Annotated in this window: 98 protein-coding genes, 2 pseudogenes and 1 riboswitch (1 of these 101 only partly in view); of the genes and pseudogenes, 53 read left to right on the plus strand and 47 right to left on the minus strand. The window is 74.5% G+C overall.

Features of this window, described 5'->3' with window-relative positions; translation table 11 throughout:
- Positions 1-284: 284 nt before the first annotated feature.
- Entirely contained in the window at positions 285-1,616 is a 1,332-nt protein-coding gene (locus tag ACZ7RU_RS20460; RefSeq protein ID WP_470342334.1) for an MFS transporter, read from the minus strand.
- A gap of 326 nt (positions 1,617-1,942) precedes the next feature.
- Between ACZ7RU_RS20460 and ACZ7RU_RS20465 the strand changes: the two genes are divergently transcribed.
- Positions 1,943-3,583: a hypothetical protein gene (locus tag ACZ7RU_RS20465; protein WP_470342335.1), complete on the plus strand. Its 1,641-nt coding sequence runs from the start codon at positions 1,943-1,945 to the stop codon at positions 3,581-3,583.
- Between the two features lie 30 nt (positions 3,584-3,613).
- Here the strand turns inward: ACZ7RU_RS20465 and ACZ7RU_RS20470 are convergent, their stop codons facing one another.
- Positions 3,614-4,102: a VOC family protein gene (locus tag ACZ7RU_RS20470; RefSeq protein ID WP_470342336.1), complete on the minus strand. Its 489-nt coding sequence runs from the start codon at positions 4,100-4,102 to the stop codon at positions 3,614-3,616.
- Positions 4,103-4,239: 137 nt separating this feature from the next.
- On the opposite strand from ACZ7RU_RS20470, the gene ACZ7RU_RS20475 reads away from it, so the two are divergent.
- Together ACZ7RU_RS20475 and ACZ7RU_RS20480 are read left to right on the plus strand one after the other, a co-directional pair.
- Positions 4,240-5,532, plus strand: coding sequence for a hypothetical protein (locus ACZ7RU_RS20475; RefSeq protein WP_470342337.1), 1,293 nt, complete (start codon positions 4,240-4,242; stop codon positions 5,530-5,532).
- 224 nt (positions 5,533-5,756) lie between these two features.
- Positions 5,757-7,247: an alkaline phosphatase PhoX gene (locus tag ACZ7RU_RS20480; protein WP_470342338.1), complete on the plus strand. Its 1,491-nt coding sequence runs from the start codon at positions 5,757-5,759 to the stop codon at positions 7,245-7,247.
- Here the strand turns inward: ACZ7RU_RS20480 and ACZ7RU_RS20485 are convergent.
- Positions 7,235-8,878 (minus strand): PucR family transcriptional regulator, encoded by a 1,644-nt coding sequence (locus ACZ7RU_RS20485; protein WP_470342339.1) that lies wholly within the window; start codon positions 8,876-8,878, stop codon positions 7,235-7,237. The two genes, ACZ7RU_RS20480 and ACZ7RU_RS20485, sit on opposite strands and share 13 nt — an antisense overlap.
- Positions 8,879-9,273: 395 nt before the next feature.
- Here ACZ7RU_RS20485 and pruA point away from each other — a divergent pair, with 395 nt between their 5' ends.
- Positions 9,274-10,902: an L-glutamate gamma-semialdehyde dehydrogenase gene (gene pruA, locus ACZ7RU_RS20490; protein WP_470342340.1), complete on the plus strand. Its 1,629-nt coding sequence runs from the start codon at positions 9,274-9,276 to the stop codon at positions 10,900-10,902.
- A gap of 160 nt (positions 10,903-11,062) precedes the next feature.
- Positions 11,063-11,992, plus strand: a complete 930-nt coding sequence (locus ACZ7RU_RS20495) for a proline dehydrogenase family protein (protein WP_387758356.1) — start codon at positions 11,063-11,065, stop codon at positions 11,990-11,992.
- A 168-nt stretch (positions 11,993-12,160) separates the two neighbouring features.
- Here the strand turns inward: ACZ7RU_RS20495 and ACZ7RU_RS20500 are convergent.
- Together ACZ7RU_RS20500 and ACZ7RU_RS20505 are read right to left on the minus strand one after the other, a co-directional pair.
- Positions 12,161-12,361, minus strand: a pseudogene (locus ACZ7RU_RS20500) (Uma2 family endonuclease); the annotation flags it as partial.
- Positions 12,330-12,620: pseudogene (locus ACZ7RU_RS20505) on the minus strand (Uma2 family endonuclease); the annotation flags it as partial. The pseudogenes ACZ7RU_RS20500 and ACZ7RU_RS20505, both read right to left, overlap by 32 nt.
- Before the next feature lie 163 nt (positions 12,621-12,783).
- Here ACZ7RU_RS20505 and ACZ7RU_RS20510 point away from each other — a divergent pair.
- Entirely contained in the window at positions 12,784-13,476 is a 693-nt protein-coding gene (locus ACZ7RU_RS20510) for an RraA family protein (protein ID WP_470342341.1), read from the plus strand.
- Between the two features lie 4 nt (positions 13,477-13,480).
- On the opposite strand, the gene ACZ7RU_RS20515 is transcribed toward ACZ7RU_RS20510, so the two are convergent.
- The 4 genes from ACZ7RU_RS20515 to ACZ7RU_RS20530 form a co-directional block, all read right to left on the minus strand.
- On the minus strand, positions 13,481-13,969 hold the full coding sequence (locus tag ACZ7RU_RS20515; protein ID WP_470342450.1) for a GNAT family N-acetyltransferase: 489 nt from the start codon (positions 13,967-13,969) through the stop codon (positions 13,481-13,483).
- Between the two features lie 88 nt (positions 13,970-14,057).
- Positions 14,058-15,023 (minus strand): SGNH/GDSL hydrolase family protein, encoded by a 966-nt coding sequence (locus ACZ7RU_RS20520; RefSeq protein WP_470342342.1) that lies wholly within the window; start codon positions 15,021-15,023, stop codon positions 14,058-14,060.
- Positions 15,024-15,148: 125 nt separating this feature from the next.
- Complete coding sequence (locus ACZ7RU_RS20525; protein WP_470342451.1) at positions 15,149-16,507, minus strand: TerD family protein; 1,359 nt, start codon at positions 16,505-16,507, stop codon at positions 15,149-15,151.
- A gap of 171 nt (positions 16,508-16,678) precedes the next feature.
- On the minus strand, positions 16,679-17,935 hold the full coding sequence (locus ACZ7RU_RS20530) for a hypothetical protein (RefSeq protein ID WP_470342343.1): 1,257 nt from the start codon (positions 17,933-17,935) through the stop codon (positions 16,679-16,681).
- A gap of 329 nt (positions 17,936-18,264) precedes the next feature.
- Here ACZ7RU_RS20530 and ACZ7RU_RS20535 point away from each other — a divergent pair, with 329 nt between their 5' ends.
- Complete coding sequence (locus tag ACZ7RU_RS20535) at positions 18,265-18,768, plus strand: SsgA family sporulation/cell division regulator (protein ID WP_470342344.1); 504 nt, start codon at positions 18,265-18,267, stop codon at positions 18,766-18,768.
- A gap of 57 nt (positions 18,769-18,825) precedes the next feature.
- Here the strand turns inward: ACZ7RU_RS20535 and ACZ7RU_RS20540 are convergent, their stop codons facing one another.
- From ACZ7RU_RS20540 to ACZ7RU_RS20550, 3 genes are all read right to left on the minus strand, one after another.
- On the minus strand, positions 18,826-20,265 hold the full coding sequence (locus tag ACZ7RU_RS20540; RefSeq protein ID WP_470342345.1) for a GAF domain-containing protein: 1,440 nt from the start codon (positions 20,263-20,265) through the stop codon (positions 18,826-18,828).
- Positions 20,266-20,439: 174 nt separating this feature from the next.
- On the minus strand, positions 20,440-21,672 hold the full coding sequence (locus ACZ7RU_RS20545) for a M56 family metallopeptidase (RefSeq protein ID WP_470342346.1): 1,233 nt from the start codon (positions 21,670-21,672) through the stop codon (positions 20,440-20,442).
- On the minus strand, positions 21,669-22,103 hold the full coding sequence (locus ACZ7RU_RS20550; protein WP_470342347.1) for a BlaI/MecI/CopY family transcriptional regulator: 435 nt from the start codon (positions 22,101-22,103) through the stop codon (positions 21,669-21,671). The genes ACZ7RU_RS20545 and ACZ7RU_RS20550 overlap by 4 nt, the downstream gene beginning before the upstream one ends.
- Positions 22,104-22,422: 319 nt before the next feature.
- On the opposite strand from ACZ7RU_RS20550, the gene ACZ7RU_RS20555 reads away from it, so the two are divergent.
- The 4 genes from ACZ7RU_RS20555 (at position 22,423) to ACZ7RU_RS20570 (ending at position 25,626) form a co-directional block, all read left to right on the plus strand.
- A complete protein-coding gene (locus tag ACZ7RU_RS20555; RefSeq protein WP_470342348.1) occupies positions 22,423-23,091 on the plus strand; it encodes a phosphatase PAP2 family protein in 669 nt (222 codons plus the stop codon).
- A 216-nt stretch (positions 23,092-23,307) separates the two neighbouring features.
- A complete protein-coding gene (locus tag ACZ7RU_RS20560; RefSeq protein WP_470342349.1) occupies positions 23,308-23,712 on the plus strand; it encodes a hypothetical protein in 405 nt (134 codons plus the stop codon).
- Between the two features lie 106 nt (positions 23,713-23,818).
- Complete coding sequence (locus ACZ7RU_RS20565; RefSeq protein WP_470342350.1) at positions 23,819-24,940, plus strand: TIGR03364 family FAD-dependent oxidoreductase; 1,122 nt, start codon at positions 23,819-23,821, stop codon at positions 24,938-24,940.
- A gap of 11 nt (positions 24,941-24,951) precedes the next feature.
- Positions 24,952-25,626: a phosphonatase-like hydrolase gene (locus ACZ7RU_RS20570; protein ID WP_470342351.1), complete on the plus strand. Its 675-nt coding sequence runs from the start codon at positions 24,952-24,954 to the stop codon at positions 25,624-25,626.
- A 76-nt stretch (positions 25,627-25,702) separates the two neighbouring features.
- On the opposite strand, the gene ACZ7RU_RS20575 is transcribed toward ACZ7RU_RS20570, so the two are convergent.
- The 10 genes from ACZ7RU_RS20575 to ACZ7RU_RS20620 all read right to left on the minus strand — a co-directional run bounded on the left by ACZ7RU_RS20575 (position 25,703) and on the right by ACZ7RU_RS20620 (position 34,310).
- Entirely contained in the window at positions 25,703-26,596 is an 894-nt protein-coding gene (locus ACZ7RU_RS20575; RefSeq protein ID WP_470342352.1) for a hypothetical protein, read from the minus strand.
- Complete coding sequence (locus ACZ7RU_RS20580) at positions 26,593-27,264, minus strand: hypothetical protein (RefSeq protein WP_470342353.1); 672 nt, start codon at positions 27,262-27,264, stop codon at positions 26,593-26,595. The genes ACZ7RU_RS20575 and ACZ7RU_RS20580 overlap by 4 nt, the downstream gene beginning before the upstream one ends.
- Positions 27,257-28,579 carry a WXG100 family type VII secretion target gene (locus ACZ7RU_RS20585; protein ID WP_470342354.1) on the minus strand — a complete coding sequence of 441 codons (1,323 nt, stop codon included), beginning with the start codon at positions 28,577-28,579 and terminating at the stop codon, positions 27,257-27,259. The genes ACZ7RU_RS20580 and ACZ7RU_RS20585 overlap by 8 nt, the downstream gene beginning before the upstream one ends.
- On the minus strand, positions 28,576-28,872 hold the full coding sequence (locus ACZ7RU_RS20590) for a hypothetical protein (protein WP_470342355.1): 297 nt from the start codon (positions 28,870-28,872) through the stop codon (positions 28,576-28,578). The genes ACZ7RU_RS20585 and ACZ7RU_RS20590 overlap by 4 nt, the downstream gene beginning before the upstream one ends.
- Before the next feature lie 210 nt (positions 28,873-29,082).
- The gene (locus tag ACZ7RU_RS20595; protein WP_470342356.1) at positions 29,083-29,406 is read right to left on the minus strand and encodes a DMT family transporter; all 324 of its coding nucleotides are present in this window, start codon (positions 29,404-29,406) and stop codon (positions 29,083-29,085) included.
- Between the two features lies 1 nt (position 29,407).
- Complete coding sequence (locus ACZ7RU_RS20600) at positions 29,408-30,121, minus strand: HAD family hydrolase (RefSeq protein WP_470342357.1); 714 nt, start codon at positions 30,119-30,121, stop codon at positions 29,408-29,410.
- A 61-nt stretch (positions 30,122-30,182) separates the two neighbouring features.
- A complete protein-coding gene (locus tag ACZ7RU_RS20605) occupies positions 30,183-31,268 on the minus strand; it encodes an ABC transporter ATP-binding protein (RefSeq protein ID WP_470342358.1) in 1,086 nt (361 codons plus the stop codon).
- Positions 31,269-31,289: 21 nt separating this feature from the next.
- Complete coding sequence (locus ACZ7RU_RS20610) at positions 31,290-32,135, minus strand: ABC transporter permease (RefSeq protein WP_470342359.1); 846 nt, start codon at positions 32,133-32,135, stop codon at positions 31,290-31,292.
- On the minus strand, positions 32,123-33,097 hold the full coding sequence (locus ACZ7RU_RS20615; RefSeq protein ID WP_470342360.1) for an ABC transporter permease: 975 nt from the start codon (positions 33,095-33,097) through the stop codon (positions 32,123-32,125). The genes ACZ7RU_RS20610 and ACZ7RU_RS20615 overlap by 13 nt, the downstream gene beginning before the upstream one ends.
- Positions 33,098-33,140: 43 nt before the next feature.
- On the minus strand, positions 33,141-34,310 hold the full coding sequence (locus ACZ7RU_RS20620; protein ID WP_470342361.1) for an ABC transporter substrate-binding protein: 1,170 nt from the start codon (positions 34,308-34,310) through the stop codon (positions 33,141-33,143).
- Between the two features lie 341 nt (positions 34,311-34,651).
- On the opposite strand from ACZ7RU_RS20620, the gene ACZ7RU_RS20625 reads away from it, so the two are divergent.
- Positions 34,652-35,482 (plus strand): GntR family transcriptional regulator, encoded by an 831-nt coding sequence (locus ACZ7RU_RS20625; RefSeq protein ID WP_470342362.1) that lies wholly within the window; start codon positions 34,652-34,654, stop codon positions 35,480-35,482.
- A gap of 27 nt (positions 35,483-35,509) precedes the next feature.
- On the opposite strand, the gene tmpA is transcribed toward ACZ7RU_RS20625, so the two are convergent.
- Positions 35,510-37,129 (minus strand): 2-trimethylaminoethylphosphonate dioxygenase, encoded by a 1,620-nt coding sequence (gene tmpA / locus ACZ7RU_RS20630; protein WP_470342363.1) that lies wholly within the window; start codon positions 37,127-37,129, stop codon positions 35,510-35,512.
- 232 nt (positions 37,130-37,361) lie between these two features.
- Between tmpA and ACZ7RU_RS20635 the strand changes: the two genes are divergently transcribed.
- Positions 37,362-38,999: an APC family permease gene (locus tag ACZ7RU_RS20635; protein WP_470342364.1), complete on the plus strand. Its 1,638-nt coding sequence runs from the start codon at positions 37,362-37,364 to the stop codon at positions 38,997-38,999.
- A gap of 126 nt (positions 39,000-39,125) precedes the next feature.
- Here ACZ7RU_RS20635 and ACZ7RU_RS20640 read toward each other — a convergent pair whose 3' ends face one another.
- Entirely contained in the window at positions 39,126-40,211 is a 1,086-nt protein-coding gene (locus ACZ7RU_RS20640) for a pyridoxal-phosphate-dependent aminotransferase family protein (protein ID WP_470342365.1), read from the minus strand.
- Positions 40,212-40,304: 93 nt separating this feature from the next.
- On the opposite strand from ACZ7RU_RS20640, the gene ACZ7RU_RS20645 reads away from it, so the two are divergent.
- The 6 genes from ACZ7RU_RS20645 (at position 40,305) to ACZ7RU_RS20670 (ending at position 46,482) form a co-directional block, all read left to right on the plus strand.
- Positions 40,305-41,396 carry an amidohydrolase family protein gene (locus ACZ7RU_RS20645; protein WP_470342366.1) on the plus strand — a complete coding sequence of 364 codons (1,092 nt, stop codon included), beginning with the start codon at positions 40,305-40,307 and terminating at the stop codon, positions 41,394-41,396.
- A 116-nt stretch (positions 41,397-41,512) separates the two neighbouring features.
- Positions 41,513-42,190: a uracil-DNA glycosylase gene (locus ACZ7RU_RS20650; RefSeq protein WP_470342367.1), complete on the plus strand. Its 678-nt coding sequence runs from the start codon at positions 41,513-41,515 to the stop codon at positions 42,188-42,190.
- Positions 42,191-42,316: 126 nt separating this feature from the next.
- Positions 42,317-43,318 carry an SCO1860 family LAETG-anchored protein gene (locus tag ACZ7RU_RS20655; RefSeq protein WP_470342368.1) on the plus strand — a complete coding sequence of 334 codons (1,002 nt, stop codon included), beginning with the start codon at positions 42,317-42,319 and terminating at the stop codon, positions 43,316-43,318.
- Between the two features lie 185 nt (positions 43,319-43,503).
- On the plus strand, positions 43,504-44,526 hold the full coding sequence (glnII, locus tag ACZ7RU_RS20660) for a glutamine synthetase (RefSeq protein WP_470342369.1): 1,023 nt from the start codon (positions 43,504-43,506) through the stop codon (positions 44,524-44,526).
- Positions 44,527-44,723: 197 nt separating this feature from the next.
- The gene (locus tag ACZ7RU_RS20665; protein ID WP_470342370.1) at positions 44,724-45,341 is read left to right on the plus strand and encodes a hypothetical protein; all 618 of its coding nucleotides are present in this window, start codon (positions 44,724-44,726) and stop codon (positions 45,339-45,341) included.
- A 73-nt stretch (positions 45,342-45,414) separates the two neighbouring features.
- Positions 45,415-46,482, plus strand: coding sequence for a cobalamin-independent methionine synthase II family protein (locus ACZ7RU_RS20670; RefSeq protein ID WP_470342371.1), 1,068 nt, complete (start codon positions 45,415-45,417; stop codon positions 46,480-46,482).
- Positions 46,483-46,556: 74 nt separating this feature from the next.
- On the opposite strand, the gene cobC is transcribed toward ACZ7RU_RS20670, so the two are convergent.
- Together cobC and ACZ7RU_RS20680 are read right to left on the minus strand one after the other, a co-directional pair.
- Positions 46,557-47,603, minus strand: a complete 1,047-nt coding sequence (gene cobC / locus ACZ7RU_RS20675; protein WP_470342372.1) for an Rv2231c family pyridoxal phosphate-dependent protein CobC — start codon at positions 47,601-47,603, stop codon at positions 46,557-46,559.
- Positions 47,600-48,103: a cobalamin biosynthesis protein gene (locus tag ACZ7RU_RS20680; RefSeq protein WP_470342373.1), complete on the minus strand. Its 504-nt coding sequence runs from the start codon at positions 48,101-48,103 to the stop codon at positions 47,600-47,602. The genes cobC and ACZ7RU_RS20680 overlap by 4 nt, the downstream gene beginning before the upstream one ends.
- 332 nt (positions 48,104-48,435) lie before the next feature.
- Here ACZ7RU_RS20680 and ACZ7RU_RS20685 point away from each other — a divergent pair, with 332 nt between their 5' ends.
- From ACZ7RU_RS20685 to ACZ7RU_RS20695, 3 genes are all read left to right on the plus strand, one after another.
- On the plus strand, positions 48,436-49,875 hold the full coding sequence (locus tag ACZ7RU_RS20685) for an MFS transporter (protein WP_470342374.1): 1,440 nt from the start codon (positions 48,436-48,438) through the stop codon (positions 49,873-49,875).
- Entirely contained in the window at positions 49,872-50,903 is a 1,032-nt protein-coding gene (locus ACZ7RU_RS20690; protein WP_470342375.1) for a TolB family protein, read from the plus strand. Before ACZ7RU_RS20685 ends, ACZ7RU_RS20690 begins: the two co-directional genes overlap by 4 nt.
- 122 nt (positions 50,904-51,025) lie before the next feature.
- Entirely contained in the window at positions 51,026-51,925 is a 900-nt protein-coding gene (locus ACZ7RU_RS20695) for a hypothetical protein (protein ID WP_470342376.1), read from the plus strand.
- Between the two features lie 101 nt (positions 51,926-52,026).
- Here the strand turns inward: ACZ7RU_RS20695 and ACZ7RU_RS20700 are convergent, their stop codons facing one another.
- A complete protein-coding gene (locus ACZ7RU_RS20700; RefSeq protein ID WP_470342377.1) occupies positions 52,027-52,971 on the minus strand; it encodes an EamA family transporter in 945 nt (314 codons plus the stop codon).
- Positions 52,972-53,113: 142 nt separating this feature from the next.
- On the opposite strand from ACZ7RU_RS20700, the gene ACZ7RU_RS20705 reads away from it, so the two are divergent.
- Positions 53,114-53,626: a MarR family winged helix-turn-helix transcriptional regulator gene (locus tag ACZ7RU_RS20705; protein WP_470342378.1), complete on the plus strand. Its 513-nt coding sequence runs from the start codon at positions 53,114-53,116 to the stop codon at positions 53,624-53,626.
- 129 nt (positions 53,627-53,755) lie between these two features.
- The gene (locus ACZ7RU_RS20710; protein WP_470342379.1) at positions 53,756-55,378 is read left to right on the plus strand and encodes an SMI1/KNR4 family protein; all 1,623 of its coding nucleotides are present in this window, start codon (positions 53,756-53,758) and stop codon (positions 55,376-55,378) included.
- A 69-nt stretch (positions 55,379-55,447) separates the two neighbouring features.
- On the opposite strand, the gene ACZ7RU_RS20715 is transcribed toward ACZ7RU_RS20710, so the two are convergent.
- Positions 55,448-56,641: an FAD-dependent monooxygenase gene (locus ACZ7RU_RS20715; protein WP_470342380.1), complete on the minus strand. Its 1,194-nt coding sequence runs from the start codon at positions 56,639-56,641 to the stop codon at positions 55,448-55,450.
- Between the two features lie 128 nt (positions 56,642-56,769).
- Between ACZ7RU_RS20715 and ACZ7RU_RS20720 the strand changes: the two genes are divergently transcribed.
- Complete coding sequence (locus ACZ7RU_RS20720; RefSeq protein ID WP_470342381.1) at positions 56,770-57,369, plus strand: TetR/AcrR family transcriptional regulator; 600 nt, start codon at positions 56,770-56,772, stop codon at positions 57,367-57,369.
- A 110-nt stretch (positions 57,370-57,479) separates the two neighbouring features.
- On the opposite strand, the gene ACZ7RU_RS20725 is transcribed toward ACZ7RU_RS20720, so the two are convergent.
- The 5 genes from ACZ7RU_RS20725 to ACZ7RU_RS20745 are packed head-to-tail and all read right to left on the minus strand — an operon-like array spanning position 57,480 to position 64,156.
- Positions 57,480-58,907: a cobyrinate a,c-diamide synthase gene (locus ACZ7RU_RS20725; RefSeq protein ID WP_470342382.1), complete on the minus strand. Its 1,428-nt coding sequence runs from the start codon at positions 58,905-58,907 to the stop codon at positions 57,480-57,482.
- A gap of 4 nt (positions 58,908-58,911) precedes the next feature.
- Positions 58,912-59,517, minus strand: a complete 606-nt coding sequence (gene cobO / locus ACZ7RU_RS20730) for a cob(I)yrinic acid a,c-diamide adenosyltransferase (RefSeq protein WP_470342383.1) — start codon at positions 59,515-59,517, stop codon at positions 58,912-58,914.
- A gap of 6 nt (positions 59,518-59,523) precedes the next feature.
- Complete coding sequence (locus ACZ7RU_RS20735) at positions 59,524-61,656, minus strand: putative cobaltochelatase (RefSeq protein WP_470342384.1); 2,133 nt, start codon at positions 61,654-61,656, stop codon at positions 59,524-59,526.
- Entirely contained in the window at positions 61,653-63,167 is a 1,515-nt protein-coding gene (locus ACZ7RU_RS20740) for a cobyric acid synthase (RefSeq protein ID WP_470342385.1), read from the minus strand. Before ACZ7RU_RS20740 ends, ACZ7RU_RS20735 begins: the two co-directional genes overlap by 4 nt.
- Positions 63,164-64,156 (minus strand): cobalamin biosynthesis protein, encoded by a 993-nt coding sequence (locus ACZ7RU_RS20745; RefSeq protein ID WP_470342386.1) that lies wholly within the window; start codon positions 64,154-64,156, stop codon positions 63,164-63,166. Before ACZ7RU_RS20745 ends, ACZ7RU_RS20740 begins: the two co-directional genes overlap by 4 nt.
- A gap of 107 nt (positions 64,157-64,263) precedes the next feature.
- Positions 64,264-64,396, minus strand: a riboswitch (cobalamin riboswitch).
- Positions 64,397-64,671: 275 nt separating this feature from the next.
- Between ACZ7RU_RS20745 and ACZ7RU_RS20750 the strand changes: the two genes are divergently transcribed.
- Positions 64,672-65,793: an alpha/beta hydrolase family protein gene (locus tag ACZ7RU_RS20750; RefSeq protein WP_470342387.1), complete on the plus strand. Its 1,122-nt coding sequence runs from the start codon at positions 64,672-64,674 to the stop codon at positions 65,791-65,793.
- Positions 65,794-66,458: 665 nt separating this feature from the next.
- Positions 66,459-67,784 carry a hypothetical protein gene (locus tag ACZ7RU_RS20755; RefSeq protein ID WP_470342388.1) on the plus strand — a complete coding sequence of 442 codons (1,326 nt, stop codon included), beginning with the start codon at positions 66,459-66,461 and terminating at the stop codon, positions 67,782-67,784.
- A 93-nt stretch (positions 67,785-67,877) separates the two neighbouring features.
- Here ACZ7RU_RS20755 and ACZ7RU_RS20760 read toward each other — a convergent pair whose 3' ends face one another.
- From ACZ7RU_RS20760 to ACZ7RU_RS20800, 9 genes are all read right to left on the minus strand, one after another.
- Positions 67,878-68,756, minus strand: a complete 879-nt coding sequence (locus ACZ7RU_RS20760) for a CDP-alcohol phosphatidyltransferase family protein (protein WP_401111221.1) — start codon at positions 68,754-68,756, stop codon at positions 67,878-67,880.
- The gene (locus ACZ7RU_RS20765) at positions 68,743-69,435 is read right to left on the minus strand and encodes a phosphatidylserine decarboxylase (RefSeq protein ID WP_049655656.1); all 693 of its coding nucleotides are present in this window, start codon (positions 69,433-69,435) and stop codon (positions 68,743-68,745) included. Before ACZ7RU_RS20765 ends, ACZ7RU_RS20760 begins: the two co-directional genes overlap by 14 nt.
- Before the next feature lie 489 nt (positions 69,436-69,924).
- The gene (locus tag ACZ7RU_RS20770) at positions 69,925-71,127 is read right to left on the minus strand and encodes an acyl-CoA dehydrogenase family protein (RefSeq protein WP_470342389.1); all 1,203 of its coding nucleotides are present in this window, start codon (positions 71,125-71,127) and stop codon (positions 69,925-69,927) included.
- 172 nt (positions 71,128-71,299) lie between these two features.
- A complete protein-coding gene (locus ACZ7RU_RS20775) occupies positions 71,300-71,803 on the minus strand; it encodes a MaoC family dehydratase (protein WP_470342390.1) in 504 nt (167 codons plus the stop codon).
- 2 nt (positions 71,804-71,805) lie between these two features.
- Positions 71,806-72,768 (minus strand): HpcH/HpaI aldolase/citrate lyase family protein, encoded by a 963-nt coding sequence (locus tag ACZ7RU_RS20780; RefSeq protein WP_470342391.1) that lies wholly within the window; start codon positions 72,766-72,768, stop codon positions 71,806-71,808.
- Positions 72,769-72,811: 43 nt separating this feature from the next.
- Positions 72,812-74,842, minus strand: a complete 2,031-nt coding sequence (locus tag ACZ7RU_RS20785; protein ID WP_470342392.1) for a protein meaA — start codon at positions 74,840-74,842, stop codon at positions 72,812-72,814.
- 10 nt (positions 74,843-74,852) lie between these two features.
- Positions 74,853-76,190 (minus strand): crotonyl-CoA carboxylase/reductase, encoded by a 1,338-nt coding sequence (gene ccrA, locus ACZ7RU_RS20790; protein ID WP_470342393.1) that lies wholly within the window; start codon positions 76,188-76,190, stop codon positions 74,853-74,855.
- A 369-nt stretch (positions 76,191-76,559) separates the two neighbouring features.
- Positions 76,560-77,483, minus strand: coding sequence for a TetR family transcriptional regulator (locus ACZ7RU_RS20795; RefSeq protein WP_470342394.1), 924 nt, complete (start codon positions 77,481-77,483; stop codon positions 76,560-76,562).
- Between the two features lie 299 nt (positions 77,484-77,782).
- Positions 77,783-79,558, minus strand: coding sequence for a 3-hydroxyacyl-CoA dehydrogenase family protein (locus ACZ7RU_RS20800; RefSeq protein ID WP_470342395.1), 1,776 nt, complete (start codon positions 79,556-79,558; stop codon positions 77,783-77,785).
- A 608-nt stretch (positions 79,559-80,166) separates the two neighbouring features.
- Here ACZ7RU_RS20800 and ACZ7RU_RS20805 point away from each other — a divergent pair.
- The 3 genes from ACZ7RU_RS20805 (at position 80,167) to ACZ7RU_RS20815 (ending at position 84,487) form a co-directional block, all read left to right on the plus strand.
- Positions 80,167-81,624 (plus strand): type I glutamate--ammonia ligase, encoded by a 1,458-nt coding sequence (locus ACZ7RU_RS20805; RefSeq protein WP_470342396.1) that lies wholly within the window; start codon positions 80,167-80,169, stop codon positions 81,622-81,624.
- A 3-nt stretch (positions 81,625-81,627) separates the two neighbouring features.
- Positions 81,628-82,746, plus strand: a complete 1,119-nt coding sequence (locus ACZ7RU_RS20810) for an amidohydrolase family protein (protein WP_470342397.1) — start codon at positions 81,628-81,630, stop codon at positions 82,744-82,746.
- Positions 82,747-82,999: 253 nt separating this feature from the next.
- Positions 83,000-84,487: a S8 family peptidase gene (locus ACZ7RU_RS20815; RefSeq protein WP_470342398.1), complete on the plus strand. Its 1,488-nt coding sequence runs from the start codon at positions 83,000-83,002 to the stop codon at positions 84,485-84,487.
- Positions 84,488-84,614: 127 nt separating this feature from the next.
- Here ACZ7RU_RS20815 and ACZ7RU_RS20820 read toward each other — a convergent pair whose 3' ends face one another.
- Positions 84,615-85,514, minus strand: a complete 900-nt coding sequence (locus tag ACZ7RU_RS20820; protein ID WP_470342399.1) for a HipA family kinase — start codon at positions 85,512-85,514, stop codon at positions 84,615-84,617.
- Between the two features lie 91 nt (positions 85,515-85,605).
- On the opposite strand from ACZ7RU_RS20820, the gene ACZ7RU_RS20825 reads away from it, so the two are divergent.
- From ACZ7RU_RS20825 to ACZ7RU_RS20865, 9 genes are all read left to right on the plus strand, one after another.
- Positions 85,606-86,046: an SRPBCC family protein gene (locus ACZ7RU_RS20825; protein WP_470342400.1), complete on the plus strand. Its 441-nt coding sequence runs from the start codon at positions 85,606-85,608 to the stop codon at positions 86,044-86,046.
- Between the two features lie 201 nt (positions 86,047-86,247).
- Positions 86,248-87,402 carry a glycosyltransferase gene (locus tag ACZ7RU_RS20830; RefSeq protein ID WP_470342401.1) on the plus strand — a complete coding sequence of 385 codons (1,155 nt, stop codon included), beginning with the start codon at positions 86,248-86,250 and terminating at the stop codon, positions 87,400-87,402.
- Between the two features lie 397 nt (positions 87,403-87,799).
- On the plus strand, positions 87,800-89,335 hold the full coding sequence (locus ACZ7RU_RS20835; protein WP_470342402.1) for a sugar transferase: 1,536 nt from the start codon (positions 87,800-87,802) through the stop codon (positions 89,333-89,335).
- A gap of 6 nt (positions 89,336-89,341) precedes the next feature.
- Positions 89,342-90,688 carry an O-antigen ligase family protein gene (locus ACZ7RU_RS20840; RefSeq protein ID WP_470342403.1) on the plus strand — a complete coding sequence of 449 codons (1,347 nt, stop codon included), beginning with the start codon at positions 89,342-89,344 and terminating at the stop codon, positions 90,686-90,688.
- Entirely contained in the window at positions 90,685-92,424 is a 1,740-nt protein-coding gene (locus tag ACZ7RU_RS20845) for a lipid II flippase MurJ (RefSeq protein ID WP_470342404.1), read from the plus strand. Before ACZ7RU_RS20840 ends, ACZ7RU_RS20845 begins: the two co-directional genes overlap by 4 nt.
- Positions 92,414-93,265, plus strand: coding sequence for a polysaccharide deacetylase family protein (locus ACZ7RU_RS20850; protein WP_470342405.1), 852 nt, complete (start codon positions 92,414-92,416; stop codon positions 93,263-93,265). The genes ACZ7RU_RS20845 and ACZ7RU_RS20850 overlap by 11 nt, the downstream gene beginning before the upstream one ends.
- Positions 93,262-94,377 carry a glycosyltransferase gene (locus ACZ7RU_RS20855; RefSeq protein WP_470342406.1) on the plus strand — a complete coding sequence of 372 codons (1,116 nt, stop codon included), beginning with the start codon at positions 93,262-93,264 and terminating at the stop codon, positions 94,375-94,377. The genes ACZ7RU_RS20850 and ACZ7RU_RS20855 overlap by 4 nt, the downstream gene beginning before the upstream one ends.
- 40 nt (positions 94,378-94,417) lie before the next feature.
- Positions 94,418-95,554 carry a Wzz/FepE/Etk N-terminal domain-containing protein gene (locus tag ACZ7RU_RS20860; RefSeq protein WP_470342407.1) on the plus strand — a complete coding sequence of 379 codons (1,137 nt, stop codon included), beginning with the start codon at positions 94,418-94,420 and terminating at the stop codon, positions 95,552-95,554.
- On the plus strand, positions 95,551-96,711 hold the full coding sequence (locus ACZ7RU_RS20865) for a GNAT family N-acetyltransferase (RefSeq protein WP_470342408.1): 1,161 nt from the start codon (positions 95,551-95,553) through the stop codon (positions 96,709-96,711). The genes ACZ7RU_RS20860 and ACZ7RU_RS20865 overlap by 4 nt, the downstream gene beginning before the upstream one ends.
- A 3-nt stretch (positions 96,712-96,714) precedes the next feature.
- Here ACZ7RU_RS20865 and ACZ7RU_RS20870 read toward each other — a convergent pair whose 3' ends face one another.
- Positions 96,715-97,968, minus strand: coding sequence for a glycoside hydrolase family 26 protein (locus ACZ7RU_RS20870; protein ID WP_470342409.1), 1,254 nt, complete (start codon positions 97,966-97,968; stop codon positions 96,715-96,717).
- A 373-nt stretch (positions 97,969-98,341) separates the two neighbouring features.
- Between ACZ7RU_RS20870 and ACZ7RU_RS20875 the strand changes: the two genes are divergently transcribed.
- The 9 genes from ACZ7RU_RS20875 (at position 98,342) to ACZ7RU_RS20915 (ending at position 105,489) form a co-directional block, all read left to right on the plus strand.
- Positions 98,342-99,364: a hypothetical protein gene (locus ACZ7RU_RS20875; protein WP_470342410.1), complete on the plus strand. Its 1,023-nt coding sequence runs from the start codon at positions 98,342-98,344 to the stop codon at positions 99,362-99,364.
- A gap of 242 nt (positions 99,365-99,606) precedes the next feature.
- Positions 99,607-101,205, plus strand: a complete 1,599-nt coding sequence (gene abc-f, locus ACZ7RU_RS20880) for a ribosomal protection-like ABC-F family protein (protein WP_470342411.1) — start codon at positions 99,607-99,609, stop codon at positions 101,203-101,205.
- Positions 101,206-101,532: 327 nt separating this feature from the next.
- A complete protein-coding gene (locus tag ACZ7RU_RS20885) occupies positions 101,533-101,766 on the plus strand; it encodes a helix-turn-helix domain-containing protein (RefSeq protein WP_030059940.1) in 234 nt (77 codons plus the stop codon).
- Positions 101,767-102,073: 307 nt separating this feature from the next.
- Positions 102,074-102,880: an enoyl-CoA hydratase/isomerase family protein gene (locus tag ACZ7RU_RS20890; RefSeq protein WP_470342412.1), complete on the plus strand. Its 807-nt coding sequence runs from the start codon at positions 102,074-102,076 to the stop codon at positions 102,878-102,880.
- A 212-nt stretch (positions 102,881-103,092) separates the two neighbouring features.
- Positions 103,093-103,575: an Asp23/Gls24 family envelope stress response protein gene (locus ACZ7RU_RS20895; RefSeq protein WP_470342452.1), complete on the plus strand. Its 483-nt coding sequence runs from the start codon at positions 103,093-103,095 to the stop codon at positions 103,573-103,575.
- Between the two features lie 57 nt (positions 103,576-103,632).
- The gene (locus tag ACZ7RU_RS20900; protein WP_470342413.1) at positions 103,633-103,824 is read left to right on the plus strand and encodes a hypothetical protein; all 192 of its coding nucleotides are present in this window, start codon (positions 103,633-103,635) and stop codon (positions 103,822-103,824) included.
- Complete coding sequence (locus ACZ7RU_RS20905; RefSeq protein ID WP_470342414.1) at positions 103,824-104,189, plus strand: hypothetical protein; 366 nt, start codon at positions 103,824-103,826, stop codon at positions 104,187-104,189. The genes ACZ7RU_RS20900 and ACZ7RU_RS20905 overlap by 1 nt, the downstream gene beginning before the upstream one ends.
- Positions 104,186-104,845 (plus strand): DUF6286 domain-containing protein, encoded by a 660-nt coding sequence (locus ACZ7RU_RS20910; RefSeq protein WP_470342415.1) that lies wholly within the window; start codon positions 104,186-104,188, stop codon positions 104,843-104,845. Before ACZ7RU_RS20905 ends, ACZ7RU_RS20910 begins: the two co-directional genes overlap by 4 nt.
- Positions 104,842-105,489: an Asp23/Gls24 family envelope stress response protein gene (locus tag ACZ7RU_RS20915; protein WP_470342416.1), complete on the plus strand. Its 648-nt coding sequence runs from the start codon at positions 104,842-104,844 to the stop codon at positions 105,487-105,489. The genes ACZ7RU_RS20910 and ACZ7RU_RS20915 overlap by 4 nt, the downstream gene beginning before the upstream one ends.
- Before the next feature lie 38 nt (positions 105,490-105,527).
- Here the strand turns inward: ACZ7RU_RS20915 and ACZ7RU_RS20920 are convergent, their stop codons facing one another.
- Complete coding sequence (locus ACZ7RU_RS20920) at positions 105,528-106,289, minus strand: SDR family oxidoreductase (RefSeq protein ID WP_470342417.1); 762 nt, start codon at positions 106,287-106,289, stop codon at positions 105,528-105,530.
- A 119-nt stretch (positions 106,290-106,408) separates the two neighbouring features.
- Between ACZ7RU_RS20920 and ACZ7RU_RS20925 the strand changes: the two genes are divergently transcribed.
- Entirely contained in the window at positions 106,409-106,816 is a 408-nt protein-coding gene (locus ACZ7RU_RS20925; RefSeq protein ID WP_470342418.1) for a MerR family transcriptional regulator, read from the plus strand.
- Positions 106,817-106,819: 3 nt separating this feature from the next.
- Complete coding sequence (gene trxA, locus ACZ7RU_RS20930) at positions 106,820-107,152, plus strand: thioredoxin (protein ID WP_470342419.1); 333 nt, start codon at positions 106,820-106,822, stop codon at positions 107,150-107,152.
- Here trxA and ACZ7RU_RS20935 read toward each other — a convergent pair.
- A complete protein-coding gene (locus ACZ7RU_RS20935; RefSeq protein ID WP_470342420.1) occupies positions 107,149-107,946 on the minus strand; it encodes an SURF1 family cytochrome oxidase biogenesis protein in 798 nt (265 codons plus the stop codon). The two genes, trxA and ACZ7RU_RS20935, sit on opposite strands and share 4 nt — an antisense overlap.
- 31 nt (positions 107,947-107,977) lie before the next feature.
- Positions 107,978-108,973 carry a DEDDh family exonuclease gene (locus ACZ7RU_RS20940; RefSeq protein WP_470342421.1) on the minus strand — a complete coding sequence of 332 codons (996 nt, stop codon included), beginning with the start codon at positions 108,971-108,973 and terminating at the stop codon, positions 107,978-107,980.
- A 125-nt stretch (positions 108,974-109,098) separates the two neighbouring features.
- On the opposite strand from ACZ7RU_RS20940, the gene ACZ7RU_RS20945 reads away from it, so the two are divergent.
- The 3 genes from ACZ7RU_RS20945 to ACZ7RU_RS20955 all read left to right on the plus strand — a co-directional run.
- Positions 109,099-110,142, plus strand: coding sequence for a zinc-dependent alcohol dehydrogenase family protein (locus ACZ7RU_RS20945; protein ID WP_470342422.1), 1,044 nt, complete (start codon positions 109,099-109,101; stop codon positions 110,140-110,142).
- 303 nt (positions 110,143-110,445) lie between these two features.
- Entirely contained in the window at positions 110,446-110,802 is a 357-nt protein-coding gene (locus tag ACZ7RU_RS20950; protein WP_470342423.1) for a DUF485 domain-containing protein, read from the plus strand.
- On the plus strand, positions 110,799-112,307 hold the 5' portion of the coding sequence (locus ACZ7RU_RS20955) for a solute symporter family protein (protein WP_470342424.1). Its footprint extends 111 nt past the window's final position; the window shows 1,509 of its 1,620 coding nt (coding positions 1-1,509); the start codon lies at positions 110,799-110,801; its stop codon lies beyond the right edge, outside the window. The genes ACZ7RU_RS20950 and ACZ7RU_RS20955 overlap by 4 nt, the downstream gene beginning before the upstream one ends.

A 112,307-nucleotide genomic window follows, 5' to 3' on the forward strand; every position in this document is an offset into this window, starting at 1 on the left:
AGGTGGACGGTTCTCGGTCCCATGCCCCGTCCCTCACCAGGCCGGGTGGAGGGCAAAACGATCCCTCGGGGCCGATTGGGAAAACGGAAACCACCCCCCCTCCGCCCCCGGCCGGGCGGCCCGCGGCGAGGGCGGGGGCGGGCGCCCGCCGGCAGGCGGTGGGGAACGGTGGGGGACATGCGCAGCGAAGGGGATGATGCGCGGGTGTTCACCCGGCGACGGATGAAGCGGAACGCCGCTGCCCGGGACTTCGGAGGAAGTCCCGGGCAGCGGCGTTCCGTTCGTCAGCCGTGCTTGGGCTTGCGGGCGACGGCGACGGCCAGGGCGGTGCAGAGGAGGGCGGCGAGGGCGGCGAAGCCGCTGACGGCGGGGAGGAGGCCGTAGCGCTGGACGAGGGCGCCGACGATGACGATGGGGAGGGAGCTGCCGAGGTAGACGATTACCCAGAGGGAGCTGAGTTCGGAACCGCGGCGTTCCGGGTTCATCGCGGCGACGGCGGTGGTGAACAGGGAGCGGAAGGCGACGCCCTGGCAGGCGCCGCCGAGGACGCTGCCCATGAAGAGCAGGGCGGGCGTGCCGGTGTACCCGGCGGCGACGACCAGGGCGAGGCCGGTGGCCAGGCCGGTCATGCCGAGGGCGATGACCAGGCGGTCGGCGGTCGGCGGGACGACCAGCTGGGCGGCGGCCGAGGAGCCCAGCAACAGGGCGGCCACAACCGCGCCGGTCAGGTGCGAGGACGTGTGGAGCAGCTTGGCGGAGAAGGCCGGGGCGAGGGCCAGGTAGACGCCGAAGACGCCGTACGAGATGAAGCCGGCCGAGGCGGCGAGCAGGAACTCGCGGCGGCCGGTGCGCGGCAGCCGCAGGCGCTGGGGGCGCAGGTGGGCCGGGGTGGTGATCCGGGGCGGCGACGCCGGCGGGCGGCTGCGGCCGGGCATCCGGGGGTGGACCACGGCGAGTGGCACGCACAGGGCCAGCAGGGCGATGGCGTGCAGCAGGAACGGCGTCAGCAGCGGGTCGGAGCCGCCGGCCAGCAGGGCGCCGACGATCGGTCCGAGGGCGACGCCGCCCGCGGAGCAGGCCAGGGTGAGCTTCGCGGCGAGCGTCGGGCGGTCGGGCAGCAGGTCGCCGAGGGCGGCCCCGGCGGCGCCGGTGGACAGGCCGACGGCGATGCCCTGGACCGCCCGGCCGGCGGCGAGCTGCCAGAAGCTGCCGGCGGTGGCGAAGACGACGTCGCCGGCGGCGGCCAGGGCGACGGCGGGCAGGATCAGGGCGCGGCGCCCGAGGTGGTCCGACCAGTGGCCGACCACGGCCAGCACCGGGACCAGCGCGAACACGTAGACCGTGAAGAGGATCGTGGTGTCGAGCGGGCCGAGCCCGAGGCGCTGCTGGAGGAGCGGGTAGATCGGCGTCGCCAGATTGGCGCCGATCAGCATCAGCAGCAGGGCGGCGGCCACCAGGCCGACGCGGACTCCGCGCAGCGCGTTCCAGCGGCTGATCGCGGCGAGCTGGAGCTGGGGCCGGGGCGCGAGCTCCAGGGGAAGCAGGGCCTCCGACAGTCGGCGTCCGTCGAACTGCGCGGTGCGCAGGCCGGAGCCGGCGGGGGAGAGGTCCGCCATGTAAGGGATCTCCTGTGGCAGGGCACCACCGGGGTCGGCGGGGTGTGCCGGCGCGCCCGTCCGGAGGCGCTGTGGTGGTGGCCGCGGTGCGGGGCTCCCTGGTGGAGCGGATGAGCTGTGAGAAGTGGGCTTCGTTGCCCGGTGGTCCGCGCGGGGTGTGCGCGGTACCAGACCGAAGGATAAAGGGTGGGCGCACGCCCACGGCGCGCGCCCCTGGGTGCGCCCCGTACGGCCGGGCGTCGGGGGTGCCCGGCCTATACGCTGAGGTGGTGGATCGGTACGCGGCGCTGTTGGGCTGACCGCTGGCTGAGGGAGAGCGCACAACGATGGCCGGACGACGTCGCAAGAACACCGGGGCCCCGGCGGGGGAGGGCGCGGCCGAGGCGGTGCTGCCCGCCGACCTGGAGCTCCAGGACCTCTACGGGGCGTTCGCCGCGCACGGGCTGGACGACGAGGACCTCGACGACGCGGCCGTCCTGGTCCCGCCGGTGAAGCTGCCCGCCGAGCGCGAGCTGGCCGCGCAGGCGAAGGCCGTACCGATGTTCGGGTACGCGCTGGCGCTGGCCCGCTGGGCCGCCCCGCACCGGACGGTGGACGAGTTCGGCGACCTGGTCGAGGACGACCGGGCCCCCGCGGCCCGGCTGCTGGGCCTGGCCCCGGCCGAGGGCGAGGTGCCCGAGGAGGCCGAGGTCGAGGCGCTGCGGGCCTGGTCGCTGGCCTGCGACCTGGACCTGGTGGAGCTGGGCACGACCACGGAGGGCGAGCACGTCGCCGTCCCGGGCCCGGACCTGGAGCCCGCCGAGCAGGGGGACCCGGAGACCGTCCTGGAGCTGTGGCTGACCGCCGCCGGGATCGTCCGGGAGCTGGCGGTGGAGGCCGACTCGCTGCCGGAGGAGGATGGCGCGGCCCGGGAGGCGCCGGCCGAGGGGACTGAGGGCGCCGGGGAGGACGAGGAGGACGAGGACGGCCTGAACGAGGTCGAGGAGGCCCGCGACGAGGCCGCCGAGCTGCTGGACGAGGCCCTACAGGTGCTCTACGAGACCACCGCCTTCGCCGAGCCGGGCAACGAGACCGTGCCGCTGGGCGTGCTGGCCGCGCTGCTGGTGGTCCCGGAGGGTGAGGAGCCGAGCGAGGAGCTGCTCGGCGACATCACGGACGTGATGGTCGCGCTGGACCCGATGCTGGGCGACCTCGCCGAGCTCGGCCTGCTGGAGTACCGCCCGATCGACCCCGAGCTGTTCGACGAGGAGGACGGCGAGGAGCCCGCCGTGGTCGGCGAGGAGCCGCTGGACGAGGAGGAGTCTGCCCGCTTCGGGCTGGTCCGGCTCACCCCGCTCGGCCAGTACGGCATCCGGCAGTGGCTGCTGGAGGACGGCTACGACGCGCCGCTGGTCGGCGACCTGGCCCAGGGGGACGCGGCCGAGCTGCTGCGCGGGGTGTGCGAGTCGGCCAACGTGCTGCCGGAGGAGGAGCTGCGGGTGTGGACCGCGGGCCGGGAGCCGGTGGCGGCGGCCCGCGAGCTGCTCGCGGCGGCGCGCGGCGCCGACGGCTACGGCCCGCTGCGCCGGATGCTCTGCGTCTCGGCGCTCAACCTGCTCGGGCCGGACGCGGCGCCGGCCGTCCGGGAGGTCATGGACGACCCGGAGCTGGGCGGCGCGGCGCGGGCCTGGCTGACCGCGCAGGGGGCGACGGACGTGCCGGTGCCGGACCGGGCGATGGCGCTGTGGACGGTGGTCGACACCTTCGCCGCCCAGCTGCTGGACAACGGAGGGGACGCCGAGCTGCTGCGCGAACTGATCACCGACCTGCCGGTGAACGGCGATCCGGCCGGGTGGTTCGGCGAGCTGTGGCGGGTCGACCACCCGTACACGGCGGACGTCCTGGAGGCGATCGGGGAGCTGCACCCGGACCGGACGCTGGCCAAGGAGGCGCGCAAGGCGGCCTTCAAGGCGCGCTCCAGGAACTGAGCGGGCGGGGGCGGGTGCGGGTCCGGGTGGTCAGGGCAGGTCCAGCGAGCCGTCCTCGGTGAACGGGAAGAACGGGTTGTGGGCCAGCTCCCAGAGGTGGCCGTCCGGGTCCTCGAAGTAGCCGGAGTAGCCGCCCCAGTCGGTCGGCACCGGCGGCTTGACCACCACGGCGCCGGCCTCGACCGCCGTCCGCAGCGCGGCGTCCACCAGCGCGGGGGACTCCAGGTTCACCGCGAGGGTGACGCCGCGGAAGGAGGGCTCGCCGGTGGCGGGCACGCCCGCGTCGGCGGCCAGCTCCTCGGTGGGGAAGAGGCCGAGCGCCGAGTCGGCGGTGCGGAACCAGACGATCTCCGGACTGGAGGCGGCGGAGCGCTTCCAGCCGAGCGCCTCGTAGAAGCGGGCACTGCGCTCGAGGTCGGTGACCCCGAGGGTGACGATGCTGATCCGGGCGGGGAAGGTGCCCTGCGCGGTCCGGTCCTGCGCTGCGTCGTTCCGTGCTGCGTCGTTCTGTGCTGTCATGCCGCCCAGGGTAGGGACGGCGGCTGACAACCGGGCCTCCTGACACGGCCACCGCCCCCGTCCGGGGGTGGAGCTGATGACCCGGCAGCTGCGGGCACGTAAGGTGGCGTCAGCGGTGCGGGTGCGAGGAACCGGGGGTGCGGCACAGGATGATGCGGGAGAGCGGCGGCAGGCACCAGAAGCGGGACACCGGGTTTTCGGGGTCCGCCCCGGCTCCGGGCCGACCGGTCCGGGAGGACCGTTTCGCCGGTCCGCCCGTCGAGTCCGCCGGCCGGCCCGCGGACCGGTTCACCGACCAGGAGGAGTTCTCCCGCCGGACGCTGGAGGCCGCCGACTTCCCGGTGTACGGCGTGGCCGCCGGAACCGCCCCCGCCTCCGCCTCTGCCGACGGAGAGCCGGCCGACGGAGAGCCCGCCGACGGGGCGCCCGCCGGTGAGGCGCTGGCCGCCTTCGAGACCTCCGGCGGCGAGCTGCGCTGGGTCGAGGTGCAGTGCGGCGACTGGCGCTCGGCGGCCGGCCCGTACGTGACCGTGCGCACCTACCGGCCGGGCGCCGACCGGGTCGAGCAGCTGCCCGAGCTGGAGGACCTGGTCGAGGACGAACGGGACCGCGTCTACGAGCAGTTGGGCATCGACGAGGGCGACGGGCCGGGCCGGGTACGGGCGTTGCGCGCTTGGATCACGGTGGACGGCGAGCCCTGCGCGGTCGAGGTGCACGAGGACCGGCCGGTACCGGAGCCGGGCGCCCCGGCGGCGGACGGGCCGGCGCCGGTGTGGGCCGGGCGGCTGCGGGTCGGCGGGTTGACCGTGACGGTGTGCGGGCGCGGGGTGGCCCCCGGCGCGGTGGAGCTCGGCTCGATCGGCGACTTCGAGCGCTGTCTGCGCGGGCGCACCGAGCTGCTGCGCGACCTGGCCGCCCGGCGGGCCCGCCACGTGCCGGTCGAGGAGCGCGAACTGCCGCCCGCCGTCGGGATGGAGGCGCACCGGGCGCTGATCGCGCAGACCGTCGCCGAGTCCGCCGCGATCGAGGCGCAGGTGCGGGTCGGGCGCACCCCGCGGCTGCCGCGCGGGCTGCGCGGGGAGGTCGGCGCGGTGCGCTGGGAGGCGGCGGTGCGCCAGCAGATGCGGCTGGCCACCGAGAGCCGGCAGGAGGCCGTGGCGGCGGTCACCTCGATGGTGAACCACCTCAACCGGCTCTCCCAGCAGACGCATTGGCTGGTCGGCACGGCGGAGGGCGAGGCGGCCGTCGAGGAGGTCGTCCGGTACACGGTGTTCGCGAGCGAGGTGGCGAGCCTGCCGGCGCAGCGGGCCTGGGAGCAGCTGTGGCGGGAGCGGCCGGGCGGCGGCGGGGCGGGGGTCTGGGAGGAGCAGCGGCTGGCCGAGCAGCTGTGGCTGTCGGCCTGGGAGCAGTGGCGGGCGGCGCGGCGCTGACCGGGGGCGCCGGCCCGCAACCGGCGGAGGGGCTCCGGCCTCGGCGGTTCTGACGGGGACACGCGTAAAGCGGCGGTCATGCGGCGGTCATGCGAAGGTCATCGGTCGGCCAATGGCCGCCTGGGTGTGAGGTGGACGTCATGTCGGGTTCACCCGTCCGGCGGAGCCTGCTGGGCGTCGGCATCCCGCACCGACGCCCCCGCTCATCCTCAGGAGTTGCTGCCATGTCGCTGTCCCGCCGGGACTTCGTCAACCGTTCCACCCTCGTCGGGGCCGGCGTGCTGATCGCCGGCAGCGCCGAGGCGCTGGCCAGCGCCCCGGGCGCGATCGCCGCCCCGGTCGGTGGCGAGGCCCCGGCCGCCGCGGCCGCCGGGACCAACTCGGCCGCCGGCACCGCCATCGGCTACGGCCAGCTGGTCCAGGACCCGGCCGGCCTGCTGTCGCTGCCGAAGGGCTTCTCGTACAAGGTCCTCAACCGGGCCGGCGTCACCAAGCTGCGCACCGGCGAGTTCACCCCGAGCAACCACGACGGCACCTCCGCCTTCGAGGACGAGCGCGGCGGCAACCTGATGGTCGTCAACCACGAGCTGTCCGGCTCCCGCGACAAGTGGCCGCACCCGGTGCCGCTGACCGAGGGCCACGTCTACGACCCGGGCGCGGCGGGCGGCTGCACCATCGTGCACGCCAAGCGGGACGGCTCGGTGGAGCAGTGGGTCGGCATCGCCGGCACCTCCACCAACTGCGCCGGCGGCGTGACGCCGTGGGGCACCTGGCTGTCCGGCGAGGAGACCGAGGACAAGGCCGGCAAGAACGGCTTCACCAAGGACCACGGCTACATCTTCGAGGTCGACCCCTTCGACGACGACTACAACCGTGACCCGCAGCCGGTGAAGGCCTTCGGCCGCTACGCGCACGAGGCCGTCGTGGTGGACCCGAAGCGCGGCCACGTCTACCTGACCGAGGACGCCTCGAACCCGAACGGCCTGCTGTTCCGCTGGACCCCGCCGGCCGGCTTCAAGCACGGCCGCTACAAGCTGCGCCAGCTGGCCGCCGACGCCGGCGTGCTGGAGGCCTTCAAGGTCTTCGACGCGCAGGGCAAGTTCGTCGACGACCTCTCCCGCGCCACCAAGGTCGGCACCACCTACGGCGTGGACTGGGTCAAGGTCCAGGACCGCGACGCCAAGTCCGTCTCGGTGCGCAAGCAGTTCAAGGACGGCGAGGTCACCCGCGCCCGCAAGCTGGAGGGCATGTGGTGGGGTGACGGCGGCTTCTACTTCGTCTCCAGCTACGCCCGTTCGGAGAGCCCGCTCCAGCACGACGGCCAGGTCTGGTTCTACAACCCGAGCCGCCGCACCATCACCCTCAAGGTGCTGCTGGGCGTCAACAACGACGTCTGGGGCGACCACGACAACTTCGACGGCCCGGACAACATCACCGTCTCGCCGTACGGCGGCATCGTGATCGCCGAGGACGGCGAGGGCGTCTCGCACCTGTTCGGCGCCACCGAGGACGGCCTGGTCTTCCCGATCGCCCGCAACGAGCTGAACATCGGCACCGCCGAGAAGCCCGAGTTCAGCGAGTTCACCGGGGTGACGTTCTCGGACGACGGCAAGACCCTGTTCGCCAACATCCAGACCCCGGGCATCCAGCTGGCCATCAGCGGCCCGTGGCGCCGGCTGAACGAGCACAAGCGCGGCCAGGGCTACGGCGAGTGACCCTCGGCGTGTGACCGGCTGCCCGCGGACCACTCGTCCGCGGGCAGCCGCAGTTGCAGCATCGCCAGCAGGCGCTGCTGCGGCTGGGTGAGGTCGACGCCGGTCAACTGCTCGGCGCGGCGCACCCGGTAGCGCAGGGTGTTGGGGTGGATGTGCAGGGCGTCCGCGGCCACCCGGACCTCGCCGAGCGCGTCCAGCCAGGCCAGCACCGACTCGGCGAGCCGGGTGCCGTGCCGGCGGTCGTACTCGGTGAGCGCGGTCAGCCGCGGGTCGCGCAGACCGGTGCGCTCCTGGAGCAGCGCGACCATCTCGCTGACCAGCACCTCCGCCTGGACGTCGATCAGCGCCGCGACGTCGAGGTCCACCCCGCCGCGGCCCATCGCGTCCAGGATGCGGTCCGCCTGCGCGCGGGACTCGGGGACCCGGGCCAGGCCGTCGACGGTCGAGCCGATCGCGGCGCGCAGCGGGACGCCCAGGTGCTCGCGGGCGGCCGTCACCACCTCGGAGGCCCAGTCGCGCACGGTGGTCATCGGCAGGCCGGGCGGCAGCTCCGGCAGCAGCACGTACACCCGGGAGTCGATCGGGGCGAGCAGCGCGGTGCGGTGCCGGGCGGCGGTGTGCACCGAGATCAGGCCGGTGACGTCGGAGCGGTGCAGCGCGTCGGTGGTGCGCGCGCTGTAGGCCAGCACGGTGGCCGGGCGGCGCAGGTCCAGGCCGAGGTGGGTGGCGAGCGACTGGGGGCCGGTGGAGCCCTCCAGCAGGCCGGTGAGCAGGGTCTGGGTGAGCCGGACGTCGGCGGACAGCTCCCGGCGGCGGCGCACCAGCTGGGCGGCCGCGACCCGGGCGGCGCCGACCAGGGCCTGTTCGGCCAGCGGGGCCAGCGGCTGGGCGCCCTCCTGCACCCAGATGGTGCCGAGCGGCTGCGCCCCGGCCCGGATGCCGACCGCCAGACGGCGGCGCAGGCCCAGCTCGGGGTGCGGCTCGACCGCGATCGGGGCGTCCGAGCTGCGCAGGTGCTGGAAGATGCCCCACTCCCGGAGCTTGGACAGGTACGGCTCCGGGCCCTGCCAGCCGAGGATGGACAGCCGACGCAGGTCGTCGACCTCGTCGGAGTCGGAGGAGCGGGAGTAGGCCAGCACCCGGCTGGAGGTGTCCTCGATCGAGACGATGCCGTTGGTGAGCACGGCGACGGTCTGGGCGAGGGAGAAGAGGTCGCCCGCGTTGGGCTCGGGGGCGCCGGGGGCGTCCGGGGCGTCCGGGCCGGCGATGATCGCCCGGGCCAGCGAGTCGAGGTGCTCCCAGCGGGTCTCGCGGCGCACCGAGAGCAGGGCGACGCCCGCGTCGGTGGCGGCCTCGCGCAGGGCGTCGGCCTGGCCGGGGCCGTCCAGCTTGACCGCGACGGCGGCGGCGCCGGCCCGGCCGGCCGCGCGCAGGGCGGGCAGGGCGGCGCGGCCGCGGGCGCCGATCGCGAGCACGAGTTCGCCGGGGGCGGCGGTCGGCGGGTCCTCCGGGTCGAGGATGGCGACGTCGCGCACCGGGACGTCCAGGCCCAGCGGGGCGGCCTGCAGCTCGACCAGCGGTTCGCCGAGGGACATCAGCAGTTGACGGAGCGGCAGGCCGGGCGTGGTCAATCCGGGCCTCCTTCATCCGCTCGGACAACGGCGTGTGGTTGATTTTAGCCGGGCGGACAGAGTCTGGACGCGCGAACCCGTCGCCGACCGCAGCACGAGTACCCCGCCTTCGGAGTCTCGCTGTGTGGGCCGGTGGTGCGCGGGGGTTCCAGCCGGAGCGTGGACCCCTGGTCCGAGCCGGGGGGTGTGCGCCGGTGGTGTGACTGGTGCGGCGGGTGAGGGCGGTTCGTGACCGCGGCGTGACCCGATTCGTCGGTCCGGACAACGCCGTACGGGGGAATTTAGCCGCCCGGCCAATCATGTGGCCGGTGGCCAGGAATAGCGTTCGTGCTGTGGCCGGCGTGCGACCCGCGCCGGCAGTCCCCCCGCACTGAACGAAGGAGAGCGTGCGCTCTATGGACGCTGTGACCCAGGTCCCCGCGCCGGTGAACGAGCCGGTCCACAGCTACGCCCCCGGGAGCCCGGAACGGGCTCGCCTGGAGGCCAAGCTGAAGGAGCTGGGCGGCCAGGAGCCGGTCCAGCTGACCATGACGATCAACGGTGAGCGCCGGATGGGCGGCGGCACCGAGATCCACGTCGTCCAGCCGCACAACCACGCGGCTCGGCTCGGTACCCTGCGCAACGCCACCCAGGCCGACGCGCAGGACGCCATCGACGCTGCCCTGGCCGCCGCCCCGGCCTGGCAGGCGCTCTCCTTCGACTCCCGCGCCGCGATCTTCCTCAAGGCCGCCGACCTGCTGGCCGGCCCCTGGCGCGAGACCCTGGCCGCCGCCACCATGCTCGGCCAGTCGAAGACCGCCCAGCAGGCCGAGATCGACACCCCCTGCGAGCTGGTCGACTTCCTGCGCTTCAACGTGCACTTCGCCCGCCAGATCATGGCCGAGCAGCCGATCTCCTCGGACGGCGTGTGGAACCGCAGCGACCACCGCCCGCTCGAGGGCTTCGTCTACGCGATCACCCCGTTCAACTTCACCGCGATCGCCGGCAACCTGCCGACCGCGCCCGCGCTGATGGGCAACGTGGTGCTGTGGAAGCCGTCCCCGACCCAGCAGTTCTCCGCGCACCTGCTGATGCAGCTGCTGGAGGAGGCCGGCCTGCCCAAGGGCGTCATCAACATGGTGACCGGCGACGGCCTGGCCGTCTCCGAGGTCGCGCTGAAGCACCCGGCGCTGGCCGGCATCCACTTCACCGGCTCCACCGCCACCTTCCAGCACCTGTGGCGCGAGGTCGGCAACAACATCGCGGGCTACCGCACCTACCCGCGGATCGTCGGCGAGACCGGCGGCAAGGACTTCCTGGTCGCCCACCCGTCCGCCGACCCGAAGGTCCTGAAGACCGCGATGACCCGCGGCGCCTTCGAGTTCCAGGGCCAGAAGTGCTCGGCGCTGTCGCGGGCCTACGTCCCGGCGTCGATCTGGGCCGGCCTCAAGGACGAGTTCGCCGCCGAGGTCGACGGCCTCACCATGGGCGACGTCAGCGACCTGTCCAACTTCATGTCGGCGGTCATCGACGAGCGCTCCTTCGCCAAGAACAAGGCCGCCATCGACCGCGCCCAGGCCGACCCGCAGGTCGAGGTCCTGGCCGGCGGCACCTACGACGACTCGGTGGGCTACTTCGTCCGCCCGACCGTCCTGGTCTGCCAGGACCCGGCGAGCGAGTACTTCAAGGACGAGTACTTCGGCCCGATCCTGGCCGTGTACGTCTACGAGGACGAGAAGTACGAGGAGATGCTGGCCCAGATGGAGTCGGTGTCCGCGTACGGCCTGACCGGCTCGATCATCTCCCAGGACCGCGCCGCGGCCCAGGACGCGATGCACAAGCTGCGCTTCGCCGCCGGCAACTTCTACATCAACGACAAGCCGACCGGCGCCGTCGTCGGCCAGCAGCCCTTCGGCGGCGGCCGGGCCTCGGGCACCAACGACAAGGCCGGCGCCAAGCAGAACCTGGCGCGCTGGACCTCGACCCGCTCGATCAAGGAGACGTTCGTCCCGCCGACGGACTACCGCTACCCGCACATGGGCTGACCAGCCCCTCCGACCGCACGGCTCGTCCATCGGCCACCGGTCACCCGCGACGCCCGGTCCCGCAGCCGGGCGTCGCCCCTCCGGGGCGGCGGGCACACCCCCGCCGCCCGCCGCCCCGGCCTTTCTGCCACCCTTGGAAACACCAGCTCCAGGAGTCACGATGCTCCGTTCCGCCCTTCTCGCGGCCTCCCGGTCCCCGCAGGTCCGCACCGTGGTCGAGAAGTTCCCCCCGACCCACGCGATAGTCGAGCGCTTCGTCGCCGGCGACGTCCTCGACGACGCCGTCACCGCGACCGACGACCTGATCGCCACCGGCCGCAAGGTCACCCTGGACCACCTCGGCGAGGACACCCAGGACGCCGCCCAGGCCGCCGGCACCGCCGAGGCGTACGAGCACCTGCTCAAGGCCCTCAAGGAGACCGGCCTCGCGGCCGGCGCCGAGGTGTCGGTCAAGCTGTCGGCCGTCGGCCAGTTCCTCCCGGTGGACGGCGAGAAGATCGCGCTGGAGAACGCCCGCCGCATCTGCGCGGCCGCCGCCGACGCGGGCACCACCGTGACCCTCGACATGGAGGACCACACCACCACCGACTCCACCCTGGCCATCGCGCGTGAGCTGCGGGCGGACTTCCCCTGGCTGGGCGTCGTGCTCCAGGCCTACCTGCGCCGCACCGAGGCCGACTGCCGTGAGTTCTCCGGCGCCGGCTCCCGCGTGCGCCTGTGCAAGGGCGCCTACAAGGAGCCCGAGTCGGTCGCCTTCCAGGGCAAGCACGAGGTCGACCTCGCGTACGTCCGCGCCCTGAAGATCCTGATGGCGGGCGAGGGCTACCCGATGATCGCCTCGCACGACCCCAACATGATCAAGATCGCCGGCCAGCTGGCCCAGTGGAACGGCCGCAAGCGGGACTCCTTCGAGTACCAGATGCTGTTCGGCATCCGCCCCGAGGAGCAGCTGCGCCTCGCCGGCGAGGGCAACACGATGCGGGTGTACCTCCCGTACGGCCAGGAGTGGTACGGCTACTTCATGCGCCGCCTCGCCGAGCGCCCGGCCAACCTGACCTTCTTCCTGCGCGCCATGGCCACCCGCGGCTGACCCGGCGCCCCAGGCCACGGCCCGCACCCCTGACGGGGGGTGCGGGCCGTTCGCGTTCCTGGAGGAAGCCCTTGGTGTCCAGCTCGAACTCGAACGGGGCGGGAAGGCGAGCGGTTCGCCGAAGGCCGCCAGGTGCACCTCGGTGTACTCCTCGCGGTGCGGCTGGCTGAAGAGGCTGACCTGGGATTTCTCCCGATCGATGAGGAGGTGGAGCGGGACGCCGGCTCGCGCGTAGCAGTGGCGCTCTGCGATGCCGTCCTGGTCGGGCTTGCTCGATGCGACCTCGGCGACCATGGCCACGCCGTCCGGTTCCCTCCAGGGCGGGGCGCCGCGGAAGAGGCGGGAGTTCTCGCGGCGCGAACGTCGCATCGGGGATGACGTGGTTCTTCGGACAGAGACCGCCGCTGATCAGACGGAGGCCCTTGCCGCCGGACACTTGCATGGGGACCGCTGATCTGCCCTTCACCTGGTCGATGAGAAGGTCGATGCAGTCCTCGTGATCGCCGTCCGGCGGTGGTGCCACGATGATCTCCCCCTCGATGAGCTCGGCCCGGAAGCCTTCGGGGGAGTGCAGGCTCAGGAAGCTCTCCAGCAGGATGTCGGCCTGCGATGGGGAGTCCGTGATCATGCGCCACAGCACTCATGACGCCCCTCCTTCAGGTGGCCGTCCCGCTGTTCGCTGCTCGGCGGGGGCAGGCCGTATGCGGCGGAGTTTCACTCGATGGTGTGAGTTTGAAGCCGGGCATAGGATCCGGGCTGGTGAACTGGGCTTCCGGTGAGAGGAGTTGGGGATGCTGAAGGCCTTCGAGGGGTTGTCGACGCCGTTGGTGGCGGATGCCTGCGTGCGGCTCGGGGTGGGGTTGCGGGTGGCGCCGGCGGGGGTGGGGGCGGTGGTGCCCGGGGCCCGGGTGGCGGGGCGGGTGCTGCCGGTGCGGCACTACGGGAGCGTGGACGTGTTCCTGGAGGCGTACGGGGCGGCCCGGGACGGGGACGTGCTGGTGGTCGACAACGGCGGGCGGACCGACGAGGCCTGCATCGGGGACCTCGCGGTGCTGGAGGCGCGGGCCGCCGGGGTGGGCGGGATCGTGGTGTGGGGGCTGCACCGGGACACCCCCGAGCTGCGGGAGATCGGGCTGCCGGTGTTCAGCTACGGGGCGCTGCCGCTCGGGCCGGTGCGACTGGACGACCGGGAGCCGGAGGCGCTGCTCACGGCGGGGTTCGGGCCGCACCTGGTGAGCGCCGAGGACGTGGTGTTCGCCGATGCGGACGGGGTGCTGTTCGTGCCCGCCGACCGGGTCGCCGAGGTGCTGGAGACGGCCGGTGCGATCGCCCGGACCGAGCGCGCGCAGGCCGCGCGGATCGCCGCCGGGGACACCCTGCGCCGGCAGACCGCCTTCGACGACTACCTGGAGCGGCGCGCCGCCGACCCGGCGTACAGCTTCCGGCAGCACCTGCGGCGGGTCGGCGGGGCGATCGAGGAGTAGGGGGCTACAGCGGCCGGTACATGACGTGCAGGCCGACGTAGCCGTCCACCGGGTGGTGGAAGGCCTCGGGGACGGTGCCGACGATCTCGAAGCCGAGCGACTCGTAGAGCTTCACGGCGTGGTGGTTGTTGGCGACCACCGCGTTGTACTGCATGGCGCGGAAGCCGGACCGGCGGGCCCAGTCGAGGGTGTACTCGACCAGGGCCCGCCCGATCCCCCGGCCGTGGTGGGCCGGGTCGACCATGTAGCTGGCGCTGGCCACGTGCGAGCCGTTGCCGGGACGGTTGCGGTTCATGGTGGCGGTGCCGAGGACCCGCCCGTCCTCGTCCACCGCGACCACCGTGCGGTTCGGGGCGGCGAGCATCCACCACTCCCGGCCCAGCTCGGACGGCATGTCCAGGGGGTAGGGGAAGGTCTCGCCGGCGGCGACGATCGTACGGAAGAACGGCCAGATGGCGGGCCAGTCCTCGGGGGCGGCCTCGCGGATGTCGATGGGCATCGGACCAGGATGGGCCCCGGCGGGCGGGCCGGCCAGCGGTTTTCCGCCGCCCTCCCGCCCGCCGGGCGCGGGCGGCGGCCGGTCAGCTGCCGAGGACGGCGTCCTCGACCAGGGCGGCGGTGTGGGCCTGGCCGGTGGCGTTGGGGTGCACCACGGCGTACTTGAGGGGCAGGACGCTGGTCAGCACGCCGTCCAGCCAGTGGTCGGCGTCGCAGACGCTGTGGCCGGCGCTGGCGGGGTAGAGGTCCACGAAGGTGTCGCCGTGGGCGGCGGCGCTCCGGGCGATGACCGCGTTGAGCGGCTCCAGCAGCGCGGTGCGGGCCCAGGCGAGGTCGCCGGTGGTGAAGGTGCCGAACTGCAGGGGGTTGCCGTACTGGCAGCGGGCGGCGTCCTCGGGGACGAGGTGCGGGTAGCCGACGGTGAGGACCCTGGCGGACGGCGCCTTGGCGTGCAGCGCGGTCAGCATCCGGTCGTAGTCGTTGCGCAGCCGGTCGAGGCGGTCGGGCAGGCTCGCGTCGAACTTGTCCTTGCAGGGCGTGCCCCGGCCGAGCTGGACGGCGCCGAGTTCGATGCAGCTCTTGAGGATCTCGGCGAAGCCCAGGTCGTTGCCGCCGACTCCGACGGTGACCAGGTCGGTGGCCGGGTCGACGGCGTCGATCTGCGGCGGGACGGGCGGGTAGGGGCCGTTGGGGTCGGTGCCGAGCGGTGGGAGCGGACGGCCGAGCGGGGACTGCGCGTTCACGTGGACGCTGTCGGTGGTGGCGCCGCTGCAACTGACGTTGCGCAGCTCGACCAGGGAGCCGAGGTCGCGGCGGAGGATCTCGGGATAGGACCGGACGGTGCGGGCGCAGCCGTCGCGCGGCTCGGTCTCGGCGCCGGTGGCCTCGATGACCCCGGCGGTGTAGGAGTCGCCGAGGGCCGTCCACCGCAGTGCGGTGGCGCGGTCGCCGGGCCGGGTGGCGGCCTGGGCGGTGGTGGGTGTGACCAGCGCGGCGGCGAGCACGGTGGCGGTGCCGGCGACGGCGAGGCGGGACAGGAAACGTGGCACGGCTCTCCTCCTCGGGGTGCGGGGGAGAGTGCGATTCACCCCCCGGAGAGTCAATCGAGTCGCCGGAGGGACGACTTGATGCCTCTGGGGGGTGAATTCGCGGGCGCCAGGGTGACGCCGGTGGGCTACAGCGCGGCGGCGGCGGGCTCGATCATCGCCCGCGCGGTCTTGCCGTCGACGTACTCGCCGAGCGCCGTCATCTCCCACTCGCCGCCCGGGCGGCGGACCAGCTTGCACATCATCACACCGGTATGGGGCTCGGAGTTGGTGAGGTCGAAGCGGACCAGCTCCTCCTCCGTCCGGGCGTCCAGCAGGCGGCAGTAGGCGTCGCGCACGTCGGTGAACTTCTGGCCGGAGAAGGAGTTCACGACGAAGACCAGCCCGTGGACCTCGGCCGGCAGGCCCTCCAGGTGGACGGTGATCACCTCGTCGTCGCCGCCCCCGCCGCCGACCAGGTTGTCGCCGGAGTGGGAGATCGCGCCGTTGAAGATGTTCAGCTTCATGAACCAGGCCGTCTCCAGCCGCTTGTGCCGGGCGTCGAAGGCGAGGCAGGAGGCGTCCAGGTCGACGTCGCGGCCGCGGGCGGCGGACTTCCAGCCGAGGGCCATCCGGACGGAGGAGAGGAACGGGCGGCCGTTCTTGACCAGGGAGACCGAGCTGCCCTTGGCCAGGTTGACCCGGCCCTTGTCCAGGGTGATCTTGGCGGGGGCGGCCGGAGCGGGGGACTCGGCGGACGCCGGGGGAGCCGCGGGCGGGGCGGCCGGGACGGCGGTCTGGCCGGTCACGAGGGCGATCCGCGGGTCGACCGGGGCGGTCCCCGGTGCGGGAGGTGCGGGAGGCGCCGGAGGGACGGGAGGTGCGGCCGGCGGGGTCGGGAGCTGGACGGTCCGGTCCAGCGGGCCGGGCGGGGCGACCGCGGCCTCGGGGGCCGGCGGCGCGGCCGGTGCGACTGGCGCGGCCGGTGCGGCGGGGGCCGGCGCCGGGGCCGGGGAGTCCTCGACGGAGACGCCGAAGTCGGTGGCGATGCCCGCCAGGCCGTCGGCGTAGCCCTGGCCGACCGCGCGCACCTTCCAGGCGCCGCCCCGCAGGTAGACCTCGACCACGATGAGCGCGGTCTCCAGGCCCAGCCGCGGCGGGGTGAAGGTGACCAGCACCTCGCCGGTGTCGGCGTCGCGGACGGTGGCGGTGGGCTCCATCCCGGCGAAGGTGGAGACCTGGTCGGCGGGGCTCGCGGTGACCACGATCTTGGTGATGCCGGCCGGGACGGCCCGGGTGTCGACGGTGATCGCGTCCGGGGTGCCGGCGGTGGCCGGGCGGTGGCTGACGCCGGGGCCGTTCGGGGCGTTGAAGAAGACGAAGTCGTCGTCCGAGCGGACCTTTCCGGCATCGGTCAGCAGCAGGCCGGAGACGTCCAGCGCCTTGGGCGCGGCGACCTCGACGGTCACTCGCGCGGCGGTCAGCGGTGCGTTGCCGCCTTGGGTCAGGACGGTGGACACGGACTCCTCCTCGGGTGCGGAACGGCGGCCCGGCCGGGGCCCACGGGGACGCCGGGCCGGGTGCTGCTCACAGTAACGAACGAGGGTGCGGGGATGCGCCCGCCGGGAACGGCCTACCGACGGATCGTCGGAGGACTGTTACACCCGGCCGTCGGCAGGTCAGCGCGCCGCGGTGGCCTGGGTGGTGGGCGGAGCGGCGGCCGGGGTGATGTCCGGGGCGGCGTCCGGCTCACGGGTCGGCGCGGACGGTTCGGCGGCCGACGGCGGCACCGGCCCGAAGCCGCCGAGCGCGGCGACCGCGCGGGGGTGGTCGAGGGCGAAGGCGGAGACGTTCCAGCTCTCCGCCGGGGCCGCCTTGCGCACCGTGACGGACGGTTCGGCGGCCGGACGGGCGCCGCGGACCGAGAAGGTGTAGTGGCCGGGCCGGACGTCGGTGCCGGGCGGGGTGGTGAAGCGGTAGACCAGGGTGCCGCGCTCCTGCTGGGCGGTCACCACGGCGCCCGGCAGGTCGGTCCAGGCGGCGCCGGTGCCGGGGGCCGACTCGCCCGGGGCGAGTCGGAACTCGGCCTGGAAGGCGGTGACCGGCTCGGCCACCGCGAGGGCGAGCTGGTGGCGCAGACCGTCGCGGCCGAGCGGGGAGAGCAGGGCGGCGCCGGACAGCGCGTGGTCGGCGTCCGGCGCGGTGCCGGGATCGGCCGCAGCGCCCTCGTCCGGGGCGCCGGCGGCGCCGACGGTGTCCGGGAGGGGTGCGGCGGGCGCCGGGTACGCGGGCCCGCCCGGCCGCGGCCCGGGGACGTTCGGTGCCAGGCCGGAGCCGGCCGGGGCGTAGCCGGTCTGCCCGGAGCCCGGGGCCGGCACCGAAGGGGAGGGGGAGGCCGACGCGCCGGTCGGGGCCGGGCCGCCGGCCTCGGTACCGGTGAGCTGGGTGCCGGGGGCCGGAGCGTCCTGCCCGGCCGAGGTCTGGCCGCCGGTCTGGGGCGTGCCGGGGCCCGCGGTGCGGGGCGCGGGCGGGGTGGCGGCGACCGGCGCGGCCGCCCCCGAGGGGCGTGCCGGGACCTGCCCGGACGCGTGAGCCGAGGGCCGGCCCGCGGTGGGGCGGCCGGAGGCGGCGGAGGACGGGCCGTCGGTCGGGGTCTGCGCCGAGACCGCCTCGGCCTGGTCGTCGGCGCCCGGCGTGGGCGGCGGGGTGCTGCCGACCCGGGCGACGCCGGCCCGGCGGCCGATCCCCTGCTGTTCGTTGAGCAGCAGCGTGGTGGCGATGCTGATGCCGACCACGGTGGACATCGCCATCGCGGCGCCGGAGAAGCGCACGGTGGGCAGCCGGAACAGGCCGCCGAACGGGCGCGGCCGACCGTGCCGGCCCTGCCGTTCGGGCTCGTGCCGTACGTCCCGCGCGGTGTCCTCGCGCACAGCCAACGGACCCCTCCCTCCCCGAAGCCGCCGTCGCGTCGCCGTATTCTCCCACGCGCCGCCGCCGGGCCCGGCTCCGGCCGCAGGCGGGCCGGGTTCCGCGCGGGCCCGCGCGGGGAGGGGGAGAGCGTACCAGCGGGACGGCGGCATCCCGGACGGCCCCTTCGCTTTGTGGACGGCCGGTCCCCGCACGGAAGTTGACGCTCCGTCTGATAGAGCCCGGCAAGGGGTGGCCGCCCCGGCCGGGGGTTGATGCAACCCCCTTGCAACCCTTGCCCGCCGCACCGGGCGTGACGCAGGCTGAGGACATCCCACGCCGTCCCGGAGAGACCGTCATGCCGCCCGACCCGCTGTCCGCAGCCTCCAGTGCACCCCTCGCCGCCACCCCCACGGGCGGCGATGGGGTCGGCTCCACCGCCGCTCCGGCGGCGGTGGAGGAGGAGGTCCTGTTCCTGCGGATCTCGCTGGGCGAGGAGGTGGTCGGCGAGGTGCGCACCCGGTTCCGCTTTGACGCCGCGCGCCCGTACGAGGTGCTGCTGACCTTCCACCTGGGGCGGCCGGACGAGGCCGACTGGGTGTTCTCGCGCGAGCTGCTGCGCGACGGCCTGTGCACGCTGAGCGGCCAGGGCGACGTCAAACTGTGGCCGGCGTACTGCCCGTGCCACGGCGCGACGCTGCACCTGGCGCTGGAGTCCCCGCACGGCAGCGCACTGCTGGAGGCCTCCAAGCCCAGGGTGCAGGCCTGGCTGGACCGCACCTACGCGCTGGTCTCCGAGCACCAGGAGCGCCGCTGCGGCCCCACCGACGCCGATCTGGCCGCGCTGCTCGCCGACGGCTGACACCTCCCGCGAAGCGCCGAGGGCGGTGTGGGGCGGCCGGGCGGCGGGGACGGGCCGTCAGCGGCGCTCCGGCGACTCGGCGACGCGCGGCGGCGGGAGGGGTGGCGGAGCGCCGGGCAGCCGGGCCGCCCCGGCGGCCAGCGCGGCCCGCAGCCGCCGGACGGCCGGGGCCGAGGAGGCGGGCAGCAGGTCGTACGGGTCGTCCGGCCCGTCCACGGTGACCAGCACCGACTCGGCGATCCGGTACGGCCGGTGGGCCAGCAGCCCGCCCAGGTAGCGGCGCAGCCGGGACAGCTCGGCGCGGACCGTCACCGTCCGACCCGCGTCGCCGAACAGTGCCTCGGCGAGCTGGGCGGCGGTGCTGCCCTCCCGTCCGGTGGCGAGCAGGAGCAGCAGCTCGGCGTGGCGCGGGCTGAGCGGGTGCGACCAGCTGTCGGACGCGCCCCGGACGGACAGCTCGGGGCGGTCCGGGCGGCGCAGGTCGAGCCGGAGGTGGGCGCCCTCGGCCTGTTCGGCGGTCACCGTGCCGGCGCCGTCCTCCTCGGCCGGCCGGACCGGGCGCACCAGCCAGCCGTCGGCGAGCGGCTCCAGCACGCACTCGCCGAGGCCCGGCACCCAGTGCACGGTGGCCGGGGTCCAGCCCTCGCTGGGCACCCGCAGCCGGCTGGGCGGCGGCAGCCCGGCCGCGGCGGCGGTCCACCCGGCCGCGTCCACCACCAGGGCCGGGCCGCCGACCCGGGCGAGCAGCGGGGCGGCCAGGGCGCGCAGCTGGTGCAGCGCCTCCAGCCGGTGGGCGCGCAGCTCGGTCTCGGCGAGCCGGGCGGCGGTGGCGGTGAGCTGGAGCAGGTACGGGCGGACGGTGTGCGCCGGGCCGCTCAGGTTGACGGCGCCGACCAGCTGTCCGGTGCCGGGGTCGCGCACCGGCGCGGCCACGCAGGTCCAGGAGTGGTGGCTGCGCAGGTAGTGCTCGGCGGAGTGGACGTGCATCGGGCGCTGGGTGCGCAGGGCGACCGCGATGCCGTTGGTGCCGACGCTCTCCTCGACCCAGCGGGCGCCGGTGATGAAGCCGATCCGGTCGGCGCTGCGGCGCAGGCCGCGCTCGCCCTCCTGCCAGAGCACGTGGCCCTCGGCGTCGGCGACGGCCAGCAGCAGCGGGGCCGCGCCGCCCACCTCCAGCAGGGTCTCGCGCAGCACCGGCAGGACGGGGTCGAGCCCGCTGGTGCGGCGGCGCTGTTCGATTTCGCCGGGGCCCAGCAGGACGGCGGCGGCGCCGGTGTCGGGGTCGAGACCGAGGCGGCGCAGCCGGGCCCAGGAGTCGCCGATCTCGGGGCGGGGGTCGAGCCGGCCGGGGACGTCGGCCTCCTCGGTGCGGGCGGGAGCGGCCAGTTCCCGGGCGGCGGCGTCGGCGAGGGTACGGTCGTGGACCTTGGCCAGTTCCGCCGCGGTCGGCGGGGTGCGGCGCTCTGGTCGTCGGGACTGCCGTCCGGTCTGCCGCACTCGTTCCGCTCCTCGCCGCCGTTCGAGGACGCGTCGGGGCCGACGCGCTGACGAAAGCGTACGGGTGCGGTGGGCCGCTGGGGACGGGGTCCGGCAAGTCGGCATACCGGGCGGTACGAAACGGGGGCCGTGCCCGGCGACGGCGCCGGGAGGCGGGGGTCCTGGGCGTGGGACCTAGCGCTGTTGTTGGGCCGCCTCCACGGTGTGGTGCAGGTCGGCGGTGGCCTCCAGGCCGGCGCAGGCGCTCAGCGCGAGGCAGGCGGTGGCGGCCAGGGCCACGGCGGCGGCCCGCAGCCGGGCGCGGGGGGCGGTGGCCGGGCGGGGCCGGAGCAGGGCGGCGACCCGGCGCGGCACCGGGCCGGCGTGGGCGGCGGCGACCAGCCGGGGGCGGCCCGGCCGGGGGGAACGGCTCGCGGCCAGGGCCGCCCGGCCGACCGCGCGGGCGGTCACGGCGCGGTCGCCGACCCGGGCCGCCGCCACCTCGTCGGCCCATCGCTCCAGGTGGTACCGGAGGGGTGCGCGCAGGGGGCGGAGCGCCGGGTGGATGCCGGCGGCGTGCTCGGCGAGGGCGAGGAAGAGGTGGTGGCGGGCGGTCAGGTGGGCCCGTTCGTGGGCGAGCAGGGCGGAGCGCTCGGGGCCGCCGAGGGCGCGCAGCATGCCGGAGGTGACCACGATCCGGCCGGGCTCGCCCGGTCGGCCGGGGCGGGGCGGGCGACCGGGCAGGGCGAAGGCGTCGGCGCGCTCGTCGTCCAGGACGGTGAGCGGGTGGTCGGCGGGTCGCCGCAGGACGGCGGGCCACAGCAGCGCGGTGCGCCGGAGCCGGGCGGCGGGCCGCGGCAGGGCGGTCGGCCAGGCCCGGGGGCGGGACCGGCGCACGGAGGCGCGCGGGGGGCGCATGTCCGGATGCTGGGCAGGGGAGGGGGCGCGGCCCGGCCGATGGGCGCCGGTGCGGTCCGTACGGTGGCCGTCGGCGGGGTCGGAGAGGTCGGGACCGGGGTCGGAGAGGTCGGCCCGGGGGTGGTCGGAGGGCTCCGCGCGCTGCCCGCCCACCGGGAGCGCCGCCCGGGCGGCGCGCAGCTCCCGCAGCCGCCGGCGGGTGGTGCGCAGCGCCAGCGCGCCGAGCACCACGAGCGCCAGGGCGGCCGGCGCCGCCGCGAACGGCGCGTCGGGGGCGGCCGCGGTGAGCCAGGGCAGCGAGAGGTGGCCGAGGGCGGCGACCGGCGGGAGCCGGAGCAGCCCGTCGGCGGCCAGCAGGCCGAGCGAGCAGAGGGTGCCGCCGGCCAGGCCGGCTGCGTTGGCGGCCAGCATCCAGGCGGCGGCCCGCGGCGGCAGCGCCTCGGCGAGGCGGCGGGCCAGCGGGGCGGCCGGGAAGGGCAGCAGCAGCGGGACCCAGACGGCGAACATCATCGGCCGGCCGCTCCCGGCCCGTCCGGCCCCGCGGTGCCCGATGCCGCGGGGTCCGCCCCCGGGGTGTCGTCGCCGAGCAGGTCGCGCAGCAGCTGCTCGTCCTCGGCGGAGAGGTCGGAGACGAACCGGGCCAACACGGTGGAGCGGTCGGCCCCGCGGCCGAGCTCGGTGTGCATCCGGCGGGCGGCGAGCCCCGCGGTGTCCTGGACGGTGGGGGTGTACGCGTAGGCCCGGCCGGCCCGGGTGCGTACGACCGTCCCCTTGTCGAACAGTCGGCCCAGGATCGTGGCGACGGTGGTGCGGGCGAGGTCCCCGCCGAGCGCGGCCTGGACGTCCTGCGGCGTCATCGGCCGCCGGGCGGACCAGAGGGCGGCCAGTACCTCGGCCTCCAGCTCCCCGGCGGGCCGGCGGGCGGACGGTACGTCGGGCATGGCGGCGCGTCCTCCAGGTTTCGTCTACAGTCATGTCGACCGTCTACGGAACTGTAGACGGTCCCGGACGGGCTTCCGTGCGAACCGCCCCCAACGTACGGGAGGTCCGCCGTACGGGAGGTCGGCGTCGCCGTGGTGCGCGCCGGGTGCGTCGGGCGCTCGCCGGGCACGTGCCGGGCAGCGGCCGGGTTCGTCGGTACCCGGAATCGACGGATATCTGCTGCCGATCATCGGTCTGGTAGTAGTTGTCTCCGTACTCCCCCAATGTTCTCGAACTGTTTCGCGCCCGTCGGGCGCGACGTCACGGAGGTGACGCGTGATGCCCTCCCGGGTGCTCGCCGTGTACGACGGCAGCGGTATCGACGGCGACCTGTACACCCGGGTCAACCGCTGGGCGCAGTCGGCCCCGCACTGGCTGGACGAGCTGATCAAGGTCTGGTCGGCGTTCGGCCTCGGGCTGTTCGCGGTCTTCATGGTCCTCGCCTGGTGGCGGGCGCGCGGCGCGGACTCGGCCGTGATGGCCAGGGTGCTGGCCTCGCCGGTGATCGTGGTCGTCGCGTACGGCGTCAACTCGGTCCTCAAGGGCGCGGTCGAGGAGATCCGGCCGTGCGCGCAGATCCCCGGCAGCGTCGCGCTGGAGACCTGCCCGGGCACCGGGGACTGGTCCTTCCCGAGCAACCACTCGGTGATCGCCTTCGCCGCCGCGGCCTCGCTCTGGTTCGTCGACCGGCGGCTTGGCTGGGTGGCCGTCCTGTTCGCGGCGCTGATGGCCGCCTCCCGGGTCTGGGTCGGCGTGCACTACCCGCACGACGTGGCGGTGGGCGCGCTGGTCGGGTTGCTGGTCGCGGTGGTGCTGACGCCGCTCGCCGGACGCTGCGGACCGCTGGTGGACCGGATGCGGGCGGGCGCGCTGCGGCCGCTGCTCGGGCCGGGGGAGCTGCCGCTGGTCAGCCACGGCCACTCCGCGTACCGGGCGCAGCGGTACTGACCCCGGGCGCCGCGGGGCCCTGGCGCGCCGCCGGTCCGCGCCGCACGGCCGTGCCGTATCCGTCGCCGTTCCGTGGCCCGTCCGCCCCTTGTCCGGTTTCGGACGACGGGTGGAGCATGTGAGCCGGGCGCGGGGCCTCCTCCGGGAGGCGCCCGCGCCCGGCTCAGTCGTGCTCGGGCGCGCGGGCGCCGGGCGTGCCGGCGGAGGGAGTGCCGAATGCCGTACCGACTCGACATCACGCGGGGGGACTGGCCGGGCGACCTGCCGCGCAAGGGCGTCGAGGGGCTGCTGGCCGAGGCCATGGCGCTCACCCTCGCCACCGCGGGCCACGAGCACGGCCCGCACGCCGACCCGGCCTTCTTCGCGTACGACGACGACCTCGTCCTCTGCTTCGTCAGCGAGCGCTCCACCCGGCACAGCCACCACCTGGCCGAGGCGGCGCCGGCCGCCTACCAGGGGCGCTGCCCGGCCTTCGCGCAGGACGAGGAGGTCCGGCGGCAGATCCGCACCGGCGGCGGGGCGGCGGCGCTGTACCGGTTCCGGGTGGAGGGGCTGACGGCGGTGGACGAGCCGGACTTCGGGCGGCGCAACCACCTGCGGGCGCGGGTGGTGCGGTCGTAGCCGCCAGGGGATGTCCAGTGGGTTGTCTGTACAACTTTTCAGGTGGTTCATCTGCGGGACGGCGCGCCGACGCCCCTCGGACACCTGGGCGCACCAGTCTGGCCGCATGAGAGTCATCGTCGTAGGAGCGGGCGTGCTGGGCACCATGCACGCCTGGCAGGCAGTCGAGCGCGGCCACGAGGTCGTCCACCTGGAGCGCGAGACCGAGGCGCGCGGCGCCTCGGTGCGCAACTTCGGCCTGGTCTGGGTCAGCGGCCGGGCCCAGGGCGAGGAACTGGACACCGCGCTGCGGGCCCGCGAACTGTGGGAGTCCATCGGCGCCCGCGTCCCGGACCTCGGCTTCCGGGCCAACGGCTCGCTCACCGCGATCCGCACCGAGGCCGAACTCGCCGTCGCCGAGCAGGCCCTGACCCTGCCGGACGCCGCCGCCCGCGGCTACCGGCTGCTCGACCCCGACGAGACCCGCGCCGCCAACCCGGCCCTGCGCGGCAGGCTGCTCGGCGCCCTGTGGTGCGGGCGCGACGCCGCCGTCGAGCCCCGCACCGCCCAGCCCGCGCTGCGCCGGTACCTGGAGTCCACCGGCCGGTACACCTTCCTGCCCGGGCGCGAGGTGCGCGAGGTGGTCGGCGAGAACGCCGTCCGCGACGACCACGGCGACGTCCACACCGGCGACCTGGTGGTCCTCTGCACCGGCGCCTGGCTCGGCGGCCTGGTCCGCGAGCTCGCCCCGGCCCTGCCGGTCCGCCGGGTCTGGCTCCAGATGATGCAGACCGACCCGCTCGGCGAGACCCTGACCACCTCCGTCGCCGACGGCGACAGCTTCCGCTACTACCCCGCCTTCGCCGGCACCGCCCTGGACCGGCTGCGCGAGACCCAGCCGCAGCCGCCGGTCGCCGCCGAGCACCGGATGCAGCTGCTGATGGTCCAGCGCCGCGACGGCGGACTGACCGTCGGCGACACCCACGAGTACGACCAGCCGTTCGGCTTCGACGTCGTCGAGGACCCGTACGACCACCTGGTCGGCGTCGTCGAGGACCTGCTCGGCCGCCCGATGCCGCGGATCCGCCGCCGCTGGGCCGGGGTGTACGCGCAGTGCGTCGACCCCACCCGGGTCGTCCACCGCGAACGGGTGCGCGACGGCGTCTGGCTGGTCACCGGCCCGGGCGGCCGCGGCATGACCTGCTCGCCCGCCATCGCCGAGACCACCGCCGAACTCGCCAACCTGTGAGGAACACTGTTGTGACTACCGACATCCGCCTGGTCGTGCTCGACATGGCCGGCACCACCGTGGCCGACGACGGCCTGGTCGAGCAGGCCTTCACCGCGGCCGCCGCGAAGCTCGGCGTCGAGGCCGGCAGCCCGGAGTTCGACCCGATGCTGGCCCATGTCCGCGCCACCATGGGCGAGTCCAAGATCTCCGTCTTCCGCCACCTGTTCGGCGAAGAGGAGAAGGCCCAGCTGGCCAACGCCGCCTTCGAGGCCGCCTACGACGACCTGGTCGGCGCCGGCCACTGCGCCCCGCTGCCCGGCGCCGCCGAGGCCATCGCCGAACTGCGCGGCCAGGGCCGCAAGGTGGTGCTCACCACCGGCTTCTCCCGGACCACCCAGGACCGCATCCTGGACGCCCTCGGCTGGCAGTCCGTCGCCGACCTCACCCTCTGCCCGGCCGAGGCCGGCCGCGGCCGCCCGTACCCCGACCTGGTGCTCACCGCCCTGCTGCGCACCGGCACCGACTCGGTACGTCAGGTCGCGGTCGCCGGCGACACCGGCTACGACATGCTGACCGGCACCCGGGCCGGCGCCACGGTCGTGGCCGGTGTCCTCACCGGCGCCCACGACGAGGCCCGCCTGCGGGCCGACGGCGCGACCCACGTCCTCGCCTCGATCGCCGAACTGCCCGCCCTGCTGGGCTGACCGGCACCCCGCAACGGGCGGGCACCGCGCGGTGCCCGCCCGTTGCGGGGAGGGCCGCCAGGGCGGTCGGTGTCGGTCAGAGGAACAGGGCGAGTGCGGTGAAGACCAGGCCGACCGCGAGGAGGACGAGGCCCTGGGGCCGCTTCCGGTCCTCGTCGCGGACGAGGGCGCCGAAGGCGGCCAATCCGGCGAGGGGGTAAGGGATCGCGACCATCAGGGCCAAGCCGAGGCGGGTCTGGACGAGCAGGAAGCAGAGGAGCCAGGGCACCGAGACCGCCGTCGCCGCCGCGGTGAGCGGCAGCCCGTCGAGCCGGCGCATCCGCTCGCGCCACGGACCGGGCGGCCGCGGCGTCCGGGGCGGCTTGCCGCTGTCGTGGCCGAACCACAGCACGAACACGGCGATACCCGCGTTGATGCCGATCGCGCTCCACAGGGAGGCCGGGGAACCGGCCTCCCCGGGCAGTTTGGGGGCGACCCGGCCGGCCGGGTCGATCCGGACGGTGACGTGGTCGCCGGGGCTGAAGCGCCGGCTGTCCGGCGCCAGGCGCCCGCCGGGGACCGCCTCGCCGTTCACGGAGAGGTCGTACGACCGTTTCGTGCCGCGGACCGAGGTGTCGAGGTGCTCGGCGACGACCGTCGCCTCCATGTCCCGCCCCGAACCCAGCACGTGGTTGCGCCAGACGTCGGCGCCCGCGCCGGTGGCGAGGAGCAGGGCGAAGAAGATGATGAGGAGCCCGCCGCTGACGTTCTTGTAGTCGGGGCTGATCCCCGGAGCACTGAGCTTCGCGAGTCCGACGCCCGCCGCGACCAGGTACAGCGCACCCAGGCCGAAGGCCAGGAGTGTGCCGACGTACACGAACGCGAGGACGACACCGACGGACAGACAGGTCAGGGCGAGCACCAGAACGGCGCCGCGGCGCAGCGAAGGCGGCTTGCCGCCCGTCACGGGGGCGGCCTGGTCGAGTGTCACCCGAAGGCCTTCCGGATGTTGTCCCGCCGCTCGGGCGGCAGGGCGTTCCGTGCCTCGTCGAGCGGAGGGTAGAAGGAGATCCCGCTGATGGCGGCGCCCACCAGGACCGACCAGCCGTCCCAGTAGTCCAGGTGCTGAGTGGTGAAGACGACGGCGAGCACGTGGGGGCTCCACGGGTGCGGAAACAGCGCCTCCAGTTGGCGGACGGTCGAGACGCCCGATCCCGGCAGCCCGTAGGCCGTCCCGGAGACGGGCACGGCCAGGTCACGGACGGTCACGGCGGCCCGGCCGAGGGGGAAGTCGAGGACATCGACGTCGGCGTCCGGCCAGGCGGCCGCGAGTTCCTCCGCGACGCGTTGGGGATAGGTACCTGGCGCGCCCTTCTCCTGCTCGCGCAGGAACAGGCTGAACATGCCCTGGACGATCTCGCCTTCCTCGGTCTCCACCAGGCAGTTGGAGAGGTGGACCGCGCCCTCGCGCAGCTGTGCCTGGAGGGCGAGTTCGGCCGAGACGGCGATGCCGAGCTTCTGTTCCGGGCCGGCATCGGTGAGCGTTTCGAGTCCGTCCACGATCCGGCTCATCCGGTCGCCCGGATCCTCGGACAGGTCGATCTCGGTGAACCCCTCGGGCAGGGAGAGCCAGAACGACGGGGCGGTCGTGTCAGTCATGGCCGACTCCCCAGACGCCGGTGACGACCGCACTGCCGCCGCCGAGCAGTGCGGGCAGGATCCGGCCCTTGCCGCTGCCGCCGATGGCGCCTCCGGCACCGTTGAGCGCGGTTCCGCCGCCGGTGGTGTAGTTGATCGCGGCGCTCAGCCCCGGACTCGGGTTGTCCGTGAAGAGGCCGGCGGCGGTGGGGGCTGTGAGCGCGAGGCCGCTCGTCGCCTGCACGCCGTCGGAGACGTTCATCGCGGCGGCCTTGGAGAGCCCGAGCTTCATGGCGGGCTTCTCGATCGTGGTGGTGAAGATCGGGTTGGCCGGGTCGATCGCCCTGGCGGCGGTGCGGACCTCCTTGGCCGCGGCGCCCACGGCCTTGACCCCGCCTTCGGCGGCCCGGGCACCCCTGAACGCGGTGATCCCGCCCTTGAGGAGGGCGCCTCCGGGGAGCGCCCCGAGGAGGTCGCCGGCCAGGGTGAGGTCGTTGCCGAGGTTCTTCATGCTGGTCGGCACCAGCCCGCTGACACCGTACTGCTTTGCGTGCCAGCCCGCGGCGGCCACGCTCAGCAGGATCGCCGGCAGCGCGAACGCCGGGCAGAAGATGGCCGCGACGCCGCAGATGCCCGAGGCCACGGTCAGGAGGTCCGCGCCGTGGTTCTTGAACCAGTTGCCGACCTTGCTGAGCCAGCCCGGCTCCGGCGGGGCCTTGCTGTCGGCGGCCTTGCGGACGGCTTCGGCCGTCTTCCGGGCGTCCGACTTGTGGGTGCCGGCCAGTTCGTGGGCCTGCTTCTGGAGGCCGGCCAGCTCGTTGGTGGCGCTGGTGAGCAGTCCGGCGGCCGTGTCCAGGTGGCTCTTCGCCTTGTTGTAGCGCTGTTCGGCGGCGGCGAGGCTGGCGTCGTCGGGGAAGTGCTGCCCGGCCAGTCGGAGGTCGGGGGCGGCGGCCGCGGCGCTGTGGGTCTTCTCCGCCTCCTCCTTCTTCTTCTTGGCGGCGACCGCGGAGGCGGCCAACTCGGCGGCCCTGGGCTGGTGTTCGGTCAGCGCCTTGTACCAGACGTCGAGCGCGGTGTAGGCGGCGGTGATCGAGTCGGAGGCGTCCTGGAGGTAGCCGGGCAGCTTGCCGAACTGCGTGGCGAACTGCTTGGCCGCGTCGCCCGTCCACTCGCCCTGGTTGTTGGAGAGCTGGGCGAGCGTGGTGTGCACGCCGCTCAGGTGCTGGCCCACCCGGCGCAGGCCGTTGCTGAGCGCGGTGACGGCGGCGGGGTCGCCGGGGGTGGGGTTGAAGCCGAGGCCGGACCAGTCGGGCGCCGGCGGTGTCGGGGCGCTCACGACTTCGCCGCCGGGGCCAGGACCTTGACGATGCTCTGCTCGGTGCCGTCGTAGTTCTTCTGCACCTGCTCGAGGCCCTGGTCCAGGACCTTGACGCACTCGCGGACCTTCTTCAGGCCGAACTGCCACTTGTCCTTGAAGTGCCCGCAGGCCTCGTCCAGGAAGTCGAAGCCGGTGCCGGTGTGGCCGGCCGCCTCGAAGGCCTTGAGCCCCTGTTCGAGCTCGTCGCCGCAGCCCTTGAGGTCCTGGGCCAGCTTGGTGAGGAATTCGGTACTGACTTTGAAGTCGGACACTTTCGCCCCCCGATGCGTCTTTTGTCGGACCGGGTGAGCATAGCCCCGACCAGTGCGTCGATGATCGCCCCTGCGGGGGTCGGAGGCAGGATGTTTGCGCGACCTTTACGGGCCGTCGACGCACTCTTGACGCCGACGGCCCCGACGTGAGGCGTATACGTACGATGTGGTATCGGCGGCGCCGGAGGCCGTACCGGAGGTGGCGGAGCCTCAGGAGTGGCCGCCCTTGAGGTTGAGCACGACCACCCCGACGATCACCAGCGCGATGCCCAGCCACTGGAGCCTCCCGAGCGACTCGCCGAAGGCGACCACGCCGATCCCGGCGACCGCCGCGGTGCCGGCCCCGGACCAGACCGCGTAGGCGATCGAGACGGGTATGTGCTTGAGCGCGCGGCCGAGCAGCAGGAAGGAGAGCGCGTAGCCGACGCCGACGCCGAGGCTCGGCCAGAGCCGGGTGAACCCCTCGGTGAGCTTGAGGCAGCTGGTGGCGCAGACCTCGCTGATGATGGCGAGGGCGAGCAGGAGATAGGGCATGTCAGGGTCGAACCGCGCCGGCCGCGGCGAGCTTCCCGAGCAGGGCGGGGTCGGCCAGCTCCAGGCTCGCGAGCAGGGTGACCCGCTCGCCCCTCGGCATCGGCACCGCGGTGGACGGCACGGCGAGCACGGCGCAGCCGGCCGCGGTGGCGGAGGCGACCCCGGTCGGGGTGTCCTCGACGGCGAGGCAGACGGCCGGGTCCAGGCCCAGCCGTTCGGCGGCGGCGAGGTACGGGTCGGGCGCGGGCTTGGTGCGCTCGGTGTCCTCGGCGGCCAGGGTGACGGCGAACCAGTCCCGGCCGATGGCGGACAGCACCAGGTCCACCACCCGGCGCGGGGAGGCGGAGACCAGCGCGGTGGGCACCCGGGCGTCGCGCAGCGCGGCCAGCAGGGCGAGCGCGCCGGGGCGCGGCACCGTCTCGGCGGCGACCTTGGCGGCGAAGGACTCGCCCAGCCGGGCGGCGAGTTCGGCCTCGGCGAGGGCGGTGCCGCTGACCCTGTGCAGGTGGGCGGCGGTGTGCTCGACGGCCTGGCCGAGTACCTCGGGGGCGTCCCGGTCGGTGAGCGGGTGGTGCAGCTCCTCGGCGAGTTCGGCGGCGGTCCGCCACCACAGCTGCTCGGTGTCGACCAGGGTGCCGTCCATGTCGAACAGGACGGCGGCGGGCAGGGCGGGCTGCGCGGGCCCGCTGGAGTCGGGCATGGCGGTGTCAGGCATGGCGGTACCTTCGGTGGTTCTTCCGGTGGTTCTTCGGACGGAGCGGGGAGGTACGAGGCTCTCAGGCGGCGCGGCGGTCCACCAGTACCGGGCGGTCCGGCAGGGTGAGCGCGGCCCGCGCGCCGGCCGGCAGCGCGGCGGCGGCCTCGGTGGGCAGGTCGGCCTTGACCTCGGTGCCGTCGTCCAGACGGACGGTGAGCCGGGTGACGGCGCCCAGGAAGGAGGCGGTGACCACCAGCGCGGGGCCGTCCGCGGCCGGGGTCAGGGCGACGTTCTCCGGGCGGACCAGCACCTGGAGCTCACCGTCGGCCGGGACCGTGCCGTCCACCGGGTGCCGGCGGCCGAGCACCTCGACGCCGTCCGAGGTGCGGGTGCACGGGATGCGGCTCATGGTGCCGACGAACTCGGCGACGAAGGCGGTGGCGGGCCGGCCGTACAGCTCGGACGGGGCGGCGCACTGCTCCAGCCTCCCGGCGCGCAGCACCGCGACCCGGTCGGCCATCGACAGCGCCTCCTCCTGGTCGTGGGTGACGAACAGGGTGGTGATGCCCAGCTCCTGCTGGAGGCGGCGGATCTCCTCGCGCAGCTGGAGGCGGACCTTGGCGTCCAGCGCGGACAGCGGCTCGTCCAGCAGCAGCACGCGCGGCTGGAGGGCGAGCGCGCGGGCGAGCGCGATGCGCTGCTGCTGGCCGCCGGACATCTGGTGCGGGTAGTGCTCGGCGCGGTGCGGCAGGCCGACCAGCTCCAGCAGCTCCTGGGCCCGCCTGCGGCGCTCGGCCTTGCCGGTGCCGCGCATCCGCAGCCCGAAGGCGACGTTGTCCAGCGCGGTCAGGTGCGGGAAGAGGCTGTAGGACTGGAACACCATGCCGGCGTCGCGCCTGTGCGCGGGGATCGCGGTGATGTCCCGGCCGTCGACCAGCACCTCGCCGGAGTCGTGCTGCTCGAAGCCGGCCAGGATGCGCAGCGCGGTGGTCTTGCCGCAGCCGGACGGGCCGAGCAGGGCGAGCAGCTCGCCCGGCCGGACGGTCAGGTCCAGGCCGTCGAGGGCGGTGGTGGCGCCGAACGCGCGGCGCAGGGAGCGGAATTCGACGGTGGCGCTGCCGGTGGAGAGCGGGACGCCGGTGGCGGTGGCGGTGGCCGTGGTCATGACTGGTGACTCCGGGGGGTTTCAGGAGGTGGCGGTCTTGGCGTGGCGCTCGCGCCCGGCGGTGGCCAGCAGGAGCAGCAGCAGCCAGGTGAGCAGCAGGCTCAGGATGGAGACCGCGACCGACATGTGGGCCTGGCTGTTGCCGACCGAGTAGATCCAGACCGGGAAGGGCTGGAAGCCGAGGATCGAGGCGGCGGTGAACTCGCCGAGCACCAGGGCCAGGGTGAGGAAGGAGGCGTTCAGCAGGGCCCCGCGCAGGTTGGGCAGGACGACGGTGGACACCGCGCGCGGCCAGCTCGCGCCGCAGTTGCGGGCGGCCTCGACCAGGGTGCGCACGTCCACCGAGCGCAGGCCGGCGTCCAGGGCGCGGTAGGCGAGCGGCAGGGCCATCAGCACGTAGGCGATGACCAGCACCAGCGGGAAGTCCGGGTCCTGGATGAACACGAAGGTCTGGAAGAACGGGGTGTCCATCAGGTGGTCCGGGCCCCAGCGGAGCACGCCGATGAGGCCGGCGGTCAGCGCGACCGGCGGGACGACCAGCGGCAGGGTGCAGAGCACGTCGACGACCGGGCGCAGCTTCGGCGAGCCGAGCCGGACGGCGATCAGCGCCGGGACGAGCAGGAGCAGCAGCACCACGACGGTGACCAGGGCGAGGCCGAGGGTCAGCCAGAGGCTGTCCAGGAAGCCGGGGGCGGAGAGCAGCCCGGTGTAGGCGTCGAAGCTGATGCCCTCGGGGTCGTCGATCGAGAACCAGAAGGAGGCCGCGAGCGGGACGGCGAAGTAGACGCCGGCGAGCAGCAGCACGGCGCCGCGCCACCAGCGCACGGTGCGTCGGCCGGGGCGGGCGGGGGTGGTCAGCTGAGCCATCGGGCGCTCCGGCGCTGGAGGGGGAGGTACACGGCCATCACCAGGACGGCCACGACGATCATGTCGAGGCTGAGGGCGAGGGCGAGGTTGCCCTGGCCGACCAGCACGTTGCCGGAGAGCGCGTCCGCGATCGAGCGGCTGACCAGCGGGACGGTCGCGCCGACCATGGCGGCGGCCGTCGCGTACGCGGCGAAGGCGCTGCCGAAGAGCAGCACGAAGCCGCCGAGCAGGGAGGGCAGCAGGATCGGCAGCGCGACGTGCAGCCAGTACTGGAGGGCGGTGGCGCGGTTGTTCTGGGCCGCCTCGCGCCACTGGGTCCGCAGGCCGTCCAGGGCCGGGGTGATGGTGAGCACCATCAGCGGGACGAGGAAGTACAGGTACACGATCGTCAGGCCGGTGAAGGAGTACAGCGACCAGCCGTGGTCGGTGAGGTGCAGCAGCTTGGTGATCTCGCCGGCGTTGCCGAGGGTGGCGACGAACGCGAAGGCGAGCGGCAGGCCGCCGAAGTTGGCGAGCACGCCGGAGGCGGTGAGCACCGCCTGGCGCAGCCAGCCGTGCCGGGAGGTGACGACGGCCTGGGCGAGCGGCAGGCCGAGCACGGTGGCGAGCAGCGCGGTCAGTGCGGAGAGCTTGAGGCTGCTCAGCATGGCCGTCCGGTAGCCGCCCTGGACGGAGGCCGTCAGGTTGTCGAGGGTGAACTGCCCGGCGCCCGTCTCCGCGTCGCTGGAGGTGGTGAACGCGCCGATCACGATGGCGACGGTGGGCAGTCCGAAGCCGATCAGGAAGAACAGCAGCAGCGGTACGGCGGCCAGCCAGGACGCGCCGCCGAGGCGGGCGAGCGGGCGGCGCCGCGGGGCGGGAGTGGTGGTGGGGGAGGTCGTGGCGGTGGCGGACGCCCCCGCGCCGCCACCGGGGGCGGTGGCGGCGGGGGTGGTCGGCACCGGGGTGGGAGCCGTGGTCATGAGTGCCTTTTCTCAGCCCGAAGTACGGTGCGTGGCGCGGGTGTCAGCCCGCGATGGCCTTGGTCCAGTTCTCGGTGACGACCTTCTTGGCCGCGTTGATCTGGTCCACGGTCGGGAAGGTGGTGAACGGCTTCTCGACGGTCGGCAGCTTGGCGGCCGCGGGGGCGTCCAGGCTGCCGTCCTTCTTCAGCGCCTCGAAGGTGGACGGGGTGGCGTAGCCGCCGAGGAAGAGGTTCTGGCCCTCGGCGCTGAACAGGTACTCCTGCCACAGGCGGGCGGCCGCCGGGTGCGGGGCCCACTTGTTGACGCCCTGGTTGTAGAACTGGGCGTAGGAGCCGTCGACCGGGATGGAGACCTTCCAGTCGACGCCTTTGTCCTTGAACTCGTCGGTGTAGCCGGCGTTCAGGTAGGACCAGTCGATCGAGATCGGGGTCTCGCCCTTCTCGATGGTGGCCGGGGTCGACTCGACCGGGTTGAAGTTGCCGGACTGCTTCAGCTTGCCGAAGAAGTCGATGCCGGGCTGGATGTCGTCCAGCGAGCCGCCGTTGGCGAGCGCGGCCGCGTAGACGCCGCCGAAGGCCGAGCCGGACTTGGTCGGGTTGCCGTTGAGGGCGACCTGGCCCTTGTACTCCGGCTTGAGCAGGTCGGCGAAGGTCTTCGGGCAGTTGGCGATCTTCTTGGCGTCGCAGCCGATGGAGACGTAGCCGCCGTAGTCGTTGACGGCGGCGCCGTTCGCGTCCTTCATGGTGTCCGGCACCTTGTCGAAGGTGGCCACCTTGTAGGGGGCGAGGATGCCGTCCTTGACCGCCTGGAGGGCGAAGGCGCTGCCCAGGTCGACCACGTCGGGGGCGCGGTCCTGGCCCTTGCGGGAGTTGATCGCGTTGATCTCGTCCTGGCTGGAGCCGTCCGGGTTCTCCTCCTCGACCTCGATGCCGTACTTCGCCTTGAAGCTGTCGATGATCCTGCCGTAGTTCGCCCAGTCCCGGGGCAGCGTGATGACGTGCAGCTTGCCCTCCTTCTTGGCGGCGGCGACCAGGCCGTCCATGCCGCCGAAGTCGGCGGCGGAGGTGGCCGTCTTGGCGTCCTTTGCGCCGCCCTTGGCGGTGTCGCCGGACTTGGCGCTCGAACCGGCGGAGCCGCAGGCGGTGAGGGAGAGCGCGGCGGCGGTCAGGACGGCCGCGAAGGCGGCGGCGCGGGCGCGGTGCACGGTCACGGGGAAGTCTCCTGTTAAGGGGGCGTACTGCGAGGGGCGTTCGCGGGGGGTCCGCGGGCGTGCGTCTCGCGAAGGGCGGCGGACCGGCCGGGGTGAGCGATCGATCGACGTCGTCCGAGTTGACTAGCCAACTTCGCTGACGGCAGTAAGTACGCCGGAGCCCGGTGACGGGAAGGTGAACGGACGGCCCAGAACCGGGGTCGGCTGCGGGAACGGTGGAATCCGGCCATCGGAGCGCGATCCGTTCGGTGCGATGCTTCGAAGGCGCAGCGGGATAAGGTCGGGCTGTCCGCGCCGGTACGGCTGCGCAGGACACCGCCCCAGGAGGGACATTGACTGACGTGGCAACTGAGCCCCAGCGCCCCGAGGCCGAGGGGCGCCCGGCAGCCGGGGGCCCCTCGGCCTCGGGGGAGAGCCCGGCCGAGCGTCCCGGCGCGCTGTACCGGAAGGTGGCCGCCGACCTGCGCGAGGCGATCACCACCGGCGCGTTCGGCGAGGCCGGCCGGCTGCCCGCCGAGGGCGCGCTGGCCGAGCAGTACGGCGTCTCCCGGGGCACCGTCCGCCAGGCGCTCGCCGTGCTGCGCTCCGACGGACTGGTCACCTCCCGCCGCGGCACCCGCCGGGTGGTGCTCGGCGGCGCCCGGGTGCAGAGCTTCTCCGAACTGCTCAGCTTCACGCACTGGGCGTACTCGATGGGCGAGGAGCCCGGCGGCATCCTGGACTCGCTGGTGCGCCGCCCGGCCGACGCCGCCGAGCGCGAGCAACTGCGCCTGGAGCCGGGCGCCGAGGTGTACGTCATCGTCCGGCTGCGGACGCTGTCCGGCACGCCGGTGATGGTCGAACGCACCGTCTACCCGCCGCGGGTCGGCGAGATCGTCGCCGAGCTGCCGCCGGACGTGGTCTCGCACACCGAGGTGCTGCGCGAGCACGGCATCCTGTTCACCGACGCCGACCACACCATCGACATCGTCCCGGCCAACGCCGAGGACGCCCGGCTGCTCGGCTGCCGCCGGGGCGGTCCGCTGCTGCGGGAGCGGCGCCGCACGACCGACCCGACGGGCACGCCGGTGGAGTGGTCCCAGGACCGCTACCTGCCCGGGACGGTGGCGTTCAGCGTGCACAACTCCCTTGCCACATCCGCGCTTTCGCGGCACGCGCGGGAACTGGACTGAGCCGGCCTCCGCGCCGCGCCGGCGTCCTCACCGCATGAGCGCGGCGAGCAGCGGGCGGTAGTGCTCGAAGCCCGGCACCGGGGCGCCGGCCACCTTCGCCCGCTCGTCCCAGCGCCGTACCGCCACCGCGTCCCGGGCGCCCGGGAGTTCGGCGAAGGCGGCGGCCCGGTGCTCGTCCATCGGGCCGCCCTGGACGGTCAGCGTGTACTCGGAGGCCGCGGAGAGCCGCTCCCGGTACCCGGGCTCGACCGCGCACAGGTAGCGCTTGGCGGCCACGTGCAGCCGGACCGGCTCGGTGACCTCCGGGCCGAACCACTGGGCCAGCCAGTCGGCCCCCGAGTCGCTGTGCCGGTTGTCCTGACCCGCCATCAGGTCACGTCCGTGCAGGGAGCCTTGGAAGTGCCCGACGTCGTGCAGCAGCGCGGCGGCGACCAGGTGCGCCGGCGCCCCGGCGGCCTCGGCGGCAGCGGCCGCCTGGAGCATGTGCTCGGCCATGGTGACCTCCTCGCCCAGGTACTCCCCGGCGCCCTCGCCGGCGAACAGGGCGGCGATCGTGTCCAGGGCGGCGGCGCGGCGGTGCAGCACGGCGAGGGCGCTGTTCAGCGCGTCGAGGTCGGCGTAGCAGCCCTGGAGGTGCCGGTGGCCGTCCTGCCGGAACGCCGTCCGGGCGTGCAGCAGGCGGGTGTTGTCGAAGACCAGGCAGTCGCCGGGGCCGAGGCGGAAGGTGAGCTGGAGACCGGGGCGCAGGGTGATCGCGGCGAAGCGGCGGTAGGCGGCGTAGAAGGCGTCCAGGTCGTCCGGGCCGCTGCCCCGGACGGTGCCGATCGAGCGGTTGTTGAACCTGACCTCGCGGATCCGGCCCCGCGGGTCCGCCTCGATCAGCGGCCGGTCGGCGCGCAGCTCGGTGCGGCGGTCGCGGAAGACGAACGGGACGGGCGTGCGGGTGAGGACCTCGAACGCGTCCGGCGCCTCCTCCCGGAGGATCGCCGCGGCCCGGAACCCGTCCACCAGCCCGGAGTCGCCGCCGGTCGCCGAGTTCTCCAGGCAGTGCAGCAGCTGGAGGGTCGGCACCGGGTCCCGGTACGGGTTGTCGGTGTGCGGGGCGATGGCGACGCTGGTGAAGGCGAGGTTGTTCGGGTCCGGCTCGACCCGGACGTCGAACAGCTCCCCGTAGTTGGTGACCCGCACGTACCCGAAGCTCTCCGCGACCCGCAGCACCTGCCGTTCCACGGCCGGCACCCCGCGCAGCACGGCGAAGCCGTCGCGCCGTACGGCGGCCAGCACCGCGGCCTGCTCGGCCGGGTCGGCCAGGTAGGCCTCCCACCGCGCCTCGGGGAGGCCGGCCGCGAAGTCCGCGGCGGTCCAGAGCCGCTTGCCCCGCTCGGTGCGCCCGTCGTCGCCGTCCGCCCGGTCGAGCCACTCCAGCGGGTAGCGGGAGCGGTGCCCGTCCGACCAGCGCACCTCCAGGTGGCCGTCGGCCTCCGTGCTCCCGGCGACCGCGAGGCCGTCCGGCAGGTCGTCGATCCGGAACAGCTTCTGCCCGTTGCGCGGGTCCCGGCACTCGGGGCACGGGCAGTTGTCGCGCAGCCAGTACGGCGGCAGCTCGGTCACGGTCTCCTCCTCGGCGGCACTGCGGCTGTTGTTCACCTGAAGTTGTATAGCCAACTTCAGGCCCTGCTCGGGAGCCTGCCTGCCTCCGGTGAGTTCCACGTGCTGGGCGGGTGAACGCTTCGGGAACGGTGCCGGCGGGGCTTCCGGCGGGCGCGTCCGGCGGGCTGTTCGGGTGAGGGGAGCGGGGCGCGGGGCGTTTCGGGGCGGGGCGGCCGTGGCGCTGCGGCACTGTCGGAGGACTTCCTCCTGCTTCGAGAGGCGATCGGCCATGGCCCATTCCTCATCCAATCCGCCCGGCTCGGGGCACACCGCGCTGCGGCGCGAGGTCGGTGTCATCGGACTGCTCTGGGCCTCGGTCGGCGCGATCATCGGCTCCGGCTGGCTGTTCGGGGCGCAGAAGGCGGCGGTGGCGGCCGGGCCGGCGGCGCTGCTCTCCTGGGGCATCGGCGCGGTGGCGATCATCCTGCTGGCGCTGGTGCACGCCGAACTGGGCGGGCTGTTCCCGGTGGCCGGCGGTACGGCCCGCTACCCGCACTACGCCTTCGGCGGGTTCGCCGGGATGTCCTTCGGCTGGTTCACCTGGTTGCAGGCCGCGACCATCGCGCCGATCGAGGTGCAGGCGATGATCAACTACGCCCGGCACTGGTCCTGGGCGCGCGGACTGCTGCACGACGACCTGACCCTCACCGGGACCGGCTTCGTGGTCGCCGCCGTGCTGCTCGGGCTGTTCGTCGCCATCAACTTCCTCGGCGTCCGCCTGCTCGCGCACACCAACAGCGCGGCCACCGTGTGGAAGGTCGCCGTCCCGGTGCTGACCATCTTCGTGCTCGGCATCACCGAGTTCCACGGCTCCAACTTCGACGTGCACGGCTTCGCGCCGGACGGCGCCAAGGGCGTGCTCAACGCGATCAGCAGCAGCGGGGTGATCTTCGCGCTGCTCGGCTTCGAGCAGGCCATCCAGTGGGCGGGGGAGAGCCGCAACCCGCGCCGGGACATCCCGCGCGCGGTGCTCGGCTCGGTGGTGATCGGCACGATCGTCTACGTGATGCTCCAGGTGGTGTTCATCGGCGCGCTGCCGCCGGAGACCTTCGCCCAGGGCTGGAGCGCGCTCGACTACCCCGGGATCAGCGGGCCGTTCGCCGGCCTGGCGACCCTGATCGGCCTGGGCTGGCTGGCCACCGTGCTGTTCATCGACGCGGTCGTCTCCCCGGCCGGCACCGGGCTGGTCTACATCACCTCCAGCTCCCGGGTCACCTACGGCCTGAGCCGCAACGGCTACGCGCCGCAGGCGCTGCAGTCCACCGACCGGCGCGCGGTGCCCTGGCTCGGCCTGCTCATCGCCTGGGCGGCCGGGGTGATCTGCTTCCTGCCGTTCCCGAGCTGGCAGCGGCTGGTCGGCTTCATCACCTCGGCGGTGGTGCTGATGTACGCGGGAGCCCCGCTGGCCTTCGGGGTGCTGCGCAAGCGGCTGCCGAAGATGGAGCGCTCGTACCACCTGCCCGGCGGGGCGGTGATCTCGCCGCTGGCCTTCGCGGTGGCCAGCCTGGTCATCTACTGGTCCGGCTGGGACACTCTGTGGCGGCTGGGCCTGGCGATCGTGATCGGCTACCTGCTGCTCGGCGGGTACTCCTGGTACGCGCGCTCCAAGGGGATGCCGAACGCGCCCCGGATGGACTTCCGGGCCGGGCAGTGGCTGCCGGTGTACCTGGCCGGCATGGGCCTGATCTCCTGGCAGGGCACCTTCGGCGCGGGCGCGCGGGGGAACCTGCCGCTCTGGTGGGACATCGTCGTCGTGGTGGTGTTCTCGCTGGTCGTCTACTACTGGGCGCTGGCGATCGCGCTGCCGACGGAGGAGATCGAGCGGAACATCCGCGGCGTCGAGGTGGTGGAGGTCAACGGGCACTGACACCCGGGTACGGCAGCGGCCCCCGGAGGTTGTCCTCCGGGGGCCGCTGCCGTGCGTGGTGCCGGGTGCCCCGGGCTCGGGCCCCGTCGCGTCCCGGGTTCGGGCCCGGGACCCCGGTGTCCCGGCTCAGGCCCGGACGGTCGCGCTCCAGGCGGCCTCGGCGGCGGCCAGGGCGGGCGCCGGGTCGGCCGAGGTGGCGGCGGCGAGGCCGGCGAGGCAGGCGCGGACGGTGTCCAGCGCGGCCGCCCGCCCGTAGTGGTTGACCCGCAGCATCGAGCCGGCCAGCGCGCCGCCGCCCGGCTGGACCGGCAGGGCGGGGTCGAGGCGGGCGGCGAGGGCGGTCGCGTCCACGCCGTCCGGGGTGCGCAGGGTGGTGGCGACCGGGGCCGCGTGGGCGTCCTCGACGACGTACGGGGCCAGGGTGCCGAGCGCGCGGACGCCGGCCCGGGTGGCGGCGGAGGCGGCGCGGTGGCGGGCGATCACGGCGGGCAGGCCGTCGGCGGCGATCCGGTCCAGGCAGGCGCCGAGCGCGAGCATCTCCAACTGGGCCGGGGCGTGCGGCAGGACGGTGCGGCCGGCGTCGGTCCAGCGCTCCTTCCAGTCCAGCAGCGAGAGGTAGGAGCGGCGCGGGGCGGCCGGGTTGGCGGCGATCCGCTCCCAGGCGCGCTCGGAGACGGACACGGCGGAGACCCCGGCCGGGCCGCCCATCGCCTTCTGGCCGCCGATGACGCACAGGTCGACGCCCCACTCGTCGGTGAGCAGCGGCTCGGCGGCGACGGAGGCGACCGCGTCGAGCATCAGCAGCGCGCCGTGCTCGCGGACCGCGGCACCGATCCCGGCGACCGGGTTGGTGTTGCCGGTGGCGGCCTCGGCGTGCACCAGGGAGACGAAGTCGATCTCCGGGTGGGCGTCCAGGGCCTCGGCCACCTGCTCGGCGCTCACCGCGCTGTCGAAGGGCACGGCCAGGTCGACGACCTTCGTCCCGCAGGAGCGAAGCCAGTTGCCGAAGGTCTGTCCGTACGGGCCGGTGACGATGTTGAGGGCGGTCGAGCCGGGGTGCGCGGCGCCGCGGATGGCGGCCTCCAGGGGGAGGAGCGCCTCGCCCTGGGTGACGATCACGTCGGCCTCGGTGTGCAGCAGCGCGGCCACCTGGTCCTCGATCGCCGCGAACTCGGCGGCGCTGAGCGGGGGCAGGTCGAGGAAGGGACTCACGTGTTGATCGCCTTTCGCGGGGTGGGGTGCCGGAGACGAGTCTGCCGCATCGTGACCGCTCACCCGGCACTCGCCCGTCGGTAGAGTGCGGCCATGAACGATGGTGCGGTGCTGCACGTGCGGGGTCGGGTGCTGGTCGGTCCGCAGGACGTCCGGGACGAACTCTGGGTGGTGGACGGCCGGGTGAGCTTCACCCGCCCGCCGACCGCCGGGGACGTGCGGACGGTGACCGGCTGGGTGCTGCCCGGCCTGGTGGACGCCCACTGCCACGTCGGCCTGGACGCCCACGGCGCGGTGGACGCCGAGACCAGCGAGAAGCAGGCGCTCACCGACCGGGACGCCGGCACCCTGCTGATCCGCGACGCCGGCTCGGCCGCCGACACCCGGTGGATCGACGAGCGCGAGGACCTGCCCCGGATCATCCGGGCCGGTCGGCACATCGCCCGCACCCGCCGCTACATCCGCAACTACGCGCACGAGATCGAGCCCGGCGACCTGGCCGCCTACGTCCGGGCCGAGGCCCGGCGCGGCGACGGCTGGGTGAAGCTGGTCGGCGACTGGATCGACCGCGAGCGCGGCGACCTCGCCGCCTGCTGGCCCGGCGACGCGCTGGCCGAGGCGATCGCGGCGGCGCACGAGGAGGGCGCCCGGGTCACCGCGCACTGCTTCTCCGCCGAGTCGCTGCCGGACCTGCTGGCGGCCGGGATCGACTGCGTCGAGCACGCCACCGGGCTGACCGAGGAGCTGATCCCGGCCTTCGCCGAGCGCGGGGTGGCGATCGTGCCGACCCTGGTCAACATCGCCACCTTCCCGGACCTCGCGGCCGGCGGCGAGGCCAGGTTCCCGGCCTGGTCGGCGCACATGCGGCGACTGCACGAGCACCGGTACGACACCGTGGGCGCCGCGCACGACGCCGGCATCCCGGTGTTCGTCGGCACCGACGCGGGCGGCTCGCTGGCGCACGGGCTGGTCGCGGACGAGGTGGCGGAGCTGGTCCGGGCGGGGCTGAGCCCGGCCGAGGCGCTGTCGGCGGCGAGCTGGGGGGCGCGCGCGTGGCTGGGGCGGCCGGGGCTGGAGGAGGGCGCGCCGGCGGACTTCGTGGTGTACGCGCAGGACCCCCGGGAGGACGTCCGGGTGCTCGCGGACCCGCGGCTGGTGGTGCTGCGGGGGCGGCCGGTCGGGTAGCCGCGCCGGGGCCGCGGGGGCGGTAGGCCGGATGGTCGCGGACCCCTCCCGACTGGCCCCGACCGCATGATCATCCGCCGAAAGCCCTGTCGGTGTAGGCCGATAGGGTGGCCACCATGGCACCGCGTCCACTGAACGAGATCGTCGAGCCCGGCTGGGCCGCCGCCCTGGAACCCGTCGCCGGACGGGTCGCCGCGATGGGCGACTTCCTGCGCGCCGAACTGGCCGCAGGCCGTACCTACCTGCCTTCCGGCCCGAACGTGCTGCGCGCCTTCCAGCAGCCCTTTGCCGACGTGCGGGTGCTGATCGTCGGGCAGGACCCGTATCCGACCCCCGGCCACGCCGTCGGGCTCAGCTTCTCGGTGGCGCCGGAGGTGCGGCCGATCCCGGCGAGCCTGATCAACATCTACCGGGAGTACGGCACCGACCTCGGCCTGCCGCAGCCCTCCAACGGGGACCTCACCCCGTGGACGAACCAGGGCGTGCTGCTGCTCAACCGGGTGCTCACCGTCCAGCCGCGCAAGAGCGGCGGGCACCGGGGCAAGGGCTGGGAGGCGGTCACCGAGCAGGCGATCCGGGCGCTGGTGGCGCGCGGCGGCCCGCTGGTGGCGATCCTGTGGGGCAGTGACGCCCGGAACCTGCGCCCGCTGCTGGGCAACGTCCCGTCGGTGGAGTCGGTCCACCCCAGCCCGATGTCGGCCGACCGCGGCTTCTTCGGCTCGCGGCCGTTCAGCCGGGCCAACGAGCTGCTGGTGCGGCAGGGGGCGCAGCCGGTGGACTGGCGGCTGCCGTAGCAGAGATGGGTCGGCACGGAACGCCAATCTCACTCCAACGGGTGAAATGACTTTCTGTGTTACTCATGTGACGGATTGTTCGAGAAGACTGGCGGCTCATCGTTTCATCTGTGTGGGGGTATCGCCATGTCTTCTCGCCGAATCGTTTCCGCCGCCGCGGCCACCGCCATAGCGGCGAGCACACTGCTCACCGCCGCGCCCGTCCACGCCGCCGAACCCGCCCCGTCGCCCGGCAAGGCGCGCGCCGTCGCCGCCGAACTCGACCTGGACGTCAGCCTGTTGAACAAGGCGGTGGACGTCCCGGTGAACATCGCGCTGAACAAGGTGGAGTCGCCGGCCCAGCGATGGGGGTCCCCCCAGCCGGAGGCTGGGGGAGGCTCCGTCCTGACGGCCACGGTGGCCGGGGTCGACCAGACCGGCCCGGTCGAGCTGGTCAAGGCCGACATCGGGAAGTCGGTGACCCGCGTCGACGCCAAGGGCGCCACCGCCTCCGTCAAGCTGGTCAACGCCGACGTGCACGCCCCCGGCCTGCCCGCCACCGCGCTGCTCGGCCTGGAGGCGATGAGCGCCGAGGCGACCTGCCCGGTGGACGGGCGGCCGACCGCCGACGTCATCGCGCCGGTCAGGCTCAGCGTGCTCGGCAAGCCGGTCACCGTCGGGCTGTACGGGCCGACCAAGGTGGACGTGCCGCTGATCGGCAGCGTCTCGGTGGAGTTCTCCAAGAAGACCGTCACCACGACCACCGCCGCCGCCTCGGCCCTGGAGGTGCAGGTGGAGGTGAACCCGCTCAACCTGAACGTCGCCAAGGTCACCGGGAAGATCACCGTCGCCTCGGTGAGCTGTGAGAAGCCCGCCGCGCCGCCGGCCACCCCGTCCGGCCCGGCCGCCCCGAGCGCCGCGCCCGCCGGCACGCCCGCCGCCCAGCCGGTCGCCGACACCACCGCCTCGCGCACCGCCGTCCCGCAGGCCGCGGTGGAGAAGCCGGAGAAGGCGGAGAAGCTGGCCGCCACCGGCGGCAGCAGTGCCACCGGGCCGCTCGCCGCAGGGGCCGCCGCCCTGGTCGCGGGCGGGGCGGCCGCGCTGTGGGCCACCCGGCGCCGTCGCGCCGCGCACGCCCGTCGTCACTGACCACGCCCGTGCCGTCACCGACGGCACCCGGAGCGGCGGGAGTGCCACCCCCGGCACTCCCGCACCGTGACCGTGCCAATGCGGACGGTTGGTTCACCTGCGTGTTACATGAGAGGAACAACCGGGAAACGGCGGCTTGCGACGCTACGCGGGCACCCACCACCCAGCAATGCGAGGGACACGCCGTGGCAATCAAGGCCGAGTACATCTGGATCGACGGCACGAAGCCGACCGCGAAGCTCCGTTCCAAGACTCGCGTCCTGCCCAACGCCGACAAGATCCCCACCTGGGGCTTCGACGGTTCCTCGACCAACCAGGCCGAGGGCCACGCCTCGGACCGCGTGCTGGACCCGGTGAAGGTGGTGCCGGACCCGATCCGCGGCGGCGACAACATCCTGGTGCTCTGCGAGGTCCTGGAGACGGACGGCACCCCGCACGTCTCCAACACCCGCGCCCTGCTGCGCGAGGTCGCCGAGAAGTACGCCTCCCAGGAGGCGATCTTCGGCATCGAGCAGGAGTACACCTTCTTCAAGGGCTCCCGCCCGCTCGGCTTCCCGGAGGGCGGCTTCCCGGCCCCGCAGGGCGGCTACTACTGCGGCGTCGGCGCCGAGGAGGTCTTCGGCCGCGAGATCGTCGAGCTGCACCTGGACCGCTGCCTCGACGCCGGCCTGGCCATCTGCGGCATCAACGCCGAGGTCATGCCCGGCCAGTGGGAGTTCCAGATCGGCCCGGTCGACGCGCTGAGCGTCTCGGACGACATGTGGATCGCCCGCTACCTGCTCTACCGCACCGCCGAGGAGTTCGGCATCGACGCCACCCTCGACGCCAAGCCGGCCCGGGGCGACTGGAACGGCGCGGGTGCCCACACCAACTTCTCCACCAAGGCGATGCGCGAGGGCTACGACGCCATCATCACCGCCTGCGAGTCGCTCGGCGCCTCCCAGGAGAAGGTGCTGGAGCACGTCAGCCAGTACGGCGACGACATCCAGTCCCGCCTGACCGGCAAGCACGAGACCGCCCCGTGGAACGTCTACAGCTACGGCGTCTCCGACCGCGGTGCCTCCGTGCGCATCCCGTGGCAGGTCGAGGTGGACAAGAAGGGCTACATCGAGGACCGCCGCCCGAACGCCAACGTCGACCCCTACGTCGTCACCCGCCTCCTGATCAACACCTGCTGCGAGGCCCTGGAGAAGGCCGGCCAGGTCTGATCCACCGCCGCACCCGGCACCCGCACCGCACCGCGGTGCACCCGTACCACACCCGCAGGCCCCTTCCCGACCCGGGAGGGGGCCTGCGGGCGTTGTCCGGGAGGGGGCCACGGGCGGCCCTCGGCGCCCGGTGCGGGGCCCGATCGTGACCCGGCGACCGCTGGTCAAGCGTCTCCGCCGGACCGAGAATTCATGGCATGACCCAGCAGCCCCTGCTCCTCCTCGACGTGGACGGACCGCTCAACCCCTACGCCGCGCCGAAGCGGAAGCCCGAGGGCTACGCCACCCACCGGCTGCGCCCGTCCTGGTGGGTGGCGAAGCAGGAGCACCTGGCGGCGGTCCAGGCGCGGCAGACGACGCGCGCCAAGCACGCCAAGCCGCCCGCCGTCCGGGTCAAGCCGCTGCGGGTCTGGCTGAACCCGTCGCACGGCGAGGAACTGCTGGCGCTGCCGTACGAACTGGTGTGGGCCACCGGGTGGATGGGCGAGGCGAACACCCTGATAGGGCCGCACATCGGCCTGCCCGAACTCCCGTACATCAGCTGGTCGGACCTGTTCGGCGCGAATCCGGACGGACTGCACTGGAAGACCAGGGACGTGGTCGCCTGGGCCGCCGGGCGCCCCTTCGTCTGGGTGGACGACGAACTCGGCCCGCAGGACCAGGAGTGGATCGCCGCCCACCACCCCGGGCCGGCGCTCGCCCTGCACGTCAACCCCCGGATCGGGCTGCTGGCCGAGGACTTCGCCCGGCTGCGGGAGTGGGCCGAAGACCAGTGCCGCGATGGGGGCGTGCACCGGGGGCGTTGGGGCGCGTAAGGCGTGAACGGTCCGGTGAAGTGCGCCGCGCGCCCCATTGTGGTCCCGGCACCACCCTTTCTAACGTCCAGTCATGACCATCTTCACGGAGCCCATCGGCAGCATCCCGCGGCCGCGCACCCTGCTGAACGCCCTCGCCGAGCACGCCGAAGGACGGCTCTCCGACACCGATCTGAAGAAGCTGCAGGACGAGGCCACCGCCGACACCCTGGCCAAGCTGGAGGAACTGGGGTGCCCCGTCCTGGTGGACGGCGAGCAGGCCAAGCCGAGCTTCGTCACCTACCCCCTCGCCGGGCTGGCCTCCCTCGACGGGGGCGGCGCCGTCATCCCCTTCGCCGACGGGCACACCCGGCAGCTGCCGCGGCTGACCGCCGGGCCCTTCCGGTACCAGGTCCGGGCCGAGAGCTACCTGCGCGACGCCCGCCGCCACACCGAGCGGCCCGTCAAGCAGGCCGTCATCGCGCCCTCGGCGCTCAGCCTGCTCTACCCGGCCGACGGCATCGACGGGTACTCGCGCGAGGAGTTCCTGCGGGACCTGGCCGACGAGGCCGAGGCCGACATCCGCGGCTGCCTGGACGCGGGCGCCCACGCCGTCCAACTCGACTTCACCGAGGCGCGGTTGTCGCTCAAGCTGGACCCGTCCGGTGGCCTGCTGGACGACTTCGTGGCCCTCAACAACCAGGTGCTCGAACGGTTCACCGAGGAGGAGCGGGGCCGCCTCGGCGTGCACACCTGTCCGGGCGGGGACCAGGACTCCACCCACAGCCTGGACGTCGACTACGCCGAACTGCTGCCGAAGCTCTTCCGGCTCAAGGTCGGCAACTTCTACGTGCAGCTGGCGAGCGAGGCCGACCCCGAGCGCGTCCTCGCCGTCATCGCGGAGCAACTGCGCCCCGGGATCCGGGTGTTCGTCGGGGTGACCGACCCGATCGACCCCAGGGTGGAGAGCCCGGAGGAGGTGCGCGACCGGGTGCTGACCGCGGCCCGGCACATCCCGGTCGACCAGCTCGGTACCACCGACGACTGCGGGTTCTCGCCGTTCGCCGACGACGCCTCGACCTCGCGCGAGACCGCCTTCGCCAAGATCGCGGCCCGGGTGCAGGGCACGGCCATGGCGGCGGAGGTGCTCGGGGCCCAGTAGGCCCGCGCCGCGCGCGGTGTCCCGCCCCCTTCGTCCGTCGGCCAGCCGGACGGAGGGGGCCGGACGCGCGCCGTTCAGGCCGAACCGAGCACGGCTTCCAGGGCGTTGAGGAAGCGGTCGGTGGTGGCCTCGTCCCGGACGGCGATCCGCAGCCACTCCTCGCCCAGCCCCGGGAAGGTGTCCCCGCGCCGGACGGCGAAGCCGTGCTCGCGCAGCCGCTGTCGGACGGCCGCCGCCTCCGGCAGCCGTACCAGGACGAAGGAGGCGGCCGGTTCGCCGTACAGCCGCACGGAGGGGAAGGCGGCCAGGCCCTTCACCAGGTGCTCGCGCCGGAGCGCCAGCTCGGCCGCCGCCTGCTCCGCCTCGGCGAGCGCCGCCGGGCCGCTGCACGCCTCGGCGGCTGCCAGCGCGGGGGTGGAGACAGGCCAGAGCGGCTGGGCGGCGCCCAGCTCGGCGATCAGCGGCGCAGGCCCCAGCACGTAGCCGATCCGCAGTCCGGCCAGCCCCCAGGTCTTGGTGAGGCTGCGCAGCACGACGACCCGGCCCGGCAGGTCCCGGACGGCAGCGAGGGACTCCCGCTCGCCCGGGACGGTGTCCATGAACGCCTCGTCCACCACCAGGGTGCGACCCGGTCGGGCCAGGGCGGCGACCGCCTCGGCGGGGTGCAGCACGGAGGTCGGGTTGGTCGGGTTGCCGAGGACGACCAGGTCCGCCTCCTCGGGGACGGCGCCCAGCCGGAACCCGTCCCCGGGGGAGAGCAGCACCCGGTGCACCCGGTGTCCGGCGTCCCGCAGGGCCGCCTCCGGCTCGGTGAACTGCGGGTGCACCACGACGATGTGACGTGGCGTCAGTACGCGCGCCAGCAGGACGAAGGCCTCCGCGGCGCCCGAGGTGAGCAGCACCTCCTCGACCGGGCGGCCGTGCCGGGCGGCCACCGCGGCGCGCGCGGCGCTCTGGTCGGGGTAGGCGGCGAGGTCGCCGAGGGTGGCGGCGAGGTGCTCGCGCAGCCAGGTCGGGGGAGTGCCGGTGCGGACGTTGACGGCGAGGTCGACCAGGCCGAGCCCGTCGGCGCGGACCTCGGCGTCGCCGTGGTGGCGCAGGTCGGGTTCGGCGGCGGTCACGAGGGGTCTCCTAGCGGGGTGGTGCGGGTCGTACGGGCGGTGCGGGCGGTCCCGGGGGCGGGCGGACGGTCCGGGTGGTCGTCGCGGCCGCCGGCGGGCGCGACGGCGCGGGCGATCGCGACCGTGGCCCGTGCCGACTTCCGCTTGGTGACCACGAGCCGGCCGCCCGGCGCGCTGGCCAGCGCCGCCGCCTCGGCGACGCTCGCAGTGCCGACGGCCGTACCGACCGCGGGGGAGGGGTTCGGCACCGGCACGCCCGCCAGTGCCTCGGGCGGGTGCTCGTCCACCGGCACCCCGGGGAGGTGGTCGACCGTCCAGCGCACCGCCGGGTGGTCCGCCTTGCCCGCCACGGTGGCCAGCCGGGCCACGGCGGCGAGCGGCAGGCCGGACTCCCGGAGGGTGTCCGTCAACAGCCGCAGCACCTCGGTCCGTTCGGCGCCGCTGCTCGCGCCGATGCCGACCACCAGGGTGCGCTGGGCGCCGGCGACCAGTCCGCTCACGTGCCGCACCCTTTCGTCCCGAACCCGGTGATCCCACCACGCCCGGTCGGAACGGGTCAATCGCGGCGGGTGTGACGTCCGACGCCGGTCCCGTCGCCCCCGGTCCGCCCCGGGCGTGGCAGCTGTTCGTCTGTTCTTCATCCGCATTGTGCGGTACACGACACCATGACGCTCCTACTGTTCTCGGCGCTCCCGCCCAGGACGCCCCGACCTCCGGAGGACCCCATGGCCTTCGCACGACCGCGCACCCCCGCGACCCCCGTCCCCGGCACCCCCGCCGCCGCCTCCCCCTCGCGCCCCGGCCGCGCCACCGGAATCCGGAACTGACGCCCGTGTACGTCGCGGACTCCCGCAGCTCGAAGGCCCCGGCCGCGTCGGGCCCCACCGCGTCGGGCCCCGGCGCGTCGACGCCCGCCGGGCCGGCCGCCGGGCGGGCGCGGCGGGGCGCCGTGCCCGGCGCGGTCATCGCCCTCGGCGCGGTCAGCCTGGTCACCGACGTCTCCTCCGAGATGGTCACCGCCGTCCTCCCCCTCTACCTGCTCACCGGCCTCGGCCTCTCCCCGCTCGGCTTCGGCCTGCTCGACGGCGTCCAGAACGGCTTCAGCGCCCTGGTCCGGCTGGTCGGCGGCCACCTCGCCGACCGCCGCGGCCGCGACGGCGCCGCCCGCCACAAGGCCGTCGCGGCCGTCGGGTACGGGCTGTCCGCGCTGTGCCGGCCGCTGCTGCTGTTCGTCCACACCGTGCCGCTGATCGGCGCCGTGATCGCCGTCGACCGCACCGGCAAGGGCCTGCGCACCGCGCCCCGGGACGCGATGATCTCGCTCGCCACCGAACCCGCCCACCGCGGCCGGGCGTTCGGCGTGCACCGGGCGATGGACACGGCCGGCGCCCTGCTCGGCCCGCTCACCGCCTTCCTGGTGCTGCGGCTGGCCGGCGGTCCGCTGCTCGCCGACGGCGGCGAGCGGCACGGCTACGACGCGGTGTTCACGGTCAGCTCGTGCGTCGCGGCGCTCGGCGTCCTGATCCTGCTGCTGTTCGTGCCGAACCGGCAGCAGGGTGACGACTTGTCGACTTCCACGCCCTCGCTGCGCGACAGCCTCACCCTCCTGCGGCTGCCGGGGCTGCGCCGGTTGACGCTCTGCGCCGTCCTGCTCGGCCTCACCACCGTCAGCGACTCCTTCCTCTACCTGCTCGTCCAGCGCCGGCTGGACCTGCCCGTCGGCCTGTTCCCGCTGCTGCCGCTGGGCACCGCCGCCGCCTTCCTGCTGCTCGCCGTCCCGCTCGGCGCGCTCGCCGACCGGATCGGCCGCCACCGGCTCTTCCTCGCCGGGCACGGGGTACTGCTGCTCGCGTACGGGCTGCTGCTCTCGCCGCTGCGCGGGCTGCCGGTGGCGGTCTGCGTGCTGGTGCTGCACGGCACCTTCTACGCGGCCACCGACGGCGTGCTCGCCGCCGCGGCCGCCGACGCCGTGCCCGCCGAGCAGCGCGGCGCCGGGCTGTCCCTGGTCGGCACCGGACAGGCGCTGGCCCGGTTCGCCTGCTCGCTGCTGTTCGGCGCGCTGTGGGGCGTGGTCGGCGGTCCGGCGGCGCTGGGCTGGTCGGCGGGGGCGCTGGCGCTGTGCGTGCTCGGCGCGGCGGCGGTGCTGCGCCCGTCCGGACCCGCCGCGGACGGACCCGAGCCCGACGCCCGGCGGCCCGAGCCCGATCGGCCGGAGCCCGACGCCGGGCAGCCCGAGCCCGATGTCGCGAAGACCCCGAAGGAGACCCGATGAACCTGCGGAACCGGACCAGGGTGATCATCCTGCTGGTCGCCGTCGTGCTGCTCGGTGCGGTCGGCACCGGGGCCGTCCTGTACGCCGCCGACCGCACGGCCCGCCGGGACCGGGCCCAGCCCGGCGGGCCGTCCGTCGAATCCGGCCCGGTGTCCCTCCAGGCGCGCGGCGGCGGACGACAGCTGCTGTTCCGCAACATGGCCTGGGGCCCGCACCGGGACGAGATCACCACCGTCACCGCCGACCACCCGGACGGTCCGCGCACCGCCTCCGGCGTCCGGTGCCTGCGCTTCCACGCCGCCGCCGGCACCGGCATCTGCCTCCAGGCCCAGCACGGCGCGCTGGAGGACACCTACCGCGCCGTGGTGCTGGACGACCACCTGCGCGAGCTCCGCTCGTTCCCGGCGGCCGGCATCCCCACCCGCTCCCGGGTCTCCCCGTCCGGGCACCTCGCCGCCTGGACGGTCTTCGTCAGCGGCGACTCCTACGCGGGCAGCGACTTCTCCACCCGCACCTCGATCGTGGACGTCCGGGACGGGAACCTGCGGGAGAACCTGGAGGACTTCGCCGTCGTCCTGGACGGCCACCCGTACCAGGCGCACGACGTCAACATCTGGGGCGTCACCTTCGCCGACGACACCACCTTCTACGCCACCCTCGCCAGTGCCGGGCGGACCCACCTCGTCCGCGGCGACCTCACCGCCCGCACCCTGACCACCCTGCACGACAACGTCGAGTGCCCCTCGCTCTCCCCGGACGGCACCCGCGTCGCGTACAAGAAGCGCGTCCCCGGCCTGCCCGCCGACTCCCCGTGGCGGCTGTACGTGCTCGACCTCGCCACGATGACCGAGACCGCCACCGCCGAGCAGCGCAACATCGACGACCAGGCGCTCTGGTCCGGCGACGGCACGCTGGTCTACGCGCTGCCCGGCGACTACGGTGCCGACCTGTGGACCGTCCCGGCGGACGGTTCGGGCGGCGCGCAGCAGGTCACCGGCGCCGCTGTCGCCCCCGCCTACCTGGGCTGAGGAACTCTGGGCTACGGTCCCACGTCGAGCAGAGTGTGACGTCCTGATCAGGCGTCGAGAACGAATGTCCTGATCAGACGTCCTGATCGAGCGTTCTGATCGAACGGGGGAGCGAGACAACCGTGGACGGCATCCCACCCGAGCGCATGGTGACCGACTCCTGGCCCGCCCTGCACGGCCGGCCGGTCCTGCGGCGCACCGTCGCCGTCGGACTGGTGCTCTGCGTGTCCGTCGCCGCCGCCCTCGTGGTGCGCGGCGTCAACACGTTCACCGCCGGCCGCACCGGCCGCGAGACCGACCGCGACCGCGCCGAACGCCTGGCCGGCTTCCACCCCTCCCAGCACCCCGGGGTCGGCCGCTTCTACGTCCCGGTCGGCGCCGTCTACACCCACACCTCCGACGGCGCCCCGGTCGCCTACCTGCACTACCGCCTCGGCGGCGGCAAGGCCCCCGGCCTCGGCGACTTCCTCAGCGCCTACGACCTGCCCTCCCCCGGCCCGGCCGCCCGGCTGCCGGCCGACCTGCTCGCGGCCCTCGGCGGCGACGAGCCGGCCGAGGCTCCGGAGCTCCCCGAGTCCCCGCTGCCGCCGGCCCCCTCTCCCTCTCCTTCCGTCACCCCCACCGCCACCGAGAGCCCAGCGCCGACGGCCGACCCCGCCGACCCCGCCGACCCCGTCGGCCCGTCCGGCCCCACCACGGAGCCCAGTGAGCCCCCGGCCGACTCCGGGGGCCTCGCCGCCGACTCCGAGGCCTCCGTCGCCGATCCTGCGGCCCCCGCTGCCGACCCCGAGGCCCCGGCCGCCGATCCGGCCCCCGCCGTCGTCCCGGCCCCGGCCCCGGTGCCGGAAGCGCCCACCCCCGAGGACCCCGCTCCGGCCGTGGCCCCCACCCCGACCTGGACCCCCTCGCCGAGCCCCACCGGCCTGCCCGGCCACGCTCCCACCGTCCGCCGGATCTACGTCGCCACCATCCCCGGCGGCCTCCCCGGCGCCGCCGACATCTACGTCCGCGCCACCGGCTGACCCGCGGCCCGTCCGCGCGCCCCTGTGGAGCGCCGCCGACACGCCCGCGCCCCCGCCGAGAGGGACTTCGGCGGGGGCGCGCGCGTGCGGGGCGGTGCCGGTCAGCGGGTGACGGCCGGTTCGGGCCGGGGGACGGGGGTCGCGGCGGGGACCGGCGCCGGAGCGGGGACCGGGCTCGGGGCCGCGGTGCGGCGGGCGGGGGCCTGGCCGGCGAGCATGGCGGCGAGGGCGAGGAGGAGGCCGAGGACCTGCCAGGGGGTCAGGGTCTGGCCCAGGACGACGAGGCCGCCGAGGGTGGCGACCACCGGGTTGATCAGGCCCAGGAACGAGGCCGGGCCGGCGCCGAGGTGTTCGATGCCGCGGAACCAGAGGAAGTAGCCGAGCGCGGTGCCGACCAGGCCGAGGTAGCCGAAGCCGGCCAGGTTGGCGGCGCTCAGGGCGGGCGGCGCGCCCTCGACGACGGCGGCGAGCGGGACGAGGAAGACCGAGCCGGCCAGGAGCTGCCACGCGGTGAGGTCGAGCAGGGTGGCGCCCTCGGGGCGGCCCCAGCGGCGGGTCAGGACGGTGCCCATGGCCATCAGCGCGACCCCGGCGACCATCGCGGCGATCCCGACGCCGTTCAGTCGGGCGCCGCTCTTGAGCACCAGCAGGGCCACTCCGCCGACCCCGACCAGTCCGGCGATCACCGCCCGCCGGCCGGGCCGGACCCGCAGCACGCCGATCGAGAACCCGGTGACCAGCAGCGGCTGGATCGCCCCGATGGTGGCGGCGACGCCGCCGGGCAGGCGGTAGGCGCCGACGAACATCAGCGGGAAGAACAGCCCGATGTTGAGCATCCCGAGTACGGCCGCGCGCCCCCACCAGCGCCCCTTGGGAAGTCGGCGGCCGATCAGCAGCAGGAGCAGTCCGGCGGGGAGCGCACGGAGCGCGGCGAGCAGCAGCGGGCGGCCCTCGGGCAGCAGCTGGGTGGTGACCAGGTAGGTGGTGCCCCACGCGGCCGGGGCGAGAGCGGCGGTGGCGGCGATCGCTGCGCGCTTGCGGTCCATGACGTCCCCCTGAACGTTGATTATCTGAACGTTGAGATATTTCTACGCTCCGGATCGGCGAACGTCAAGTATGTGAATGTTAAGATATCTGCGTAGGGCAGACGGACGACTTCGGACAGACGGCTCCGGGAGGGCGACGGGCATGCAGCAGCAGCGCGACACCGTGGACGACATCGTCGAGCAGTGGGCCCGGGCCCGCCCCGACCTGGACGCCGGGCCGATGGCCCTGATCGGGCGGCTGCGACGGCTCAACGCCCGGGTCGACAACGCCCTGCGCGAGTACTTCACCGAATGCGGCCTGGACTCCTCCGAGTTCGACGTGCTGGCCACCCTGCGCCGCTCCGGCGAGCCGTACGAGCTCAACGCCCGCGCGCTGCTCAAATCCGCGATGGTCACCTCCGGCGCCATCACCAACCGGGTCGACCGGCTGTCCGCCAAGGGCCTGGTCGAGCGCAACCCCTGCCCGACCGACCGCCGCGCCGTCCTGGTCCGCCTCACCCCGGCCGGCAAGGACCTGATCGACGGAGCCCTGGCCGGCCACGTCCACAACGAGGAGCGCATCCTCTCCCCCCTCGACGCGGACGAGCGCACCCGGCTCGACGCCCTGCTGCGCAAGCTCCTCATCGCGCACGGGGACACCGAGCCGCTCCTCTGAACCCGCGCCGGGCCCCCTGGCCCGGGTCCCGGGGCCCCGCGCCCGGCGCCGGGCGCGGCACCCCGCCCGGGTGCTGTCGGTGGCCCCTGACATGCTGTCCCGCACCACGGAGCGCGGGAGGGCGGGGCAGTGATCGAGGACGCCGGACAAGTCGAGGGGCCGGTGGCCGGCGTGGCACGGCGGATCGCCGAGCGCATCGTCGCCGCGGCGCCCGAGGGCTGGACGGAGGCCGTGCTCGCCGTCTCGGCGGGCCCGGGCGGGATCTCGTACTCCGGTGACCACGTCGTGCCCGGCGCGGTCGGCCGCGGCACACCGGTGCGGGCGCCCTTCGGGGAGCTGTACCAGCTGTCCGAGGGCGTCCGGCAGGCCCGCGGCTGGCGGCGGATGACGCTGGAGCTGCGCTGCCGCCCGTCCGGGGAGCACGAGCTGACCGCGTTCGACGACTCGCTCGACAGCCTGCGCTCGTCCGGCGACGGCTTCCTCGCTGTCCTGGACGACGACTACCGGCTGCCGGTGCCCGGCGCCGACCAGGAGCCCGGCACCGCCGTCCCGGCCGGCGACCCGGCCCTCGCCGTCGCGCACTTCCGCACGTACCTGGAGCGCCGCGCCGCCATCCTCGGCCGTCCGGACCGGCTGCCGCCGGCCGCCTCCGACACCGGGATCGAGGCCGTCGAACGCCGCCTCGGCCACGCCCTGCCCGCCGACCTGCGGGCCCTCTACCGGATCGCCGACGGCGACGAGGCCGACAGCCGGCACGGCCACCTCGTCGGCGGGTACGGCTGGCTGCCGCTGGCCGGCATGGCCGCCGTCCACGAGCACGTGAGCGCTCCCGCCTGGTTCGGCTGGAGCCTCGGCTGGAACGCGGTCGTCCTCGACGCCGACCCGCCGGAGACGGTGCGCCGCTGCGGCGGCCACCCGGCCTGGCTGCCGTTCGCCACCGGCGGGGACGGCAACTACCTCGCCGTCGACCTCGCCCCGGCCCGCGACGGCCGCCCCGGCCAGGTGATCCGGATCGGCCGCGACCACGACGAGGGGCCGCAGTACGTGGCCGAGTCCGTGACGGCCCTCTTCCGCCGGTACGCGGACCAGCTGGCGGCGGGCGCGTACGAGGTCGACGAGGACTGGATCGGGCTGACCGGCGGGGCCCTCCGCGAGGAGGCGTCCGGCACCGACCGGGCGTCCGTCCGGCGGGAGGTCATCGGCGCGATCCCGGACCCCGTCCCGCCGTACCTCCAGGCGCTGCACGTCAACGACGCGGCCGGGCCGGTCGACCTCTCGCCCCTCGCCGCCGCGCCCCTGCTGCGGCGGCTGCACCTCAACCGCTCCGTCACGGCCGACCTGACGCCGCTGCGCGAGCTGCCCGTGGAGTCCCTGCGGGTCACCCTGGCGGGCGGCGACCTGACCCCGCTGGCGGGCCACCGCGAGCTCCGGGCGCTGGAGTTGGCGACACCCGCGGAGGGCGGTGCGGAGCCGCTCGACCTCGCCGCGCTGCGGACGGTGCCGAACCTGCGCGCCCTGGACCTCGCCGGTGCCGCCGTGCGCGACCTGACCGTCCTGGCGGACCTCCCCGAACTGCGCTACCTCGCACTCGACGGCCGCCAGTGGGCGCGGCTCTCGGCGGCCGGCCGGATCCCGGCCGGTCTCGCCGCCGTGCGCCTCACGGACCGCGCGGCCCCGATGGCCGACGCCCTGGCCTGGGCCGCCGGGCTCGGTCTCGACACCGGGGACGCCCTCCGCCTGCGGCTGCGCTGACGGGCGGGGCGGCGCGCACCAGCCCGCGCCCGGCCTCGACCCCGCTCGGCGGGCGGTGGGGTGCTTCCCTCACCGCGCCCCGCGCAGGGTCGGCGGCTGCCAGTCGTACGTCGGGGCCGAGCGGCTCAGCAGGGCGCGGGCGGGGAGGAGGCCGGCGAGGGTGAGGGCGGTGGTGCGCAGGGCGGTGGCGGCGGGGGAGCGGAGGGCGACGAGGTCGCCGATGCGGCGGGAGCCGGCGACGACGGCGGTGGTGCGGGGGAGCCGGGCGGCGGTGTAGTCGGGCAGGGCGGCGGCCGGGTCGGCGCCGGGGGTGAGCACGGAGGCGAGGACGAGGGCGTCCTCGATGGCCTGGCAGGCGCCCTGGCCCTGGAAGGGGCACATCGCGTGGGCGGCGTCGCCGAGCAGGGCGACCCGGCCGTGGTGGTGGGCGGGCAGCGGGTCGGCGAGGTCCCAGACGTCGTGGCGCAGGACGCGCTCGGGCTCGGCCAGGGCGAGCAGCTGCGGTACGGGCGCGCACCAGTCGCCGTACCGGCGCAGCAGTTCGGCCCGCTCGTCGCCGTCGGCGGCCCGCTCGCCGGCCGGGGCCAGGGCGGCGCCGTAGAGGTAGACCCGGCCGTCGGCGAGCGGGACGATCCCGGCGAGCCGCCCGCGGCCCCACACCTCGCCGACGGCGGCCGGGCGGCGGTCGGGGGTGACGATGGTGCGCCAGGTGGTGAAGCCGCTGTAGCGGGGGCCGGGGTGCCCGGGGAAGAGCAGGCCGCGGGTCGCGGAGCGGATGCCGTCGGCGGCGACGACCAGGTCGGCGGCCTCCTCCCCGTCGGGGGTGCGGACGACGGCGGGCTCGGTGGCGTTGCCCGGGGTGACGAGGGTGGCGGACGACCCGGTGCGGACGGTGCCCGCCGGGAGCGCGTCGACCAGGGCGGTGATGACGTCGGCGCGGGCCACGGCGGCGATGGTGTCGCCGAAGTAGGCCTCGAACGCCGAGGTGCTGGTGCGGGCGAGCCAGCGGCCGGAGGGGTGGCGCAGGCCGATGGCGGGGTGCGGGGTGGCCAGGGCGCGCAGCCGCCCGCCGATGCCGAGCCGGTCGAGGGAGCGCAGGGCGTTGGGGGCCAGGGCGAGCCCGGCGCCGACTGGTTCGAGGGAGTCGGCCCGCTCGTGGACGCGCACCGGGAAGCCCTGCCGATGGAGGGCGAGGGCGGCGGCGAGCCCGCCGATGCCGCCGCCGATGACGACAGCCTGCTGCCTGTCCTGAGGGCTGTCCATGGGTGGGCTCCTCTCCTGGCACTACATCCGTAGTGTCTGTCTGCCAGCACCGTACTACAGATGTAGTGTGCGGGCACTACTCCTGTAGTGAATTGGCTCGCCCGAGGTGAAAGGCCATGATCGGACCCATGACATCCCCGCGCCCGACCCTGATCGCCGACGCCGCCATCGCCCTGGTCGCCGAGCGCGGCCTGCGCGGGCTGACCCACCGCGCCGTGGACGAGGAGGCGGGCCTGCCCGCCGGCTCGACCTCCAACCTCGCCCGGACCAGGGCCGCCCTGCTCGAACTCGCGCTGACCCGGATCGCCGAGCGGGAGACCGAGGACTACCCGGTCCTCACCGCGGAGCCCCCCGCCGCGGCCTCGCCCACCCCCGCCGCCGCGCGGGACCTCCTGGTCCGGGTCGGCGCCGATCTGCTGCACCGGGCGCTCACCAGCGGCCGCCGGCTCACCGTGGCGCGGTTGGAGCTCGCCCTGGAGGCCACCCGGCGGCCCGAACTGAGGGTCGTCTACGACCGCTTGGGCGGGCGCTTCGCCGGCATCGCCGCCGAGCTGCTCGCGCAGTGCGGTTCGGCCGAACCGACGGCCGACGCCCGCCGTCTGATCCGCTGGTGCGACGGGGTGCTGTTCAACGCGACGGCGGGCAGCGGGCACTGGAACATCCCGGCGCCGGAGGAACTGCGCGACGAGGTGTCGTGCTACCTGGCCGCGCTGCTCGGCCGGGGGTAGCCCGCGGTCCCCCGCGCCCCGGACCACCGTCGAGGACGATCACATGCGTGCGCGCAGCACAGGGCCGCGCAGTCCGGGGAACGCCTTGGGCCGAAGCCCCGGCCGCCGAACTACGCGGCTCCGTCGGTCTCCGGCGGGAGGGCCCCCGCCGGGAGGATTCCCGCCGGGAGGGCCCCCGCCGCGAAGGCCGCCGCCGCGGCCGCGAAGGAGGACGCCAGCGCCGGAGCGCCCGCCCAGTGCAGGTGCAAGTACGAGGCGTGCACGTTGCCGCCCGCGAAGCCCTCGGTGCGGGGGCCGGTCGGCAGGCGCCAGCCCCAGGCGGGGAGTTCGCCCGCGCCGGGGTCGCAGACCGTGCGGTGGAACTCGTGCCCGCGCAGCCGGGTGCCGGCCGGTGCCAGCGGGGAGTCGTGCAGGGCGACCGCCTCCCGGTAGCCGAGGGTGAGCCGTTCGGTCATCCGGGCGTCGGTGGGCAGCACGCCGCACATCGGCAGACCGTCCAACTCCCGCCCCAGGTAGAGCAGTCCCGCGCACTCGGCGGCGATCGGCCCGCCCGCGGCGGCGAACCCGGCGATGGCCGCGCGCAGTCGGGCGTTGCCGCTCAACTCGCGGACGTACAGCTCCGGGAAGCCGCCGCCGATGACCAGGCCGGCCGTCCCCTCGGGCAGTTCCGAGGCGTGCAGCGGGTCGAACGGGACCACCTCCGCGCCCGCCGCGCCGAGCAGTTCGGCGTTCTCGGCGTACGAGAAGGAGAAGGCCGGGCCGCCCGCCACCGCGATCCGCGGCCGGCCGGCCACCGGGGTGGCCTCGGCCGACGGGTCCCACGGTTCGGCGTCCAACTCCGGTGCCGTCCGGGCCAGTTCCAGCACGGCGTCCAGGTCGACCGAGGAGGCCACCAGTTCGCCCATGTCGGCGACCGCCTTGAGGGCCTCCGCCGAGCGCTCCACCGCCGGGATCAGCCCGAGGTGGCGGGACGGGGTGGCGACCGCCGCGGAGCGGCGCAGCGCGCCCAGCACCGGCACGCCGGAGCCCTCCTCCAGGGCCTCGCGCAGCAGGTGCTCGTGCCGGTCGGAGGCGACCCGGTTGAGGATCACCCCGGCGAGCCGCACCTGCGGATCCCAGGAGGCGAAGCCGTGCACCAGCGCGGCCACCGAGCGGGACTGCGAGGAGCCGTCCACCACCAGCACCACCGGCGCCCGCAGCAGCTTGGCGACGTGGGCCGTGGACGCCAGCTCCCCGCGCCCGGAGGCGCCGTCGAACAGGCCCATGACCCCCTCGACCACCGCGACGTCCGCCCCGGCCGCGCCGTGCAGGAACAGCGGCGGGATCCGCTCCGGCCCGCACAGGAAGGCGTCCAGGTTGCGGCCCGGGCGCCCGGCGGCGAGCGCGTGGTAGCCCGGGTCGATGTAGTCGGGGCCGACCTTGTGCGGCGACACCGCCAGCCCGCGCGCGGCGAGCGCCGCGATCAGGCCGGTGGCGACGGTGGTCTTGCCGGCGCCCGAGGAGGGCGCGGCGACGACGAGGCGGGGGATGCTGCTCAACGGTCTACCACTCGATGCCGCGCTGGCCCTTGCGGCCGGCGTCCATGGGGTGCTTGACCTTGGTCATCTCGGTGACCAGGTCGGCGAAGCCGGTCAGCGCCTCGGGCGCGTACCGGCCGGTGATGACGACGTGCTGGCTGCCCGGGCGGTCCCTGAGCACGGCCACCACCTCCTCCGGGTCGATCCACCCCCAGTGCATCGGGTAGGTGAACTCGTCCAGCACGTAGAAGCGGTAGGTCTCGGCCGCGAGGTCCCGCTTGACCTGCTCCCAGCCCTCCTTGGCCGCCTCCTCGCTGGACATCTCCTGCTCGGCGGAGCGCTGGATCCAGGACCAGCCGGAGCCCATCTTGTGCCAGTCGACGGTGCCGCCCTCGCCGGAGGCGCCGAGCACGCGCAGCGCGTTCTCCTCGCCGACCTTCCACTTGGCGGACTTCACGAACTGGAACACCCCGACCGACCAGCCCTGGTTCCAGGCCCGCAGCGCCATGCCGAACGCGGCCGTGGACTTGCCCTTGCCGGGGCCGGTGTGCACGGCGGTGATCGGCAGCGTACGGCGCTGGCGGGTCGTCAGGCCGTCTTCGGGGACGCTCTCGGGGACACCCTTGGGCATGTCGGCTCAGGCCGCCTTTCGCATCGAAGCAGTCGAAGTGGCACCACGGGTCCCCGGGCGGTTCCCGGTGCGGTTCTCGCGGACGAGCGAGGCCACGCCCTCGGCGCGCAGCTCGTCCAGGCTGACGGCGGTGCCGCCGAGAAGTCCGGCCAGCGTACGGGCCAGCCCCAGGCGGACCGGGCCGGACTCGCAGTCCAGCACCACGCTCGCGGTGCCCTGCGCCGCGAACAGCGCGGCCGCGCGGCGCGACCGGGCGAGCGCGTCCTGCCCGCCGGTGGCCCGGCCGTCGGTCACCACGACCAGCAGCGGGCGCCGGTTCGGGTCGCGCAGCCGCTCCACCCGCAGCACCTCGTGGGCGCGCAGCAGGCCGGCGGCCAGCGGGGTCCGCCCGCCGGTGGGCAGCGACTCCAGCCGGGCCGCGCCGACCTCCACCGAGGAGGTCGGCGGCAGCGCCAGCTCGGCGCCGGTGCCCCGGAAGGTGACCATGCCGATCTTGTCGCGGCGCTGGTAGGCGTCCATCAGCAGTGACAGCACCGCGCCCTTGACGGCGGTCATCCGCTGCCGGGCGGCCATCGAGCCGGAGGCGTCCACCACGAACAGCACCAGGTTGGACTCCCGTCCCTGGCGCACCTGTTCGCGGAAGTCGTCCTTCTTCAGGACCAGCGCCCGCCCGGTGCGCCCGCGCGCCGCCTGGTGGGGCGCGGCGGCCTGGAGGGTGGCGGTCAGGTGCAGCCGGCCCAGCGCGCCCTGCGGGCGGCGGGCGCGGATGGTGTGCCCGCCAGTGGTCTCGGCGGGGGAGCGGCGGCCCTGGGCGCCGTGCCCGGTGCCCTTGACGGTGAACAGACGGGTCCGGTACGGGTCCCCGGCCGCGACCGGTGCCGACTCCCGCGCGGGGGACGGCTGTTGGGCCGGTACGGGCGGCTGCGCGGGCTCCTCGGCGGCCTCCGGGCCGTCCGGGCCTCCGCTGCCGTCGAGACCCTCGTGGCCTTCGGGGGCGGACGGCTCGGGGGCGCCACCGCCGTCGGGGCCCCCGCCGTCGGGACCGTCCCCGTCCGGCCCGCCGTCCTCCGGCCCGCCGTCGCCGTCCGGGCCGGGCCCGTCGCCCTCGGGCTCCGGGTCGTCCTGCTGCGCGTGCTCCTCCAGCGTCCGGTCCAGCTGATCCTCGTCCAGCCCGGGCGCGTCGAAGGGGTTGCGGCGGCGCCGGTGCGGCAGCGCCAGCTGGGCGGCCTTGCGGACGTCCTCCTCCAGCACCTCGGTGCGCCCGTCCCAGGCGGCCAGCGCCACGGCGGTGCGGGCCATCACGATGTCCGCGCGCAGCCCGTCCACCTCGAACGCGGCGCACACGGCGGTGATCTGACGCAGCGCCACCTCGGTCAGCTCGACGTCGGGCAGCAACTCCCGTGCCTTGGTGATGCGTTCGGCGAGCGCCCGCTCCTGCTCGGCGAACCGCGCGGCGAAGCCGGCCGGGTCGGCGTCGTACGCGAGCCGTCGGCGGACCACCTCGGCGCGCTCGGCCGGGTCCCGGGTGGCGGCGATCTCGACGGTCAGGCCGAACCGGTCGAGCAGCTGCGGCCGCAGCTCGCCCTCCTCCGGGTTCATGGTGCCGACCAGCAGGAAGCGGGCGGCGTGCCGCACCGACACGCCCTCGCGCTCGACGTAGGAGCGGCCCATCGCGGCGGCGTCCAGCAGCAGGTCCACCACGTGGTCCTGGAGGAGGTTCACCTCGTCGATGTAGAGCACGCCGCGGTGGGCCCTGGCGAGCAGCCCGGGCTCGTAGGCCTTGACGCCCTCGGCCAGTGCCCGCTCCAGGTCGAGCGAGCCGACGATCCGGTCCTCGGCCACGCCGACCGGCAACTCGACCAGCTGGGAGGGCCGTTCGGAGGCGGACGGGGAGACGTGCGGGCCGTCCGGGCACTGCGGGTCGGGCGCGCCCGGGTCGCAGGCGAAGCGGCAGCCGTCCACGGTGGCGATGGACGGCAGCAGGCCGGCCAGCGCGCGCACCATGGTCGACTTCGCGGTGCCCTTCTCCCCGCGCACCAGCACGCCGCCCACGGCCGGGGAGACCGCGTTCAGCAGTAGCCCGAGCCGCAGGTCGGCCATGCCGACGATCGCGGTGAACGGATAGCGGACGTCGGTCATGCGTCACTCCCAGGGGCCCCGGGCGGCAGGAACGGCAGCGATCCGGCCGCCGGCACCCCGCCCTCGATCAGCTTCCACAGCGCGTCGGTGTCCGCGTGTTCCTCGATCAGGTCGCCCAGCCGGTCCAGCCGGGCCTCGCGTGCCGCGGCGAAGCAGGTGTCCGGCGCCGGGACGAACGCCCGGCCGGACGACTCGGCGACCTCGCGCAGGAGTTCACGGCGGAACCCGTCGTTCTCCAGCGCGCCGTGCCAGGTCGTGCCCCAGACCGCGCCCACCCGGCAGCCGTCCAGGAACGGGGTGCCGCCCTCGACCGCCACCACACCGTGGTGGATCTCGTAGCCCTCGACCCGCTGCCCGTACGCCTCGCCGACCGGCCGCGCCAGCACCTTCTCGGCGCCGAACCGCACCCGGGTCGGCAGCAGGCCGAGCCCGTCGACGGCGCCCGCCTTCGACTCGACCTCGTCCACGATCGAGTGCGCCAGCATCTGGTAGCCGCCGCAGACCCCGAGGACCGGCAGTCCGGCCGCCGCCCGCGCCTTCAGGGCCGGCTCCAGGCCGCGCTCGCGCAGCCAGGCGAGGTCCGCGACGGTGGCCCGGGTGCCGGGCAGCACCACCAGGTCGGCGTCGGCCAGCTCCTCCGGCCTGGTCGCCCAGCGCACCAGCACGCCCGGCTCCTGCGCGAGCGCGTCCAGGTCGGTGAAGTTGGACAGCCGGGGGAAGCGCACCACGGCCACCCGCAGCACGTCCGCGCCGAGCGGTCCGGGCCCGTCCGTCCGGTCGACCACCGTGGACAGGTCCAGCGAGTCCTCGGCGTCCAGCCAGAGCCCGGGCAGCATCGGCAGGGTGCCCAGCACCGGACGTCCGGTCAGCTCGTGCAGCATCTCCAGTCCGGGCGCCAGCAGCCGCGTGTCGCCGCGGAACTTGTTGACGAACCAGCCCGCCACGTGCCGCTGGTCCTCCGCCGACAGCAGCGCCAGCGTCCCGTACATCGCGGCGAAGACCCCGCCGCGGTCGATGTCCCCGACCACCACCACCGGCAGGGCGGCGGCCGTGGCCAGGCCCATGTTGGCGATGTCGCGGTCGCGCAGGTTGATCTCGGCGGGCGAGCCCGCGCCCTCGCAGACCACCACGTCGTAGCGGCGGCGCAGGTCGGCCAGGCACTCCAGGGCGCGCTCCAGCAGGACGGGCTTGCGCTCGCGGTAGTCCAGCGCGCCCACCTCGGCCACCGGCCGGCCGAGCAGCACCACCTGGCTGCGGCCGTCCGCGCCGGGCTTGAGCAGCACCGGGTTCATCGCCGCCTCCGGCTCCACCCGGGCGGCCTGCGCCTGCATCGCCTGGGCACGGCCGATCTCGGCGCCGTCGGCGGTGACGAAGGAGTTCAGCGACATGTTCTGCGCCTTGAACGGCGCGACCCGCACGCCCTGGCGGGCGAGCCAGCGGCAGATCCCGGCCGTCACCACGCTCTTGCCCGCGTCCGAGGTCGTCCCCGCGACCAGCAGCGCGTTCGTCATGCCCGCCCCCTCCTCTTCAGCAGCGTCCGCAGCAGGACGTGCCCCGCGACCGTCGTACCCAGCGCCAGTGCGCCCACCCGCCGGGAGAGCGCGCAGGCCCGTTCGATGTCGTCCACCGTCACCGGGCGCAGCTCCGCGCCCAGCACCGGCCGCTCCTCCACCCGCTCGCCGTACCGCAGTGTCCCGCCCAGCCGCACGCCCACCGCGCCGGCGAACGCCGCCTCGGCCTGGCCCGCGTTCGGGCTCGGGTGCGCGGAGCCGTCGCGCCGCCAGACCCGCCAGGCGGTCCGCGGTTCGGGCGCGGCGGCCACCGTCAGCAGCGCCGTCAGCCGGGCGCCGGGCCAGCCCGCCAGGTCGTCCAGCCGGGCCGAGGCCCAGCCGAACCGGGCGTAGCGGGGCGAGCGGTGGCCCACCATGGCGTCCAGGGTGTTCACGGCGCGGAAGGCCAGCAGGCCGGGGGTGCCGGCCAGGGTGCCCCAGGTCAGCGCGTTCACCACGGCGTCGGCGGTGTTCTCGGCCACCGACTCGACCACGGCCCGGGCGATCTGCTGCCCGTCCAGCGCGCTCGGGTCCCGCCCGCACAGGTGCGGCAGCCGCTCCCGGGCGGCCGCGAGGTCGCCCGCGGCGAGCGAGCGGCCGATGGTGCGCGCCTCCCGGGTCAGCGAGGTGCCGCCGAGCACGGTCCAGGTCGCGGCCGCGGCCAGCGCCGCCCGGCCCAGCGGGCGCCGGCCCACCGTACGGTCCAGGGCGAGGGCGCCCGCCGCGACCGCGCCGACGCACAGCGCCGTGTACCCGGCCCCGGCGGCGCGGCCGTCGCGCCACAGCCGCCGCTCCAGGCGGGTCGCGGCACTGCCGAAGACGGCCACCGGGTGACCCCGGCGGGGGTCGGCGAAGCGGGTGTCGGCGGCGTAGCCCGCGGCGGCGCCGAGCGCGAACGCGGCGGCGTGGGTCAGCGGGCGCGGAGCGGGGGAGGCGGTGAGCGGGGTCATCGGCCGCACGGCGGTGGGCAGCTCGGAGTCCGGCCGGGCGGGGCAGCCTGCATCGCGTGCGTGTCCTCACTCAGGGTCCGCGCCCTGGATCGACGTGACGGGGGCGAGAGTCTCCTGGCTTCCGGGTCGAACGCACTCCCGGAGCCTTCCAGCGGCCGTCGACGGCCCGCCGTGGCGATGTTCCGAGCGTGCTCCCCGGTGACAGTGGCGGGACCGCGCCGGACTTCCACCGGCTTCCTCTCCATGCCTCCGTTTGGCCCCAGGATCCCATCACGGGCCCGAACCGGGAGTCAACCGAGGTCACGGAGGGGTTGGTCACACGCGGGCGCTGACACCCCGTGGGATTCCCGGCACCGGCAGCAGCACCGGCAGCAGCACCGGCATGGCGCCGGCCCCGCCGCCGGCCCGCCGCCCGGATGACCCGGACGGCCCATCCGGATGGCCGGGCGGGCGGGGCGCCGGTGAACTGGTGCTCGAACACCGTCCGGTCCGAGAGCAACAGAGCGGGGAGCGAAATGCGTTGGGGAACCGCCGCCGTCGTGGCGGCCGCCGCGGTCGGGGCCACCGCGGTCGGGGCCGCCGTGCTGGTGATCGGCCGTCGGGCCTCCGAGCGGATGGTCCGTCCGGCGCCCGCCGTCCGGGAGTCCGGGCCGGTCGTGGTCCGCGGCCTCGCCCCCGGCCGGGTCACCTTCACCCGCGGGCACGCGAGCCTGCGTCCCGGCCGCTGGGCGGTCGAGTGGGCGGACGGCGGGCACGCGGTGGTCGAGGAGGTCCTGCACAGCGACGAGCGGGGCGTCACCCGCCGGCTGGTCCGCGCCGACCGGGGCACCCTCGCCCCCGGCACCGAGGTCCGCTTCACCCCCCGGGTCCTCCTCGGCGACCCCACCGAGGCGCTCGGCCTCGCCTTCGCCGACACCTTCGCCGACGGCGAGCTCGGCGCGCTGCCGGCCTGGCAGCTCGACGGCAGACGCGGCACCTGGGTGATCCTGGTGCACGGCCCCGAGGCCGACCGCCGGCAGACCCTCCCGGTGCTCCCCGTGCTCGACCGGCTCGGCCTGCCCGCCCTCGCCGTCACCTACCGGGGCGACCGGGGCGCCCCCCGCTCCCCGGACGGGCTCAGCCACTTCGGCGAGACCGAGTGGCGCGACGTCGAGTCGGCGGTACGGCTGGCGCTCGACAGCGGCGCGGGCAAGGTGATCCTCTACGGCTGGTCCCTCGGCGCGACCATGGCCCTGCGGACCGCGACCCGCTCCGCCTGGTCGCACGCCGTCCGGGGCCTGATCCTGGACTCGCCGGTGCTCGACCTCCCGGCCTCCGCCCGCCGGGACGCCGCCCGGGCCGGTTTCCGGGGCGTCGCCTCCGAACTCGGCGCCCTCGCCGCCGAGGGCCGCACCGGCGTCGACCTCGCGGACCTCGCCCGCCTCGCCGACGGCACCGACCTGCGGGTGCCCACCCTCGTCCTGCACAGCCCGGAGGACCGGATCGCGCCCTTCGGCACCGTCGAGAAGCTGGCCGCGGCCCGCCGCGACGTGGTCAGCCTCCAGCCCTTCCCGGGCGCCGACCACGCCACCCTCTGGAACACCGCCCCCGACCGCTACACGGAACTCCTCCGTCGCTGGCTCACACCGCTGCTGTAGCCCCCGGCAGCCCCCCCTCGCGCGCGCGGCGTTCCCGGCCGGGCCCGGACGGTTTTTCCGCCGCGCCGCCCCCCGTCCACTAATGGCGCTTTCCTCCGTTCCGCCCGGCGTGCGCGAGAAGTCGACCCGGCCGACTTCTCGCGCCGTGCGCTCCCCCCGACCCGCCCGCCAGCCGTCCGGAATCGGGCTGGACACCCCTGCCGGGCCTGGGCGGCGCGGATTTCCCGCACGCAATCGGACCCGCCGTCAGGGGCGACAATTGGCCCGGCTCCTTACCCCCCTCCCGTACGCACGGTGACCGGCCGAGTATTCCCGGCAACCGGGGTGTGACGAGTGGCATGGCCAGGTCACACGTTTCCGGCCAGGCGGTTTGCCGTTGTTGCCCGATCTTGCGGAGGTGCCACCACCGGTCGCCCGGTCGTACGGACAACCGGATGTGACAGAAGGCCGGTGCAAGGGGAAGACTGCTCGACGTGACGTCTCGGAACCCGCGCGACCGTGATGCCCCGCTCCCGCCGACGATCGGTACCGGTGCGACGGTGACCCGTCTCCCCGGAACGGCCCAACGGCCCGCCGGTGGCAGGCCGGGCGGGGCGGGTGTCCCCCGGAACGGAGTACCCCGGCGACGAGGGCCCGCTCCGGCTCCCGGACGTGGCCGGGTCCCCGTGCCTGAGGGCTTCCCGGCACCCGCCGAGCTGGCGCCGCTGGCCCGCCGGATGCTGGTGGACGCCGTCCGGGTCGCCCGCTGGGCCGGCGAGCTGGCCGAGGTCGACAAGCGCGGCGAACTGCTCCCGGAGGACGCCCGTGCGGCGGGCCGGGCACTGGCCATGACGGTCGGCGCGGCCACCAAGGCCTGGGGACGGGCGCTGCTGGTGGGCCTGGTGGAGCCCCGGGACGGCGGAGCCGGCCCCGGCTGGCGCCTGCACGCCTGGGAGCACGACGATGAGGCCGTGGTGCGCGGCTGGTCGGCGCTGTTCGACGCCTGGACCCTGCTCGCCCCGGTGCCGCCCGCCGCGCTGCGCGGCGTGTTCGCCGTCCTGGCCGGGCAGGCCGTGGACCAGGCCCCGCAGCTGCTCTCCTTCCTGCACCTGGTGGACGGCCCGGTCGCCGAGAGCGAGCTGCTGGAGCTGCTGCGCCGCGGCCTGGACGAGCGCCGGGTCGGTACGGGCCTCGGCGGACCGGGCCTGTCGCCGGTGCCGCACGCGGCCTCGGCGGTCTCCGCCGTCCGCGGCACCTGCCGCGCGCCGCAGATCGACACCCCGGCCGCGCCCTCCGACGTGGCCGCCGTCCTGGACTGGATGCTGGACGGCCTGGCGGCCGTCGGCGCCCTGGAGCGCAGGAACGACGCCGCGGAGCTGTCGCCGCTCGGCCACTGGGCGGTGCGGGCGAAGCTGGAGGAGATCTGCACGGTCGCGCAGACCGCGGCCGGGCACATCGAGCAGAGCGCCTTCGAGCTGCTGAACGCCTGTGCGGACTACTCGCCCGGCCCGGCCCGCGCCGAGTTCCGGGCCTGGGTCGCGGCCCGGCCCGCGGACCGGGCGGTGGCCGAGCTGCTGGACGCCGCCCAGGGCGACGACGCGCTGGTGCGCGGGCTGGCCTTCGAGGCGCTGCGGGTGGCCGGCGGTCCGGCCGAGCAGGCGGTGCGCGCCGCCGTGGACGAGCCGGTGCTGCGCCCCTACGCGCTGCTCTGGTTGGCGGAGCGCGCGGACGAGGGCGTCTCCCCGGCGGACGTGCTCGGCGCGGAGGACGCGGCCTGGCTCTGGGTGGACACCGCGGCCGCGGTGCTCGACCACGGCGAGACCGAGCTGCTGGTGGGCCACGTCGAGGGCGCCTCGGCGGGCGACCCGGTCCGGCTGTTCGCCCGGGCCCGGCAGTCCGGTCACCCGCGGGCGGCCTCGGTGCTGACGGCGGTCTCGGGCGTGCACCCGGACCCGGCCGTGGCCCGGGCGGCCCGCCGCTCGGCGTTCAGCGTGCACACCGGCGGCGCCTGAGCCCGCCACCGCGGCACCCGACCGCGACGACGCACGGGGAAGGGCCCGGAACCTGGTGGTTCCGGGCCCTTCCCCGTGCGACGGCTTCGGGGATCAGCCGATCCGCGACTCCGCCCGCCGGGCGCGGACGTCGCCGACCTTCTGACCCACCTTGCGGCGGATGACCAGCAGCGGCGCCATCGCGGCGAGCGTGATCTGGGCGAACGCGCCGACGTGCATCAGGTTGTCGCCGCCGGGCAGACCGGTGGCCCAGGCGGCCAGGCAGCCGATGGAGACCACGATCCAGCAGAGCGTGGCGGTGGCCAGCAGCCCCTGCGGCTTGGGGTACTCGATCCGGCTGACCATCAGGTACGCGGCGCCGAAGATGGCGAGCAGACCCGGCAGGAACGGCGGGTCGAGCAGCACGATGGCGATCACCGTCATCGCGCCCATCGGGCAGGGCATGCCCTGGAACACCCCGGGCCGCATCTTGACGGCCGAGAAGCGGGCCAGCCGCAGGACCACCGCGAGCAGCACCGTGATGGCGATGAGCGCCGACAGCTTGCTGTTGGAGCCCTGGGAGACCATGCCCCAGACCGCGACGAAATAGGCCGGCGCGATGCCGAAGCTGATCAGGTCCGCCAGGTTGTCCAGTTCCGCACCGAGGGCGGAGGAGCGCAGCTTGCGCGCCACCAGGCCGTCGAAGAGGTCGCACATCGAGCCGATCAGCAGCAGCGTGACCGCCGTGGCGGCGCTGTGCCGGTCCGGCGCGGCGTCCGGGTTGGTGATGTGCGGGACGAGGACCCCGGTGGTGATCGAGTAGATCGCCAGGAAGCCGCAGACGGCGTTACCCAGGGTCAGGAAGTCGGCGGTGGACAGGTGCTGGGGAGAGCGCGGGGCGCGCAGCTCGCGGTCGCGCGCCCAGCGGCGGCGGCGCAGGGCCGTCTCCTCGTCGTCCAGGCCGACGATTGTCTCAGGATCAGTCACGGTCAAGGCGCGTCACCCCGGCTGTGGTCTTCTGGCCGACCTCGACGCCGACCTCGACGCCGGCCGGCAGGTAGGTGTCGACCCGGGACCCGAACCGGATCAGACCGATCCGGTCGCCCTGCTCGACCTTGGTTCCGGCGTCGACGTACGGCACGATGCGGCGGGCCACGGCCCCCGCGATCTGGACCATCTCGATGTCGCCGAGCTCGGTGTCGAAGTGCCAGACGACCCGCTCGTTCTGGTCGCTGTCCTTGTTGAACGCGGGGACGAAGCCGCCCGCGACGTGCTCGACCGACGTCACCGTGCCCGGCAGGGGCGCGCGGTTGACGTGGACGTTCAACGGGCTCATGAAGATCGCGACCCGGGTGCGGCCGTCCGGCCAGGCGTCGATGCTCTGCACCACGCCGTCGGCGGGGGAGATCACTCTGCCCGTGCCGATCTCACGCTCGGGGTCGCGGAAGAACCACAGCATGCCCGCGCCGAGCGCGCAGGCGGGAACCGCAGCCAGGGCCCACTTGCCGCTGCGCCGGGTGAGGGCGGTGGTCACGGCGGCCGTGGCGAGGGTGGGGACGAACCAGGGGGTGGCTCCGCGCGCGATGGTCACGCGGGGTCGCCGACCGGCCGTCGGGGCTGCGAGGGCATCGCGGTCCGTGACGGAGGTGTGAGGGGACGGGCTGATGGGCATCGAAGACCTTTGTCGCGGGGGATCATGGCCGCTGGACGGGGGCCACCGCGGGATCGGTAATAGAGGGACGGCTTGCTGTCCCGGTGGATGCTATCGGGAGCACACGGTGGGTGGGCAACCCGCCTGCTCGTTCATGTGTCCGGTGGCGGCGCGTGTGCGCATCCACTCCTACGACCGTAGCTCGGCCCGGTCCGGTTCCCAAGGGACCGGACAGGGCTGGTGACTCTTGTCTCAACGGGTGCGCCGACGGAACCCGGTGGGTGAAACATCCGTAGCGGCCGGAAGCGGGTGTGCGGAAGCGGCCGCAGGGCGCGTCGTTGCAGCTGTACGCCCTGCGGCCGCTTCCGGAGGGCCGTGCCGGACCGGGGCGGACCAGGCCCGGGCCCGTGACGGGGCACGGCGCTCCGCCGGGACGGGCCCGCACGCCCGTCGACCGGCGGTTCGAGGGGGCCGCCCGGCGACGTGGTCCGTCGGCGGGCGGCCCGGGGATCAGTCGGCGATCCGGTACTCCTCCAGGAGCCGGCGCCCGACGATCATCTTCTGGATCTCCGCAGTACCTTCACCGATGAGCAGCATCGGGGCCTCGCGGTAGAGGCGCTCGATCTCGTACTCCTTGGAGAAGCCGTAGCCGCCGTGGATGCGGAAGGCGTCCTCGACGACCTCCTTGCAGTACTCGGAGGCGAGGTACTTGGCCATGCCGGCCTCGAGGTCGTTGCGCTCGCCGCCGTCCTTCTTGCGGGCGGCCATCACCATCATCTGGTGGGCGGCCTCGACCTTGGTGGCCATCTCGGCGAGCTTGAACTGGATCGCCTGGTGCTCGGCGATCTTCTTGCCGAAGGTGGAGCGCTGCTGGGCGTAGGAGATGCCCAGCTCGAAGGCGCGGCGGGCGACGCCGCAGCCGCGGGCGGCGACGTTGACGCGGCCGACCTCGACGCCGTCCATCATCTGGTAGAAGCCGCGGCCGGGGACGCCGCCGAGGACGCGGTCGGCCGGGATGCGGACGTCCTGGAGCACCAGCTCGGTGGTGTCGACGCCCTTGTAGCCCATCTTCTCGATCTTGCCGGGCACGGTCAGGCCGGGAACCCTGGGGTTCGGCCCGAAACCGGCCTCCTTCTCGATCAGGAAGGTGGTCATGTTCTTGTACGGGGTGTCGCCGCCCTCGTCGGTCTTGCAGAGGACCGCGACCAGGGTGGAGGTGCCGCCGTTGGTGAGCCACATCTTCTGGCCGTTGAGGACGTAGAACTCCCCGTCCCTGACGCCCTTGGTGGAGATGGCCGAGACGTCGGAGCCCAGGCCCGGCTCGGACATCGAGAAGGCGCCGCGGATCTCGCCGGCCGCCATCCTGGGCAGGAAGTGGTCCTTCTGCTCCTGGGTGCCGTGGGCGTTGATCATGTGCGCCACGATGAAGTGGGTGTTCACGATGCCGGAGACCGACATCCAGCCGCGGGCGATCTCCTCGACCACCAGGGCGTAGGTGAGCAGCGACTCGCCGAGGCCGCCGTACTCCTCGGGGATGGTGAGGCCGAACAGGCCGAGCTGCTTCATGCCCTCGACGATGGCGGTCGGGTACTCGTCCTTGTGCTCCAGCTCGGTCGCGACCGGAATGATCTCCTTGTCGACGAAATCCCGCACGGTGGCGAGGATGTCCCGCTGGATCTCGGTGAGGCCGTCGGTCTGTGCGAGGCGTCCCATCGTGCGGCTCCGGAAGTCTGAAAGTGGCGGGGGGGGGGGATCTTCGGGGGCCCTGCCGGCGTGGCTGCGGCAGCAGGGCCCCCGACCGGGTGGGGGTCGGCCGATGACGGCGGCCTTCCCGTCCGGGGTCTGGAGGGGTCCCTATAAGAGGGGCCCCTGTAAAAGGGGAGGGTCAGGAGAGGGGGGTGGGGCGACCGGGCTGCTCGCCGCCGCGCTCCTCGATGTACGTCGCGGTCGGCACCATCACCTTGCGGCGGAAGACGCAGACGACCGTGCCGTCCTGCTTGTACCCCTTGGTCTCGACGTACACGATGCCGCGGTCGTCCTTGGACTTGGACGGCCACTTGTCGAGCACGGTGGTCTCGCCGTAGAGGGTGTCGCCGTGGAAGGTCGGCGCGACGTGGCGCAGCGACTCGATCTCCAGGTTGGCGATCGCCTTGCCGGAGACGTCCGGGACGGACATGCCGAGCAGCAGCGAGTAGATGTAGTTGCCCACCACGACGTTCCTGCCGAAGTCCGTGGTCTTCTCCGCATAGTTGGTGTCCATGTGGAGCGGGTGGTGGTTCATGGTGAGCAGGCAGAAGAGGTGGTCGTCGTACTCGGTGACCGTCTTGCCGGGCCAGTGCTTGTAGACCGCGCCGACCTCGAACTCCTCGTAGGTGCGTCCGAACTGCATGGTCACGCCTCCGGGATCTCGAACTTGGTGGTGCGCTGCATGCCCGCGGCCCGGCCCTTGCCGGCGACGACCAGGGCCATCTTGCGGCTGGCCTCGTCGATCATCTCGTCGCCGAGCATCGCGGAGCCCTTGGCGCCGCCCGCCTCGGAGGTGCAGTAGTCGTACGCGTCGAGGATCAGCTCGGCGTGGTCGTAGTCCTCCTGCGAGGGCGAGTAGATCTCGTTCGCGGCGGCGACCTGGTCCGGGTGGAGCACCCACTTGCCGTCGAAGCCGAGGGCGGCCGAGCGGCGGGCGACCTCGCGGTAGCCCTCCTGGTTGCGGATCTGGAGGTACGGGCCGTCGATCGCCTGGAGGTCGTTGGCGCGGGCGGCCATCAGGATGCGCATCAGGATGTAGTGGTAGGCATCGGCGTCGTAGCCGGGCGGCTGCTCGCCGACCACCAGCGACTTCATGTTGATGGAGGCCATGAAGTCGGCGGGGCCGAAGATGATGGTCTCCAGCCGGGGCGAGGCCTCGGCGATGGCGTCGACGTTGATCAGGCCCTTGGCGTTCTCGATCTGCGCCTCGATGCCGATCCTGCCGACCTCGAAGCCCATGGTCTTCTCGATCTGGGTGAGCAGCAGGTCGAGCGCCCTGACCTGCTCGGCGTCCTGCACCTTGGGCAGCATGATGCAGTCGAGGTTGGGGCCGGCGCCCTCGACGACGGTGATCACGTCGCGGTAGGTCCAGTGGGTGGTCCAGTCGTTGACGCGCACGACGCGGGTCTTGGAGCCCCAGTCGCCGTTGTTGAGCGCGTCGACGATGTTGTGGCGCGCGCTCTCCTTGACCAGCGGGGCGCAGGCGTCCTCCAGGTCGAGGAAGACCTGGTCGGCCGGGAGGCCCTGGGCCTTCTCCAGGAAGCGCGGGTTGCTGCCCGGTACGGCGAGGCAGGAGCGGCGCGGGCGCAGGCGGTTGACAGCAGTCATGAGGGTCTTTCGGTTCCTTCCCAGTGGTCAGCTGGTCAGCTGGTCAGTTCGTGGCCGCGGTCGGTGCGGGCGTCCACGGCTGGAGCTTGTTGGCCAGCCGGATCTCGTCCACGATCCGGCCGATGATGGTCGTGATCCCGAAGTCCTTCGGGGTGAACACGGCGGCGACGCCGGCGGCCCTGAGGGCCTCGCCGTCCGCTGCCGGGATGATGCCACCCACGATCACCGGGACATCCTCCACCCCGGCGCGGCGCAGCCGCTTCAGGACGTCGGGCACCAGCTCGCCGTGCGCGCCGGAGAGGATGGACAGGCCCACGCAGTGCACGTCCTCCGCGACGGCGGCGGAGACGATCTGCTCCGGGGTCAGCCGGATGCCCTGGTAGACCACCTCGAACCCGGCGTCGCGGGCCCGGACGGCGATCTGCTCGGCGCCGTTGGAGTGCCCGTCCAGGCCGGGCTTGCCGACCAGCAGGCGCAGCTTTCCGGCGCCCAGCTCCTCTGCGGTGGCGGCGACCGCGGCGCGGACCTGCTCCAGCTCGCCGCCGGGCTCGGCGGCCACCGCGACGGGGGCGCCGCCGACGCCGGTGGGCGCGCGGTACTCGCCGAAGACCTCGCGCAGGGCGAAGGCCCACTCGCCGGTGGTGACCCCGGCCCGGGCGCAGGCGAGGGTGGCCGGCATCAGGTTGGCCTCGGTGGCGGCGACGGTCTTGAGCTCGGACAGCGCCTGCTGGGCGGCGGCCTCGTCGCGCTCGGCGCGCCAGGCCTCCAGGGCGGCGAGCACGGACTGCTCGGAGGCCGGGTCGACCACCATGATCGCGGTGTCGAGGTCGGCCGTGAGCGGGCTCTCCTCGGTGGTGTCGAAGCAGTTGACGCCGACGATCCGGTCCTCGCCGGACTCGATCCGGGCCCGGCGGGCGGCGTGCGAGGCGACCAGGTTGGACTTCAGGTAGCCGGACTCGACGGCCGGGATCACCCCGCCCATCTCCAGCACCTTGTCGATCTCGGCCTCGGCACCGGCCAGCAGCTCGGCGGTCTTGGCCTCGATCACCTCGGAGCCGTTGAAGATGTCGCCGTACTCCAGCAGGTCCGACTCGTAGGCCAGCACCTGCTGGATGCGCAGCGACCACTGCTGGTCCCACGGCCTGGGCAGGCCGAGCGCCTCGTTCCAGGCGGGCAGCTGGACGGCCCGCGCGCGGGCGTCCTTGGAGAGGGTGACGGCCAGCATCTCCAGGACGATCCGCTGGACGTTGTTCTCCGGCTGGGCCTCGGTCAGGCCGAGCGAGTTGACCTGGACGCCGTACCGGAAGCGGCGCTGCTTGGGGTCGGTGACCCCGTAGCGCTCCAGGGTGACCTTCTCCCACAGCCGGGCGAAGGCGCGCATCTTGCACATCTCCTCGACGAAGCGCACGCCGGCGTTGACGAAGAAGGAGATCCGGGCGACCACCTCGCCCATCCGCTCGGCCGGCACCTGGCCGGAGTCGCGCACGGCGTCGAGCACCGAGATGGCGGTGCACATCGCGTAGGCGATCTCCTGGACGGGCGTCGCCCCGGCCTCCTGCAGGTGGTAGCTGCAGATGTTGATCGGGTTCCACTTGGGGATGCTGCCGACGGTGTAGGCGATCATGTCGGTGATCAGCCGCACCGACGGGCCGGGCGGGAAGACGTGCGTCCCGCGCGACAGGTACTCCTTGACGATGTCGTTCTGGGTGGTGCCGGTGAGCTTGGCGACGTCCGCGCCCTGCTCCTCGGCGACCACCTGGTAGAGCGCCAGCAGCCACATCGCGGTGGCGTTGATCGTCATGGAGGTGTTGGTCCGTTCGAGCGGGATGCCGTCGAACAGGGTGCGCATGTCGCCGACGTGGCCCACCGGGACGCCGACCCGGCCGACCTCGCCGCGGGCGAGGACGTGGTCGGAGTCGTAGCCGGTCTGGGTCGGCAGGTCGAAGGCGACGGACAGGCCGGTCTGGCCCTTCGCCAGGTTCCGCCGGTAGAGCGCGTTGGAGTCGCTCGCGGTGGAGTGGCCGGCGTAGGTGCGCATCAGCCAGGGCCGGTCGCGCTTCTGAGGCTCAGTCATCGGACCCGTCTCACACGTTGCGGAAGCGGTTGATCGCGGGCAGGTGCTTCGCCCGCAGCTCGTGGTCGGTGACGCCCAGGCCCTCCTCGGGGGCCAGGCAGAGCACGCCGACCTTGCCCTGGTGCTTGTTGTGGTGCACGTCCAGGGCGGCCTGGCCGGTCTCCTCCAGGGAGTAGACCTTGGACAGGGTCGGGTGGATCTTGCCCTTGGCGACCAGGCGGTTGGCCTCGAAGGCCTCGCGGTAGTTGGCGAAGTGCGAGCCGACGATCCGCTTGAGCGACATCCACAGGTACCGGTTGTCGTACTGGTGCATGTAGCCGGAGGTGGAGGCGCAGGTGACGATGGTGCCGCCCTTGCGGGTGACGTACACCGAGGCGCCGAAGGTCTCCCGGCCCGGGTGCTCGAAGACGATGTCGACGTCCTCGCCGCCGGTGAACTCGCGGATCTTCGAGCCCAGGCGCTTCCACTCGCGCGGGTCCTGGTTGTTCTCGTCCTTCCAGAACCGGTAGCCCTCGGCCGAGCGGTCGATGATCGCCTCGGCGCCCATGGCGCGGCAGATCTCGGCCTTCTGGTCGCTGGAGACCACGCAGATCGGGGTGGCGCCGCCGGCCAGCGCGTACTGGGTGGCGTACGAGCCGAGGCCGCCGCTGGCGCCCCAGATCAGCACGTTGTCGCCCTGCTTCATGCCGGCGCCGTTGCGCGAGACCAGCTGGCGGTAGGCGGTGGAGTTGACCAGGCCGGGGGAGGCGGCCTCCTCCCAGCTGAGGTGCTTCGGCTTGGGCAGCAGCTGGTTGGTCTTCACCAGGGCGATCTGGGCCAGGCCGCCGAAGTTGGTCTCGAAGCCCCAGATGCGCTGCTCCGGGTCCATCATCGTGTCGTTGTGGCCGTCCGGGGACTCCAGCTCGACCGAGAGGCAGTGGGCGACGACCTCGTCGCCGGGCTTCCAGGCGTTGACGCCGGCGCCGGTGCGCAGCACCACGCCCGCGAGGTCGGAGCCGAGGACGTGGTACGGCAGGTCGTGCCGCTTGGTGAGCGGCGACAGCCGGCCGTACCGCTCCAGGAAGCCGAAGGTGGAGACCGGCTCGAAGATCGAGCTCCAGACGGTGTTGTAGTTCACCGAGCTGGCCATCACGGCGACCAGGGCCTCGCCGGGGCCCAGTTCGGGCAGGGCCACCTCGTCGAGGTGGAGGGACTTCCGGGGGTCCTTGTCGCGGCTGTCGAGGCCCGCGAACATCTGCTCCTCGTCCTTGTGGAGCGTGACGGCCCGGTAGGACTCGGGGAGCTTGATCGCTGCGTAGTCCTCCGACGTGGCGTCGTTGCTGAGGATCGCGTCGAGGATTTCCTGCATGGCTGCCTCCGAAGGCGTACCTGTGTGAGGGTCACAGGGCGTCTGGGGGAGCCGGGAGCGGACACCGGCTTCGCTGAGGTGGGTGGTCGGGTGGGTCAGGCTGGGTGCCCGGGGTGGACCGGGCCTGCTGGCTCTGCTCCCGGGGTGTGGGAGCGCCGGACGACGGCGCGCCGAGGTGGGGAGCCGCGGCGCCGCGACTGGTGAGTAACAAGGTAGTGGCACCCTGTGCCACTCGTAAAGACACCGGGTGTCACGAATTCCGACGGCTTCCGGGGCCGTTCGACGCGCGTTGCGCGGGCATGCGGAAGGCCCGCGCCGGTTGCTCGGCACGGGCCCTCGATAATGCTCTGACCTGCGTAAACGATGCCCCTAGGACTCCCGGGCGCCACTCAGCGCGGCCCGGATGCTGTCCACTACGACCTCCAGCGGAGCGTCCGTCCGGGCGACTGTGATGAGCACCTCACCTCCGGGACTGGCACTCAGTGCGCTCTCCGCCCCGGTGTCCCCGGGGGTCCCGTTGGCACCCGGTGCCACCAGTGATCCCCGGCGTCTGGCACCCGGCGCGGTGGAGGCCCAGAAGGTCCGCCGGATCACCTCGAAGGAGTGGTCCAGCTGCGCCTCCACGTCGCCCCGGCCGCCGGCCCGCAGCCAGCGCCGCAGCACGTGGTTGTGCGCCGCGACCACCGCCGCCGCCGAGACCTCGGCCAGCATCGAGTCGTCCTCGCCGCCGCGCTGCCAGCCGGACGGGATGGACTCGCCGGTGTCGAAGCGCCCCAGCAGGTAGCGGGTGAACAGCCGCTCGTAACGGGCCACCACGGCGATCTCCCGCTCGCGCAGCGCCGGGACCTGACGGATCAGCTGGTACCGCGCGACCGACACCGCCGGGGTGGAGGCGTACATCCGCAGCACCTCCTTGATGCCGCGGCAGACCACGTCCAGCGGGTGCTCCTCCGGCTCGGCACTGGCCAGCAGGTCGGCCACCCGCACCAGGGTGTCGTCGTGGTCCGGGAAGATCGCCTCCTCCTTGGACCGGAAGTACCGGAAGAAGGTGCGCCGGGCCACCCCGGCGGCGGCCGCGATCTGGTCGACCGTGGTCTCCTCGTAGCCCTGCGAGGCGAACAGTTCCATCGCGGCCGTGGCCAGGTCCTGGCGCATCTGCTGGCGCTGCGCCGCCGCCCGGCGGCTGCCCGGCCCGGCCTCCGGCCCGGTGCCCCCGGCCGAGGGGGTGGTCCGGTCGGCGCCGCCGTGCGGCCCGGCGGGGTGCTGCGGGGAGGTTGACTGAACCCGATCCATGTCCGGAACGCTACACGGCCCGGACGGCGCGGCCGCGGCCCTTCCCCGCCGTACCGGCGCGACCGGGCCGGTGACGGCCGGGCGGGGCCAGCGGGAGGAGACCGTCCCGGGGCTCCAGCCGGGGCGCGTGGAGGCCGCGGAGGGCGCGGAGTCGTACGGCGGGGCGCCGTTCCCGGCGGCCGCGCCGCCGGGCGGCTGGGCCCCGGGCGCCGGCGCCCCGTACGGCTGCGCGGCGTGCGGTCCGGTCGGCGGGGGCCCGTACGGCGTCTCGTACCGGCCGCCCCCGGCCTGCGACGTGGTCACCGGCGCGCGTGGTCGCGGAAGCCGCGGCCGGTCTTGCGGCCCAGGCAGCCCGCCGCGACCAGGTGCTCCAGCAGCGGCGCGGCGGCCAGGCCGGGCTCGCGGAACTCCTGGTGCAGCACCTGCTCGATGGTCAGCGAGACGTCCAGGCCGACCACGTCCAGCAGCTCGAACGGGCCCATCGGGTAGCCGCAGCCGAGCTTCATCGCGGTGTCGATGTCGTCCACCGTCGCGTAGTGCTCCTGGAGCATCCGCACCGCGTCGTTCAGGTAGGGGAAGAGCAGCGCGTTGACGATGAAGCCGGCCCGGTCGCCGCACTCCACCGGGTGCTTGCGGACCTTGGCGGTCAGCTCCAGCACGGTCGCGGTGACGTCCGGCGCGGTCAGCACCGTGGAGACCACCTCGACCAGCTTCATCGCCGGGGCCGGGTTGAAGAAGTGCATGCCGATCACGTCCTGCGGCCGCGAGGTGGCGGTCGCGCAGCTGATCACCGGCAGCGAGGAGGTGGTGGTGGCGAGCACCGCGCCCGGCCTGACGATCTTGTCCAGGGTGGCGAACAGCTCCCGCTTGACCGCCAGGTCCTCGGCGACCGCCTCGACCACCAGGTCCACCTCGGCCAGCTCGGCGTACCGGCCGACCGGGGTGACCAGCGCCAGCGCGGCGTCCCGCGCCTTGGCGGACAGCCGGCCCTTGGCCACCGAGCGCTCCAGCGACTTCGCCAGCTGCGCCTTGGCCCGCTCGGCCTTCTCCTGGCTGCGGGCGGCCAGCAGCACCGGGTGCCCCGCCTTGGCGAACACCTCGGCGATGCCGGTGGCCATCGTCCCCGAGCCGCAGACGCCGACGGTGCGCACCTCCCGGCCCGGCACCCGGGGCAGGGCCGGCCCGGTGGCCGCGTCCACGGCCCGGGAGGAGCCCGGCGCCTCGTAGGTGTAGAAGCCGCGGCCGGTCTTGCGGCCCAGCAGCCCGGCCGCGACCAGCTGGCCGAGGATCGGGGCGGGGGCGTGCAGCCGGTCCCGGGACTGCTCGTACATCGCCTCCAGCACGGTGCGGGCGGTGTCGACGCCGATCAGGTCGAGCAGCGCCAGCGGGCCCATCGGCAGGCCGCAGCCGAGCCGCATCGCGGCGTCGATGTCCTCCCGCGAGGCGTACTTGGACTCGTACATCGCGGCGGCCTGGTTCAGGTAGGCGAACAGCAGGCCGTTGACCACGAAGCCGGCCCGGTCGCCGGCCGCCACCGGCTCCTTGCCGAGGTCCCGGGCGAAGGCGGCGGCGTCCTCGGCGGTCCGCGGCGAGGTCAGCACCGTGCGGACCACCTCGACCAGCTTCATGCTGTGCACCGGGTTGAAGAAGTGCAGGCCGAGCACCCGGTCCGGGCGGGCGGTCGCGGCGGCGATCCGGGTCACCGAGAGCGCGGTGGTGCCGGTGGCCAGCACGGTGGTCTCCGGGCAGAGCCGGTCCAGCTCGGCGAAGACCTCCCGCTTCAGCTCCAGCTGCTCGGGCACCTCCTCGATCACCAGGTCCGCGTCGGCGGCGGCCGCCAGCTCGTGGCCGACCGAGAGCCGGGCCAGCAGCCCGGCGCGCTCCTCGGCGGTCAGCCGCTCCCGGTCCACGGCGTGCGCGGTGGCCTCCTCGATCCGGGCCAGCGCCCGGGCGGCCGAGTCCTCGGTGGCCTCGATGCCGATCACCCGGCGGCCGCTCTTGGCGACCGCCACCGCGACGCCGGCACCCATCGTGCCGAGGCCGACGACGGCGACAGTGGGGAAGGGACGCTCCATCTGTCCTGACTCCTAGTCATGAAGGGCCCGCGCGTGCTCCGGCGGGCACGCCGCCGCGCCCGTACGCCGGGGGCGGCCGCCGCCGGAGGAGGGTCCACGCGCGGGGGCTGGGGAGATGACGGGTGCCGGCGCATCGGGGCAGCGGCCGGTCCGCTCCGGCCGAACTGCGGATGTGCCGTGGTGTTCAGGCGCTCGAAGGTGAAGGAAGCGACTCTGATACGAGGAGGAAACCCGGCCCGCCGCGGTCCGCGGCACCTGCCGGTGAAAGCGCACCGCGCGGGCGCCGGAGAATCGGCGACCGCGGCCTGCCGCCGGTGCGGCTCCCGAAGCCCGGCGGTGGTGGTGCGTGTCCGGCCACTGTAGCGAAGCTACTCGCGAGTAGGAAGGGGGCGGAGGCGGAAAACCGTTCCCGCGCGGCGCGGCCACGTGCTCACCGCGCCGCCGCGGGCCGCCCTCGGCCGGCCGCGCCCGCTCGATCCCGGAGCGGATCACCGCGGGGGGCTGGCCGCCAGGTTCACCTCGAACGGGTGAACGGGTGAACAGGGCTGCCAAGGGGACCACCCGATAGGGGAGTTACCCGGCCCCGGCCGGCGGGGCAGCATGAGGGCATGACCACCGGAACCGCCCCCGCCGAGCCGCCCGCCCCGGCCGAGCCGCCCGTCACCGCCGACCGGCTCGCCGCCGCCGCCGCGGCGGCCGTCGCGCTGCCCTCGCGCGCCGAGCGGGCCGAACGGGCCGGGCAGGCCGCCGACCGGCTGCGCACCGAGGCCGTCGAGGCGGTGGCCGTCACCTGGGTGGACAACGCGGGCATCACCCGGGTCAAGGCCGTGCCGCTCGGCGGCCTGGCGCACGCCGCGCAGTGGGGCCTCGGCACCGCGCCCTGCTTCGACGTGTTCCTCGCCGACGACACGATCACCACCAGCCCGGTCATCGGCGGCCCCACCGGGGACCTCAGGCTCTACCCGGACCTCGACCGGGTCGTCCCGCTGGCCGCCCAGCCCGGCTGGGCCTGGGCCCCGGGGGACAGGTACACCCAGGCCGGCGGCCCGCACCCGGGCTGCCAGCGGCTGTTCGCCCGCCGGGCCGAGGCCGTGGCGGCCGCGCGCGGGCTGAGCCTCAAGGCCGGCATCGAGGTCGAGTGGACGGTCGCCCTGGCCGGTGGCCCGCAGGAGGAGCCGCGGTACCCGACGCACGGCCCGGCGTACGGGATGCACCGGGTCACCGACCTCTCCGACTACCTGCGCGAGGTCCTGGGCGCCCTCGGCAAGCAGGGGCTGGGCGTCCTCCAGATCCACCCCGAGTACGCCCCCGGCCAGTTCGAGGTCTCGGTCGCCCCCGAGGGCCCGGTCGCCGCCGCCGACACCTCCGTCCTGGTCCGGCACACCGTCCGGGCCGTCTCCGCCCGGCACGGCCTGCGGGCCTCCTTCGCCCCCGTGGTCGAGACCGGCGCCGTCGGCAACGGCGGGCACCTGCACGTCAGCCTCTGGCGTGGCGAGCGCAACCTCGGCCACGGCGGCCCCGGCCCGCACGGCCTGACCGCCGAGGCCGAGGGCTTCCTCGCCGGGGTGCTCGACGCGCTGCCCGAGCTGCTGGTGCTGGGCTGCTCCAGCCCGGCGGGGTACCTGCGGCTGGTGCCCTCGCACTGGGCCGGCGCCTACCAGTGCTGGGGCCTGGAGAACCGCGAGGCCGCGCTGCGCCTGGTGACCGGCTCCACCGGGGAGCGGGCCACCGCCGCCAACGCCGAGGTCAAGTGCTTCGACGCGAGCGCCAACCCGTACCTGGCGGTCGGCGGGGTGATCGCGGCCGGCCTCGCCGGGCTGGACCAACGCCGCGCGCTGCCGCCGGAGTTCACCGGGGATCCGGCGGCCGCCGAGCCCGGCACGGTGCCCCGGCTGCCGACCGGCCCGGCCGAGGCGATCGCCGCGTACGAGCGCTCCGCGGTGCTGCGCGAGGCGCTCGGCGAGCCGCTCTACCAGGCGGTGCTGGCGGTGCGCCGGGCGGAGCGGGAGCAGTACGCGGCCGTCACGCCCGAGGAGCTGGTCGCGGCCACCCGCTGGCGGTACTGAGCGGTGGCCCGGCCGGAGGGGCCCGCGCTGGTCGACCACCACTGCCACAGCGTGGTGGCGGCCGAGCTCACCGACGACGCCCTGGCCGGGCTGCTCACCGAGTCCGACCGCCCGCCCGCGCCCGGCTGTTCGCCCTTCGACAGCGCGCTGGGCCTGGCGGTGCGGCGCTGGTGCCCGCCCGTGCTCGGCCTGCCGGCGCACGCCCCGGCCGCCGACTACCTGGCCCGGCGGCGGGAGGTGGGCGCGGCCGAGGCCACCGGGCGGCTGCTGGCGGCGGCCGGGCTGGACACCTGCCTGGTGGACACCGGGCTGACCGCCGCCGCGGGCCACCCGCTGCTGCCGCCGGCCGAACTGGCCGAGGCCACCGGCGCCTCGGTGCGCGAGGTGGTCCGGTTGGAGTCGGTCGCCGAGACGGTGACGTGCGGCGCCGAGGCCTGGCCCGGGGCCGTCGCGCAGGCGCTCGGGTCGGCCGCCGCCGGGGCCGTCGCGGTCAAGTCGGTGCTCGCCTACCGGCACGGCCTGGCCGCGCCCGCCGAACGCCCCGCCGCCGCGGCCGTGGTGGCCGCGGCCGGTGCCCGTCTGCGCGCCGGGCGGGGCCGGGTGACCGACCCGGTACTGTTGCACCACCTGCTCTGGACGGCCGTGGACGTCTGCGCCGAGCTCGGCCTGCCGCTCCAACTCCACACCGGCTTCGGCGATCCGGACCTCACCCTGCACCGGGCCGACCCGTCGCTGCTGACCGGCTTCGTGCGGGCCGCCGAGCCCAGCGGCGTCCCGCTGGTACTGCTGCACGGCTACCCGTACCACCGGCAGGCCGCCTGGCTGGCCCAGGCCTTCCCGACGGTGTACACCGACCTCGGGCTGACCGCCTCCTACACCGGGCCGCGGGTGGCCGCGGTGCTGGGCGAGATGCTGGAGTTGGCCCCGTTCGGGAAAATGCTGTTCTCCACCGACGCCTACGGCCTGCCCGAACTGTATTTGGTGGGCACCTGTCAGTTCCGGTACGGACTGAGTGCGCTGCTCGCGGCCTGGCAGGCCGACGGGGCCTGTTCCGCGGCCGACGCCGAGCGGCTGGCGCGGGCGGTCGCGGCCGACAACGCCCGTCGGCTGTACGCGTTGTAGGGGTGCGATCGGTGCTGGTGGCCGATGTCGTGACAGAGGTGGCCGAACGTCGGCGAACCATCACTTTTTAACACTCTTGACCTCTGTTTCCTGTGTTGACGCCGGGTGCCCGGAGAACCAGTTCCTGGTCACGATGTGACGATTAGATGACTACCTCTTGCGCTTATAACCAAATATTCATTAGCGTCCCGGTCATTCCCAAGCGCACCTGCCCATCGCAGCTGCTGCCTGACGAGCCGGGAGGCCAACCCTCATGCGTGTTCCTCGGATCAGTCGTACCCGGTACGCGGCGGTGGGCGTCGTTCTCGCCACCGCCGGCGCCCTCGCGCTGCCGGCCGGTACCGCTGTCGCGGCCCCCACGGCCGACTCGACGACCGGTCCGCTGATGAGCTACGTCGTCAACACCAAGGCCAACCACGGCCAGGTGCAGAAGGTCGAGAAGGCCATCGCCGGCCTCGGCGGCACGGTGGTCCAGTCGTACGAGCAGGTCGGCGTCGTGATCGCCCGCTCCAACGACACCAAGTTCGCCGAGAAGCTGCGCCTGGCCAAGGGCGTCGACTCGGTCGGCGCCAGCCGCACCAAGGGCATCCAGGCCTCCGACCAGGGCAAGGCCGAGGTCGCCACCGACTCGGCCGCCGTGGCCGCCGCCCCCGGTGAGGACCCGGACGAGGCCTACCAGTGGGACATGCGGCAGATCGGTGCCGACAAGGCGCACAAGATCTCGCTCGGCAGCCGCAACGTCACCGTCGGCGTGCTGGACTCCGGCATCGACGCCACCCACGAGGACCTGGCCGCCAACGTGGACGCCTCGCAGTCGGTCTCCTGCCTCGACGGCAAGACGAACACCGACTGGAAGGCCTGGCAGCCGACCACCAGCGACCACGGCACCCACGTGGCCGGCACCATCGCCGCCGCCAAGAACGGCAAGGGCATCGTCGGCGTCGCGCCGAACGTGAAGCTGGCCGCCGTCAAGGTCGTCGACGACGGCGGGTTCATCTACCCGGAGAACGCGGTCTGCGGCTTCGTCTGGGCCGGCGAGCACGGCTTCAAGGTGACGAACAACAGCTACTTCGTCGACCCGTGGATGTTCAACTGCAAGACGGACAAGGACCAGGCCGCGATCTCGGAGGCCGTCCGCAAGGCCGTCGCCTTCTCGCAGCGCAAGGGCGTCCTCAACGTCGCCGCCGCGGGCAACGAGAACATCGACCTGGCGCACAAGACCGTCGACGTGGCCAGCCCGGACGACACCACCCCCGCCACCCGCCCGGTCACCAACGACTGCCTGTCGCTGCCGACCGAGCTGCCCGGCGTGGTCGCCGTCTCCGCGGTCGGCTCCGACGGCGTCAAGGCGTACTACTCCAGCTACGGCAAGGGCGTCGTGTCCGTCACCGCCCCCGGTGGCGACCGCCGCTTCCAGTTCCCGAACACCCCGGACAAGGACGGCCGCATCCGGTCCACCATCCCCGGTGGCAAGTACGGCTACATGCAGGGCACCTCGATGGCCACCCCGCACGTCGCCGGCGTGGCCGCGCTGCTCGCCAGCACCTTCCCGTGGGCCAGCCCGGACGAGCTGACCGAGCTGCTGACCACCCACGCCGAGTCCGTCCCGTGCCCGACCGGCGAGTTCAACCCGGGCGGTGCCGGCACCTGGAAGGCCACCTGCGAGGGCGGCGCGGACGACAACGGCTTCTACGGCGCGGGCCTGGTCAACGCCGAGAAGGCGGTCCAGTGGTGGCGCTGACGCGCTGACCGCGGACACCTCTGAACAGTAGAACCGGGGAGCGGGCCCACTGGGTCCCGCTCCCTGGTCGCGTTCCCGCACCGACGGCCCGCGGGCGGCCTCCGCCCCCGCGCGCCGGCCAGCGCGGTCAGCCCTCGTCGAAGTGGTGCTCCCAGACCGTCTCCACCGGCGGCTTGCCGTGCAGGTCGGGCACCTCCTGGAGCCAGGCCGGCCGCCCCGCCCGGGTCCGGGCCGCCCGCCGCCGCTCCGCCTCGCGCAGCTGCTCGGGCGTGGCGAAGCCCTCCGGCAGCCACTCCTCGGAGAGCACCACCCGGGCGGCCAGATGGGTGACGTAGGCGTGCCGGACGGCGTCCACCGAGTCGAAGCCGGGCTCGTCGGCCAGCCACTCGTCCGGGACCAGCGCCACCACCTCCTCCAGCAGCGGCACGGTGACCAGCGGCCCGAGCTCCTCGTCGGCCAGCCGGACGTCCGGGGCCGAGCCGCCGAGCGCGTGCGCGCTGAGGTCGTACCGCCGGCCGACCGACGCCTCGGCGCCCGCCCAGCGGTGGTGGAAGATCAGCGCGGCGCCGTTGTCGATCAGCCAGAGCCGCCCGTGCCAGACCACCAGGTTGGGGTTGTGCACGCCGCGGTCGACGTTGCCGGTCAGGGCGTCCAGCCAGACCACCCGGCCGGCCTCGGCGGAGTCCACCGCGATCATCCCCGGCCGGAAGTCCCGCGCGCCGGGCAGCAGGTCCATCCCGAGGTTGAGCCCCGCGCTGGCCCTGAGCATGTCCTGGATCTCGGTGTCCGGCTCGTCCGCGGCGACGGCCGGGTCGAAGTCCACCAGCCGCAGCTCCGGCACCCGCAGCCCCAGCCGCCGGGCCAGCTCGCCGACGATCACCTCGGCGACCAGCGCCTTGCGGCCCTGCGCGGCCCCGGTGAACTTGACCACGTACGTTCCCAGGTCGTCGGTCTCCACCACGCCGGGGACGGAGCCGCCGGCGCGCAGCGGGTCGAGGTAGCGCACAGCAGTCACCAGATCGAGCACACCGGCCACCCTATCCCGGCGCGTCGCGGGCGTGAGCCTGTGATTGGCTTGCCGGACAGAGCGGTTCCCACCGGACGAGGAGAGCAAGGTCATGGGACAGGTGCAGGCCACCACCGAGCGGGTCTACGACGCCGCCCCCGAGCGGGTGTACGAGGCGCTGGCCGACTACCAGGTGACCCGCCCGAAGCTGCTGCCCGCGCAGTACAGCGAGTACGAGGTGCGGGTCGGCGGCACCGGTGCCGGCACCCAGGTGCACTGGCGGCTCCAGGCCACCGAGAAGCGGGTGCGCGACTGCCTGTTCACCGTCTCCGCGCCCGCGCCCGACCAGCTGGTGGAGAAGGACGCCAACTCCAGCATGGTGATCACCTGGACCGTCTCGGCCGTCGGCGAGAGCCGCTCCAAGGTCACCGTGACCGCCACCTGGCAGGGTGCGACCGGCATCGGCGGCTTCTTCGAGCGCACCTTCGCCCCGAAGGGCCTGAACCGGATCCACGACCAGGTGCTGGCCAACCTCGCCGCCGAGGTCCGCTGAGGCCGCCGGCGTCCGCCGAGACCACCGGGATCCCGCCCGGATCCGCGCGACCGAATCCGGCCATGCGATCGAATCGCTTGGAGATCCGATCGGTTCGGCCACCCGTACGACCCGAAAGCCGTACGGGTGGCCGAACCACCACCTGCGGGTGACGAGGGCCACCCGGCACGGGGGAGCCACCCTAGGCTCGCCGCCGTGCATATGACGATCCTTCACATTTCCCAACCGGTGGACGGCGGGGTCGCCCGCGTCGTCGCCGACCTGGTCCGGGGTCAGCGGGAGGCCGGCCACCGGGTCCTGGTCGCCTGTCCGCGCGGCGGGCGGCTGGCCGAGGAGGCCGCCGCCGTGGGCGCGCTGGTCCAGGACTGGCCCGCCCGGCGCTCGCCCGGCCCGGGCACCCCCGCCGAGGCCTGGCGGCTGCGCCGGATCGTCCGGGCGGCCGCGCCCGACGTGGTCCACCTGCACAGTGCCAAGGCCGGGCTGGCCGGACGGCTCGCGGTGCACGGCACGGTGCCGACCGTCTTCCAGCCGCACGCCTGGTCCTTCGCCGCCGTGGACGGTGCGCTGGCCGCCGCCACCCTGCGCTGGGAACGCTTCGCGACCCGCTGGGCGCACCGCCTGCTCTGCGTCAGCGTCCAGGAGCGGGCCGACGGCGTGGCGGCCGGGGTGCACGCCGACTGGGCGGTGGTGCCCAACGGCGTGGACGTGCGCCACTACGCGCCCGCCGACCGCCGCGCCGCCCGGATCGCGCTCGGCCTGGACCTGGACGCCCCGCTCGCGGTGTGCGTCGGTCGGCTGTGCCGGCAGAAGGGCCAGGACGTGCTGCTGGCCGCCTGGCCGGAGGTGCTGCGCCGGGTGCCGCGGGCCCGGCTGGCGCTGGTCGGCGGCGGGCCGGAGGAGCAGCGGGTGGCCGAGCTGGTCCGGGCGACCGCCGAGCCCTCCCGGGTCCGGCTGGTCGGGGACGTGCCGGACCCGCGTCCGTGGCTGGCGGCGGCCGACCTGGTGGTGCTGCCCTCGCGCTGGGAGGGGATGGCGCTGGCGCCGCTGGAGGCGATGGCGGGCGCCCGTCCGGTGCTGCTGACCGACGTGCCCGGCGCCCGGGAGTGCCTGCCGCCGTCCGAGCTGGCGCACGCGGTGGTCCCGCCCGAGGACGCGCAGGCCCTCGCCACCCGAATGGGGGACGCGCTGTCGGATCCGATCGAATGCGAGCGGCGCGGCGCCCGGCTGCGCGACCACGTGGTCGGCCGGCACGACGTGCGCACCGTGGTCGAACAGGTGGACGTCCTCTACCGCCACCTGCTGGGCGCGGGACCGGCGTCGGGGCGGCGCCGGGCCCGTGTCCCAGAGCGGATCTGATCGTTTCACATGCCGTGAATGCCCGCCGTTTCCGGCGTTGTCGTATTCGCACCCTCGACCGGATACGGAGGCGAGGCGTCAAATCCGAAATAACTATTAATGGGCGGCGGGAAATGAATCGGCAAGTCAACTTCCGTCCGGTGCCGCCCGGTTCTGTATTGTCGGATTTTGCCTGCTTCGTTCAGATTTCCTGTCGGGAATTCACGGCTGAGCCCCTCGCGACCGACTTCTTGCTGACCGGTTCCTTCGCGATCGGCCCCGCCGCCGGGCCTACGAAGGCCTCCAGCGGCAGCAGGCGCTGTCAGGACCGCGCCCGCCGGGCCGGGACGGCCGCCCCGCGCCAACCGGTGCCGGGGCACCGTCACCCCGGGCACACAGCAGGGGAGACCGTGCGCTGATGACCATTGACCACGACAGTGTGCACCGACCGGCCGGGCCCCTGTCCGGCCCCCTGTCCGGCCCCCGCCGGCCCGGCACCGGGCTGCTCGACCGGCCGGCCGGAGCCGTGCGGCCCCGGGCGCTCCCGCCGTCGCGCCGGCCCCGCGGGACGGCCCGCTCCCGGCTGGCCCTGTCGCTCGCCCTGGTCCAGGCCGACGTCATCGCGCTGTGCTCCGCCGGCGGCATCGCCAACCGCGCCGCCGACCCCGCCGCCCCGCTCGACCCGCTGCTCGGCGTCCCCGCCGTCCTGCCCCTGCTGCTCCTGCTCAACCTGACCGGCGGCCTCTACCGCTCCCGGCTCACCCTCTCCGTCCTGGACGAACTGCCCGCACTGGCCGCCCGGGCCGTGGTCGCCACCGCCTTCGCCGTCACCCTGTCCGGCTGCCTCGCCGGGCACTGGCCCGGCTTCGGTCCGGTCGGCCCGGCCCGGCTCACCGTCCTGCTCGGCGCCCAGCTGCTGATCGCCGCCGCCGGCCGCGCCGTCCTCTACCACCTGGTCCGTCGCCACCGCCGCAGCCGTCCCAGCCCCGTCCTGGTGCTCGGCGCGGGCCGGCTCGGCCGCCGGGTCGCCGCCGCCCTCCGCGAGCACGGCGAGTACGGGATGCGCCCGGTCGGCTTCCTGGACACCGACCCGCCGCTGCTGCCCGGCGACAACGACCCGCCCGTGCTCGGCGGCAGCGAGGCCCTGGAGCGCGAGGTGCGCCGGCACGGCGTCCAGCACGTGATCGCCACGGCCGGCGCCACCGACGAGGCCGAGACCGCCGCCACCCTGCGCGAGGCCGCCCGGCTCGGCTGCCAGGTCTGGCTGGTACCCGCGCTGCGCGAGTACGGCTCGCTGGCCACCGCCCCGGTCACCGGCGGCGACCACCTGTGGGGCTACCCCTGCCTGCGGGTCGGCCGCCCCGCGATGCGCCGTCCCGGCTGGGCCGCCAAGCGCGCCCTGGACGTCACCGCGGCCGCCCTCGGCCTGCTGCTGCTCGCCCCCGTCCTGGCCCTCTGCGCCCTCGCCGTCCGCTTCGACACCGGCCCCGGCGTGCTCTTCCGCCAGCAGCGCACCGGCCTGAACGGCCGGGTCTTCACCGTCCTGAAGTTCCGCACGCTGCGCCCGAACAACGAGCACGAGTCCGCCACCCGCTGGAACATCTCCCAGGACCACCGGATGGGCACCGTCGGCCGGCTGCTGCGCAGGAGCTCGCTGGACGAGCTGCCCCAGCTGTGGAACGTCCTGCGCGGCGACATGAGCCTGGTCGGCCCGCGCCCCGAACGGCCGTACTTCGTCATGCGGTTCGGCCAGGCCTACCCCGAGTACGCCGACCGCCACCGGGTCCCGGTCGGCCTCACCGGCCTGGCCCAGGTCAACGGCCTGCGCGGGGACACCTCCATCGAGGACCGGGCCCGCTTCGACAACCGCTACATCGAGAGCTGGAGCCTCTGGCAGGACGTCAAGATCCTGTGCCGCACCGCGGTCCTGATGCTCCACCCGGACGGGAGCTGACCGCGCGTGGCCCTGACCCTCCCCGCCTTCCCCCGCCCGGCGTTACGGAAGGCCCTGCCCGCGCTCGCGGAGCGCACCAGCCCGCTGGCCGCCGCCACCGTCCTGCTGGTCTGCGTGCCCACCGGGGAGAAGGACGTGGCCGCCGCCGTCCACGTCACGGCCGCCGACCTCGCCTCGCTGGCCCTGGTCGCCCTCACCGCGCTCAACCTGCTGCGCGGGCGGCTGCCCGCCATCGACCGCACCACCTGCGCGCTGTTCGGCGGGATCGTCGTCGCCGCCGCCGTCGCCACCGTCGGCTCGATCGACCCGGCCGCCGGCGTCACCGGCTTCGTCCGGCTCACCCAGGTGTTCGTCCTGGTCCCCGCCGCCGTCCTCTGCTCCCTGCGCGACCGCACCGACCAGCGCCTGGTCCTCGGCTCCTTCGTGCTCGCCGCGCTGATCCAGGGAGTGGTCGGCGCGAAGCAGTACCTCACCCACACCGGCGCCTCCTACACCGGCGAGCCGATCCGGGCCGTCGGCACCTTCGGCGCGCTCGACATCATGGCGATGTCCAGCGTGGTCAGCTACGGGCTGCTCGCCGCCCTGGCGCTGGCCCTCGGCGAGCGCGGACCCGGCGGCGACGTCCGGCTGCGCCGCGCGATGTTCGCCGCCGCCGCCTTCCTCGCCTTCCCGCTGGCCGTCTCCTTCAGCCGCGGCAGCTGGATCGCCACCGGTCTCGCCGCCACCGTGCTGCTGCTGCGCGTCGACGCCCGGCTGCTGGTGCGCGGCGCCGTCCTCGGCCTGGCCGCCGCGGTCGTCCTGGTCGGCGGCCTCGGCCTCGGCGGCTCCGGCGTCACCAAGCGGCTCAGCTCGATCGGTTCGGTCTCCGCCGCTCCCGACCAGTCCGTCTCCGACCGGTACGACCTGTGGTCCACCGCCGGCCGGATCTGGCAGGACCACCCCGTGCAGGGAGCCGGCCCCAAGGCCTTCCAGCAACTGCGCGACAGCCACGCCCCGTTGCGGCTCTCCTCCGGCAGCGACGCCGCCGACGCCACCATCGGCTTCCAGCGCGAGCCGCTGCTCTCCCCGCACAACATGTACTTCCTGGTGCTCAGCGAGCAGGGCCTGATCGGCATCACCGCCTACGCCGCGCTCTTCCTCACCCTGCTGACCGGCTGCCTGCGCCACCGCCACGGCCCCGGGACCGCCGCACTCGCCCTGCTCACCTGGGTGCTGGTGGACTTCCTGTACGCCGACATCGGCGGCACCACCACCGTGCTGACCTCCGTCGTCCTCGGCCTCGCCGCCCACGCGGCCGCCCACCGCCCGGAGCCCGCCGCCACCGGCCCGGCGACCACCGGGGCGGCCCGGTGACCACCGACCGGCCGGCCACCGTCGCCGCCTCCCTCCCGGCCCCCCGCGGCGCCCCCGGCGAGGCCCGCGCCGCCGAGCCCCTCCCGGCCCCCCGGCGCGGCTTCCTCGCCAAGGCCTTCGGCGTCACCGCCGTGCTCAGCGCGGCCGGCTCCGGCCTCGGCCTGCTGCGCGACCTCCTGCTGGCCCGCTACTTCGGCGCCAACCAGGGCACCGACGCCTTCCTGGTCGCCTGGACCGTCCCCGAGACCGCCGCACCGCTGCTGATCGAGGACGCCATGTCCTTCCTCATGGTGCCCGCCTTCGCCCTCGCCCTGGTGCTGCGCGAGGAGGACCCGGACGCCCCCGACCCGGTCCGCCAACTGGTCCGCGCCACCCTGCCGTGGCTGCTGATCGCGCTCAGCGGCCTCGCCCTGGCCGCCGCCCTGCTCGCCCCGGAACTGGTCGGCCTGCTCGCCCCCGGCCTGCCGGACCCCGGCCTGGCCGTCACCTGCACCCGGATCACCGCGATCACCGTGCTGCCCTTCGGGGTGGCCGGCTACCTCGCCGCCGCGCTGCGTGCCCACCACCGGTTCACCGCCCCGGCCGGCATCTACGTCGCCTACAACCTCGGCATCCTCGCCGTCCTGCTCTGCCTCCACTCCCACCTCGGCGTGCGCTCCGCCGCCCTCGGCGTCGCGGCCGGCGGCCTGCTGATGGCCGGCCTGCTGATCGGCCCGTTCCTGCGCCGGCTGTCCCAGGGCCCGCCCGGCACCGGCCGCGCCCGCCGCTCGCGCCGGGCCCTGGTGCTGATGCCGCTCGCCCTGCTGCCGGTGGCCGCCTTCACGCTCACCCGCCAGTCCCAGGTCTTCGTCGAGCGCTTCCTCGGCTCGGCCCTGCCGCCCGGCACCATCTCGCACCTCAACTACGCCGCCAAGGTCTCCCAACTCGCCATGACGGCGGGCATCCTGATCTGCACCGTCACCTTCCCGCTGGTCGCCCGGGCGCTCGCCGCCGGGGACCTCACCGCCGCCCGCGACCGGGTGGAGAAGGACCTCGGCCAGGCGGCGGCCGTCGTCCTGCTCGGCACCGCCTTCCTGATGGCCTGCGCCCCCTCGGTGGTCTCGCTGCTGTTCGAACGCGGCGCCTTCGGTCCGCACGACACCGCCGCCACCGCCGCCGTCATCCGGGTGTACAGCTTCGGGCTGCCCGCCCAGGCGCTGATCGGCGTGATGATCCGCCCGTACTTCTCGCTGCGCCCGGTGGTCCGCCGGGCCGACGACCCGGGCACCGAGGAGGGCCGCCGCCGGCTGCTCGACTGGTACCCGGCCGCCGCGATGGTGCTCGGCCTCGGCGTCACCGTCACCACCGGCCTGCTCGCCACGCCCCGCTTCGGCGCCCTGGGGCTGGCCGCCGGCAACGCGGCCGGCATCACCGCCACCGCCGCCCTGCTGCTGCACGGCCTGGTGCTGCGCGGCATCCCGCTGCGGCTGCGCCGGGTGCTCGGCGGCCACGGCCGGCTGGCGGCCGCCGCCGCCGGGGCCACCGTGCTCGGCGCCGCCGTCGCCGGACCGCTCGGCGACCCCCTGCTCTCGACCCTCCTCGGAGGCCTCACCGTGGCGCTGGCCTTCGCGGCCCTCGGCACCGGGCTCGGCGCCCGTGAGGTGCGCGGCCCGGTCCTCGCCGCCGCGCGGGCCCTGGGGCCAGTCCGGAACCCGCCAACCGTCGCCGAAGAAGGGAAGCGTCCCGATGGACAATGAACGGGGAACCGTCCGTTCGGCCCAGGCGGGCGTCGGCAGCGCACCGCCGCACCGGGCGCGGCCGGCCCGGAGCCGCCGGCCGGCCGGTGAACCACCGGTCCCCGGCTCCGCCTCGCCGTGGATCCTGATGTACCACTCGGTGGCGGTCGAGAAGGAGGACCCCTACCGGCTCACCGTCAGCCCCGAGCGGTTCGCCGAACAGATCGCCTGGCTGCACCGGCGCGGCCGGCGCGGCGTCTCGGTCCGCGAGCTGATGCGGGCCCGCGCCCTCGGCCGGGACGACGGACTGGTCGGCCTCACCTTCGACGACGGCTACGCCGACTTCGCCCGGTACGCGGTGCCGATCCTCCAGGCGTACGGCTTCACCGCCACCGCGTACGTGGTCGCCGACCTGCTCGGCCGGGACAACGACTGGGACACCGAGGGCCCGCGCAAGAAGCTGCTCACCGTCCAGGAGGTCACCGAACTCGCCGCCGCCGGCTGGGAGATCGGCTCGCACGGCCTCGGCCACCGGGCGCTGCCCGGCCTGCCGGCCGAGGCCCTCGCCGTCCAGGCCCGGGAGAGCCGGCGGCTGCTGGAGGAGGCCGTCGGCGGCCCGGTCACCGGCTTCTGCTACCCGTACGGCGCCGTCGACCTGCCCGCCACCCTGGCCGTGCGCGACGCCGGGTACGACCACGCCTGCGCCATCGCGCACTCCCCGCTCACCGGCCGGTTCGCCCTGCCCCGCTGCTACGTCGGCGACCGCGACGGCGCCTGGCGGCTGCGCGCCAAGAAGGCCCGGCACCGGTTGCGCGACGTGGTCACCGGGCTGCGCCACGGCCGCCGGGGGAGCCGGCCATGAGGGTGCTGCACATCGTCACCGGCCTGGCCGCCGGCGGCGCCGAGCGCCAACTCCCCCTGCTGCTGCGGCACCTGCCGGCGCACCAGCAGTGCGAGGTGCTCGCCCTGACCAACCCCGGCACGGTCGCCGCCGCGCTGCGGGCCGACGGCGTCACCGTCCACCACCTCGGCATGCGCGGCAACCGGGACCTCGGCGCGCTGCCCCGGCTGGTCCGGCTGGTCCGGGCCGGCCACTACGACCTGGTGCACACCCACCTCTACCGGGCGCAGCTGTACGGCCGGCTGGCCGCCCGGCTGGCCGGGGTGCGGGCGGTGGTCGCCACCGAGCACTCGCTGCACGCCGGGGTGATCGAGGGCCGCCCGGTCACCCGGGGCGTCAAGGGCCTCTACCTGGCGGCCGAACGGCTCGGCAGCACCACCGTCGCGGTCTCCCGCCAGGTCGCCCAGACGCTGCGCTCCTGGGGCGTCCCGCCGGCCCGGATCGCGCTGATCCCGAACGGCATCGATGTTGCCCGCTACCGCCTGCCGCCCGCCGAACGGGCCGCCGTCCGCCGCCGACTGCGGGCCGAACTCGGCCTTCCGTACGGGAGTTGGGTGGTCGGCGGGGTGGGCCGGCTGGTCCCCGGCAAGCGCTTCGACGTGCTGGTCGAGGCGCTTGCCGAGCTCGACCCGGCCACCCGGCTGGTGCTGGTCGGCGAGGGCCCGGAGCGCGCCGCGCTGGAGCGCCGGGCCGCGGAACTCGGCGTCCGGGAGCGGCTGGTGCTCACCGGAGAGCGCGACGACGTGCCCGAACTACTGGCCGCCCTGGACGTGTTGGCCGCCCCCTCCACCGCGGAGACCTTCGGCCTCGGGGTCCTGGAGGGCCTCGCGGCCGGGCTGCCGGTGCGGCACAGCGCCTGCCCGGCGCTCGACGAACTCCCGCCCGGCGCCGCCCCGCAGGCCCGCCGCATCCCCTCCGAGCCCGCCGCCTACGCCGCCGCCCTGCGCGACCTGCGGCCGCTCAGCGGGCACACCGCCGACCCGCTGCCGCACCCCCCGGCCGTCGGCCACTACGACATCGCCCGGGTCGCCTCCGACCTGGGCGCCCTCTACGACCGGCTGGCCCGCGTCTGACCGCCCGCCACCGCCGTACCAGACCCAAGGAGCAACACCCATGACCACTCCGCGCCGAAGCGCCCGCCGCCTGGTCCGCCGCTGGTGGCCGGTGGTGCTCGCGGTTCCGCTGGGTGCCGCGGCCGGCGCCGGGTACGCCGTCGTCGCGCACCCGTCGTACGCCGCCAACGCCTACGTCCTCGTGGTCGCGCAGAGCCCCGGGGAGGCCGCGATCGCGACCAACTTCGCCCAGGCGTACGGCCGGCTGGCCGGCCAGCCGCAGGTCCTCGCCGTGGCGGCCGCCGAGACCGGTCACAGCCGGTCCGAGCTGGCCTCCCTGGTGCGCGGGACGACCTCCCCGGACGCTCCGATGATCGAGATCACCGGCACCGGGCAGCGCCCCCAGGAGGCCGCCCGGAACGCCGACGCGGTGGCCCGCTCGCTGGTCGCCTTCGCCAACACCAGCAGCAGGGACACCAACGTCCGGCTGGTGACGCTGTCCCCGGCCGCCGCGCCGGACAAGCCGACCACGCCCTCCGGGAAGCTGGACGTCGCGGTCGGCGGCGCGGCCGGGCTGCTGCTGGGCTCGCTGGTGATGATGACCCGCCGCCGGGGCGGGGCGGGGACGCCGGAGGCCGTCGGTGGGAGCCCCGAGGCGCCGCGGACGCCGCGGACGCCGCGGACGCTGCGGGCGCTGCGCGCCGCGAAGGCGTCGGAGTCGTCGGCGTCGTCGGAGACCCCCGCCGCCTCCGCGCCGGTGGCGGTCCCGACGACGCCGCGCCCGCGTCGCGAGGAGCCGGCCGTGGCCGGGGCCGAGCCCGACTCCGCGCCCCCCGCGTCCTCCGCGCCCGAGACCGGGAGCACGCCCGAGCCCGCGACCGAGGCGGCCGCGACCGAGAGTGCGAAGGCCGCGGATGCGAAGGCCGAGGACACGAAGACGGATGGCGTGAAGGCCGAGGACGCGAAGGCGGAGGGCGTGAAGGCCGAAGGCGCGAAGAGCGAGGCCGCGAAGGCCGAGAAGAGGACCGCCGGAAAGACCAAGCGGCGGACCGGCGCCGAGCCCGCGGCGGCGGAGCAGCCCCCGGTCGAGGAGCCGACCCCCGCCGCCGAGGATCCCGCTCCGGCCACCGAGGAGCCGGCCCCGGCCACCGAGGGGCGGCCCGTCCAGGAGAAGGCCGCGGCCGGGAGCGGCCGATGACCACCGAGGCCCGCAGAGGCAGCCTGACCGCCCAGGTGACGGCGCCGGTCTGGACCACCGAGCTGCGGTGCGAGGACGACGCCCTGGACGTCCTCGCCGAGGAGTGGGACGACCTGGCCGCCCGCTGCCGGTCCGCCACCTTCTTCCAGGCCGCCGACTGGCAGCGCTCCTGGTGGCGCCACTACGGCCGCCCCGGCGGCCTCCTGGTGGTGCTGGTCCGCCGGGCCGGCCGGCTGGTCGGCGCGGGAGCCTTCGTGCGCCGCCGCGGACCGCTCGGCGGCCTGACCGGCCTCGGCGGCGGGCTGGTCGACTACACCGACGTCCTGCTCGACGACGAGTTCGCCGACCGGGCCGCCGCCGAGTTCGCCGCCGCGCTCCCGCTCACCCGCCCCTGGCACTGGCTGGAGCTGCGCGAGGTGCACCCCGAGGCGGCGGTGCACCGGGTGTACCGGCACTGGCGCGGCAGCCGCCGCCGCTACCAGGACTCGCTCTGCCAGTACCTGCCGGCCGTCCCGATGGACCGGCTGCTCAAGCGGGTGCCCGGCAAGACCGCCCAGCGCAGCCGGGTGAAGCTCCGCAAGATCGCCGAGGCCGGGGTGAAGGTCCGCACGACCCCGGTGGCCGAGGTGCCGCAGGCGGTGGACGGGCTGCTGCGGCTGCACTTCCTGCAGTGGCAGGCGCGCGGCGTCACGCCCGAGCACCGCACCGAGCGGTTCGCCCGGCACCTGACCGAGTCCACCACCGGCCTGGTCGCCGCCGGCCGGGCCACCGTCCACCAGTTCCACCTGGACGGCCAGCTGGTCGCGGTGAACCTGCTGCTGCTCTGCCCGTCCTTCGGCGGGCTCTACATGTACGGCGCGCACCCGGTGCTGCGCGAGCGGCTGGACATCGCCGGACTGCTGTTCAGCGCGGCGCTGGACGAGACCGTCGGCGCGGGCGTCCCGGTGCTCGGCCTGCTGCGCGGTCAGGAGCCGTACAAGCAGCGCTGGCGCCCGGACCAGCTGTCCAACCAGCGGCTGCTGCTCGGCCCGGCGGGCGCGGCGCCGGCGGCGGCCGTCCGGGCCGCGGCGGTGCGGGCCCGGCAGGCGGCGGCGCACCAGCTGCGCACCCGCTTCCCCCGGCTCAAGGAGGCGCTGCTGGCCCGCCGCCGCGGCTGACCCTCAGGGCCGGGCGTGCGCCGCGCCCGTCGGCCGGCCCGTCGTCTTGCCCTTCGCCGGGGGGGCCGACGGGCTCGCCTTCGCGCTCGGCGCGGGGCCGGGTACGGCCGGTGCGGCCGGCACCGCGTGCGACTCCGGCGGGCTGGGCGGGCCCGCCACCACGGGCACGTCCGACGCGGCCGCGGTGCCGGCCGCCGACGGTGCCGCGGCCGGTGCCGGCGCCCCCTTCGACCCGGACATCAGCTGCTTGAACGCCGCCGTCGAGCGCGGATTGCGTTCGCACTGGTAGAAGCCGTGCGGACAGTAGTCGGTGACGGTCTGGTAGGCGGTGTCGTGGGTGCGGATCCACTCGACCATCCGCTGCACGAACTCGGGGTTGTCGCCGTTGCGGAACAGCCCCCACTCCGGGTACGAGACCGGCTTGCCGCGCTTGGCGGCGAACTCGACCTGGTCCTGGAGGCCGTACGGCTCGTGCACGTAGTCGTCGAAGGTGGCGCCGGCGGGCTGGTCGTAGTTGTCCATGCCGATGATGTCGACCACGTCGTCGCCGGGGTAGCACCTGGTCCAGGGGATGGCGTCCAGGCCCCGGCTGGGGGCGAAGTCGAAGCGGAAGCGCTGCCCTGGCACCGAGCGCATCACCCCGACGATCCGCCGCCAGTACGTCTTCCAGGCGGACGGGTCGGGCTTGCAGCGGTGGGTGTAGGTGGTGCCGTTCATCTCCCAGCCGAGGGTGAGCACGGTGTCCGCGCCGCCCATCGTGACCAGCCGGCGCGCGAGCTTGAGGAAGTGCCCGTCGAAGTCCCCGCGCGCCCCCTGGGCGAGCAGCTTCTCCACCTCGTCATCCGACACGGCCGCCTCGCTGGGCACCAGCATCGGCACCCCGAGCACCAGCAGCCGGGACGGATCGGCCTGCCGCCACTGCGACCACAGGCCGAGCACCATCGGCTCGCCCTCGATGTCGCTCCAGCCGTTGCCCGCCAGGTAGGTATGGCCGACCTGGAGGTTGGCGTCGCCCAGCCACTGGGCGTACCGGCCGATCTGCGGGATGTAGTCGTCCCAGGAGCCGACGAAGGCGCCGAACGGCGGCTCGTGGCTCGGCCGCTGGACCACCGGGCGGGGGGCCGTGCCGCGCGGCTCGATGGCGTCCGAGGAGAGGGCGTGCCGTTCGGTCTGGCTGAACGGCGTCCCGGCCGGGACGCTGGCCGTGGCCATCAGCAGCAGGGTGGCGGCGGCCAGCGTCAGGCGGCCGATTCGCATGGGTGCTCTCCTCCGGGACGTCGTGTGAGCGGGGCGTCACGGTCTCGGCGTGGACGGACCGTGACGCCCCGCTCGCCGACAGTAGGCCCAAAGGGGGATGAAAAACCCGGATGTCACCCCAAAGTGGGCGCCGATCGAACGCCGTCTGACGGAACAGCCGGAGACCGACGGCCATGTATCAGCTCTGTAACGGTCCCGTCGGGCCCCTCCGGCCCGCTCCGGCGCACCGCGGGGAGCGCGCCGGAGCCCCGACGGCGCAGGTGGGCGGGTGGACGTGCAGGGAGGGCGCGCGGGCTCCGGCGGACGCCCGGCAGGGCGTTCCCGCGACGGAACCGGGCTGACTCGCGAGCCCGGTGAAAGGTACGCTCCGGCCGTGTCCTGGAAGCCGCTGCGTGTACTGACCCCCCGCTCGATCCTGCCTGCCTCGGCGGTGATGCTGGTCCTTGCGGCCGGAGCGGCGGCCCACGCGAACAAGCCGGTGCCGTTCGGCGACCGGGTCGCGGGGCCGGGCGACGCGGGCGCGACCCCGGTGAAGTCCGAGTCGCTCAGCTCGGCCGACCTCGACCTGCGGGTGGGCCCCGGCCTGGAGGCCTTCCACAAGCAGACCGGCGAGCAGGCCTGGTCCTACCGCCGCGAGGGCGCCGAGGCGCTCCACCTGGCGATGGCCGGCGACAACGCGATCGTGGTCTGGGACGACGGCATGGTCACCTCGGTGCGCCCCGGCGACCACGAGGTGCGCTGGCACCGCGCCGTCCCCGGCCTGTCCGACTGGCTGCGCGGCGACGGCGAGCCCGGCGCCGACAAGCGGACCGACGCCCAGCGCAAGCAGCTCGCCAGGCAGCGGGCCGCGGGCGCGCTGCACACCGTCCAGCGGGACGGCTCGCCCTGGCTGGCGCTGGTGACGCCGAACCTGACCATGGGCCTGCGCGACGCCGACGGCGACCTGCGCTACAACGACAAGCCGTCCAACGGGTGCGTCTACGACCCGCTGCGCGCCGTCCACACCGACTACGCCGTGCTCATCCCGCGCGCCTGCGCCAACAGCAGCGGGCAGGCCGTCTCCGGCGGCATCACCGGCTACCGGCTGGACAGCAACGGCTGGGCGACGAGCACCGGCCCGACCGCCACGGTGAAGGTGCTGGACCGCAGCCGGGTGGAGATCACCGACGGTCCGATCGTCCCGCCCAGGGTCTTCGACACCAAGGCGGCCGCGCCCGAGACGGCCTGCGGCAGCGTGGACGCGCCGTTCGCGGCGGTCCGGCCGCAGGGCGGCTGCGCGGCGGAACCGACCCCGGGCGACCCGGCGGCCGCGGGCACCGCACCGGACGCCGCCGCACCGGACGCCGCGGCGGCCACCGGAGCCCCCGCGGGGGACCAGCCGGCCGCGCCGCGGTAGCGGAGCGGACGCCGGTCCGGGGTCGGCGGGCGAGGGGGTCGATGGATACCCCCAGGCGGTACTTCTCCGGGGCCGGCACGGGGCCCGGTAGACTTGCCGCCATGGCTATCTTCTCCGGGCAATAGCGGGCGGCGGCGCCGCGAGGGCCGCGCCGACCGCAGATGAAGCCCCCCTCACGCCACCCCGGCCCCGGGTACGTCCCACCCGGCCGCCCGCCCACGTCCCAGGAGTAGTCCCCAGCCATGATTTCCGCCAACGCCCTCGAACTCCGTGCCGGTGCCCGGATCCTGATCGAGTCCGCGAGCTTCAAGGTCGCCGCCGGTGACCGGATCGGTCTGGTCGGCCGCAACGGCGCCGGCAAGACCACGCTCACCAAGGTGCTGGCCGGCGAGGGCCTGCCGGCCGCCGGTACCGTCACCCGTTCGGGCGAGGTCGGCTACCTCCCGCAGGACCCGCGCACCGGTGACCTGGACGTCCTCGCCAAGGACCGCATCCTGTCCGCCCGCGGCCTCGACACCGTGCTGAGGAAGATGCGCGAGAACGAGGACCGGATGGCCAACGGCCAGGGCGCCACCCGCGACAACGCGATGAAGAAGTACGCCCGGCTGGAGACCGAGTTCCTCACCAAGGGCGGGTACGCCGCCGAGGCCGAGGCCGCCACCATCGCCGCCGCGCTGGGCCTGCCGGACCGCATCCTCGGCCAGCCGCTGCACACCCTCTCCGGTGGTCAGCGCCGCCGCGTCGAGCTGGCCCGGATCCTCTTCTCGGACTCCGACGTGCTGCTGCTCGACGAGCCCACCAACCACCTGGACGCGGACTCGATCGTCTGGCTGCGGGACTTCCTGAAGACGTACAAGGGCGGGTTCATCGTGATCTCGCACGACGTCGACCTGGTCGAGACGGTCGTCAACAAGGTCTTCTACCTGGACGCCAACCGCTCCTGCATCGATGTCTACAACATGGGCTGGAAGCAGTACCAGCAGCAGCGCGAGGACGACGAGAAGCGCCGCAAGCGCGAGCGGGCCAACGCCGAGAAGAAGGCCGCGACCCTGAACGCGCAGGCCGACAAGATGCGCGCCAAGGCCACCAAGACGGTGGCCGCGCAGAACATGGCCCGCCGCGCCGACAAGCTGCTCTCCGGTCTGGAGCAGGTGCGCCAGAGCGACAAGGTCGCCAAGCTGCGCTTCCCGGAACCGGCCCCCTGCGGCAAGACCCCGCTGACCGCCAGCGGCCTGTCCAAGTCCTACGGCTCGCTGGAGATCTTCACCGACGTCGACCTGGCGATCGACCGCGGCTCCCGGGTCGTCGTGCTGGGCTTCAACGGCGCAGGCAAGACCACCCTGCTGCGGATGCTGGCCGGAGTGGAGCAGCCGGACACCGGCGAGGTGATCCCGGGCCACGGCCTGAAGATCGGCTACTACGCCCAGGAGCACGAGACCCTGGACCCGGACCGAAGCGTGCTGGAGAACATGCGCTCGGCCGCGCCGGACACCGACCTGGTGCAGATCCGCAAGATCCTCGGCTCCTTCCTGTTCTCCGGCGACGACGTCGACAAGCCGGCCGGGGTGCTCTCCGGCGGTGAGAAGACCCGTCTGGCCCTGGCCACCCTGGTGGTCTCCTCCGCCAACGTGCTGCTGCTGGACGAGCCCACCAACAACCTCGACCCGGCCAGCCGTGAGGAGATCCTGGGCGCGCTGCGCGAGTTCTCCGGCGCGGTCGTGCTGGTCACCCACGACGAGGGCGCGGTCGAGGCGCTCGACCCGGAGCGGATCATCCTGCTGCCGGACGGCGTGGAGGACCTCTGGAACCCCTCGTACGCCGATCTGGTCTCGCTGGCCTGACCGGAAGTAGACGCGAGATCCGCTTTTCGGATGAGAATATCTAGTCCTTTCGGCGTGTCCGGGAATGAAGTAGGCCCGGATTCCGTTTAAGGACTTTCCGTCGGCCCGCCACTCGATCGTGGTCGGGCCGACGCTGCTGATCAGCAATTTCTCGGCGAACGCCGACTTCCACCCGGGGGCGCGCACGCTGTGTGAGCGCCCCGATGCGCTCGGATCACCACCGGCGGACCACGCATTTCCGACATCGACCTTGTCGAATGGGTGGCCAGGACGCGGTGGATGGGTGATCATGGGAATCTGACCGAGCAACGCTACGAGGAGGCACGGGTGGCCGAGACTCTGAAAAAGGGCAGCCGGGTGACCGGTGCCGCGCGTGAGAAGCTCGCGGCCGATCTCAAGAAGAAGTACGACTCCGGGGCGAGCATTCGCGCTCTCGCGGAGGAGACCGGTCGTTCGTACGGCTTCGTGCACCGGATGCTGAGCGAGTCCGGAGTGATCCTCCGGGGCCGCGGCGGTGCCACGCGGGGCAAGAACAAGGCGACCGCCGGGGCCGGTTCCTGACGGCTCGTCGGCTATTGGCTCGATGACGCGGCGGCAGGGCGCCGACCGAGGAGACGACGGCTGGCCATCAGCCCGGCGTCCGCCCTCGGGTCGTGTGGACCGGCCGCCGATCGTCATGTCCGGGCGTTGTCCGCCCCCGTTAATTCGATTCCGTTCGTTTTTCCTTCGTTCTCCATTTCCTCCTCGGCCGCGCCCGCCGTCGAGCGCCGCAGGCCCCGTCGATCTTTCCGGTCCGGGGCCCCTGCCCTCGCGCGTCGAGTTTTGTTACTCTCCGGTAGCCAAGTCCCTCGCCACCGGAGGTCCCCGCATGACCGCTCCCGCCACCGACCCGCAGGCCCCGAGCTGGGAGCGGGACGGCGTCCGCCTGGAGATCGACGGCGAACTCGCCGTCGTCACCCTGTGCCGGCCCAAGCGGCGCAACGCCCAGTCGCCCGCGCTCTGGCGCGCCCTCGCCGACGCGGGCCGCGAGCTGCCCGGCAGCGTCCGGGTGGTGCTGCTGCGCGCGGAGGGGGTCTCCTTCTCCGCCGGGCTGGACCGGGCCATGCTCACCCCCGAGGGCATCCCCGGCGAGCCCACCTTCCTCCAGCTCGCCGCCTCCTCCGACCAGGAGCTGGACGACGCCATCGCCTCGTACCAGGAGGCCTTCACCTGGTGGCGCCGCCCCGACCTGGTCTCCATCGCGGTGGTCCAGGGCCACGCCGTCGGCGCGGGCTTCCAGCTGGCCCTCGGCTGCGACCTGCGGGTGGTCGCCGAGGACGTCCAGTTCGCGATGAAGGAGACCTCGCTGGGCCTCGTCCCGGACCTGGCCGGCACCAAGCCGCTCACCGAACTCGTCGGCTACGCGCGGGCGCTGGAGATCTGCGCGACCGGCCGCTGGGTGGGCGCCGAGGAGGCCGCCGCGATCGGGCTGGCCAACCTGGCGGTGCCGGGCGAGGAGCTGGACTCCGCCGCCCGCGACCTCGCGGCGGCCCTGCTGGCCGCTCCGCGCGGCGCGGTGATCGAGACCAAGGCCCTGCTGCAGGGGGCCGCCGGGCGCTCCTTCGACGAGCAGCGTTCGGCCGAACGGGCGGCCCAGGCCCGCCGGCTGCGGGAGCTCGCCGGGATCGGCGACTGACCGCACGGCGACGGCGCAGGGCCCGGCCCTGGGGGATCCCCCGGGGCCGGGCCCTTTCCCGTACGGGGGGCGGTTGTCCCGGACGGGTGCGGGCCGTCGGCGCTCGGCGGGCGGGGAACGTGGCGAAATGCCAGAGTTAGGGAGGTTTGCGATATAGCTGGAGCCGTACGACGGGAGAAGCGCCCATGCCTGACACTCCGACGCCCGCGACCATGCACAAGCACACCGGTGCCGCCCCGATCTCCGGTCCGCCGGGTGGCGGCGGCGCCAAGCCGGTGGGTGAACGCGGCCGCACCGCGCTGGCCGTCGGCGTGGTGGAGAAGATCGCCGGGATGGCGGCCCGCGAGGCCGCCGGAATCCACGCGCTCGGCTCCGGGCTCGCCCGGACCTTCGGTGCGATGCGGGACCGGGTGCCCGGCGGCGGCAAGCCCAGCGTCGGGCGGGGCATCAAGGCCGAGGTCGGCGAGAAGCAGACCGCGATCGACATCGCCCTGGTGGTCGAGTACGGCGTGGTCATCCCCGAACTCGCCCGCCAGGTGCGGGAGAACATCATCAACGCGGTCGAGCGGATGACCGGCCTGGAAGTCGTCGAGGTCAACATCGCGGTCAACGACGTCCACCTCCCGGACGAACCGGAGTTCGAGGAGGAAGAGGAGCCGGTGGCGGCGTCCGGGCAGCGGCCGAAGCTCAAGTAGCGCGTTCCGAGCGGGGGTTCGGGTCCGACGGGGTAGCGGGAGACGAGGGAGTAGCGGATGAACCTGGCCATCGTCGGCCTGTTGGTGGGTATGGCCCTCGGCTTCGCCGGGTACTTCGGCGGGTTCGCGGCCTTCCTGCTGGTGGCCGCGCTCGGGCTGGTCGGCTTCGTGGTCGGACGCCTGCTGGAGGGCGACATCGAGCTGGGCGACCTCGGGGACCTGCTCCGCGGCCGTGACCGGCGCCGCTGATGGCGGGCTCCGCGTCGGCTCCGGCCCAGGCGTCCGGTCCGGTCCCCGCGCCGGGGCGTCGCGGGCGGCTCAGGGTCGCCGACCGGGTGTACGCCCGGATCGCGGCCCGGGCCGCCCGAGAGGCGCTGGCCGAGGCCTGGCCCGCCGGGCGGCCGAAGGGGGCGCCGCCGCACGTCTCGGTGGCCGTACCGGGGAGCACGGTGACGGTCCGGGTGGCGCTCGAACTGCCGTTCCCGTCCGATATCGCGGCGCTGGCCGCGGCGGTGCGGGCGCGGACCGCCGAACGGGTGGCGGGGCTGACCGGGGCGAGGGTGTCGGAGGTGGTCGTCGTGGTCGAGAAGCTGGTGACGGGGGGCGCCCGGTGAGCGAGGAGGTTCCCGGGCCCGAGGGCGCGCCGGGGGCGGCGCCGGAGGGCCGGCGGCGGAGGGCGGGACGGCTGCGGGCGCCGCGGACGGCCGCGGCGGCGCTGGTGGCGACCGGGGTGCTGGTGGTGGCGGGGGCGCTGCTGTACGACGTGGTCGCGGTGCGGGTCGGGCAGTCGGCGCGGCGGTGGCGGGCGCAGATCGCGGACGAACTGGCGACGCGGCACCTCGACGACCTGTGGGTGCTGGTGGGGGCCGGTGCGGCCGCCGTGCTCGGCGGATGGCTGCTGTGGCTGGCCGTCACGCCCGGGCTGCGGCGGTGGCTCGTGCTGCGGCCGTACGGGGGAACGACCGCGGCCGTCGACCGGGCCGGGGTCGGGCACCTGCTGGCGGACCGGGCGGCGGGCCTGGACGGGATCGACCACCTGCGGATCCGGGTCGGGCGGCGCCGGGTCCGGATCTCGCTGGTGGGAGTGGCGGACCCGGCGCTGGTGCAGCGGCAGCTGCGGGACGAGCTGGAGCGGGTGGGGTTGGGGCGGCCCCTGCGGCTGGACGTGCGGATGGCGCGGGGGGCCGCGGTCGTGGTGGGGGAGGAGCCGGGGGGCCCGGGGGTCGGTCCGGGGACCGGGACGGCCGGCGGTGAGGGAGTGGCGGGGTGAGGCGGACGGTCGTCAACCGGGTGCTGCTGGGGGCGGTGGGGGTGGTGCTGCTGGGGGCCGGGGTGCTGGTACTGGCGGGCGGCCTCGACCTGTACCGGCGGCTGGGCGTGCACCCGCCGCACTGGTGGCCGCTCACCTCGCCCGACCAGCCGGTGGTGAGCACGCGCTCGCGGGGGCGGTGGGTGGCGTCGGCCTGGTGGTGGCCGACGGTGATCGGCGGGCTGGCCGTGCTGGTGGCCGGGATGGCGTGGTGGCTGGTGGCGCAGCTGAGGCGCACCGGGCTGTCGAGCATCGCGGTGCCGACGCCGGGGGTGAGCGGGCTTCGACTGCGGGTCGCCGCACGGGCGTTGGAGGAGGCGATGGAGGACGGCACGGTGGTGCTGCCGGAGGTCGAGCGGGCCGGGGTGCGGCTGGTGCGGGCGCCGGGCCACCCGCGGTTGCGCGGGGCGGTGCGGTTGCGGCCGGGAGGGGATCCGGCCGCGCTGGTGGAGCACTTCGAGGACGGGCCCCGGGCGGACGCGTGCGGGAGCCTGCGGCTGGCGGAGCTGCCGGCCGAGCTGCGGATCCGGGTCCTGCGGGCGGCCCCCGCCGAGCCGCCGCACGGGCGGGGTCGGCGGGGGCGGAGACGGCCCAGGGTGGAGTAGCCGGGGGCGGGCCTGGGTGGTAGCGGACGGAGCGGGCGTCAGAGGGTGCGCAGGGCGCCGCCGTCGACCGGGACCATGAGGCCGGTCAGGTAGGAGGCGGCGGGGGAGAGCAGGAAGGCGGCGACCTTGCCGAACTCCTCGGGGGTGCCGTAGCGGCCGAGCGGGATGCCGGCACTGGCCTGGGCGCGGGCGGCGGCCGGGTCGGGCGCGAGGCCGTCGAGCTCGCGGACCCGGTCGGTGTCGATGCGGGCCGGGAGCAGGCCGACCACCCGGATGCCGCGCGGGCCGAGCTCGTCGGCGAGGGCCTTGGCGGCCATGGCGAGGCCCGGGCGCAGGCCGTTGGAGATGCCCAGGCCGGGGATCGGCTGGCGGACCGAGCTGGAGAGCACGAAGCCGATCACACCGCCGTCGCCGAGCGCCGCGGCGGCGGCGCGGGCGATGCGCAGGGCGCCGAGGAACACCGACTCGAAGGCGTCGCGCCAGGCGTCCTCGGGCGTGGTTTCAACCGGGCCGGCCTGCGGGCCGCCGACGCTGATCAGGATGCCGTCGAGCCGGCCGAAGCGGTGTCGGGCCTCGGTGATGAGGCGCTCGGGGGTGTCGGTGGCGGCGTTGTCGGCGACGAGGCCCCGGGCGGTGCCGAGGGTTTCGAGTTCGGCGACGGCGGTGTCGACGGCCTGCCGGGTGCGGCCGCTGACGAGCACCCGGGCGCCGTCGGCGGCGAGTTCGCGGGCGGCGGCGAGGCCGAGGCCCCGGGTGGCGCCGGTGACGATGTAGGCCTTGTCTTTCAGTCCGAGATCCATGGGGACATAGTGCCCGGTGGAGGTCCGTCGTCGAGGGCGGGGGCGCCCGGGGGGCTGGCGTTGACCTCGGGGGGAAGGTTTACGGTCGTTGCCGGTCGTGCGGAAGGAGCGGGTTCAGCATGCGGATCGGGGAGTTGGCGGAGCGGGCGGGGACGACCACGCGGGCGTTGCGGTACTACGAGCAGTTGGGACTGCTGCCGGCCCGGCGGGCGGGCAACGGGTACCGGGCGTACGACGAGGGGGACCTGCGGCTGCTGCGGGAGATCCGGATGCTGCAGGACGTCGGGTTCGGGCTGGAGGAGACCAGGCCGTTCGTGGAGTGCCTGCGCGCGGGGCACCCGGAAGGGGACTCGTGTCCGGCGTCACTGGAGGTGTACGAGCGCAAGCTCGCCGAACTGGACGACTGCATCGCTCGGCTCGAGGAGGCGCGGGCGCGGGTGGCCGGCCAGTTCGAGCGGGCGGTGCGGGCGCGGGACGACCTCGCGGCCGCCGAACGATCACCACGGTGTGAACTGACGAAGGAGTAGACGATGGTGCGGATCGCAGGAGTGCCGGCCGTGACGGACGACACGTTCGCCACGGAGGTGCTGGCGGCCGAGGGGCCGGTGCTGGTGGACTTCACGGCGGACTGGTGCCCGCCGTGCCGGATGATGGCGCCGGTGCTGGCGGACATCGCCCGGGAGGAGGCGCACCGGATGCGGGTGGTGAGCGTGGACGTGGACCACAACCCGCGGACGCAGGCGGCGTACGGGGTGCTGTCGATGCCGACGCTGATGGTGTTCCGGGACGGCCGGCCGGTCCGGTCGGTGGTGGGCGCGCGGGCGAAGGCGCGCCTGCTGCGGGAACTGGACGACGTGCTCTAGGCGGGCACGGCGTCGAGCGGCACCTCGGCCTCGGCGGCCTGCTTGGCGCGGTCCCTGGCCTCGCGGCGGGCGAGGACCCAGACGCCGACCGGGATCATCGCGGTGAACAGCCACCACTGGATGGCGTAGGCCATGTGCGGGCCGATGTCGGAGTGGTTGGGCTCGGGGATCAGCTGGGGCTGGTCGGCCGGGGCCGGGGTGGTGCCGGTGAGTTCGAGGTAGCCGCCGAGGAGGGCGGCGCCGGTCAGCCGGGCCTGCTCGTCGGTGTTGATCAGGTTGAACTGGCGGTCGGGAAGGCCGGTGCGGTCCTTGATGCCGCTGCCGCCGTAGGTCTCCTCGGCGCGCAGCCGGCCGGTGAGGGAGACCTCGCCGGCCGGGGCGGCCGGGACGGGCGGGTACTCGGTGGCCCCGCTGCCGGAGGCGACCCAGCCGCGGTTGACCAGGACGGTGCCCTTGCCGTCGGCGAGCCGGAAGGGGGTCACGACGAAGTAGCCGATCGTCCCGTTGGAGTCGGTCCGCTTGCGGACCACGAACTCGTGTGCCGGGTCGTACTGTCCGGTGGCGGTCGCCGCGCGCCAGGTGAGGTCCTTGGGGACCGCGAAGCCGGGGGTCGGCGACAGGGTGTCGAAGGGGACCGGCGCGGCCGTGAGGGCCTGGCCGATCAGCTCGTTCCGGGCCACCCGGGCCTCGTGGCGGTGCAGCTGCCAGAACCCCAGCTTGATCGTCGCGGGGATCAGCAGCAGCGCGACCAGCATGGTGATCAGCCACTGTCGGGTCAGCAGAAAACGGTACACATGGGAACGGTACGCCGACCTCACAACCGGCTCACGCACCGGGGTGCGGGGCGACCTCGCGCAGCAGCTGGAGGAAGGCGTCCTCGCGGACCATGGGCGTGCCGACGTCACGGGCCTTGCGGGCCTTGCCGCTCCAGCTGTCCGGCTCGTTGGTGACCAGCAGACTGGTGAGGCGGCTCACCGAGGTCGCGATGTGCAGACCGGCCTCGACCGCGCGGTCCTCCAGGACCTCGCGGTCGGTGGCGGTGTCGCCGGTGATGGCCACCCGCATGCCCTGGACCAGCGGCTTGCCGTCCTCCCAGCGCCCCGGGTTGGGGTACGGGCAGGGCGGGCGCTTCCTGGCCTGGCGGTACGAGTTGCCGGTCCAGGTGCTGCGGCCGGGCGCGGCGGGCTCCTCCTCGCCGAGGTCGGTGACCGCGACGCAGTTCTGCAGCGGCAGCGGCACGCCGCCGTCGCGGGCGAGGCGGAGGCTGGGGCGGAAGGCCTCGGCGAGCACCCGGGCGTCGTCCAGGGCGTTGTGGGCGTGGCGCTGCTGGACGCCGAAGTGGGCGGCGAGCGAGGACAGCTTGCCGTTGGGCAGCGGCAGGCGCAGGTCGCGGGAGAGGACCATGGTGCACAGCCGCTGCTCGACCGGGGCGCGCAGGCCGGCCCGGGAGAACTCGCGGGAGATCATGTTCCAGTCGAAGAGCGCGTTGTGCGCGACCAGGACGCGGTTCTCCAGGCGGGCGGCGAACTCGTCGGCGATCTGCGGGAAGGTCGGGGCGGTGGCGAGCAGTTCGGCGGTGAGGCCGTGGATCCAGACCGGCCCCGGGTCCCGCTCGGGGTTGACCAGGGTGTACCAGTGGTCGACGACGTCGCCGTCCGGGTCCAGCTGGTAGACGCCCGCCGAGATGACGCGGTCCGAGCGGCCGAGACCGGTGGTCTCGACGTCGACGACAGCGAAGCCTCCGGCGGGTGCGGCGGAGCGCTGCGCGGGGACCGGTGCGGTCCGCGGCGCTCCGTACGTCTCGGGCTGGATCGGTTGCATGGTCCAACAGGATAAGGGGCCGGACGGGTGGCTCCGGCCGGAATGTTCCGACCGACCGCCCGGAATAGAGTGGTCGGCGGGGGTGTCGTACACCTGGTCGATATCGTTCAGCTAAGGAACAGCGCATGCGTGCCACCGTGATTCACGGCCCCAACGACATCCGGATCGAAGAAGTCCCGGACCCGGTGATCCAGCAGCCGACGGACGTGGTGCTCCGGGTGGTGAACGCCTGTATCTGCGGCAGTGACCTGTGGGCCTACCGCGGGGTGGCGCAGCGGGTGGCCGGTCAGCGGATCGGGCACGAGTTCCTGGGCGTGGTCGAGGAGGTCGGCGCCGAGGTGCGCGGCTTCGCCCGGGGGGACCTGGTGGTCGCGCCGTTCGTCTGGTCGGACGGGACGTGTGACTTCTGTCTCGAGGACCTCCAGACCTCCTGCCCGCACGGCGGGTTCTGGGGGCAGGTCGGTTCGGACGGCGGCCAGGGCGAGGCGGTCCGGGTGCCGTTCGCGGACGGGACGCTGGTGAGGCTGCCGAAGGAGGCGGCGGGCGACGAGAAGCTGCTGCCCGGGCTGCTGGCGCTGTCCGACGTGATGTCGACCGGGCACCACGCGGCGGTCTCGGCGCGGGTGCGGCCCGGGGCGACGGTCGCGGTGGTCGGCGACGGCGCGGTGGGCCTGTGCGGCGTGCTGGCGGCGCACCGGCTGGGCGCGGGCCGGATCATCGCGCTGGGCCGGCACACCGCTCGCACCGAGCTGGCCCTGCGCTTCGGTGCGACGGACGTGGTGGCGGAGCGCGGCGAGGCCGCGGTCGAGGCGGTGAAGGAGCTGACCGGCGGTCAGGGCGCGCACGCGGTGCTGGAGGCGGTCGGCACCGAGGAGTCGATGCGGACGGCCATCTCGATCGCCCGGGACGGTGGCGCGGTGGGGTACGTCGGGGTGCCGCACGGCGGCAGCGCGGGCGTCGACATCGGCCAGATGTTCGGCCGAAACGTTTCACTGAACGGCGGCGTCGCCCCGGCCCGCGCGTACATCCCCGAACTGCTGCCGGACGTGCTCTCGGGCGCCATCGAGCCCGGTCTGGTCTTCGACCGCACCGTCGGCCTGGACGGCGTCCCGGACGGCTACCGCGCGATGGACGACCGCTCGGCCCTGAAGGTGCGGATCGCCTTCTGAGGCGTCGGCTCCCGGCACCGGCCCGTGCCGCCCCCGTCCGGGGCGGCACGGGCCGGTGGTGTCTCCGGTGGCGTTCCCCGCGGGCGGTGGGACCCGGATCGTGCGCGGCGCACCGCCCGGATGGGCTGCTTTTCGGCCAATCGGATGGTGCGAAGGGGCGAACGGTCGACTGATCGCGATCAACCCCTTCCGGGGCGGGCAGGACGCTCCTAGCATTGCGCGGCGCGCACCAGACGTGTGACGCCCCTCACGTTCGATCGTTCCCCCCGTGTGACAAATACGCCGAAGGAGTGAGGAGACAGCGTGGATTCGCCGCCGCTCACCACCGCCGCCACGGAAGCCCAACTCATCGACGAGAGCGATGAGTTCAGGAAGCTGCGGCGCTCGTTCCGGAGCTTCGCCTTCCCGGTCACCATCGGTTTCGTGCTCTGGTACCTGCTCTACGTGCTGCTCTCCTGCTACGCCCCGGGACTGATGGGCACCAAGGTCCTCGGGCACGTCAACCTGGCCCTGGTGCTCGGGCTGCTGCAGTTCGCGACCACCTTCGCCATCGCGGCCTGGTACGCCCGCTACGCGGACCGGCGGATCGACCCGTCCGCCGCGGCGATCCGCGAGGCGCACGGCGCCGTCGTCCACGCTCCCCGGGAGGCCGCCGAATGAGCCTGCTCGCCAGCTCCGCCACCGAGCACCGCGGCCTGACGATGACCCTGTTCGGGGTCTTCGTCCTGGCCACCCTGGTCATCACCGTCCGGGCCGGGCGGCAGAACCGGAGCGCCTCCGACTTCTACGCCGGCGGCCGCGGCTTCACCGGCTTCCAGAACGGCCTGGCCATCTCCGGCGACTACATGTCCGCCGCCTCCTTCCTCGGCATCGCCGGGTTGATCGCGCTCAACGGCTACGACGGCTTCCTGTACTCGATCGGCTTCCTGGTCGCCTGGCTGGTCGCGCTGCTGCTGATCGCCGAACCGCTGCGCAACTCCGGCCGGTTCACCATGGCGGACGTGCTCGCGTTCCGGATGCGCCAGCGCCCGGTGCGCACCGCGGCCGGGGTGTCCACCATCGTGGTGTCGATCTTCTACCTGCTCGCCCAGATGGTCGGCGCCGGAGCACTGGTGGCCCTGCTGCTGGGGGTCACCGGGGACGGCGCCAAGCGCTGGACCATCCTCGCGGTGGGCGCCCTGATGATCGTCTACGTGGTGATAGGGGGCATGAAGGGCACCACCTGGGTGCAGATCGTCAAGGCGGTGCTGCTGATCGTCGGCGCCGCGCTGATGACCGTCCTGGTGCTCGCCAAGTACCACTTCAACCCCTCGGAGCTGCTCGGCGCGGCCGCCTCCGCCAGCGGCAAGGGCGCCGCCTTCCTCGAACCCGGGCTGAAGTACGGGGCCAGCGACACCTCCAAACTCGACTTCATCAGCCTGGGGATCGCCCTGGTGCTCGGCACCGCCGGACTGCCGCACATCCTGGTCCGCTTCTACACCGTGCCCACCGCCAAGGCGGCCCGGAAGTCGGTGCTCTGGGCGATCGGCATCATCGGCGTCTTCTACCTGATGACCCTGGCCCTCGGCTTCGGCGCCGCGGCACTGGTCGGCCGCAGCGGCATGGTGGCCGTCGAAGGGAAGACGCCGTCCGGGAACACCGCGGCGCCGCTGCTCGCCGAGCAGCTCGGCGGCGGGGCCGGCACCACCGGTGGGGCGGTCATGCTCGCGGTGATCTCGGCGGTCGCCTTCGCCACCATCCTCGCCGTGGTCGCCGGCCTCACCCTGGCCTCCTCGGCCTCGTTCGCCCATGACCTGTACGCCAACGTGATCCGGCGCGGCAGGGCGAGCGAGCGGGAGGAGGTGCTCTCGGCGAAGTGGGCCGCCGTCGCGATCGGCGCGGTCTCCATCGTCCTCAGCCTCTACGCGGGCAAGCTCAGCACCGCCGCCCTGGTCGCGCTGGCCTTCGCGGTGGCCGCCTCGGCGAACCTGCCGACCCTGCTCTACTCGCTGTTCTGGAAGCGCTTCACCACCACCGGCGCGGTCAGCTCGGTCTACGCCGGCCTGATCTCCTCGGTGGTGCTGGTGGTGTTCTCCCCGGTGCTGTCCGGAAGCGACAAGTCGCTCTTCCCGCACTCCGACTTCCACTGGTTCCCGCTGGAGAACCCCGGGCTGGTGTCCATCCCG

This window comes from Kitasatospora sp. NPDC114501 (assembly GCF_055633695.1).

Excerpts from the sequence above, each read along its gene's own strand:
- ACZ7RU_RS20460 (WP_470342334.1), bottom strand. The coding sequence starts at position 1,616 with ATGGCGGACCTCTCCCCCGCCGGCTCCGGCCTGCGCACCGCGCAGTTC.
- ACZ7RU_RS20465 (WP_470342335.1), top strand. The coding sequence starts at position 1,943 with ATGGCCGGACGACGTCGCAAGAACACCGGGGCCCCGGCGGGGGAGGGC.
- ACZ7RU_RS20470 (WP_470342336.1), bottom strand. The coding sequence starts at position 4,102 with ATGACAGCACAGAACGACGCAGCACGGAACGACGCAGCGCAGGACCGG.
- ACZ7RU_RS20480 (WP_470342338.1), top strand. The coding sequence starts at position 5,757 with ATGTCGCTGTCCCGCCGGGACTTCGTCAACCGTTCCACCCTCGTCGGG.
- pruA (WP_470342340.1), top strand. The coding sequence starts at position 9,274 with ATGGACGCTGTGACCCAGGTCCCCGCGCCGGTGAACGAGCCGGTCCAC.
- ACZ7RU_RS20495 (WP_387758356.1), top strand. The coding sequence starts at position 11,063 with ATGCTCCGTTCCGCCCTTCTCGCGGCCTCCCGGTCCCCGCAGGTCCGC.
- ACZ7RU_RS20510 (WP_470342341.1), top strand. The coding sequence starts at position 12,784 with ATGCTGAAGGCCTTCGAGGGGTTGTCGACGCCGTTGGTGGCGGATGCC.
- ACZ7RU_RS20535 (WP_470342344.1), top strand. The coding sequence starts at position 18,265 with ATGCCGCCCGACCCGCTGTCCGCAGCCTCCAGTGCACCCCTCGCCGCC.
- ACZ7RU_RS20545 (WP_470342346.1), bottom strand. The coding sequence starts at position 21,672 with ATGATGTTCGCCGTCTGGGTCCCGCTGCTGCTGCCCTTCCCGGCCGCC.
- ACZ7RU_RS20550 (WP_470342347.1), bottom strand. The coding sequence starts at position 22,103 with ATGCCCGACGTACCGTCCGCCCGCCGGCCCGCCGGGGAGCTGGAGGCC.
- ACZ7RU_RS20555 (WP_470342348.1), top strand. The coding sequence starts at position 22,423 with ATGCCCTCCCGGGTGCTCGCCGTGTACGACGGCAGCGGTATCGACGGC.
- ACZ7RU_RS20560 (WP_470342349.1), top strand. The coding sequence starts at position 23,308 with ATGCCGTACCGACTCGACATCACGCGGGGGGACTGGCCGGGCGACCTG.
- ACZ7RU_RS20565 (WP_470342350.1), top strand. The coding sequence starts at position 23,819 with ATGAGAGTCATCGTCGTAGGAGCGGGCGTGCTGGGCACCATGCACGCC.
- ACZ7RU_RS20580 (WP_470342353.1), bottom strand. The coding sequence starts at position 27,264 with ATGACTGACACGACCGCCCCGTCGTTCTGGCTCTCCCTGCCCGAGGGG.
- ACZ7RU_RS20595 (WP_470342356.1), bottom strand. The coding sequence starts at position 29,406 with ATGCCCTATCTCCTGCTCGCCCTCGCCATCATCAGCGAGGTCTGCGCC.
- ACZ7RU_RS20600 (WP_470342357.1), bottom strand. The coding sequence starts at position 30,121 with ATGCCTGACACCGCCATGCCCGACTCCAGCGGGCCCGCGCAGCCCGCC.
- ACZ7RU_RS20605 (WP_470342358.1), bottom strand. The coding sequence starts at position 31,268 with ATGACCACGGCCACCGCCACCGCCACCGGCGTCCCGCTCTCCACCGGC.
- ACZ7RU_RS20610 (WP_470342359.1), bottom strand. The coding sequence starts at position 32,135 with ATGGCTCAGCTGACCACCCCCGCCCGCCCCGGCCGACGCACCGTGCGC.
- ACZ7RU_RS20615 (WP_470342360.1), bottom strand. The coding sequence starts at position 33,097 with ATGACCACGGCTCCCACCCCGGTGCCGACCACCCCCGCCGCCACCGCC.
- ACZ7RU_RS20635 (WP_470342364.1), top strand. The coding sequence starts at position 37,362 with ATGGCCCATTCCTCATCCAATCCGCCCGGCTCGGGGCACACCGCGCTG.
- ACZ7RU_RS20645 (WP_470342366.1), top strand. The coding sequence starts at position 40,305 with ATGAACGATGGTGCGGTGCTGCACGTGCGGGGTCGGGTGCTGGTCGGT.
- ACZ7RU_RS20650 (WP_470342367.1), top strand. The coding sequence starts at position 41,513 with ATGGCACCGCGTCCACTGAACGAGATCGTCGAGCCCGGCTGGGCCGCC.
- ACZ7RU_RS20655 (WP_470342368.1), top strand. The coding sequence starts at position 42,317 with ATGTCTTCTCGCCGAATCGTTTCCGCCGCCGCGGCCACCGCCATAGCG.
- ACZ7RU_RS20665 (WP_470342370.1), top strand. The coding sequence starts at position 44,724 with ATGACCCAGCAGCCCCTGCTCCTCCTCGACGTGGACGGACCGCTCAAC.
- ACZ7RU_RS20670 (WP_470342371.1), top strand. The coding sequence starts at position 45,415 with ATGACCATCTTCACGGAGCCCATCGGCAGCATCCCGCGGCCGCGCACC.
- ACZ7RU_RS20690 (WP_470342375.1), top strand. The coding sequence starts at position 49,872 with ATGAACCTGCGGAACCGGACCAGGGTGATCATCCTGCTGGTCGCCGTC.
- ACZ7RU_RS20700 (WP_470342377.1), bottom strand. The coding sequence starts at position 52,971 with ATGGACCGCAAGCGCGCAGCGATCGCCGCCACCGCCGCTCTCGCCCCG.
- ACZ7RU_RS20705 (WP_470342378.1), top strand. The coding sequence starts at position 53,114 with ATGCAGCAGCAGCGCGACACCGTGGACGACATCGTCGAGCAGTGGGCC.
- ACZ7RU_RS20715 (WP_470342380.1), bottom strand. The coding sequence starts at position 56,641 with ATGGACAGCCCTCAGGACAGGCAGCAGGCTGTCGTCATCGGCGGCGGC.
- ACZ7RU_RS20720 (WP_470342381.1), top strand. The coding sequence starts at position 56,770 with ATGACATCCCCGCGCCCGACCCTGATCGCCGACGCCGCCATCGCCCTG.
- cobO (WP_470342383.1), bottom strand. The coding sequence starts at position 59,517 with ATGCCCAAGGGTGTCCCCGAGAGCGTCCCCGAAGACGGCCTGACGACC.
- ACZ7RU_RS20735 (WP_470342384.1), bottom strand. The coding sequence starts at position 61,656 with ATGACCGACGTCCGCTATCCGTTCACCGCGATCGTCGGCATGGCCGAC.
- ACZ7RU_RS20740 (WP_470342385.1), bottom strand. The coding sequence starts at position 63,167 with ATGACGAACGCGCTGCTGGTCGCGGGGACGACCTCGGACGCGGGCAAG.
- ACZ7RU_RS20745 (WP_470342386.1), bottom strand. The coding sequence starts at position 64,156 with ATGACCCCGCTCACCGCCTCCCCCGCTCCGCGCCCGCTGACCCACGCC.
- ACZ7RU_RS20750 (WP_470342387.1), top strand. The coding sequence starts at position 64,672 with ATGCGTTGGGGAACCGCCGCCGTCGTGGCGGCCGCCGCGGTCGGGGCC.
- ACZ7RU_RS20765 (WP_049655656.1), bottom strand. The coding sequence starts at position 69,435 with ATGCCCATCAGCCCGTCCCCTCACACCTCCGTCACGGACCGCGATGCC.
- ACZ7RU_RS20770 (WP_470342389.1), bottom strand. The coding sequence starts at position 71,127 with ATGGGACGCCTCGCACAGACCGACGGCCTCACCGAGATCCAGCGGGAC.
- ACZ7RU_RS20775 (WP_470342390.1), bottom strand. The coding sequence starts at position 71,803 with ATGCAGTTCGGACGCACCTACGAGGAGTTCGAGGTCGGCGCGGTCTAC.
- ACZ7RU_RS20780 (WP_470342391.1), bottom strand. The coding sequence starts at position 72,768 with ATGACTGCTGTCAACCGCCTGCGCCCGCGCCGCTCCTGCCTCGCCGTA.
- ACZ7RU_RS20785 (WP_470342392.1), bottom strand. The coding sequence starts at position 74,842 with ATGACTGAGCCTCAGAAGCGCGACCGGCCCTGGCTGATGCGCACCTAC.
- ccrA (WP_470342393.1), bottom strand. The coding sequence starts at position 76,190 with ATGCAGGAAATCCTCGACGCGATCCTCAGCAACGACGCCACGTCGGAG.
- ACZ7RU_RS20795 (WP_470342394.1), bottom strand. The coding sequence starts at position 77,483 with ATGGATCGGGTTCAGTCAACCTCCCCGCAGCACCCCGCCGGGCCGCAC.
- ACZ7RU_RS20800 (WP_470342395.1), bottom strand. The coding sequence starts at position 79,558 with ATGGAGCGTCCCTTCCCCACTGTCGCCGTCGTCGGCCTCGGCACGATG.
- ACZ7RU_RS20805 (WP_470342396.1), top strand. The coding sequence starts at position 80,167 with ATGACCACCGGAACCGCCCCCGCCGAGCCGCCCGCCCCGGCCGAGCCG.
- ACZ7RU_RS20815 (WP_470342398.1), top strand. The coding sequence starts at position 83,000 with ATGCGTGTTCCTCGGATCAGTCGTACCCGGTACGCGGCGGTGGGCGTC.
- ACZ7RU_RS20825 (WP_470342400.1), top strand. The coding sequence starts at position 85,606 with ATGGGACAGGTGCAGGCCACCACCGAGCGGGTCTACGACGCCGCCCCC.
- ACZ7RU_RS20830 (WP_470342401.1), top strand. The coding sequence starts at position 86,248 with ATGACGATCCTTCACATTTCCCAACCGGTGGACGGCGGGGTCGCCCGC.
- ACZ7RU_RS20835 (WP_470342402.1), top strand. The coding sequence starts at position 87,800 with ATGACCATTGACCACGACAGTGTGCACCGACCGGCCGGGCCCCTGTCC.
- ACZ7RU_RS20850 (WP_470342405.1), top strand. The coding sequence starts at position 92,414 with ATGGACAATGAACGGGGAACCGTCCGTTCGGCCCAGGCGGGCGTCGGC.
- ACZ7RU_RS20855 (WP_470342406.1), top strand. The coding sequence starts at position 93,262 with ATGAGGGTGCTGCACATCGTCACCGGCCTGGCCGCCGGCGGCGCCGAG.
- ACZ7RU_RS20860 (WP_470342407.1), top strand. The coding sequence starts at position 94,418 with ATGACCACTCCGCGCCGAAGCGCCCGCCGCCTGGTCCGCCGCTGGTGG.
- ACZ7RU_RS20865 (WP_470342408.1), top strand. The coding sequence starts at position 95,551 with ATGACCACCGAGGCCCGCAGAGGCAGCCTGACCGCCCAGGTGACGGCG.
- ACZ7RU_RS20870 (WP_470342409.1), bottom strand. The coding sequence starts at position 97,968 with ATGCGAATCGGCCGCCTGACGCTGGCCGCCGCCACCCTGCTGCTGATG.
- abc-f (WP_470342411.1), top strand. The coding sequence starts at position 99,607 with ATGATTTCCGCCAACGCCCTCGAACTCCGTGCCGGTGCCCGGATCCTG.
- ACZ7RU_RS20890 (WP_470342412.1), top strand. The coding sequence starts at position 102,074 with ATGACCGCTCCCGCCACCGACCCGCAGGCCCCGAGCTGGGAGCGGGAC.
- ACZ7RU_RS20895 (WP_470342452.1), top strand. The coding sequence starts at position 103,093 with ATGCACAAGCACACCGGTGCCGCCCCGATCTCCGGTCCGCCGGGTGGC.
- ACZ7RU_RS20900 (WP_470342413.1), top strand. The coding sequence starts at position 103,633 with ATGAACCTGGCCATCGTCGGCCTGTTGGTGGGTATGGCCCTCGGCTTC.
- ACZ7RU_RS20905 (WP_470342414.1), top strand. The coding sequence starts at position 103,824 with ATGGCGGGCTCCGCGTCGGCTCCGGCCCAGGCGTCCGGTCCGGTCCCC.
- ACZ7RU_RS20920 (WP_470342417.1), bottom strand. The coding sequence starts at position 106,289 with ATGGATCTCGGACTGAAAGACAAGGCCTACATCGTCACCGGCGCCACC.
- ACZ7RU_RS20925 (WP_470342418.1), top strand. The coding sequence starts at position 106,409 with ATGCGGATCGGGGAGTTGGCGGAGCGGGCGGGGACGACCACGCGGGCG.
- trxA (WP_470342419.1), top strand. The coding sequence starts at position 106,820 with ATGGTGCGGATCGCAGGAGTGCCGGCCGTGACGGACGACACGTTCGCC.
- ACZ7RU_RS20940 (WP_470342421.1), bottom strand. The coding sequence starts at position 108,973 with ATGCAACCGATCCAGCCCGAGACGTACGGAGCGCCGCGGACCGCACCG.
- ACZ7RU_RS20945 (WP_470342422.1), top strand. The coding sequence starts at position 109,099 with ATGCGTGCCACCGTGATTCACGGCCCCAACGACATCCGGATCGAAGAA.